At 47.1% G+C, this 115,343-nt stretch carries 99 protein-coding genes, 2 tRNA genes, 3 rRNA genes and 1 pseudogene (1 of these 105 running past the window's edge); 58 read left to right on the top strand and 47 right to left on the bottom strand.

What is annotated here, in order from left to right:
- The 3 genes from KEF85_RS00520 to fcl form a co-directional block, all read left to right on the top strand.
- Positions 1–186: the 3' portion of a YfhL family 4Fe-4S dicluster ferredoxin gene (locus KEF85_RS00520; RefSeq protein ID WP_215582558.1), read on the top strand. It extends 60 nt beyond the left edge of the window; 186 of the gene's 246 nt are visible here — the last part of the coding sequence; the start codon falls outside the window, past its left edge; it ends in the stop codon at positions 184–186.
- 249 nt (positions 187–435) lie between these two features.
- Complete coding sequence (gene gmd, locus KEF85_RS00515) at positions 436–1,557, top strand: GDP-mannose 4,6-dehydratase (RefSeq protein ID WP_215582557.1); 1,122 nt, start codon at positions 436–438, stop codon at positions 1,555–1,557.
- A gap of 5 nt (positions 1,558–1,562) precedes the next feature.
- Positions 1,563–2,537 carry a GDP-L-fucose synthase gene (fcl, locus tag KEF85_RS00510; RefSeq protein WP_215582556.1) on the top strand — a complete coding sequence of 325 codons (975 nt, stop codon included), beginning with the start codon at positions 1,563–1,565 and terminating at the stop codon, positions 2,535–2,537.
- A gap of 30 nt (positions 2,538–2,567) precedes the next feature.
- On the opposite strand, the gene KEF85_RS00505 is transcribed toward fcl, so the two are convergent.
- The 4 genes from KEF85_RS00505 to KEF85_RS00490 form a co-directional block, all read right to left on the bottom strand.
- Complete coding sequence (locus tag KEF85_RS00505) at positions 2,568–3,845, bottom strand: hypothetical protein (protein ID WP_215582555.1); 1,278 nt, start codon at positions 3,843–3,845, stop codon at positions 2,568–2,570.
- A gap of 50 nt (positions 3,846–3,895) precedes the next feature.
- The gene (locus tag KEF85_RS00500; RefSeq protein WP_215582553.1) at positions 3,896–4,633 is read right to left on the bottom strand and encodes an SDR family oxidoreductase; all 738 of its coding nucleotides are present in this window, start codon (positions 4,631–4,633) and stop codon (positions 3,896–3,898) included.
- On the bottom strand, positions 4,630–5,943 hold the full coding sequence (locus tag KEF85_RS00495) for an FAD-binding oxidoreductase (RefSeq protein ID WP_215582551.1): 1,314 nt from the start codon (positions 5,941–5,943) through the stop codon (positions 4,630–4,632). Before KEF85_RS00495 ends, KEF85_RS00500 begins: the two co-directional genes overlap by 4 nt.
- Positions 5,944–6,206: 263 nt before the next feature.
- Positions 6,207–6,389, bottom strand: a complete 183-nt coding sequence (locus KEF85_RS00490; protein WP_215582549.1) for a hypothetical protein — start codon at positions 6,387–6,389, stop codon at positions 6,207–6,209.
- Positions 6,390–6,417: 28 nt separating this feature from the next.
- Between KEF85_RS00490 and KEF85_RS00485 the strand changes: the two genes are divergently transcribed.
- Positions 6,418–7,170 carry a DUF5765 domain-containing protein gene (locus KEF85_RS00485; protein ID WP_215582548.1) on the top strand — a complete coding sequence of 251 codons (753 nt, stop codon included), beginning with the start codon at positions 6,418–6,420 and terminating at the stop codon, positions 7,168–7,170.
- A 13-nt stretch (positions 7,171–7,183) separates the two neighbouring features.
- The gene (locus KEF85_RS00480) at positions 7,184–7,852 is read left to right on the top strand and encodes an NAD(P)H-dependent oxidoreductase (RefSeq protein ID WP_215582547.1); all 669 of its coding nucleotides are present in this window, start codon (positions 7,184–7,186) and stop codon (positions 7,850–7,852) included.
- Between the two features lie 22 nt (positions 7,853–7,874).
- Here the strand turns inward: KEF85_RS00480 and KEF85_RS00475 are convergent, their stop codons facing one another.
- Complete coding sequence (locus KEF85_RS00475) at positions 7,875–8,381, bottom strand: C40 family peptidase (RefSeq protein ID WP_246535001.1); 507 nt, start codon at positions 8,379–8,381, stop codon at positions 7,875–7,877.
- A 269-nt stretch (positions 8,382–8,650) separates the two neighbouring features.
- Here KEF85_RS00475 and KEF85_RS00470 point away from each other — a divergent pair, with 269 nt between their 5' ends.
- Positions 8,651–8,941, top strand: coding sequence for a hypothetical protein (locus KEF85_RS00470; protein ID WP_215582546.1), 291 nt, complete (start codon positions 8,651–8,653; stop codon positions 8,939–8,941).
- A 67-nt stretch (positions 8,942–9,008) separates the two neighbouring features.
- Here the strand turns inward: KEF85_RS00470 and recB are convergent, their stop codons facing one another.
- From recB to KEF85_RS00455, 3 genes are read right to left on the bottom strand one after another with little or no spacing between them, the layout of a single operon-like run.
- The gene (gene recB, locus KEF85_RS00465; RefSeq protein WP_215582545.1) at positions 9,009–12,491 is read right to left on the bottom strand and encodes an exodeoxyribonuclease V subunit beta; all 3,483 of its coding nucleotides are present in this window, start codon (positions 12,489–12,491) and stop codon (positions 9,009–9,011) included.
- Positions 12,478–15,585: an exodeoxyribonuclease V subunit gamma gene (gene recC, locus KEF85_RS00460; RefSeq protein ID WP_215582544.1), complete on the bottom strand. Its 3,108-nt coding sequence runs from the start codon at positions 15,583–15,585 to the stop codon at positions 12,478–12,480. Before recC ends, recB begins: the two co-directional genes overlap by 14 nt.
- Before the next feature lie 54 nt (positions 15,586–15,639).
- Complete coding sequence (locus tag KEF85_RS00455; RefSeq protein ID WP_215582543.1) at positions 15,640–16,152, bottom strand: hypothetical protein; 513 nt, start codon at positions 16,150–16,152, stop codon at positions 15,640–15,642.
- 246 nt (positions 16,153–16,398) lie between these two features.
- Here KEF85_RS00455 and KEF85_RS00450 point away from each other — a divergent pair, with 246 nt between their 5' ends.
- Positions 16,399–17,001 (top strand): peroxiredoxin, encoded by a 603-nt coding sequence (locus KEF85_RS00450; RefSeq protein WP_215582542.1) that lies wholly within the window; start codon positions 16,399–16,401, stop codon positions 16,999–17,001.
- Between the two features lie 96 nt (positions 17,002–17,097).
- Here KEF85_RS00450 and KEF85_RS00445 read toward each other — a convergent pair whose 3' ends face one another.
- From KEF85_RS00445 to rluD, 4 genes are all read right to left on the bottom strand, one after another.
- Entirely contained in the window at positions 17,098–17,637 is a 540-nt protein-coding gene (locus KEF85_RS00445) for a globin family protein (protein WP_215582541.1), read from the bottom strand.
- A 112-nt stretch (positions 17,638–17,749) separates the two neighbouring features.
- Positions 17,750–18,571, bottom strand: coding sequence for a ZIP family metal transporter (locus tag KEF85_RS00440; protein WP_215582540.1), 822 nt, complete (start codon positions 18,569–18,571; stop codon positions 17,750–17,752).
- Between the two features lie 2 nt (positions 18,572–18,573).
- On the bottom strand, positions 18,574–19,299 hold the full coding sequence (pgeF, locus tag KEF85_RS00435; protein ID WP_215582539.1) for a peptidoglycan editing factor PgeF: 726 nt from the start codon (positions 19,297–19,299) through the stop codon (positions 18,574–18,576).
- Positions 19,286–20,230, bottom strand: coding sequence for a 23S rRNA pseudouridine(1911/1915/1917) synthase RluD (gene rluD, locus KEF85_RS00430; RefSeq protein WP_215582538.1), 945 nt, complete (start codon positions 20,228–20,230; stop codon positions 19,286–19,288). The genes pgeF and rluD overlap by 14 nt, the downstream gene beginning before the upstream one ends.
- A gap of 84 nt (positions 20,231–20,314) precedes the next feature.
- Here rluD and KEF85_RS00425 point away from each other — a divergent pair, with 84 nt between their 5' ends.
- The 3 genes from KEF85_RS00425 (at position 20,315) to KEF85_RS00415 (ending at position 23,141) form a co-directional block, all read left to right on the top strand.
- Positions 20,315–21,163, top strand: coding sequence for an outer membrane protein assembly factor BamD (locus tag KEF85_RS00425; protein WP_215582537.1), 849 nt, complete (start codon positions 20,315–20,317; stop codon positions 21,161–21,163).
- A gap of 64 nt (positions 21,164–21,227) precedes the next feature.
- Positions 21,228–22,427, top strand: a complete 1,200-nt coding sequence (locus KEF85_RS00420; RefSeq protein ID WP_246535000.1) for a hypothetical protein — start codon at positions 21,228–21,230, stop codon at positions 22,425–22,427.
- A gap of 162 nt (positions 22,428–22,589) precedes the next feature.
- Positions 22,590–23,141: a DUF2058 domain-containing protein gene (locus KEF85_RS00415; protein ID WP_215582536.1), complete on the top strand. Its 552-nt coding sequence runs from the start codon at positions 22,590–22,592 to the stop codon at positions 23,139–23,141.
- A gap of 175 nt (positions 23,142–23,316) precedes the next feature.
- On the opposite strand, the gene dapD is transcribed toward KEF85_RS00415, so the two are convergent.
- Entirely contained in the window at positions 23,317–24,135 is an 819-nt protein-coding gene (gene dapD / locus KEF85_RS00410) for a 2,3,4,5-tetrahydropyridine-2,6-dicarboxylate N-succinyltransferase (protein ID WP_215582534.1), read from the bottom strand.
- A gap of 4 nt (positions 24,136–24,139) precedes the next feature.
- Positions 24,140–25,372 (bottom strand): succinyldiaminopimelate transaminase, encoded by a 1,233-nt coding sequence (gene dapC / locus KEF85_RS00405; RefSeq protein WP_215582532.1) that lies wholly within the window; start codon positions 25,370–25,372, stop codon positions 24,140–24,142.
- 206 nt (positions 25,373–25,578) lie between these two features.
- On the opposite strand from dapC, the pseudogene KEF85_RS00400 reads away from it, so the two are divergent.
- The 11 genes and pseudogenes from KEF85_RS00400 to KEF85_RS00350 form a co-directional block, all read left to right on the top strand.
- Positions 25,579–25,725 (top strand): annotated as a pseudogene (locus tag KEF85_RS00400) (BrnT family toxin); the annotation flags it as partial.
- A 926-nt stretch (positions 25,726–26,651) separates the two neighbouring features.
- Complete coding sequence (locus KEF85_RS00395) at positions 26,652–28,172, top strand: fumarate hydratase (RefSeq protein ID WP_215582530.1); 1,521 nt, start codon at positions 26,652–26,654, stop codon at positions 28,170–28,172.
- Between the two features lie 321 nt (positions 28,173–28,493).
- Positions 28,494–29,681, top strand: coding sequence for a glycosyltransferase family 4 protein (locus KEF85_RS00390; protein WP_215582529.1), 1,188 nt, complete (start codon positions 28,494–28,496; stop codon positions 29,679–29,681).
- 338 nt (positions 29,682–30,019) lie between these two features.
- Positions 30,020–30,892 (top strand): nitrogenase iron protein, encoded by an 873-nt coding sequence (gene nifH, locus KEF85_RS00385; protein WP_215582527.1) that lies wholly within the window; start codon positions 30,020–30,022, stop codon positions 30,890–30,892.
- 118 nt (positions 30,893–31,010) lie between these two features.
- Positions 31,011–32,489 carry a nitrogenase molybdenum-iron protein alpha chain gene (gene nifD / locus KEF85_RS00380; RefSeq protein ID WP_215582525.1) on the top strand — a complete coding sequence of 493 codons (1,479 nt, stop codon included), beginning with the start codon at positions 31,011–31,013 and terminating at the stop codon, positions 32,487–32,489.
- Positions 32,490–32,625: 136 nt separating this feature from the next.
- Entirely contained in the window at positions 32,626–34,197 is a 1,572-nt protein-coding gene (gene nifK, locus KEF85_RS00375) for a nitrogenase molybdenum-iron protein subunit beta (protein WP_215582523.1), read from the top strand.
- A gap of 133 nt (positions 34,198–34,330) precedes the next feature.
- The gene (gene nifT, locus KEF85_RS00370) at positions 34,331–34,543 is read left to right on the top strand and encodes a putative nitrogen fixation protein NifT (protein ID WP_215582521.1); all 213 of its coding nucleotides are present in this window, start codon (positions 34,331–34,333) and stop codon (positions 34,541–34,543) included.
- Positions 34,544–34,556: 13 nt separating this feature from the next.
- Positions 34,557–34,757 (top strand): 4Fe-4S binding protein, encoded by a 201-nt coding sequence (locus KEF85_RS00365; protein ID WP_215582520.1) that lies wholly within the window; start codon positions 34,557–34,559, stop codon positions 34,755–34,757.
- 232 nt (positions 34,758–34,989) lie between these two features.
- Positions 34,990–35,259: a DUF6129 family protein gene (locus tag KEF85_RS00360; RefSeq protein WP_215582519.1), complete on the top strand. Its 270-nt coding sequence runs from the start codon at positions 34,990–34,992 to the stop codon at positions 35,257–35,259.
- 2 nt (positions 35,260–35,261) lie between these two features.
- Positions 35,262–36,029: a 4Fe4S-binding leucine-rich repeat protein gene (locus KEF85_RS00355; RefSeq protein ID WP_246534998.1), complete on the top strand. Its 768-nt coding sequence runs from the start codon at positions 35,262–35,264 to the stop codon at positions 36,027–36,029.
- A complete protein-coding gene (locus KEF85_RS00350; protein ID WP_215582518.1) occupies positions 36,022–36,984 on the top strand; it encodes a hypothetical protein in 963 nt (320 codons plus the stop codon). Before KEF85_RS00355 ends, KEF85_RS00350 begins: the two co-directional genes overlap by 8 nt.
- 454 nt (positions 36,985–37,438) lie before the next feature.
- On the opposite strand, the gene KEF85_RS00345 is transcribed toward KEF85_RS00350, so the two are convergent.
- The 7 genes from KEF85_RS00345 to rlmKL form a co-directional block, all read right to left on the bottom strand.
- Positions 37,439–38,518: a PA0069 family radical SAM protein gene (locus KEF85_RS00345; RefSeq protein ID WP_215582517.1), complete on the bottom strand. Its 1,080-nt coding sequence runs from the start codon at positions 38,516–38,518 to the stop codon at positions 37,439–37,441.
- Positions 38,519–38,577: 59 nt separating this feature from the next.
- A complete protein-coding gene (locus tag KEF85_RS00340; protein ID WP_215582516.1) occupies positions 38,578–39,810 on the bottom strand; it encodes a heme biosynthesis HemY N-terminal domain-containing protein in 1,233 nt (410 codons plus the stop codon).
- An 8-nt stretch (positions 39,811–39,818) separates the two neighbouring features.
- Positions 39,819–41,045: a uroporphyrinogen-III C-methyltransferase gene (locus KEF85_RS00335; RefSeq protein WP_215582515.1), complete on the bottom strand. Its 1,227-nt coding sequence runs from the start codon at positions 41,043–41,045 to the stop codon at positions 39,819–39,821.
- Complete coding sequence (locus tag KEF85_RS00330; protein ID WP_215582513.1) at positions 41,029–41,811, bottom strand: uroporphyrinogen-III synthase; 783 nt, start codon at positions 41,809–41,811, stop codon at positions 41,029–41,031. The genes KEF85_RS00335 and KEF85_RS00330 overlap by 17 nt, the downstream gene beginning before the upstream one ends.
- Positions 41,808–42,734 carry a hydroxymethylbilane synthase gene (gene hemC / locus KEF85_RS00325; RefSeq protein WP_215582511.1) on the bottom strand — a complete coding sequence of 309 codons (927 nt, stop codon included), beginning with the start codon at positions 42,732–42,734 and terminating at the stop codon, positions 41,808–41,810. Before hemC ends, KEF85_RS00330 begins: the two co-directional genes overlap by 4 nt.
- A gap of 130 nt (positions 42,735–42,864) precedes the next feature.
- Positions 42,865–43,137 carry an acylphosphatase gene (locus KEF85_RS00320; RefSeq protein WP_215582510.1) on the bottom strand — a complete coding sequence of 91 codons (273 nt, stop codon included), beginning with the start codon at positions 43,135–43,137 and terminating at the stop codon, positions 42,865–42,867.
- Entirely contained in the window at positions 43,134–45,329 is a 2,196-nt protein-coding gene (gene rlmKL, locus KEF85_RS00315; protein ID WP_215582509.1) for a bifunctional 23S rRNA (guanine(2069)-N(7))-methyltransferase RlmK/23S rRNA (guanine(2445)-N(2))-methyltransferase RlmL, read from the bottom strand. The genes KEF85_RS00320 and rlmKL overlap by 4 nt, the downstream gene beginning before the upstream one ends.
- A 110-nt stretch (positions 45,330–45,439) precedes the next feature.
- On the opposite strand from rlmKL, the gene KEF85_RS00310 reads away from it, so the two are divergent.
- Positions 45,440–45,613 carry a hypothetical protein gene (locus KEF85_RS00310; protein ID WP_215582508.1) on the top strand — a complete coding sequence of 58 codons (174 nt, stop codon included), beginning with the start codon at positions 45,440–45,442 and terminating at the stop codon, positions 45,611–45,613.
- A gap of 57 nt (positions 45,614–45,670) precedes the next feature.
- Here KEF85_RS00310 and rrf read toward each other — a convergent pair.
- From rrf to lptM, 10 genes are all read right to left on the bottom strand, one after another.
- A 5S ribosomal RNA gene (rrf, locus tag KEF85_RS00305) occupies positions 45,671–45,786 on the bottom strand.
- Positions 45,787–46,020: 234 nt separating this feature from the next.
- Positions 46,021–48,915 (bottom strand): 23S ribosomal RNA (locus tag KEF85_RS00300).
- A gap of 379 nt (positions 48,916–49,294) precedes the next feature.
- A tRNA-Ala gene (locus KEF85_RS00295) sits at positions 49,295–49,370 on the bottom strand.
- A 98-nt stretch (positions 49,371–49,468) separates the two neighbouring features.
- Positions 49,469–49,545, bottom strand: a tRNA-Ile gene (locus tag KEF85_RS00290).
- A gap of 65 nt (positions 49,546–49,610) precedes the next feature.
- Positions 49,611–51,143 (bottom strand): 16S ribosomal RNA (locus KEF85_RS00285).
- Together the 16S, 23S and 5S rRNA genes with 2 tRNA genes alongside form the textbook arrangement of a ribosomal RNA operon.
- Positions 51,144–51,572: 429 nt before the next feature.
- Positions 51,573–52,487, bottom strand: coding sequence for a tyrosine recombinase XerC (gene xerC / locus KEF85_RS00280; RefSeq protein WP_215582507.1), 915 nt, complete (start codon positions 52,485–52,487; stop codon positions 51,573–51,575).
- Positions 52,488–52,490: 3 nt separating this feature from the next.
- On the bottom strand, positions 52,491–53,180 hold the full coding sequence (locus KEF85_RS00275; protein ID WP_215582506.1) for a DUF484 family protein: 690 nt from the start codon (positions 53,178–53,180) through the stop codon (positions 52,491–52,493).
- Positions 53,177–54,007 carry a diaminopimelate epimerase gene (gene dapF / locus KEF85_RS00270; protein WP_215582505.1) on the bottom strand — a complete coding sequence of 277 codons (831 nt, stop codon included), beginning with the start codon at positions 54,005–54,007 and terminating at the stop codon, positions 53,177–53,179. The genes KEF85_RS00275 and dapF overlap by 4 nt, the downstream gene beginning before the upstream one ends.
- A 6-nt stretch (positions 54,008–54,013) precedes the next feature.
- Positions 54,014–55,261 (bottom strand): diaminopimelate decarboxylase, encoded by a 1,248-nt coding sequence (gene lysA / locus KEF85_RS00265; RefSeq protein ID WP_215582503.1) that lies wholly within the window; start codon positions 55,259–55,261, stop codon positions 54,014–54,016.
- 2 nt (positions 55,262–55,263) lie between these two features.
- Positions 55,264–55,380, bottom strand: a complete 117-nt coding sequence (gene lptM, locus KEF85_RS16760) for an LPS translocon maturation chaperone LptM (protein ID WP_246534997.1) — start codon at positions 55,378–55,380, stop codon at positions 55,264–55,266.
- Positions 55,381–55,830: 450 nt separating this feature from the next.
- On the opposite strand from lptM, the gene KEF85_RS00260 reads away from it, so the two are divergent.
- Positions 55,831–58,188, top strand: a complete 2,358-nt coding sequence (locus KEF85_RS00260; protein ID WP_215582500.1) for a penicillin-binding protein 1A — start codon at positions 55,831–55,833, stop codon at positions 58,186–58,188.
- A gap of 162 nt (positions 58,189–58,350) precedes the next feature.
- Here the strand turns inward: KEF85_RS00260 and rpmE are convergent, their stop codons facing one another.
- On the bottom strand, positions 58,351–58,551 hold the full coding sequence (rpmE, locus tag KEF85_RS00255) for a 50S ribosomal protein L31 (protein WP_215582499.1): 201 nt from the start codon (positions 58,549–58,551) through the stop codon (positions 58,351–58,353).
- Between the two features lie 436 nt (positions 58,552–58,987).
- Here rpmE and KEF85_RS00250 point away from each other — a divergent pair, with 436 nt between their 5' ends.
- A complete protein-coding gene (locus tag KEF85_RS00250; RefSeq protein ID WP_215582498.1) occupies positions 58,988–59,206 on the top strand; it encodes a Nif11-like leader peptide family natural product precursor in 219 nt (72 codons plus the stop codon).
- A 118-nt stretch (positions 59,207–59,324) separates the two neighbouring features.
- On the opposite strand, the gene KEF85_RS00245 is transcribed toward KEF85_RS00250, so the two are convergent.
- The 3 genes from KEF85_RS00245 to KEF85_RS00235 form a co-directional block, all read right to left on the bottom strand.
- On the bottom strand, positions 59,325–59,627 hold the full coding sequence (locus tag KEF85_RS00245) for a DUF4389 domain-containing protein (RefSeq protein WP_215582497.1): 303 nt from the start codon (positions 59,625–59,627) through the stop codon (positions 59,325–59,327).
- A gap of 4 nt (positions 59,628–59,631) precedes the next feature.
- Positions 59,632–60,651 carry a DUF2333 family protein gene (locus tag KEF85_RS00240; protein WP_215582496.1) on the bottom strand — a complete coding sequence of 340 codons (1,020 nt, stop codon included), beginning with the start codon at positions 60,649–60,651 and terminating at the stop codon, positions 59,632–59,634.
- 81 nt (positions 60,652–60,732) lie between these two features.
- A complete protein-coding gene (locus tag KEF85_RS00235) occupies positions 60,733–61,005 on the bottom strand; it encodes a YcgL domain-containing protein (RefSeq protein WP_215582494.1) in 273 nt (90 codons plus the stop codon).
- Positions 61,006–61,088: 83 nt separating this feature from the next.
- On the opposite strand from KEF85_RS00235, the gene KEF85_RS00230 reads away from it, so the two are divergent.
- The 7 genes from KEF85_RS00230 (at position 61,089) to KEF85_RS00200 (ending at position 67,806) form a co-directional block, all read left to right on the top strand.
- On the top strand, positions 61,089–61,676 hold the full coding sequence (locus tag KEF85_RS00230) for a CPBP family intramembrane glutamic endopeptidase (protein WP_215582493.1): 588 nt from the start codon (positions 61,089–61,091) through the stop codon (positions 61,674–61,676).
- A 12-nt stretch (positions 61,677–61,688) separates the two neighbouring features.
- Complete coding sequence (locus KEF85_RS00225) at positions 61,689–62,168, top strand: hypothetical protein (RefSeq protein ID WP_215582491.1); 480 nt, start codon at positions 61,689–61,691, stop codon at positions 62,166–62,168.
- A gap of 78 nt (positions 62,169–62,246) precedes the next feature.
- Positions 62,247–63,713, top strand: a complete 1,467-nt coding sequence (gene guaB, locus KEF85_RS00220; RefSeq protein WP_343222131.1) for an IMP dehydrogenase — start codon at positions 62,247–62,249, stop codon at positions 63,711–63,713.
- 102 nt (positions 63,714–63,815) lie between these two features.
- The gene (locus KEF85_RS00215) at positions 63,816–64,802 is read left to right on the top strand and encodes a class I SAM-dependent methyltransferase (protein WP_215582488.1); all 987 of its coding nucleotides are present in this window, start codon (positions 63,816–63,818) and stop codon (positions 64,800–64,802) included.
- A gap of 85 nt (positions 64,803–64,887) precedes the next feature.
- Positions 64,888–66,477 carry a glutamine-hydrolyzing GMP synthase gene (gene guaA / locus KEF85_RS00210; protein WP_215582486.1) on the top strand — a complete coding sequence of 530 codons (1,590 nt, stop codon included), beginning with the start codon at positions 64,888–64,890 and terminating at the stop codon, positions 66,475–66,477.
- The gene (mutY, locus tag KEF85_RS00205; RefSeq protein WP_343222130.1) at positions 66,434–67,525 is read left to right on the top strand and encodes an A/G-specific adenine glycosylase; all 1,092 of its coding nucleotides are present in this window, start codon (positions 66,434–66,436) and stop codon (positions 67,523–67,525) included. Before guaA ends, mutY begins: the two co-directional genes overlap by 44 nt.
- A gap of 14 nt (positions 67,526–67,539) precedes the next feature.
- A complete protein-coding gene (locus KEF85_RS00200; RefSeq protein WP_215582485.1) occupies positions 67,540–67,806 on the top strand; it encodes an oxidative damage protection protein in 267 nt (88 codons plus the stop codon).
- A gap of 480 nt (positions 67,807–68,286) precedes the next feature.
- On the opposite strand, the gene KEF85_RS00195 is transcribed toward KEF85_RS00200, so the two are convergent.
- From KEF85_RS00195 to ribF, 7 genes are all read right to left on the bottom strand, one after another.
- A complete protein-coding gene (locus KEF85_RS00195; protein ID WP_215582484.1) occupies positions 68,287–68,892 on the bottom strand; it encodes a response regulator transcription factor in 606 nt (201 codons plus the stop codon).
- Complete coding sequence (locus KEF85_RS00190) at positions 68,889–71,222, bottom strand: PAS domain-containing sensor histidine kinase (RefSeq protein WP_215582483.1); 2,334 nt, start codon at positions 71,220–71,222, stop codon at positions 68,889–68,891. Before KEF85_RS00190 ends, KEF85_RS00195 begins: the two co-directional genes overlap by 4 nt.
- A 262-nt stretch (positions 71,223–71,484) precedes the next feature.
- A complete protein-coding gene (locus tag KEF85_RS00185; protein WP_215582482.1) occupies positions 71,485–72,654 on the bottom strand; it encodes a Wadjet anti-phage system protein JetD domain-containing protein in 1,170 nt (389 codons plus the stop codon).
- On the bottom strand, positions 72,651–76,016 hold the full coding sequence (locus tag KEF85_RS00180) for an ATP-binding protein (protein WP_215582481.1): 3,366 nt from the start codon (positions 76,014–76,016) through the stop codon (positions 72,651–72,653). The genes KEF85_RS00185 and KEF85_RS00180 overlap by 4 nt, the downstream gene beginning before the upstream one ends.
- On the bottom strand, positions 76,009–76,650 hold the full coding sequence (locus KEF85_RS00175) for a DUF4194 domain-containing protein (protein WP_215582480.1): 642 nt from the start codon (positions 76,648–76,650) through the stop codon (positions 76,009–76,011). Before KEF85_RS00175 ends, KEF85_RS00180 begins: the two co-directional genes overlap by 8 nt.
- A 2-nt stretch (positions 76,651–76,652) precedes the next feature.
- Entirely contained in the window at positions 76,653–78,113 is a 1,461-nt protein-coding gene (locus KEF85_RS00170) for a DUF3375 domain-containing protein (protein ID WP_215582478.1), read from the bottom strand.
- A 282-nt stretch (positions 78,114–78,395) separates the two neighbouring features.
- Positions 78,396–79,340, bottom strand: coding sequence for a bifunctional riboflavin kinase/FAD synthetase (gene ribF / locus KEF85_RS00165; protein WP_215582477.1), 945 nt, complete (start codon positions 79,338–79,340; stop codon positions 78,396–78,398).
- A 104-nt stretch (positions 79,341–79,444) separates the two neighbouring features.
- On the opposite strand from ribF, the gene KEF85_RS00160 reads away from it, so the two are divergent.
- The 6 genes from KEF85_RS00160 (at position 79,445) to KEF85_RS00135 (ending at position 86,426) form a co-directional block, all read left to right on the top strand.
- Entirely contained in the window at positions 79,445–80,434 is a 990-nt protein-coding gene (locus tag KEF85_RS00160; protein ID WP_215582476.1) for an SPL family radical SAM protein, read from the top strand.
- Entirely contained in the window at positions 80,425–81,138 is a 714-nt protein-coding gene (locus KEF85_RS00155) for an SDR family oxidoreductase (protein WP_215582475.1), read from the top strand. Before KEF85_RS00160 ends, KEF85_RS00155 begins: the two co-directional genes overlap by 10 nt.
- Before the next feature lie 8 nt (positions 81,139–81,146).
- Positions 81,147–82,751, top strand: coding sequence for an NAD-binding protein (locus KEF85_RS00150; RefSeq protein WP_215582474.1), 1,605 nt, complete (start codon positions 81,147–81,149; stop codon positions 82,749–82,751).
- Complete coding sequence (locus tag KEF85_RS00145; protein WP_215582473.1) at positions 82,748–83,452, top strand: potassium channel family protein; 705 nt, start codon at positions 82,748–82,750, stop codon at positions 83,450–83,452. Before KEF85_RS00150 ends, KEF85_RS00145 begins: the two co-directional genes overlap by 4 nt.
- On the top strand, positions 83,433–83,927 hold the full coding sequence (locus KEF85_RS00140) for a disulfide bond formation protein B (RefSeq protein WP_215582470.1): 495 nt from the start codon (positions 83,433–83,435) through the stop codon (positions 83,925–83,927). The genes KEF85_RS00145 and KEF85_RS00140 overlap by 20 nt, the downstream gene beginning before the upstream one ends.
- A gap of 288 nt (positions 83,928–84,215) precedes the next feature.
- The gene (locus tag KEF85_RS00135; protein WP_215582468.1) at positions 84,216–86,426 is read left to right on the top strand and encodes a primosomal protein N'; all 2,211 of its coding nucleotides are present in this window, start codon (positions 84,216–84,218) and stop codon (positions 86,424–86,426) included.
- Between the two features lie 186 nt (positions 86,427–86,612).
- Here KEF85_RS00135 and KEF85_RS00130 read toward each other — a convergent pair whose 3' ends face one another.
- Complete coding sequence (locus KEF85_RS00130) at positions 86,613–88,028, bottom strand: undecaprenyl-phosphate glucose phosphotransferase (RefSeq protein WP_215582467.1); 1,416 nt, start codon at positions 88,026–88,028, stop codon at positions 86,613–86,615.
- Between the two features lie 256 nt (positions 88,029–88,284).
- Between KEF85_RS00130 and pyrF the strand changes: the two genes are divergently transcribed.
- The 12 genes from pyrF (at position 88,285) to KEF85_RS00070 (ending at position 99,517) form a co-directional block, all read left to right on the top strand.
- On the top strand, positions 88,285–89,013 hold the full coding sequence (gene pyrF, locus KEF85_RS00125) for an orotidine-5'-phosphate decarboxylase (RefSeq protein WP_215582466.1): 729 nt from the start codon (positions 88,285–88,287) through the stop codon (positions 89,011–89,013).
- Positions 89,014–89,171: 158 nt separating this feature from the next.
- A complete protein-coding gene (gene aroK / locus KEF85_RS00120; RefSeq protein ID WP_215582465.1) occupies positions 89,172–89,717 on the top strand; it encodes a shikimate kinase AroK in 546 nt (181 codons plus the stop codon).
- Positions 89,698–90,780, top strand: coding sequence for a 3-dehydroquinate synthase (gene aroB, locus KEF85_RS00115; RefSeq protein ID WP_215582464.1), 1,083 nt, complete (start codon positions 89,698–89,700; stop codon positions 90,778–90,780). Before aroK ends, aroB begins: the two co-directional genes overlap by 20 nt.
- Positions 90,770–92,152, top strand: a complete 1,383-nt coding sequence (locus tag KEF85_RS00110) for an AAA family ATPase (protein ID WP_215582463.1) — start codon at positions 90,770–90,772, stop codon at positions 92,150–92,152. The genes aroB and KEF85_RS00110 overlap by 11 nt, the downstream gene beginning before the upstream one ends.
- Before the next feature lie 22 nt (positions 92,153–92,174).
- Positions 92,175–93,245, top strand: coding sequence for a uroporphyrinogen decarboxylase (gene hemE, locus KEF85_RS00105; RefSeq protein ID WP_215582461.1), 1,071 nt, complete (start codon positions 92,175–92,177; stop codon positions 93,243–93,245).
- Entirely contained in the window at positions 93,245–93,664 is a 420-nt protein-coding gene (locus KEF85_RS00100) for a secondary thiamine-phosphate synthase enzyme YjbQ (protein WP_215582459.1), read from the top strand. Before hemE ends, KEF85_RS00100 begins: the two co-directional genes overlap by 1 nt.
- Before the next feature lie 89 nt (positions 93,665–93,753).
- Entirely contained in the window at positions 93,754–94,053 is a 300-nt protein-coding gene (locus KEF85_RS00095) for a nucleotidyltransferase domain-containing protein (RefSeq protein WP_215585237.1), read from the top strand.
- Between the two features lie 179 nt (positions 94,054–94,232).
- Positions 94,233–94,694: a DUF411 domain-containing protein gene (locus tag KEF85_RS00090; protein WP_215582457.1), complete on the top strand. Its 462-nt coding sequence runs from the start codon at positions 94,233–94,235 to the stop codon at positions 94,692–94,694.
- The gene (locus tag KEF85_RS00085) at positions 94,694–96,085 is read left to right on the top strand and encodes a flippase (protein WP_215582455.1); all 1,392 of its coding nucleotides are present in this window, start codon (positions 94,694–94,696) and stop codon (positions 96,083–96,085) included. Before KEF85_RS00090 ends, KEF85_RS00085 begins: the two co-directional genes overlap by 1 nt.
- Positions 96,082–96,939, top strand: a complete 858-nt coding sequence (locus KEF85_RS00080) for a hypothetical protein (RefSeq protein ID WP_215582453.1) — start codon at positions 96,082–96,084, stop codon at positions 96,937–96,939. Before KEF85_RS00085 ends, KEF85_RS00080 begins: the two co-directional genes overlap by 4 nt.
- A gap of 144 nt (positions 96,940–97,083) precedes the next feature.
- The gene (locus KEF85_RS00075) at positions 97,084–98,529 is read left to right on the top strand and encodes an ArnT family glycosyltransferase (RefSeq protein WP_215582452.1); all 1,446 of its coding nucleotides are present in this window, start codon (positions 97,084–97,086) and stop codon (positions 98,527–98,529) included.
- 286 nt (positions 98,530–98,815) lie between these two features.
- Complete coding sequence (locus KEF85_RS00070) at positions 98,816–99,517, top strand: class I SAM-dependent methyltransferase (RefSeq protein WP_215582451.1); 702 nt, start codon at positions 98,816–98,818, stop codon at positions 99,515–99,517.
- Here the strand turns inward: KEF85_RS00070 and KEF85_RS00065 are convergent.
- Positions 99,514–100,440 (bottom strand): glycosyltransferase family protein, encoded by a 927-nt coding sequence (locus KEF85_RS00065; protein ID WP_215582449.1) that lies wholly within the window; start codon positions 100,438–100,440, stop codon positions 99,514–99,516. The genes KEF85_RS00070 and KEF85_RS00065 overlap by 4 nt on opposite strands.
- 653 nt (positions 100,441–101,093) lie before the next feature.
- Between KEF85_RS00065 and KEF85_RS00060 the strand changes: the two genes are divergently transcribed.
- The 7 genes from KEF85_RS00060 (at position 101,094) to KEF85_RS00030 (ending at position 108,939) form a co-directional block, all read left to right on the top strand.
- Positions 101,094–102,242 carry a glycosyltransferase family 9 protein gene (locus tag KEF85_RS00060; RefSeq protein WP_215582447.1) on the top strand — a complete coding sequence of 383 codons (1,149 nt, stop codon included), beginning with the start codon at positions 101,094–101,096 and terminating at the stop codon, positions 102,240–102,242.
- A 15-nt stretch (positions 102,243–102,257) separates the two neighbouring features.
- Positions 102,258–103,109: a glycosyltransferase family 2 protein gene (locus KEF85_RS00055; protein ID WP_215582445.1), complete on the top strand. Its 852-nt coding sequence runs from the start codon at positions 102,258–102,260 to the stop codon at positions 103,107–103,109.
- A 105-nt stretch (positions 103,110–103,214) separates the two neighbouring features.
- The gene (locus KEF85_RS00050; protein WP_215582443.1) at positions 103,215–104,309 is read left to right on the top strand and encodes a glycosyltransferase; all 1,095 of its coding nucleotides are present in this window, start codon (positions 103,215–103,217) and stop codon (positions 104,307–104,309) included.
- Positions 104,306–105,052, top strand: coding sequence for a glycosyltransferase (locus KEF85_RS00045; RefSeq protein WP_215582441.1), 747 nt, complete (start codon positions 104,306–104,308; stop codon positions 105,050–105,052). The genes KEF85_RS00050 and KEF85_RS00045 overlap by 4 nt, the downstream gene beginning before the upstream one ends.
- A gap of 75 nt (positions 105,053–105,127) precedes the next feature.
- Positions 105,128–106,099, top strand: a complete 972-nt coding sequence (locus KEF85_RS00040; RefSeq protein ID WP_215582439.1) for an NAD-dependent epimerase/dehydratase family protein — start codon at positions 105,128–105,130, stop codon at positions 106,097–106,099.
- 1 nt (position 106,100) lies between these two features.
- On the top strand, positions 106,101–107,108 hold the full coding sequence (locus KEF85_RS00035) for an MraY family glycosyltransferase (protein ID WP_215582438.1): 1,008 nt from the start codon (positions 106,101–106,103) through the stop codon (positions 107,106–107,108).
- 4 nt (positions 107,109–107,112) lie between these two features.
- A complete protein-coding gene (locus KEF85_RS00030; RefSeq protein WP_215582437.1) occupies positions 107,113–108,939 on the top strand; it encodes a polysaccharide biosynthesis protein in 1,827 nt (608 codons plus the stop codon).
- A 52-nt stretch (positions 108,940–108,991) separates the two neighbouring features.
- Here KEF85_RS00030 and KEF85_RS00025 read toward each other — a convergent pair whose 3' ends face one another.
- Positions 108,992–109,450 (bottom strand): DUF934 domain-containing protein, encoded by a 459-nt coding sequence (locus KEF85_RS00025; protein WP_215582436.1) that lies wholly within the window; start codon positions 109,448–109,450, stop codon positions 108,992–108,994.
- Positions 109,437–111,089: a nitrite/sulfite reductase gene (locus tag KEF85_RS00020; RefSeq protein ID WP_215582435.1), complete on the bottom strand. Its 1,653-nt coding sequence runs from the start codon at positions 111,087–111,089 to the stop codon at positions 109,437–109,439. The genes KEF85_RS00025 and KEF85_RS00020 overlap by 14 nt, the downstream gene beginning before the upstream one ends.
- 185 nt (positions 111,090–111,274) lie before the next feature.
- Here KEF85_RS00020 and nhaD point away from each other — a divergent pair, with 185 nt between their 5' ends.
- Together nhaD and KEF85_RS00010 are read left to right on the top strand one after the other, a co-directional pair.
- Complete coding sequence (gene nhaD / locus KEF85_RS00015) at positions 111,275–112,618, top strand: sodium:proton antiporter NhaD (protein ID WP_215584904.1); 1,344 nt, start codon at positions 111,275–111,277, stop codon at positions 112,616–112,618.
- Positions 112,619–112,655: 37 nt separating this feature from the next.
- Complete coding sequence (locus KEF85_RS00010; protein ID WP_215582433.1) at positions 112,656–114,020, top strand: AmpG family muropeptide MFS transporter; 1,365 nt, start codon at positions 112,656–112,658, stop codon at positions 114,018–114,020.
- A 6-nt stretch (positions 114,021–114,026) separates the two neighbouring features.
- Here KEF85_RS00010 and dnaA read toward each other — a convergent pair whose 3' ends face one another.
- Positions 114,027–115,343, bottom strand: coding sequence for a chromosomal replication initiator protein DnaA (gene dnaA / locus KEF85_RS00005; RefSeq protein ID WP_215582432.1), 1,317 nt, complete (start codon positions 115,341–115,343; stop codon positions 114,027–114,029).

Here is a 115,343-nt window from a genome sequence, read left to right as displayed (position 1 = left end):
AATGGCGCTATTTCGCAAGGCGAAGAAATTTACATTATTTCCGCCGATAAGTGCACCGAATGCGTAGGTCACCACGATACCCCACAATGCATCGCTGTTTGCCCGGTTGATTGCATCAGCAAGGACCCCGAAAATATCGAGGACAAGGACAGCCTGTATCGAAAGTTTGTCCTACTGACAGCATAGACACAGCGACTAAGCAACTGTATTTATGAGCATAGTGCCTTATTCAAAAGTGCAAGTCCGCATGACGGCTCACTATTGGGAAGGCGGTTGACGATTGTCGAAACCATGGATGGTAACCCGACTCAGTTGCAACATTTAACCAAGAATCGAAATGCATCGTCAAAATTCATATAAACGAGCCATTTTTGGTGTAAGATTAGGAAATTATCAAGTTGTCTTTATAAGTTTGTTTTTATTTTAGGATCAGATATGCGCAAGCAGGTAGCATTAATTACAGGCGTAACCGGGCAGGACGGTTCATATTTAGCTGAATTCTTATTAGAAAAAGGCTATGAGGTTCACGGCATCAAAAGGCGGGCCTCGCTTTTTAATACTGCCAGGGTTGATCACATCTATCAAGACCCACACATCAAAGACCCCAAGTTTTACCTACACTATGGCGACCTCACTGACAGCTCCAACCTGACTCGGATTCTCAGCGAAACCAAACCCACTGAGGTTTACAATCTCGGTGCAATGAGTCATGTTGCGGTTTCCTTTGAATCGCCCGAGTATACTGCAGATGTGGATGGCATTGGTACCTTGCGCCTGCTGGAATCCATCCGGTTTTTAGGCTTGGAAAAAACCACCAAATTTTATCAGGCTTCGACTTCGGAGTTGTATGGTCTGGTTCAGGAAATTCCGCAACGGGAAACCACACCTTTTTATCCGCGCTCACCTTACGCAGTCGCCAAGCTTTACGCTTACTGGATTACGGTTAACTACCGCGAAGCCTACGGCATGTACGCCTGCAACGGCATCCTGTTCAACCACGAGTCGCCGCGTCGTGGCGAAACCTTTGTCACCCGCAAGATCACTCGAGGCTTAAGCAATATTGCTCTGGGTCTGGAACAGTGTTTATATATGGGTAATGTCGACTCCTTAAGGGATTGGGGACATGCCAAAGATTATGTGCGTATGCAATGGATGATGCTGCAACAGGAAAAACCTGAAGATTTTGTGATTGCTACCGGCATCCAATATTCGGTGCGCCAATTTATAGACATGGCTGCTCAGGAACTGGGTATCAGCTTACGCTGGGAGGGACTCGGCGTTGAGGAAAAAGCCTATGTTGCTGCTATTTCCGGAAATAAGGCGCCAGGCATCCAAGTTGGCCAAGTGGTTGTGGCTATTGACCCACGTTATTTCAGGCCTTCCGAGGTTGAAACTTTGCTGGGCGACCCCAGTTATGCCAAAACCAAACTCGGCTGGGAACCGCAGATTACCTTACAGGAAATGATCGCCGAAATGGTGGCATCTGATCTTCAACAAGCCCAACAACATGCTCTGCTAAAAAATCAGGGTTACGACGTCGTCGTCAGCAAAGAGTAAGCATTATGACTGACATTAATCAAAAGATTTATCTGGCCGGTCACAGAGGGATGGTCGGTTCAGCTATTCATCAACAATTATTGGCTGCCGGTTACACTAATATTGTGGTACGTACTCACGCCCAACTGGATTTGACCGATCAACAGGCGGTGCGCAGCTTTTTTGTGCAGGAAAAGCCTGATCTGGTAATTTTAGCGGCGGCCAAGGTGGGCGGTATTCATGCCAATAATATCTTCCCGGCTGAGTTTATTTACCAAAACTTGATCATGGAAGCTAATATTATCCATGAATCCTGGCAATCAGGTTGTCAAAAGCTACTGTTTTTGGGCAGTTCCTGTATTTATCCGAAATTTGCTCCGCAACCCATGCCGGAATCGGCTTTATTAACCGGAATTTTGGAAACCACCAATGAACCTTATGCAATCGCCAAGATTGCCGGTATTAAATTGTGTGAGTCTTATAACCGGCAATACGGCACCGATTACCGATCAGTAATGCCGACCAATCTATATGGTCAAAATGATAATTTTCATCTGGAAAACAGCCATGTAATACCGGCTTTGATCCGTAAATTTCATCAAGCCAAAATCGATAATGCCGCCACTGTCAGTGTCTGGGGCAGCGGCAACGCCAAACGCGAATTTTTACATGTCGACGATATGGCTGCCGCCTGCCTACATGTACTTAATCTTGATAAGGCGCATTATCAGTCGGTAACTGAACCCATGCTTTCCCATCTCAATGTTGGTACCGGTACTGACGTAACCATTAAAGAGCTGGCAGAAACCATAGGTAAGGTGACTGGCTTTACCGGTTCAATCAGTTGGGATAGCAGCAAGCCAGACGGTACACCACGTAAATTGATGGATACCACCAAAATTAACGCCTTGGGCTGGCAGCCTAACATTGATTTGGAACCCGGATTACGCGCTACTTATCAGTGGTTTCTCGACCATCAGGACGAGTTCAAAGCCAAGTAAGCCGAGCTTAGAAATTCAGGGCAGTGCCGATCAATGCTGCCCTGAATTTTTTAACGTCTTAATAAGTAGTGTAACCAATTTATTGTCCCAGAGCGTAGCACCACTGCCGGAAATACAGCACTCCGGGGTTTTGGTAACCAATGAGATCAACAAAATGGCTATCAGGAATATTGCCTTTAGCCTTTTTTGCAAAAAGCCTGTGACCGCGATCAGCGTTTGCTGAGGTAGTTCGATCAATAGGTTGGAATAAATCAGTGCTGACAATACCACAAAGATACCTACTATCCATCGCCCCCAATCCCAGCCCAGCATAAACAAGGGCAGGAATCCTACAAACACCAGCACAAAATTACTGATAAAAACCGGTTTGGTATAAGCAACAAACAAGGGTTGTTCAGCTAAACTTGCATAAATGTAACCGGTAATTAAATACACCAGCAGCAAAGGGAACAGATAATAACTGCCCATACCGGATAATATGGCGTGAACCGGCAAAGCGACTCCACCCAATAAAGACCAGCCGATAGAGGCAATACCGCCACTGATTTGATTATTATTTGAAAAATGGCGGGCATCAACCGAAAGCGAAGCCCAGATTTGCTGACTGATCAGGACATTGCCTTTATTGATCGACATAAAGACGAACATTAGTAGATTAGCGGCAATAAAGACCTGAATAGCCAAGCTTGCCTTGGCTTTACCGTAGTTAGCTGTAATGATTTTCTGAATGATGGATACAAAAATCAGTCCGCAAAAGAAAGGATAGGCTTCATGCACAAACGGTAAGACCGAGGAAAACAATATGATCAGCCCCAACACTAAAATTGCCAACCATTTACTGCGCCGGCTGTACCAACTTCTATATAAGGCTGACACCAGAAAGATTGCCAAATAGAACAGTATTTCCTTGCGAAAATAATATTCATTGGCCACTGCTATCCAAAAAAACCCGGTGGGCGCAAAGCTATACAATAAAGCGGTTTGGCGTACTTGTGGATTGATCAGAATTTGCTGTATCGAAAAACCGATAAACAAAATGCCGCTGAAAAATGCCAAATAATTGAGGGCCTGCGCTTCATGGTTGAAGTAGAAACGCTGTACCAATTCACCCACTAGACCACGCCGCACAAAACCCGCCTGGTAATTGATCATCCATTCATAAAACGCCCAAGGCGTCCAAGTAAGTTCATCCGGCTTAACTAAGGTATTCAAGCTGATCAATGTCACAGCAACAGCAGCAGCAATTAACACCGCCAAAATGATCAATTTGTCATATTTTGCAGGCTTTTGAGTTGGATTATTCGGCATAGTTGTCATCCCAACAAAATTAAAGGTAGTCCGTTAAATTTTAGCGTTTATTACAGGGAAAGCTTTTTAAACAGTGCTTCTGGAATAATTTTGATAATCAGCATGATATAGCGCCAAAAAAACGGGGTATACAGTACAGCTGTTTTTTTGTTGACGGCCGTGACGATGTCTGCTGCCACTTGATCAGCTGATGCCCATAACAAGCCTTTTTTAAAAGCAGCCGTCATTGGGGTATCGACAAAGCCAGGCTTGATGGTTAATACTGTTACCCCGGATTTTTGTAAGCGTTGCCGCAAACCAGCGCTAAAAGTGCTGACCATGGCTTTGGCGCTACCATAAACATAATTACTCATGCGACCGCGATCACCAGCCACGGAAGAGATAACCGCGATGGTGCCGGTATGCTTTTCGGCAAAGCGATTGCCTATAAGCGTCAACAAAGCGATCACCGAGAGCGCATTGGTGTTGATTTCCTGGAGGGTAAGCTCAAGCGAAACCTGACATTGCTGTTGATCCGGCAAACTGCCATGGGCAATCAGTACGGTATCCAAACCACCCAGACTTTGTTCGGCGGCGTCCAGCATGGCGCCATGCGCAGCAAAATCATTGACATCCAGGGCATAAATTTCGACTTTAGGACAGCCTCTAACCCGCAGATCCTCAGCCAGCACTTCCAGCTTCTGAGCGTTGCGGCCAACCAGAAACAAATAATCTCCAGAGACCGCCCATAACCGTGCCGTTGCTGTAGCGATTGCCGATGCCGCACCTACTATTAAAACTTTTCTCATATATCCTCAACTACTCTGCGCCAAAATGACGATGAAAACCTGGGATCCAGATAAGCACTGAACCCCTGCCAACCCGGATAACCACTACGAAATAATTGCCCTGGCATCCGGCCATCTTTTGCCGGATATAACCGGCCATTAGCCGTACTGACAATGCTATCCAGCCGGGTAAACAGTCGGTGCAGATCGGCACCGCGATTGGGGAAATCCAGCGCTAAACTGACCCCAGGCAAAGGGAAAGACAACATGCCCGGCGACTGCATATCGCCACATAATTTCAAAACTGCCAGAAAAGAACCCATACCGCTGGCGGCAATTTCCTGTAACAGTTCGGCAACAGCGGCGCGACCATATTGGCTTGGCAATACGCACTGATATTGATAAAAACCACGCGGCCCGTACAAGCGATTCCACTCTAAAAGCCCATCCAAGGGATAGAAAAACGGCTGATAATGTTGAATCTGCCGACTGACCTTGCCGATTTGTTTGTGATAATACAGCGTATTAAAGGCTTTCAGAGTCAAAGCATTAACCAAAGACACCGGTGCTACCGCCGGAAAAGTCTGGGTTTTGGGACGATAGAGCTGATCTGGATTGACTGCGGCATGATTACCGCGCACGAATAAGCCCCTGCCCAAGCTTTTACCCTTACCGGCACAATCCACCCAGGATACGGTATATTCATAATCGCGGTCTGATTGGGCTGATAAAGCAAAAAATTCATCCAGACTGGTATAACGGATAGTCTCGGCATCTATCCAGGGACTGCGAATACGGCGTAATTGCAGCTCGGCCCAGGTGATTACCCCTGTCAAACCCAAACCGCCGATACTGGCGGCAAAGTAATCCGCATTGCTGTCCGGCGCGCACAGCAAATGTTCGCCAGAACTGCGCAGCAGCTCGAAACGGCGGACATGGCAACCAAAAGTACCGGTTACATGATGATTTTTGCCGTGCACATCATTGGCAATAGCACCACCTACCGTAACAAAACGGGTACCGGGTGTCACCGCTAAAAACCAGCCTTGCGGCACTACCATCTCCAAGATTTCCGCCAATAATACGCCGGCTTCACAAATCAGTATGCCGGTAGCCGGATCAAAATCGATAAAATGGGATAGGCTACGGCATTGCAATGCGGTACCGCCGGCATTCAGACAACTGTCACCATAACTGCGGCCATTGCCATAAGGCAGCATGGTTTTGCCGGCATCGGCTGCCGAAAGATCATCAAAGCGTGAAGTCAGCGCCAATGTCTCCACTTCATACTGGTTAACACGCCCCCACGAGCTTAATATTTGTTTAGACATATGCGGCAAGCTGAAAATTGAACATAAAAGACATCAACCAAACATAATGTTGCGCTGTGACGCGGGCATTAATTATCATGCTCACCCTATCCAGATTAATCAAGAATAGGATAGGCTAAGGCAAATGGTTTATTGGCGTGCAGAAGCATTAGGCGGCTAACACTAAGCTGAAAATGAAACTATTCTCCTTGTCATATCCCTGTCTCTTTGAATTAAACATTGACCGGCATCATGCCTGAGCATTATTACAACTTAAGCCTTATTTAGTCTAATTTTTCTTTGCGTTGCTGGAACACCCTATTCAGCGACGAGACATCAATTGCCCCGGCTACATTTGCCCAGTTGGATGACAGATTGACCCAGAGTATGCCGGTTTTGCCAAAATCGGCCAAATCCCGCCTGGTTTTGTGGGATAATCTGCGGTTTTTAGCCTTGGCTTCGGCCAAATATTATAAGAATAAGAGGGGTAATTCCATGTGTTGGAGCGGAGAAGCATCGGGCGTTTTGGCGGCTGCAGGCTTAACAACGGCTGTTTACGTTGCGTATAAAGGCGAATCCAAAGAACTTTGGATCCCATTAACGTATTTTGCTTTAATGGAATTATTACAGGCCGCAACTTATGTCTATATCAATCTATGCGACAACCCTAACAATCAGGTATTGACGCTATTGGGATATTTACACATCGCTTTTCAGCCGTTTTTTGTCAATATGGTGGCAATGTATTTCATCCCTGAAAGCGTGAAATTGAAAATCCGTACCACGGTGTATACCTTGTGTGCCATCAGTTCACTGGCCATGCTGATCAAAATGTACCCATTTGCCTGGGCTGGTACTTGTGTGCCGGGTACTGAAGGGTTTTGCGGAGTGCATACCTGCTCGGTATCGGGAGAATGGCATATCGCCTGGCAAATGCCGCTCAATGGCCTGATGTCAGGCCCAGTCGAGTGGCTGCTGGGCTATAACTGGGGCCTGCATGCATTTTCATATATTCTGGCGGCGTTCTATTTACCGCTTATTTACGGCTCCTGGCGCTTTGTCGGGTTTCATTATTTGATAGGCCCGTGGATTTCGGATGTCACCACCAATGATCCTAATGAATATGCTGCCGTCTGGTGCCTGTTTTCGATAGCATTGTGCGTTTCGGTGATTAAAACCCCGATCAGAAAGCACTTACATGTAAAAAAATGGTTCTTCTATGAGAGAGAAGTTGGCGACAACCTTTGATAATCAATAAACTATGACCATAAATCACCAGGAAATTCTAGATGCGTTCTGGTTTCGTCACGCTTGCAAGGAGTTTGACGCCAGCCGCCAGATCACTAATACCGATTTTGATTTGATTCTGGAAACGGCCAGATTGTCGCCCTGCTCGTTTGGCCTGGAACCCTGGAAATTTTTGGTGGTGCAAAATCCGCAGTTGCGGGAAAAACTGAAACAACATACCTGGGGTGGGCAAAAACAGCTGCCCACTGCCAGTCATGTGATAGTGACGCTGCTGCGCAAGAGCCGCTACATGCGTTATGACAGCGACTATGTACAAAACTTTATGCGGGTAGTGCAGCAATTTCCTGAAGAAGCCATCCAAGCCCGTTGCCGGATTCTGGAAAAATTTCAGCGTGAGGATTTTGCCTTACTGGATCAGGAACGTTATATGAGTGACTGGGCGGGTAAACAAACTTATTTACCCCTGGCCAATATGATGACAGCGGCAGCATTAATCGGCATAGACTCATGCCCGATTGAAGGCTTTGAGAAAACCGGTGTGGAGCAGGTATTGGCTACCGAAATGGGTGTTGATTTGCAAGGCTGGGAAGTAGCCTATCTGCTTGCATTCGGTTACCGTAAAGTTGAACCAGCCCGACCAAAAACCCGGCAAAGCCTTACCGACATTGTAGAATGGTTTTAGGATCAGCCTGCCAAAATTTGATTTAACGGGAATGTGGACGACGCACCGCGCTGAAGTGATGATGCCAATAGGGATCCTTTAAATCCGACACGATGACTTTACCGCGATGTTTACTGGCTGCGTGCACAAAGCGGTCATCACCCACATAAATACCTACATGCGATAGCGGTCTTTGACCTATGCTGAAAAACACCAAATCACCCGGTTGACGTTCATCCATTTGCACCGATGGCAACTGATTACCCAATGACCAGGTATCACGCGGCAATTTTAAACCCTGCTTGTTATAGACATAATAGACCAAACCACTGCAATCAAAGCCTTCGTCCGGGGATTCCCCACCCATCACATAAGGCTGGCCCTGTAACTGCAAGGCATCGTTGACCACCTTGTGATGCAAAGCTGTACCACTTCGGGTATCGGGCCCCAAAGACAGTTTTTTACTGCTGCTACAGCCAAACAACTGCACTAATATAAAAATCAGTGCTAAAAGCTGGAAATGCCGTAAAATGGGCTGGGTGTACGTCATCTATTCAGTCTGATATTTGCTGGTGATTGATGTTAGCCCATTTGGCATTCCTCAAGCAGGAAATGTTAAGTTGAGCCACCTATTTCATTATTAATTTTGTGAGTATTACTACATTTTATACGACAAAATTATCTGTAAATTCCCCCTCACACCGGATATTTCCTAGCCTTACATACATGGCACATAGCTTGCTTTGTTGTGATATTCGCAGCCGACCCACACCACAGCAGCGGATATGTGCCGTTTTTTATATCGATTTGGAGTCAATTATGCCTGAAATTTTAGTTATCATGGCGCTGCTGTTTGCAGCCTATGTTTTTGTACCTTCCGCCTGGTTTAGCAAGTTTACCGGCAAAGCCCCAAGCGTGCTGGCCACTATTGGTGAAAACCCTGGAAAATCCGGCGTATTGCCGGAAGATTCGGCCTTGAAACGGCACTTTATTACCCAATTACGCAGTGAAGTGCTGCTTGGACTGCCGCCACGCCCTACTGACTTTAGCTTACAACGCCACTACGACACTTTGGTAGAGGCTGAAGTTAGCCGTCGTTTAAGCGCCTAAGTTCATCATGCCTGCGGGCGGATTAGGGCAAACGCCTGAAACGCCTGCTGCCAGACCAACCGTCTGTTTAAGTTTCCTGAAAAAACACTTGGCTCAACTTGGTCAATGTTTCCCGCTTGGGAATATCGGTATATACCCCTAGCCCTGGCAGACCGATGTTCATACCCCGCACAAACAAATACATCACACCGCCAAAATCCCGCTCATATCGGTAATCCGGCAAACGCTGGCGCAAATAGCGGTCTATCACCAAGGTATAAAGATAATATTGCAGTCCGTAGTTGTGTTCACGCATGGCATAGCACAAAGACTCAGGCCGATAATTGGCCAAGCCATTGCTTTTATAATCAATGATATAGTATTTACCTTGATATTCACAGACCAGATCAATAAATCCGGTCAGATATCCGCGTAACTGTTTCTCGGATAATGATTGATATACCGGTGATTCTGCCAGAACTTGATTAATATGCTGAGTATGTAAGGGCTGCATGGCCAAATAAAACGGCATTTCCTGCAAACAGCGCTGCTGATCGACATCTTTCAGGCAAAAACCCGGTTCAACAGGCAAACAGCTATTGACTACCTGGTACAGTAAATCATCCAGTATTGCCGGATTATCCAGCCGCAAACCATAACGGCTTAGGGCCTGATTACGCTGCAAGCTGATATCCGCCCTGATCGCCAACTGTCTGAAGCTGATATTCTCCAATAAACTGTGGATGACATTGCCGGTTGCGGCTCCTTTGGGCAAATCCTGCCCGGAGAAGGCTACATCATCAGGTTCTGCCGATTTATCAAGCGGAAATTCCGGTATTTCTGCTAAGCTCAGTGCCGACAAAGCCGTATAGCTACTCATCTGCCAATCGGTGAATAAAACCCGACGGCGCGGTCTGCAGGCTAGTAAGGCGCGGGAAACCGGCTGTTGCAGACGGCCCAGTACCTGAGCATCAACATTGATCAGCCGGTATTGAAAACGACTCGGAAATTGGCAAGCCAAGCCCTGTAACACCTGACTCTGGGCGGCAAAATCCATATCGGCAAATTCCAACAGATAAGCCATAGCACTATCATTGGCTTTCTCTTTACTGCGTAAATCCGCCCAAGCCAGATAGCAACGATACTTGGCGCGTGTGACGGCCACATAAAACAGGCGCAGATCTTCGGCCTGCAGTTCAGCCAGCGCCTGCTGTTCCCGCTCTGCATAGTGCTCACTGCCCAAATCAGCGATCATCACGCCGTTTTCGTGACACTGAATGAATTCCTGACGGTTTTTCCGGCCATTGCTCTGCCATAGATTCGGACAAAACACGACCGGGTATTCCAATCCCTTGGCACTATGCAGTGTGACTATATTGACTGCATCGGCATCGCTTTCCAGACGCAACTGAAATTCATCATTATTATGCGTCTCGGCAGTCTGTATGGCATGACGCAACCAGTCCAAGGTTTTGTTGATGGTCAGATGCTCATCAATACTGACTTGCTGCAACCGCTCCATAATATGATACAGATTGGTCAATTCCCGTTCGGCCTGAGGCTCGCTGCTGAGATGTACTTCTACCTGCTCACAATCCAGCAGTCGCTGGAGCATAACCAGTAATCCCTGCTGCTGCCAAAGCTGATGATATGTCAAAAACCGGCTAAGCCAGTCATCCAGGGCGGTTTCATCCTGAAGCAACTGATAAAGCCCCTGCCCATCCAAGGCAAACCAGTTGAGCGTTAAAGCCTGTTTCAGTGCGGCAATGTGTCCTGGCTGGGCCACGGCCTGTAGGACAATAAACACTGCCTGGGCCTGAGCCGATGCAAATACCGATTGCTTGCTGTTCAGAATCGCCGGAATGCCGGCAGCCTGTAATGCCTGCTGATAGGCGGCGGCCTGACTATTGGTACGCACCAGCACGGCAATATCTCCGGCTTGCAATGGCCGCCGGCCTTGACGACCTGCCTGGCAACTGCAGTTGATCAACAAGTCCAGAATTTCATTAACAACTGCCTGACACAGAATATCCCCGGCTTTTGCCGCCGTCCAATATTCTGGACCATCCGGATTTTTGGCTAATTGCCATAACACCAGCGGTGCCGTGTCATCCAGCTGGCCATCCTCGGCACTACGGCCAGCCTGCACGGCATGAAATGGCAGTTGCCCGGATAAAAAGGGTGCGGGCCGCTGAAACAGACGATTGACGGCTGCCACTAATTGGGGATGAGAGCGCCAATTATGCAACAGGGTATAGTGGTGTTGGGCTTGGTCGCGTGCCGCGAAATAAGTAAAGATATCGGCACCACGAAATTTGTAAATGGCCTGTTTGGGATCGCCTATCAAATACAGGTAATGCGGCGGAGTAAATATTTGCGAAAAAATCTGCCATTGCAAATGATCGGTATCCTGAAACTCATCAATCAAAGCCACTTTGAAGCGTTGCTGTATTTCCTTAACCAGCAAGCGGCCTTTATCGCCCGCTAAAGCTGCCGACAAGCGGCTAATCAACTGATCAAAAGACACGCTATGGTTTTGCTGCAAGGCTTTATCCAGCTGTTCGCTCAGATACTCCAGCAAAGCCCTGCGCAGGATGACCGCCAATTGTTGCAGGCCGTGCTGCAACTCGTCAAACACAGCGCTATCCAGGTGTAAATTCTGCAAATACTGTTGTTTTTGTTGCTCAGAGCTGGGTTTGAGTTTCCCCGGCATAAATTTTTTGCCATTCAGCCCCGCGGTGATACCGGCACTGCTTAGCCAGCCCACATCAACCGGTTGTGTGGCTGGATCGGCCAGCCAGGCCTGTAAAGCAGCATAATTATCCGTAAAGGTCTTGACATAAGAGTCTTTAAATTTACCGTCCGCCCAGGCAGCGGTCAATATGGCGGCCATCTGTTCGGCGGCCTGGCCCGCCACCCCGAACAGACGCTGTAGCGCATCCAGTTGCGCATCCAGATCAAGCTCATCGGGATAGGTGGTTTGCTGAATGACTATGCCTTTCAAGCTGGCTAACAGCGCATCTGGAGTAGCATATCTGGCGGTCAGCAAACTCACTTGCCAAACCGGACGCTGATAAATCTGCCGCCGCCAAAAATCATCGGCACAATTTTGACGCACTGCGGAAATATCACCCGTCAACTCACAGTCAAACAATTCGCCGCTCTCCAGGGCGTGTTCGCTGAGGATGCGCTGACAAAAACTATGGATAGTAAAAATGGCCGCCTGATCAATATCCAGTAATGCCAGGTCCAGACGCAAACGGATGGTGTCGGCATCCAGGCTTAAACCGGCTAACCAGCGCGATAAGGCCGGGTCGATATCGGCAGCTTCGCCGGCCAGTACCCGGCGTGCCTCTGCCAGGCGCAGCCGAATCCGGTCTTTTAACTCCGCAGTGGCCGCCTTGGTAAAAGTTACCACCAGCAACTGTTTGATGTCCACCTCACGCTCTACCACAAACCGCAACACCAGCATGGCAATAGCATAGGTTTTTCCGGTGCCGGCACTGGCTTCGATCAGATTGATACCCGGCAACAGCTCGGTACGAGTTGCATCAAACTCATACATTTCCATTGGCGGCACTCCAAGCTGGCGCGATCAGAGTTTGGCACAAATCGGCAAACTCGTTGTTGAACACTTCTTCCAGTGACCGACCTGCCAATAACTGGCTGATGTCCGGTTCATAACCATTGTCGATCTGTTCCTTAACCTGAGCAATAACTTTGCTAAGAGCGGCATCGGTATTTTTCTGCTGAACATAGTTGAATGCTGCTTCAGTGAAAAATCCATCGGGACGCTGCAGACCCTGTATATAAACAGCTAACAGACCGAGTAACAGTTCTTCGTTACCTAATTCGGCAGGAAACACCAAGCTATGATCCTGGCTAAGTAAATAGGTATTTTGCCGCTGGATTTGATTGATAATTAAATGATGCAGCCACGCACAGATTAAGTCTTTGCCTTTCAATTTACTGTACCGATAAAACAAGCTGGCGTTGGCATAAATATGCTCCAGCTTACCGACCAAATGAAAGCGGCCCAAACGCAGATCGATGACCAAACCGGGTTGGGCTGGGCCCAAGCCTAATTGCCTGATCTGCTCGGCAAAATCCTGCATTTTGGGCTGTTCACGCTGCCAGACGATTTCGCCCAAAGTTCCCGGCAACCACAGTCCTTGCGCCTGTAATTTGCTCAATTGCAAATCGCCGCCCTGCAGAATTTCGGCTATCCATTGCTGCTGAATGGCGTAGCGGCTTAAGCCATCCAGTTGGAACGGCTCTCGTTCTTCAGGCTCTGCAGCCCATTGCGGCATGCGTACCCCCAGTTGTTGCAAAAAGAAACGCTGGGGGTGCCGATAAAAATCGAATAAATCGCTTATGGCAATGGTTTGTGATTCTGCGAGCGGCACCACACCTTGCCACCAGGGCTGCTGCGCCACTGGCTCGGCATTTAAGCAGCAAGCCGTGGCATAGTCATTCTCGGCATAACTGAATAAGCGCGACCGACTGTTGTCAAAATACCGGACGCTAAACGGATGCAAAGGATGGTCGATGACCAGATCATGTAATTGATAAGCACTTTGCAACACTTCAAGTAACTCAGTGACGATCACCGAAGGCGGCAACCGGCTATTGTCCTGCTGTGACTGGCCGATATAAGTAATGATAAGCTGGCGGCGAGCTGAAAGCAGAATTTCCAGAAATTGATATCGATCATCGGCACGCCGGGAGCGGTCGCCCAGTCTGGGCTGTTGGGCGAGCAGATCGAAACCGGGATTGCGCTGGATGCGCGGAAATTCGCCGTCATTCATGCCCAGCAGGGCTATGACCTGAAACGGAATGGATCGCATCGGCAGCATGGCGCAAAAAGTCAATTGGCCGCGCAAAAAGCCATTGGCAGAAATACTTTCATCCAGCCGGCCATTAATCCAGGCTAACACCACGGCCAGATTCACTGCCGGCTGATGAATCTCGGCCAGTTCGGCCAATTCACTCAGCAAGTCATTGAGCGGCTGGCGTTCCACTGGATCGATATTACTGAACAGCCGGTCGGTATAATTACTTAATAAGGTATGCCAATGCAACAGGCTATGCGCCGCCTGCGATTCGCTACTAGCCTGAAACAGCAGTTGCAAGAAATCGTTAAGTCCGCCCAAGGCCTGACTGGACGAACCTTCGATGTCGGGATAAGGTAACACGCCTGCAACAAAATCATGCTCACTACCCACCGCATAGCCCATAAACAAACGCGCCAGCGCCGCCTGCCAGGTATTTTGTGCCAGCGGCGGTAAGCCCAGGCTTTGCAGGTGATCGGCGGACTTTCCCCAGCGGACCTGGGTATCGCTGATCCAATAACGTATCAGCTCCATATCATCCTGATTCAGACCAAAATTTCTGTATACCACTGGCTGTTCCAGCAAATCCAACACGCTTTGCCAGCCAAAACGGCTTTGCGATAGCTTTAAAAACCCTAACAAACTGCTCAAACAGGCATTGACGATACGCAGGCTGCGATCGGCTATGGCGTGCTGGATATCGGCAAATACCGCACTGATAAATGGCGCGTAGCATTGAATATCCGGGGCCATCACCACAATATCACGCAAGGCGATATCCGGCTGCTGTTCCAGAATCTCCAGCAGCTGATTTTTGAGTACCTGTACTTCGCGCAAACGTGAATGACAGCTATGAATACTGATAGTGCCGTCTCTGCTGAGCTGTAGATCCGGACTTTGGTTGGTGAGAATATCGTTTTGCAGATGTTGCAGATTGCTGGCGGCAGGACTGACTTCAAAACTGCTGGGCTCAAAATGAAATTGTGCCTGTTCCAGCAACAATTGTTGAAACTCGCGGCCTTGCTGTCCCAAGCTGACCAGCAAGGGATGGCCGTTAAAATCGGCCAATTGTTTTTGTAGGTGTTTACTGGGTAAATCCGCCCAATATTCCTGAACCGGATTGAAAATGTATAAATGCACGTCACAATGCTGCGACAAGGCTTGCAGATAGGATAATAATAAGGGCGGCATGTGATTGATGCCAAACACCGAAACTCGTTCCGGCAGGATTCTGGCATACTGGGCCGGTCTAGCCTGCTGTAACAGCTTAATGCTTTGTCGCCATAATTCGCCACGATGTTGCGGACCAATTTCGGCTGTGAGCATTTGCCAAAGCCGGCATTGCCAGGCAACGGTATCTGATTGATCCCGGCAATGGCCTTGTTGCCAGTTATCCAGCACATCCGGACGCAACAATTGGTATTGATCGTATAGATTGGCCAATTGCTGGGCTAACTGATAACGTTTCAGTTCAAGATTATCGCCACTCAAAAACACCTGCAAAGGCTGAAAAACGTCACCATCCAAATCGCGCAGCAGTTTATCGAACTGCCAGACCAGAAACTGACGGTCAAAAGCCCGGCTATCCTCAGCGGCATTTTCATGCAATTGTGTGGTTAAGTTATTAAAAAATGCCCCTGGAAACAAATATTTAAAATTGGCCCAAACCTGAAAATGTTCGGCTAATTGCTGGGATAGCCAGCGCTCCATACCCTGACTTTGAATTAGAAACACTTCCTGAGCAAATGGGCTAGCCAACGGTGCGGATTTGAGCACCGCGACCAGATGTCCGACCAGATTTTCAGTTTTATTTGAACTGTGCAGAATAAACATGGCGACTACCATAACAAACTGACATGGACTTGTCAGCAATGGTAGCAGCCAGTGTCAGCTTACTGCATCCAGATTTTCGTTTTCGTAAATGCGCAGTTTTTTCCAGTTGGCAAATTTACTGTCATCAAAGGTGGCATCATGATCGATAGCATGTTCATAACAGCTACGGAATAACCGTGCCGTACGAAAGGCATGTAATTCGTCATCAGCGGTAACCGTCTGGACATTGCCCACCTGAAAGGTTTTATTGCGGGACTTGCCGTCTTTAACCCAAAACACTGTGTAGCACAGATAACTTTTATCTTTGCGGTGATCGAATTTAATGGTTCTGGACACCCCGGTAACTCCGGTAGTGGTCTTGTTTTTAGGCGGTTTCAAAAACCGGGTTTTGCTGCCTTTAAGTACCACTAACATTTGGTCGCGCCAAGTGATGGCCGCTTTCAGGGATTTGGTTTTGCTACCCCAGAGTTTGTGGGAAAAATACCGGCTGCTTTCTTTGCCGCGCCGCACAATACGCACTTGAAAACCGAAAGCATCCGGCTCGGTAATGTGTTTAACTTTTGTCATGCTTCATCTTCAAAACTACTAAAAATAAAATTAAAAGCCCGCACAGCCAGAACTGTAGAACGAGCGGCCACCGCTTGTAAGCTAGGGCTTACAAATTAACGCGAATTTGTCAGTTGCGCAAGTAGATTTTTCACGTTTTATTAGATGATTACCTAGTAATTTAGTGTAGAATAACACCCGTCCTTTGAATTGAGGCATATATAACATCGCAACATATTGTTTTTTAAATGATTTTGGAGAAAATCGATGAGCGTTTTAGTAGGTAAGCAAGCACCTGATTTTACAGTTCCAGCAGTTTTGGCTGACGGCCAGATCGTTGACTCTTTCAGTTTTTCCGAAACAACCAAAGGTAAATACGCTGTAGTATTTTTCTATCCGCTGGATTTTACCTTTGTCTGCCCTAGCGAACTGATCGCACTGGATCACCGTATAGACGAATTCACCAGCCGTGGCGTAGAAGTAATTGGTGTGTCCATAGATTCACATTTTACTCACAACGCATGGCGTAATACCCCTGTCAACGCAGGTGGTATCGGCCCTGTCCGTTACACCCTGGCCGCAGACATAAAACACGAAATTGCCAAAGATTACGACGTTGAATCTGCAGGCGGCGTTGCTTACCGTGGCAGCTTCCTGATAGACAAAGCCGGTGTGGTACGTCATCAAGTGGTTAACGATTTACCACTGGGCCGTAATTTTGACGAATTACTGCGTACTATTGATGCCCTGCAATTCCACGAAGAACACGGCGAAGTTTGCCCAGCAGGCTGGAAAAAAGGCGATGCCGGCATGAACGCCAACCCTGCCGGTGTTGCAGAGTATTTGACCAAAAATGCTGACAAGCTTTAAGTAACTGCTGACTTAATCGGCAACCATCAGGCGTATTGCTTGGCAATACGCCTGATTTTCTAGCGCTGCATTTATACTGCTAAGGGCTGCATATAGTTAAGCGGCTTTCAACGTTTCTGCCTGACGACCTAAGGCCCCTTCCCGACCAGCTTCGGCAATCTGCATAATTTTTGCTGCCTGTTCCTCGGCCACCGCCAGATCACGCAAGCTATCCACTAAATGTTCCAGCATGATATCGTAATGAAAATCGTCCGGCCCCAGCTTCATCAACCAGCCGTGGGCATCACATAACAAGGTGATGGTGCGAATTTCCCGGCCACCGACGATATCCAGCAAAAAGCCGAAATCATTGCCGGTCACCAAACTGGGCTTGTAATTATTTCTGGCAAACGATGCCATAAAATAAGCTTCCAGCAAATCGTGTAGTTGTTCTGAGCTAGTATTAGTGCTGCACACGGCTGCTTTAACATAGCTGGCCAGAGCTTCAGCCTGTTCGGCGGCGGATCGGGCGTTAAAAAAGCGGTTGATGCGGTAATCGTCCAGCATTTTTTGGTACAAAGCCAGGGTAATCTTGTTAATCAGGGTTTCATGGCCTAACAAGAGTAAGGCGGATTTTTGGGTGGTTATCGCGTTCATGACATGCTCCTGGTGTAGTTATTTTTATGGGCTTGTCTAGTTTTCCTGTTATTTCAGCAATGTCAAATATTTAGGGCAGTTTGGGGATTTTTTTGCTAAAAAACTGCCGTGCCTATGCTTCGAAACGGTGGGCGATATCTTGCATGATCCAGATAAGCGCCACCCCGGCCAGAATAAAGCCGATCTGTTGCAATGAGGTTTTTAAATCGGTTTTTTGATGCAGCGTGGGGATAAGATCAGCCACTGCGATGTAAATAAAGCTGGAAGCGGCCAAGCTAAGAAAATAAGGCAAAATACCGTGCAAATCGCCCAGACTTAACCAGCCCAACAGTCCGCCGACTACTGTAGCCAGGCTGGATAAGACGTTATACAACAAAGCCTTGGCTTTTGTATAACCGCTGTGCAGCAATATGGCAAAATCGCCGACTTCCTGTGGTATTTCATGGGCAGCGACCGCCAGACTGGTGACGATACCCAGTTGGACGTCGGTCAAAAAGGCGGCAGCGATCAGTACACCATCGACAAAATTATGAATACTGTCACCCAGAATAATAAACACACCGGCGGTGTGTGGCCGAGTCGACACATGCTGAGCGCCGCCATGATGAGTGTGTGATTCTTCACCGTGGGCTTCGCAGGCATGAGAGTGGCAATGCCGCCAAACCAGCAATTTTTCCAAAACGAAGAACAACAGGATACCTAACAGTATGGTGGCTGATACGCTGGGGATATCCTTGACGGCTACTTCGGCAAAGGCATGGGGTATCAGGCCGCAGAAAGCCCCGGTTAATAAAGCGCCTGTGGCAAAACTGATGCCGTGCGGCAATAACTTTTCCTGGGATGACTCCGACAACAATAAAAACAGACTGGCTGCCAATACGCTAAGTATGCCGCCAAATGCTGTAAATAAAACAATCAATACCAATAAACTCAAAATTAATCTCTCCAGATCAGACTGGCCATGCGACCGGTTTGTGCACCATCGCGGCGATAGGAATAAAAACTCAGGGGGTCCGCCACCGTGCACCGGTCGCCGCCATAAATGTCTGTAATACCATGAGCGCTAAGGATGATACGCGCCAATTGATAAATGTCCGCCAGCCATTTGCCGCCATGCGTATCACGAAAAGCGGTGTGGGCTCCAGACAGGGTTTCCAGAAAAGCATCTCTGACATCAGCACCCACTTCAAAATGTTCCGGGCCTATAGCCGGACCTAACCAGACTTGAACATGACTACATTTCATCGACTGCAGGGTCTGCTGAATGACCCCGGCCTGCAAGCCCCGCCAACCGGCATGAGCGGTTGCTATTACCTTGCCCTGATCACCGCAAAGCAGTAGCGGCAGACAATCGGCAGTCAATACCGCACAAACAACACCGGCCTGATCGGTATAACTGGCATCTGCCTGCACCAAACCGCAACTGGTATCAGCTTTAATGACGTTTACCCCATGCACTTGCTGCAACCAGACCGGCTCAGCGGGGAGTTTCAGCATATCCCGGATGATTTGCCTATTGGCCAGCACATGCCCGGCATCATCATTAACGTGGGTCGCCGGATTCAGGCTGGCATATGCACCTGTGCTGACACCGCCGCTGCGCAAGGTAACGGCGGCATGAATATGTGCCGGCAATGGCCAGTCCGGTTTAATCCAGTTCATTTTCAGCCAGGACTTTTAACAGATATTGCATATCTGCCGGCATCTCTAATTCCCATTCCATATATTCACCGGTTTCGGGATGTTCCAAACCCAGTTTGGTGGCGTGCAGCGCCTGACGTTTGAAATTACGCAAGGCTTCGGCCAGTTCCGGGCTGCAATCAGCCGGCATTTGAAACCGACCACCATAAACTTGATCGCCTACCAGAGGATAATTGATATGGGTCATGTGCACTCTGATCTGATGGGTGCGACCAGTCTCAAGTTTGACGCGAATCAGGGTGTGGCGTTTGAAGCGTTGTTCCAGCCGATAATGGGTTACCGCTTCCTTGCCGTCACGGCGGACGGTATTGCGTTTACGGTCAACCGGATGCCGGCCTATGGGTTCATCGACACTACCACCTGCGGTCATCCAGCCTTTGACCAAGGCCAGGTATTCTCGGACAATGCTGCGCGCCTGAAGCTGTTCGACCAGGCTGTGATGGGCCTGCAAGGTTTTGGCTATCATCAGCAAGCCGCTGGTTTCTTTGTCTATCCGGTGCACAATACCTGCCCTGGGCAGGATATTCAGATTAGGATCGTGATTCAGCAGCGCGTTAACCAGCGTGCCATGCCAGTTACCGACGGCGGGATGCACGACCAATCCGGCGGGTTTATTGACAATTAAGATGGCCTGATCTTCGTAAATAATTTGCAGGGGAATATCTTCGGCATCATTTTCCAGAACCACTTCCGCTTCAGCATCCAGTTCGATTTCTTCGCCGCCATCCAGTTTCTCGCGGCCTTTCAGAGCCACACCATCCACCTGCACCCGGCCGGCCTTGATCCAGAGTTGCAGCTTGCTGCGCGAATAGTCTGGGAATAGTTCCGCCAGGCACTGATCCAGGCGCATGCCGGCCAGTTCCTCAGGAACCCTTGCTGTTAATATCGTCATAGTCGTTTTTAAGTTATACTCGCTGTCTGTTTGCAGCATTCGGCCGCAAAAAAACCTACAATATTACAACGTGTTGTCTATAGTATGCGATTACTTTTAGTAAAAACTGTTTTTATCGCCATTTTGGCCTGGATGCTGCAAGGCTGTGAAACGCTTAATTTCTTCTCCAGCAAGGAGACGCCGGCCAACAAAGAAGATGAATACGCAGGCTGGGACGAGAAAAAATTTCTCGACAAAGCCAATGAATCACTGGAAGGCAAAAGCTACCAAAAAGCTGTGACTTTGTATGAAGCCCTGGAAGCACGTTATCCGTTTGGGGATTTTGCGCCACAAGCCCAATTGAATGTGGCTTACGCCTATTATAAAAATGATGATCCGGAAGCGGCGATTGCAGCTGCAGACCGCTTCATTAAAACTCATCCGCGCAACGCCAGTGTAGATTATGCTTATTATCTAAAAGGCTTGGTTAATTATAATCGCGGTATCGGTTTTATTGATCGTTTTTTACCCACCGACTCTTCTCAACGTGATCCTGGCAGCGCCCGTGACTCTTATGATAACTTTCAGGAGCTGTTGCGCCGCTTTCCCAACACAAGATATGCTGAAGATGCCCGATTGCGTATGATTGCCTTACGCAACAATTTGGCCATGTATGAAATACATGTGGCTGACTTTTACATGCGCCGCCATGCTTACGAGGCCGCGGTTAACCGCGGCAATTACGTTATCAAGGAATATCAGCGGACGCCGGCGGTACCGATAGCCTTACAAATCATGAAAGAGGGTTATCTAAAGATGGGCCTGAATGAGCTGGCTGCCGATGTTGATCGAGTTTTTAAACTGAATTACCCCAATGGCACTGCCATAGCCGATTATAAGGATGACAGCGCCATCCAGAAGCTTTGGGATACTTTAGGGCTGGATACCCATTGATCCTGACACTGGCTAGGGACAGTATGCGTTTAAACCCGGATGCACTAGAGCTTTTAGTTAACTCATGAAGCTTTGTTTGCTGGCAAGCCTGTTATTGGTCTGCCCCTTCCTTCATGCCGAACCTAAACCGGAAGCCCTGTTCCAGAGCCGGTTTTTCAGTTTGTCCCAGAATACTGACTTGCTCTGCGCCACCAGCCAGCAGCAGTTTATGCCCCAAGCGGAACTGGTAAGGGTTATCGAGTTTTATGAGACCCATCATCCCGGTTTGCATAAACAGGCGGTGGCGGTATTAACCGATCATAACAGCCCGGAACATCTGGCTGACCTGAAAGAGTTTGGTGAAGACTGCCAGGGCAAGCCAGACAATGAATTATGTGTGCTGGAAAAATACTGGGACGACCGGGAAGCGGCCCTGCGGGCGCTGGCGCTGTTTTATGACACCAAGACCGTCATCAAGCACAGCGACGATTATCAGCTGCCGCGTTTTAAAGCCGATCATTTACGTATTTTTGAAAAAGCCATACGCAAAATCCCGGCCTTTTTACGGCAAAAAATCAGCAAGGCCAAGCCTAATGACAATCTGGCGGCAGAAATTGCCGATAAGCCGACCGCGATGCAGGAGCTGATTATTGATGCTTTTCCGGAAGATTATAAAACCAGTATCTGGGAAGATCATACTCATCCGTTGACGCTGGTGCCGGGCTATGGTTTTCGTTATCAAACCGTGGCCCAGGTATATAGCGGCCAGAATTTGATTATTTTTACCATTAAGGCGTTTGACAAGGGCAAGGAAGGCAAAACTTACCGGGATATTAATCTGGAATATCTGGTGGATTTTCGTTTACCGATTGTGGTACATGAAATTGCCCATACCATAGACAATTTCCATTTCTGGAACGGTTCCGACGATTTGTATTTTTTTTACCGGTACCGAAAAATTTCCAATGATGCCGAGATTGGTAAAATCATTGCCGATGCCAAGCTGGCGCTGTGGCCGTCGAAATGGTTTGAGGCTTTTGAATATCTCGGCGAAGTGCATGATGGCCGTTATGACGGCATCACCCAGGAAAAACTGGCAGAACTGCTGGCGCAGTATATTTTGATACCGGAACGGCTGCTGGTGAGCTCTCCGGCAGCTTATCAGTGGTTGCGGGACGAGGTATTTCGCGGTATCGAATATCAGGGCTATGACCGTTGCGCCACACCATTGTCAAGACGGCTGAGCTGGTGGCAGGACGCCACGGCTAAAATGCTGGGGCGTTGAATGCTGATATTTGCCCTGGTTTAGTTTTAAAATACCGGTGTATGTGATCGCACTGAAACTGTGTGTAGTCACGGTGAAGGCCGACATCCTCGATTCCGCTTTGCTGCATCGAGGCTACGTTTACCAAGCATAGTTTATCGACTGTTAACGCTTAATTTGTTTATGAAAAAACCGCAAACATTATCTCTGCAAGATCAATTACTGAAAGCCGGTCTGGCTAATGAAACCAAAGCCAAGCAGGTTAAGGCCGACAAGCGTAAACAGGGCAAGCTGCAGCGTAATCAGGGCGTGGAAGTGGTGGATGAGATCAAACTGGATTTGGAACAGGCCCGTGTTCAGCAGGCGGAACGTGACCGGGAACTGAATCAATTACGTAAACAAGCCGAGGAACACAAGGCTTTGTTGGCGCAAATCAAGCAAATGGTGGAGCAAAACAGTCTGGCACAAGACGCTAATGGCGTGGCTTACCAGTTTACTGACGGCAGCAAGGTGAAAAGTGTTTATGTGCCGGAAAAAACCCGCACCGGTTTGATTGAGGGCCGAGCCGGGATTATCAAGCTGGAGAATGCTTATCATATTGTACCCAGGGAGACTGCCGAGAAAATTGCGGAGCGGGATGCGGGGAGTGTGCTGGTGTTGAATGCGGCTAGTGTGGAGAACGGCCTGGATGATCCTTATGCGGAGTTTCAGGTGCCGGATGATTTGATCTGGTAAGTGGCGTTTTTGGAAGCTTTTTAATTTAGAAACGCTATCGCGAGGCCAATTTAATGTCGGTATCCGCACCGACAAGCGGGATACAGGGGGAAGATCGGCCTGCGGCAGCTTGGTGCGCTTTGCGCGGTTTTTTGAAATTATTTGTGGGTACGCATGCGTACCCACAAAACCTGGATTAATCTCTCAGCAACTCGTTGATGCCGGTTTTGCTGCGGGTTTTCTCGTCTACCTGTTTGATGATGACTGCACAGTACAGGCTGTGGCTGCCGTCTTTGGATGGCAGGTTGCCAGAGACCACGACTGAGCCAGTTGGGATGCGGCCATAGCTGACTTCACCGGTCAGTCGGTTGAAGATTTTGGTGCTTTGGCCGATATAGACACCCATAGAGACTACGCAATTATCTTCGACGATGACGCCTTCGACGATTTCCGAACGGGCGCCGATAAAGCAGTTGTCGCCGATGATGGTGGGGTTGGCTTGTAAAGGCTCCAGTACGCCGCCGATACCAACACCGCCGGATAAATGCACGTTTTTGCCGATTTGGGCGCAGGAACCTACGGTTACCCAGGTATCGACCATAGTGCCGCTATCCACGTAAGCACCGATATTGACATAAGACGGCATCAGAATTGCGCCGGGGGCGATATAGGAACCATAACGGGCGACGGCATTGGGCACTACCCGTACGCCGGCTTTGGCGAAATCGGCTTCGCTGTAACGGCCAAATTTGGTTTCCACTTTGTCGTAGTAACGCACATCGCCGCTTTCGATGACGCGGTTTTCGTTGATGCGGAAGGACAGCAATACGGCTTTTTTCAGCCATTGGTGAGTCACCCAGTCACCGTTGATTTTTTCGGCAACGCGGGCTTCGCCTTTATCCAGCAGATTTAAGGCCGTGCTGACCGCATCGCGGACTTCGGCGGTGACGGTGGCCGGGCTGATTTCGGCGCGAATTTCGAACGCCTGATTAATGATGTTTTCCAGATTAGACATTTAATTATTGGGTTAATGAGTTAATAAAAAGTTTGATGCGCTGGGCCGCCGTTACACATTCATCCAGTGACGCCACCAAGGCAATACGCACATGGCCGCCCCCCGGATTGACGCCGCCACTGTCACGCGACAAATAGCTGCCGGGCAATACAGTAATATTTTGCTGGGCAAACAATTGCCGGGCAAATTCGGTATCGTCGGCTAACCCGTATATTTTACCATTAGCCTGACCTGAGGTTGGCAACCAGAGATAAAATCCGGCCGGCGGCAGACTAATCTGGCAGACATCCTGCAGAACATTGATGACGGCAGTAAATTTTTCCCGATATAAAACCCGGTTATGGCGCACATGCTGTTCATCCTGCCAGGCGGCTATGCTGGCGTACTGGGTAGGCACTGGCATGGCGCAGCCGTGGTAGGTACGGTATTTAAGGAATTGTTGCAGCACCTGGGCATCGCCGGCGACAAAACCAGAACGCAGTCCTGGCGCGTTAGAGCGCTTGGATAGGCTGTGGAACACCACGCAGCGGCGAAAATCTCGATTACCGACCTGCCAAGCCGATTGCAGCAGACCAACCGGCGGCTGGGCCTCGTCGTAATAGAGTTCGGTATAACATTCGTCGGAAGCGATGATGAAATCGTATTGTTCCGCCAGGGCCAGCAGTTTTTGATGATCGGCCTGATTCAAGACCAACCCGGTAGGATTGCCGGGCGAACAGATAAACAGCACTTGGCAGCGTTGCCAGACTTCTGCAGGCACGCTGTCAAAAGCGGCCTGATAGGCGTTGGCGGGATCACTGTTTAGATAATAAGGTTCAGCGCCGGCCAGCAGTGCCGCGCCTTCATAAATCTGGTAAAACGGGTTGGGCATCACCACCAGCGGTTTAGCGGCAGAGTTGATGACGGCCTGAACAAAGGCAAACAGGGCTTCGCGGGTGCCATTGACGGGCAGGATGTGCTGTTCGGCATCAATATTAGCTGTCGGGATATTAAAGCGCTGCGCCAGCCAAGCGGCGATGGCGACGCGCAGTTCCGGCAGGCCTTTGGTGCTTGGATAAACGCTTAAACCCTGCAAATGTTTAACCAGGGCATCCTGGATGAATGGCGGGGTGGGATGCTTGGGCTCGCCTATCGACAGAGAGATATGCGGCAGCGCGGCTGGCGGGGTAACACCCTGCTTCAGCGCGGCCAGTTTCTCGAACGGATAGGGATGGAGTTGCGCTAGGTAAGGATTCATGGGCTTGAGCAAAAATATACGGCGCTACGCGGGCAGCAAAAGGGTGGCATTTTAGCTTATGTGGGGGATTGGGGGTAGATCGAGTAAGTAACGTTATTGAACAGCCTTGGGCTTGCTTTCCAGACAGACCGCGAAACGCTTTAGTAATTATCATTTTCGCCGTATGATTAGCGGCAAACCTATGTCAGCATAGAAGTGATCATTCAGTTGGCGGGGAAAGATATATAACATTTGGCATTTCTTCCCAAGGACGTTTGCTTAGGCTATCACATACCGATAGAGGTAATGCAATTCGAATCATATCGGCACGTCCAGCAACAAATGTTGAGAGGCAAATTTATGAAGACGTTTAAATCAGAAATGGCAGACGAGCTTCGACCAGATATATAAGCAGTCAGATTTTAATGGGATCATACACGGCAAGTATTCAGCACTAATCAAGGCGGAAACCAATGTGGTACTTCTTGATCCCGATATTGCAGAGGCTTTTCCTAATGATGAAGCGGTAAACAAAGCACTCCGGTATTTGCTGGAAGTGGCAAAAACGTCAACTAGCCTCACCCAGCGTTCCAGCGAACTACTCTAAGGCTCCCGGCTTTACGTTAGGAGAAACACACGGCGACCACTTCGCTCTTGGCCTATTTAGTTACACATAACTCTTTGTAGCGAAAACAACTTCCTCTCGTATTCAACAATGAATTTAGGCCAATTTTTCTGCCAGTAAATTTTTCAAGTATTTTTTTATAGATAATAGTTTTCCATAAATACTGCGGTTTTCACTGAAGGAATTTTTTCAACAGAATCGACCAATTGCTATCACCAAGGTATCGGATTTGGAGGACAACTATAGAGCTCCGAGTCTTTCAGCTTATGCTTGAATGTGAGACCTGACCCTGATCTCTCTTATTGTTTGCTTAAAGCCTTGTCATTATTCAGCGTTGCATAGACGAGTGAGGCGTTAGTTGTTAAGTGATTTGACTTAAGAACTTCGAAACATGGTGTCGCGATTTTTGGTCAATCTGCTTCGATATCCTCGATTTCACTGCGTTGCATCGAGGCTACGGGGTCTTGTTTTCAATGCGGGACGTTGCATCCATTAAGTATGTCGGCATCAATGACACTGTTTCAGCATGCTGCCAAATCTATTTGCTCGGCGGCCTTTTTAGTTTACTAATGTTCCGATAATACTATCGCAAGTAGGCTTTGCATAGCCCAAGCCAAACACCCCGGCTTCATGATAAAGTTTTGGTTTGCCAGACACTTATTTTCAGGAAGCACTATGACTATTATCCGCCAGGAGGATTTCATCACTAGTATTAGTGATGCCCTGCAGTTTATTTCTTATTATCACCCGCTGGATTTTATCCGGGCCTTGACGGCGGCGTATGAGAAGGAGGAAAGCCCGGCGGCCAAGGATGCCATGGCGCAGATTCTGATTAATTCGCGGATGTGCGCGGAGGGTAAGCGACCGATTTGTCAGGATACCGGAATTGTGACGGTGTTTTTGCGGGTGGGTATGGATGTGCGCTGGGATGCGGAGTTGGATGTGACGGCTATGGTGAATGCCGGGGTGCGGCAGGCGTATCTGGATCCGGATAATGTGTTGCGAGCTTCCATTTTGAGTGATCCTGCCGGCAAGCGGATTAATACCAAGGACAATACTCCGGCGGTGATACATATGGAACTGGTGGCTGGTGACAAGGTGGAGGTTGAGGTGGCGGCCAAGGGCGGTGGCTCGGAAGCCAAGGCCAAGTTTGTGATGCTTAATCCGGCAGACAGTATTGTGGACTGGGTGATGAAAACGGTGCCGACCATGGGAGCCGGCTGGTGTCCGCCGGGTATTCTGGGCATAGGTATAGGCGGGACAGCGGAAAAAGCCATGATTTTGGCCAAACAGGCTTGTATGCAGGACATTGATATTCAGGATTTGCTGGCGCGGGGGCCGGAAAATGCGCTGGAAGCCTTGCGCCTGGAGCTTTATGAAAAGGTGAATGCGCTGGGGATAGGCGCACAAGGTTTGGGTGGCCTGACCACGGTGCTGGATGTGAAAATTTTGGATTATCCTACCCATGCCGCCAATTTGCCGGTGGCGTTGATCCCTAATTGTGCAGCAACCCGGCATACCCATTTTGTGCTGGATGGTTCCGGCCCGGCGTTGTTTACGCCGCCTAGCCTGAGCGACTGGCCGCAGATTACCCAGCAGACCGGTTCGGCCAAACGGGTGAATTTGGATACGTTGAGCAAGGCGGATGTGGCGGACTGGCAGCCGGGGGAAACGCTGTTGTTGAGTGGTACGCTGTTGACGGGCCGGGATGCCGCGCACAAGCGGATTGTGGATTTACTGGCCAGCGGTGCAGGTTTGCCTGAGGGTGTGGATTTTAACAACCGGTTTATTTACTACGTGGGGCCGGTGGATGCGGTGCGTGACGAGGTGGTGGGGCCGGCCGGCCCCACCACGGCAACACGGATGGATGGTTTTACCGAAACGGTGTTGGCGCAAACCGGTTTACTGGGCATGATAGGCAAGGCGGAACGCGGCCCGCTGGCGATTGCCGCTATTAAAAAGCATCAGGCGGTATATTTGATTGCGGTGGGCGGTGCGGCGTTTTTGGTGTCCAAAGCTATTCGCAAATCGAGGATTGTGGCTTTTCCGGATTTGGGCATGGAGGCGATTCATGAGTTTGTGGTGGAGGATATGCCGGTTACCGTAGCGGTGGATAGCCGTGGGGTGTCGATACACGAGACGGCGCCCAAGCTTTGGCAAAGCCGGATCGGCAAGATTCCGGTGGTGGTTGAGTAAGCGGTGCCACTTAAATAATATGACACGCGGCTTTGCCAGCGTGTCATTCCCTAAGCCTTTGCCAAGCCGCTTCTGCCAGTTTTGGCAAAACCGGCCTGGCAAACCCTGTCAGGATGGGGTCTTGAGTTGCAGCTACCTTTATTTTGCACAAATAAGTCAATTAATTTCATATAGTTATCTCAATACAAAATAATTATTTCCTTTTCGATAATTCTGGCATGCTAAATGCTTTTATGTAGTCATTACAAACGGATGACAAAACACAGGATGTGTTTATCCGACCCAACATAACTATAAAAACTTTTTGACCAGGAATTATTTATGAAACGCCCTTTATCTGTGATGATGCTTGGATTGCGCGGTTTACCTAATGTACAAGGTGGCATTGAGGCCCATGTGCAAAATTTGGCCACTTATTTGCAAGACTTGGACTGCCGGGTAGATGTGATTGTGCGCGCTCCGTATCAACCAGTTGAGCATCGTAAAGTATGGAACGGTATCCGTATCCACAGTTTGTGGTCGCCTGTGTCTAAATCTTTGGAAGCCATTACTCACACGGCGGTTGGCGTTTTGTATGCGGCCATTAAACGCCCTGACATTTTGCATATTCATGCGGTTGGCCCTTCTTTGATGGTGCCTTTGGCGCGTTTATTGGGTTTGAAAGTGGTGGTGACTCACCACGGTCAGGATTATGATCGCCAAAAATGGGGCAAAATGGCTAAGTTCATGCTGAAAACCGGTGAGTATTTTGGCATGAAAATGTCTAATGGCCGGATTGTGATTTCTGAAGTATTACAAAATCTGGTCAGAAATGAGTACGGCAAACGCTCAACTTTGATTCCTAATGGGGTGGTGATGCCGGCTTTGACCGAGAGCGCGGCTACTTTGGAAAAATTTGGTTTGACTGCCGGTAAATATATTTTGACTGTGAGCCGTTTGGTTCCGGAAAAACGTCATCTGGATTTGATTGAGGCGTTTAAACAAGGCCGTTTGCCGGGCTGGAAATTGGTGATTGTGGGTGGTTCTGATCATCCTGATGCTTATACTGATGCGGTGCATGCTGCGGCTGCCAGCCACGAAGATGTGGTGATGACCGGTTTTCAAAGCGGTTTGGCTTTAAAAGAGTTGTTTACTCATGCCGGTATGTTTGTGTTGCCTTCTTCTCATGAAGGTTTGCCGATTGCGATGTTGGAAGCTTTATCTTTTGGTTTGCCAGTGATTGCCAGCGACATTCCGGCCAATTTGGAAGTGGGTATTGCGGCAAATCATTATTTTAAAATGGGTGATGTCAATGCGTTGACCGCTCGTTTGGAACAGTTTGCTGCGACAACTCAGGATTCTGCGGCTAAAACCGAATTACGGGCCTGGGTTGATAACAAATATAACTGGGAAGATATTGCTGAAAAAACCTTGGGTGTGTATTTGAAAGTGGCCGGCAATAATAATCTGGCTCGCCAATATGCTCTGCCAAGATTTGAATTGAAAAATAATTTTGAATTGATGGTTTAAATCTAGCGGGCGATGTAGCCAGATAGATAACATTCTCTCCCTCAGTATTACGCCGGCCCGGCTTTGTTGGGCCGGCGTTTTTTTTGCTTGGCCAAAAGTTATCGGCTTAAGTGCTAAGACAAGAGGTAAGCAGACAATTCCAGCCGCAAAACCCCTCAATTTGTGTTAGTAAAATAACAGTCCTTACAAAAAATGTTGTTTATACGACTAAGTGTTTGTGGAAAAATTTCAATATTTTTAATTTAAAAACAATCAGTTAAACCAATAAAAAATATTGGCACGGCCATTGCTCTATCTTGTGTGCTATCAACAAACGCACGTTCAAGAGGAGAAAAATCATGGCATTACGTCAATGTGCTATATACGGTAAAGGTGGTATTGGTAAATCTACCACTACCCAAAACCTGGTTGCTGCTTTGGCAGAAATGGGTAAAAAAGTAATGATTGTCGGCTGCGACCCTAAAGCCGATTCCACTCGTTTGATCTTACATGCTAAAGCACAAAACTCTATCATGCAAATGGCGGCAGACGCCGGCAGCGTGGAAGATTTGGAACTGGAAGATGTATTGAAAGTTGGATACGGCGATGTGAAATGCGTTGAATCCGGCGGTCCAGAGCCAGGAGTTGGTTGCGCAGGCCGTGGTGTTATCACCGCTATCAACTTCCTGGAAGAGGAAGGCGCTTACACCGATGACCTGGACTTCGTGTTTTATGATGTATTGGGTGACGTTGTATGCGGTGGTTTCGCGATGCCTATCCGCGAAAACAAAGCTCAAGAAATTTACATCGTTTGCTCAGGCGAAATGATGGCTATGTACGCTGCTAACAATATTGCCAAAGGTATCGTGAAATACGCTAACTCTGGCAGTGTGCGTCTGGCCGGCTTGATCTGCAATTCACGTCAAACTGCTCGTGAAGATGAACTGATCATGGAATTGGCTGCGAAAATGGGTACTCAAATGATCCATTTCGTACCACGTGATAACGTTGTACAACGCGCTGAAATTCGTCGTATGACCGTCATCGAGTATGAACCAAACGCTAAACAGGCCGATGAATATCGTGCCCTGGCTCAAAAAATCTTCGCCAATAAAAATCTGGTCATTCCTACTCCAATCACTATGGATGAACTGGAAGACCTGTTGATGGAATTTGGTCTGATGGAAGAAGAAGATGAAAGCGTTATCGGTAAATCTGCTGTAGCAGAGTAATCGTTAAAACAAGATTGTGAGTATGGTGGATACCGTTTAGGCATTCACCATGCCCACCAACTTATTTCCTAAATCTGGTTTGTTGGGAGATTACCCACGACCACAGGAGGATGACATCATGGCAGCCATGACCAGAGAAGAGACTGAAGCGCTTATTCAAGAAGTGCTTGAGATCTATCCCGAAAAAGCTCAGAAAGATCGCGCCAAACATTTGGCGGTTAATGATCAAAGCCTGGAAAAGGCGAATAAATGTATTACCTCGAATCGCAAATCGCTACCAGGTGTCATGACCATCCGTGGTTGCGCTTATGCTGGTTCTAAAGGTGTGGTATGGGGTCCTATCAAGGATATGATCCATATTTCACACGGCCCGGTAGGCTGCGGTCAATATTCCCGCGCCGGTCGCCGTAACTATTATGTGGGTACCACTGGTGTAAATACCTTTGGCACCATGAACTTTACTTCTGATTTTACCGAGAAAGACATTGTATTTGGCGGCGATAAAAAACTGGCCAAATTGATCGATGAAATTGAAGTGCTGTTCCCATTGAATAAAGGTATTTCGATTCAATCCGAGTGCCCGATCGGTCTGATCGGCGACGATATTGAAGCGGTAGCCAAAATTAAAAACAAAGAACACGGTAAAACCATAGTACCGGTACGTTGCGAAGGTTTTCGCGGTGTGTCCCAGTCTTTGGGCCATCACATTGCCAACGATGCTATTCGCGACTGGGTACTGGACAAACGTGACGGCGATGACAGCTTTCCAACCACACCTTACGATGTGGCAGTGATTGGTGACTATAACATCGGTGGTGATGCCTGGGCTTCCCGGACTTTGCTGGAAGAGATGGGCTTACGAGTAGTGGCGCAATGGTCCGGCGACGGTACGATTGCTGAAATTGAAAACACACCTAAAGTTAAACTGAATCTGATCCATTGCTATCGCTCGATGAACTACATCGCCCGGCACATGGAAGAAAAGTACAGCATTCCCTGGATCGAGTACAACTTTTTCGGCCCAACCAAAATCGCTGAGTCTTTGCGCCGGATTGCCGCACACTTTGACGATACCATCAAAGAAGGCGCAGAACGGGTTATCAAACGCTACGAAGCTGAATACAACGCGGTTATTGCCAAATACAAACCACGCCTGGAAGGCAAACGCGTGATGCTGTATATCGGCGGTTTGCGTCCACGTCATGTGATCGGCGCTTATGAAGACTTGGGCATGGAAGTGGTTGGTACCGGCTATGAGTTCGGTCACAACGACGATTATGATCGTACTATCAAAGAAATGGGTAATGCTACCCTGCTTTATGATGATGTGACCGGTTATGAGTTTGAAGAATTTGTGAAACGGGTTCAGCCTGATTTGGTGGGTTCCGGTGTTAAGGAAAAATATATTTTCCAAAAAATGGGCGTACCTTTCCGGCAAATGCACTCTTGGGATTATTCCGGCCCTTATCACGGTTATGACGGCTTTGCCATCTTTGCCCGCGATATGGATATGACGATTAATAACCCTTGCTGGAAAAATATCAAAGCGCCTTGGAAAACCGAGGTTGCTGACGAACCCGTTAAGGCAGTGGCATAACATGCCTTGGTGTTGAGTCAGGCTCTGGGCCTGGCTTGACACTAGCCGGTAAGATCAGGTCGGGGCTTTATACAGTTCCGAGTATATCCTTCCCTTAAACGTAGTCCACAGATTAGTGGCGCGTCAGGAGATTATCATGAGTCAACAAGTAGACAATATTCAACCCAGCTATCCTTTATTCCGTAACGATGAATATAAGGAAAATTTGGCCACTAAACGTGAGCAGTACGAAGAACGTCATCCGCAGGAAAGCATCGACGAAATTTTCCAATGGACGACCACCAAAGAATATCAAGAGCTGAACTTTAACCGTGAAGCTTTAACCGTTAATCCAGCCAAAGCTTGTCAACCACTGGGTGCGGTACTGTGTTCACTGGGTTTTGAAAAAACCATGCCTTATGTGCATGGCTCACAAGGTTGTGTTGCTTATTTCCGGACTTATTTTAACCGTCACTTTAAAGAACCGATTTCCTGCGTTTCTGACTCTATGACTGAAGACGCGGCGGTATTTGGCGGTCAAAAAAATATGTTTTCTGGTCTGGAAAACGCCAAAGCTTTGTATAAACCAGTCATGATTGCGGTTTCTACCACTTGTATGGCGGAAGTAATCGGTGACGACTTGAACGCGTTTATTAATAACGCGAAAAAAGAAGGTTATATCGATCAGGAATATCCGGTGCCGTTTGCGCATACCCCTAGCTTTGTGGGCAGTCATACCACTGGTTGGGATAATATGTTTGAAGGTATTGCCCGTTATTTCACCCTGAATTATATGGAAGGTAAGGAAGTAGGCAAAAGTGGCAAGATCAACTTTGTGCCCGGCTTTGAAACTTATCTGGGTAACTTCCGTGTCATCCACCGGATGATGAAGGAAATGGGCGTGTCCTACACTCTGCTCAGCGATCCTACCGAAGTGCTGGATACTCCGGCTGACGGTGAGTTCCGCATGTATGCCGGCGGCACCACGATAGATGAAGTTAAAGACGCGCCTAACGCGATCGATACCATTCTGTTGCAACCTTGGCAGTTGGAAAAAACCAAAAAGTTTGTGCAAAACACCTGGAAACATCCTGTGCCTAAACTGGAAATTCCGATGGGTCTGGAATGGACTGACCAATTCCTGATGAAAGTTTCGGAAATTACCGGTCAACCGATTCCGAGATCGCTGGAAATTGAACGGGGCCGGTTTGTGGACATGATTACCGACTCACACGCTTGGCTGCACGGTAAAAAAATTGCGCTGTACGGTGATGCCGATTTTGCTCTGGGTATGACTAAATTCCTGCTGGAATTGGGTGTGGAAGTGACTGATGTGTTAGTTAACCACGCGAACAAACGCTTCAAAAAAGCCTGCGAAGAAATTTTAAAAGCTTCGCCTTACGGTCAAACCGCTACTGTACACATTGGTCGTGATTTGTGGCATTTCCGTTCACTGATGTTTACCAATAAACCTGATTTTATGATTGGTAACTCTTACGGAAAATTCATCCAACGCGATACCTTTTATAAAGGCGAAGCGGATGAAGTGCCATTGATCCGGATTGGTTTCCCGATCTTTGATCGCCACCATTTGCACCGGATGACTACCCTGGGTTATGAAGGCGGTATGTATATGCTGACTACCCTGGTGAATGCGGTTCTGGAGCAATTGGATAAAGAAACCAAAGGTATGGGCACCACCGACTATAACTACGATTTGATTCGCTAGTTAATCATTAGGTTAGCTTCTTTCTTTAAGTTAAACTTGTATTCCGGCCAGGATGGCCGGAATCCAGCAAAGACTTGATGCTAATCGAATCTTGGGCCTGCCAGCTCACCTAGACTAATGTTTGGAGAATTCTATGCCCAGCGTCATGCTAAGAAAGCGAGAAGACGGTAAATTACTGTTTTATGTTGCCAAAAAAGATTTGGAAGAGACCATAGAGTCCCTGGAGTTTGACAGCCCGGATAAATGGGGTGGTGAGGTCGTTTTAGGCGACGGTTCGCGGTATTATTTTGATGTGCTGGAAACCCCTCCGAAACTACCTCTGACTTTACAAGCAAAAAGATTATAAACAGGAGGCCGTAATGGCTTTATATATTGTTGCCGAAGAATGTATTTCCTGCGGTGATTGCAAACCGGTTTGTCCAACCGATTCAATCAAGGAAGGTGCAGTGGTTTTTGAAATCAGCAAAAAAACCTGTACTGAATGCAACGGTGATTATGATGTCCCGCAATGTGTGAAAGTTTGTCCGATTGATAATTGTATTTTGCCATTAGTGGCTTGATCCGAATGATCTGTGTGCTGTTTGCACCAGTTTTTATTTAATATAAAGCGCTTTGTCCAGGCCTTGTTACAAGGCATTACCATCAAGGCCTGGGCAGCCTATCCTCGATTCCGCGTTGCTTCATTGAGGCTACGCGGAATCGTTAGGTTTAATTATGGGGCCGGTGGTTTTTCCGTCAGCGGGGAAATAGCCGGATACCTTGTTTACCAGCCGGTTTTGAACAGGAAATAGTATGACCATCAATCCTGAACTACTGCAAAACCTTGCAGAAAAAATCTCTTCCGCTACGCTCAACGAAACTTTGATTAGTGCCGTTAGAAGCGAATATCCGGGCATTCATTTTACCTATTGCATGGAAGATGATATTCCTAATCATGACCCTATTGTCGAACATCCCGGATTTAATTTGTATCTGGTTGATGGCCGGGATCATTGTTTGTGTCTGACCCGAAATTTTGACCACGCCACCGGTATTGTGATTGCTGAAGTGATTCCTGATTAACCGTGACTGATCAGCAACATCGTCCTGTATCCCTGCCCCTGGCTGATTGCAGCTTGTGTCCATTTCGAGGTAAAACCCTGTTGATGGGGCGCTGTATGCCGGGTGACACGTGCGTATTTGTGGAAAGCGGTCGGCAGATTGACCGTTTTTTTCGCATTAATCCCGCTTATGCCGTGCTTTACCTAAACGATAAGTTTTGGGAAAGACGGGCAATTGCCGTACGTTACTCCCCCTTAAAAGCACTGACTGCCCTGATTAATGATGAAGATGAGGTAGTACGTCGCGCGGTTGCCTTGCGCTTGCCTATCCAGCAACTCAATTTGCTGATTAATGATCCTGACCGGGAAGTAAGGATGGCGGTTGCTGACCGGATAGATCTGCAGCAACTGGAACAATTGGCGGACGATGCGGACTATATTGTGCGTTTAACCGTAGCCAAACGCTTACCGCCAGGACGTTTGTTCCGTCTTATTAAAGATGAGGATATGCAGGTCCGGCAATTTGTGGCCAAGCGTTTGCCTGAAGTCAGTTTGGGTTTGATGGCAAACGATGCGGCAGCGGATGTACGGCGGATTGTGGCAGAACGGATGGCTGCTGAGGATGCGGTATTGTTGCTGAACGACAGCGATTGGCTGGTACGCTATACTGCGGCGTTAAAGGTTGCCCAAGAACACCTGCAGCCTTTGCTTGATGACCCTGAAGCCGATGTTCGGGATGTTGCCCGGCAACGCCTTAATTCTCTTATTCCCTCGGATGTCGATCATGACTGAAGCTAAACTCATCCTCGCCGGACAAGATATTACCGGGTGCTGTAAAAAAATTATTCCCGGTCAAAACGATGATTTATTGCTGCAGAAATTGCAGGCACTGATTCCGGATTTTCCAATTTATCTGGCTTATACCGGTGATGAATGGTATCGGTTGGGCGGCGTGGTGGATACTAGCGGTAAGCGTATTGCCGGCGATTTGGTGGAATGGGCCGAACGCAGTTTTCTGGAGTGCGGTCAAAATCTGCAAACCTTGATTGAATGGACTCAGGAACAGCAGTTAATTGCCACCAAACAAACCGGTAAGACCCTGTATTTTGTGGTGCAAACCGGGGACAAGGCAGAAGATTTTACCCTGATAGAAATTGATAAAACCCATGAAGTGACGGACAGATTGCTGGTGGATGAGAATAACCCGCCTGAAGATTTGGAGGAGTTTATTGACCCGTTACAACCTTATTGCATAGAAAGTACCGGTTTGGGCAATTCCCGCTATACCTACCGGCGCAAAACCAATGTTAAATTGTTCATGGAAGTGATTACCGAGCATCATCCGGTTGAACATCCGGTACAGCGCTTTATGGACGACTGGAACCGCAGCAGCGCCGGGCAGAAATACCGGATGACCCAGGACTGGATTATTCGGCCTTATCGCCACACCGGCCGATTTGGAGAGCAGATTGTTAATGTGGAAATTATTAATATTCATCAAAACAATTTACCGCACCTGGAAGATTTTGCCGGGAAAAAAGGCAGTACGCTGAGTAATATCCTGACTCGGTTTGACCGCCACGCCGGTTATCCGTTTGCCTGGTTTTTTTATATGCTGAAGGGCCAGCTGGTTTCTACCCATAGTGCTGATTCGGTGTACCGGGATTTATCCAATGATTTTGCCTATCTGCCGCAACGTGATGAGGCGGTGCTGAGGGATTGGATTGCGCAGCCTTATAATGTTTGAATATTGGGCTGGGCTTGGATAAAGGCTACCATTAGTCTTTGCTGATAGATTGTTGCAGGTGCAGGAGTCGCATAAATGGCGATTATTGCTAGGCGGTAATAATTTATAGTCCAGAAAATTCAACCTGCACAAATTGCCGGTATTCGTGCATTTGTCGTTCATGCCAAGGATGCACCGACAAAACGTTTTTATGAGCAGTTTGGTTTGGTGGCCTCACCAACGGACCCGTTGCATCTATTTATATTGATTAAAGATTTGCTGAAGTCCATTGAGAATTAATGGTTAGATTTGTTACGTGAGAGATACGCCTCCAGCAACGACAATATACTAAGCGAGTGACTCAATTAGGATTAGGGCTTGTGCATCTTATCAATTGCAACCGCAATCAAACATAAGTCTTTATCCATTTTAAATATATATCGGAAGTAGCAACACACATGGATATTGATGCTACTCAATCAAAAAAGTCAAAGCGCATTTGCATGGGGTTGGCATCGGGTTTGCGGAACAGATCGGTGCGTAATGGGCTGTGCGGCTGATCCAGGCCCAGGCGTTTGCTGATTAATTTAAAGCGCTGGGCCAGCAGTTGAGCGTAGATACCGCTACCGCTCATGCGTTGCTGAAAGGCTGCGTCATATATTTTCCCACCTCTGGTTTCCTGGATCAGGTTTAATACCTTGGCAGCTTTTAAGGGGTAATGGTGGTGCAGCCATTCCTGGAATAATTCCGCGACTTCCAGTGGTAAGCGCAGCAGTATGTATTCGGCAGTTTGCGCCCCGGCAGCCTGAGCAGCACTGAGGATGCTTTCCAGTTCGTGGTCATTGAGGCCCGGAATCACAGGCGCTAGCATGACATTGACCGGAATGCCGGCTTCCCGTAGACGGCTGATCGTGCTTAAGCGGCGCTGGGGAGCGGCGGCTCTGGGCTCCAGATTCCGGGCCAGATCTCTATTCAGGGTGGTGACTGAAATGCCGACTGATACCAGGTTTTGACTGGCCATTTGCGCCAGCAAATCAATATCCCGCTCTATCAGCGCTGATTTGGTGACGATGGTCAACGGGTGACGGGTTTCCTGTAGCACTTCCAGAATTTGACGCATGATGTGCTGCTGTCTTTCCAGTGGCTGGTAGGGATCGGTATTGCTGCCCAGGGCAATGGGTGCGCATTGGTAATTGCGCTTGGCCAGTTCCTGACGCAGTAATGCCGGGGCATCCGGCTTGATCAGTATTTTGGTTTCAAAATCCAGTCCCGGCGAATAGCCCAGATAGGCGTGGCTGGGCCGGGCAAAACAATAGATACAGCCATGTTCGCAACCGCGATAGGGGTTGATGGAGCGGTCGAAGGGGATGTCGGGGGATTTGTTATAACTGAGCAGGCTGCGGCTGCTGTCGATGATGGTTTCGGTGCGCAGCGGCGGCAGTTCGGCATCCAGACTGCCCCAGCCGTCGTCTTCGGCGGCTGTGCTTTGTTTTTCATAGCGCCCGGCCAGATTGCTGATGGCGGCGCGGCCTTTGTAATCAAGCGGCTTGGACATGGGCGGACACCGGGAGGCTAATGGTTAAGCTGACGGTATGGTACACCCTGTGCATTATTTTATTCGGAAATGCTTTCCGCCCGGTTCAACATTTCTGCCGAGGTCATTTCCAATGCCTGAATGAAGTAAGCACAGGCCTGATCTTTGTCACCCTTGTTAAATAATACTTCACCCAGTAATTGGTAGGCTTCTACTGAGCTCTCCAAATGTAGGCTTTTTAATAAGTATTGTTCGGCTTTTTCGATTTGCTGGGCTTTCAGGGCCAACTTGCCCAATATTCTTTGCAATAGCGCATCGTTGGGATAGACGGCCAGCCATTTTTCCGCTTCCTGCAATTGTTTGGCCGGGTCGCCGATATCGATATTGGCGTACAGCATCAGAGTGGTGTCATCCCAGTGCCTGCCCAACTGGTTAGTGATGGCCAGCTCAATTTCTGCACTGGCGCCGGCATTGATCATGGCGGCGAAATAAATATTGGCAATGCCGGACAGGGTTTTAATATGATCAGGCACATTGTTCCAGGACTCCTGGATGACTTGTACATCGCGCTGTTCCGCCGCTTGTTTGAGTAAGCGGCTGAAGGTTTGGGTTTCCAGTAATTTGACTTCGCCTTCCATCAGAATTTTGTTTTTCTGTAGCGATGGCAGGATTTTGCTCAACCCTTCCCAATCGCCGATATGCTGGTAGGCTTGATGCATCATTTTCAAGACTCTGGCATGGCTGGGATTGATGGAATGCAGTTTGCTCAGGGTGATCAGCGCTTCTTCAAACTGCTGTTCGGATAAGTGCAGTTCGGCCTGAGTTAAGCCCACCGTCAGGTTGGTATCGGAAGTTTGCTCGGCAGCTTTTTGCAGATATTCGTCACGTTTGTCCAGCGCACCACGCGATTGGGCGGCGCGAGCGGCAGTGAGGTAGTGCAATAAGGGGGCACCACTATTGGCTGCATGCTTGATAAGAATATTTTCGGCCCTTTCCCAGTTGCCGTCTGCAGCATCGAATAAACCGGCAATCAGGGCTTGCTGAGACCGGTTGAATTTAATGTTGTGCTTGTGCTTGCTGTAACGGCCAGGCAGGCGGATCAAGACGCCAAGCAGACGGAAGATGTTGTATAACAGCAAAAATCCGAGTACCTGAACCACGCTGAACACGGTTAGGGAGGTTTCCAACGACCAGTGGCCCAAGCCCAGCAAAACATAGCCGGGATCGTCTTGCTCAAGCAGCCGGTTATGCAGCAGATAAAGCAAAATGCTGACCACCAGCAATATCACCAGAAAATGGCTAAATTTTTTCATGGCGCGACTCATTTGGTTTTGCCGACTGCTTGGGATTCGGGTGCAGTTGGTGCAGACGGTTGGGCAACTGCGGTGGGCTGGGTTGCCGTGGCCGGAATTTCCTGGGCAGCCGGTGGGTTGCTGAATACCACTTTATCGGTTTCTATGCGCAACTTGCCGACATCTTTTAACATTTTTAATGAGGTGCTGACATCGGGATATTGACCGTGTATCTGGATACCGGCCAGTTTATCCAGACCGGCCAGGAATTGCTCGGTTTCGGTATTTTCAGCAAAGTTTTTCTTTAACCATTGTTTGGCGTCTTCAATGCTATGTATATAGAGGGTGTCATTTTGCTGTACCAGGGCAATTTCGATCATTTCCAGCCTGACTTTGAGCTGTTGTTTGATGAAGAGCGCTTCTTCCGGGGTTAATATGGCGCTGACTTGCTGGTCGGTATGACGCAAAATGATGTAGCCATTGAGTTGTTTGGCCAGACCGTTTAATACACCATGCTCCTGCTGTTCCGGGGCATCCGCAGTGGCTTGGGGTTTTTCGTGCTGTTTGCCGATATGCGGCAGAAATACTGACAAGTTTTCCACTTGATCCTGTAAATGCTGGATATTGCCGTAGATACCGACAATGTCGGGAACAGTGGCGCTATCCAGCAAGGCGATTTCTTTGGCTATTTGTTCACGCACTTTGAATACGGCAGCATCACCACTTTCTCTAAGGCGTTGGTCGGCGGCTTCCAGCGCTTCCCGGGTGGTGGCGACATCGCCAACCAGATGCAGGCGCTGATTCGCGACAGTCAGCAGATATTCGGCATCGGCCAGCAGCCAGTCGCCACGGGTTTTACCCAATTGGCGCTGTAAAACCACGATAGAGGACTCCAGATCTTTACGGGTGTTTTCCAGACGTTCTTCGTGGAGTTTGGAAAAATCTGTCAGGGTTTGGGTAAAGTGGTTGTCCTTACCGGTCATCTCGGCATTGACATTGGCGATTTGGGCCTGCAAGGTGGAAAGCTGGCCCTGCAAGCCATTCATTTCCTTGTCTATTTCGATCAATTTCAGGCTGTCCTGATTATTGTCGGTATCCTGACTGTTACGTAATTGTTGAAAAAAGTAAAATCCAGTAACGGCCAACACGATGATTAATACGATGGCCACTATGCCTATCCATAATCCGGCGCGTGACTTTTTTACCACCAGGGTAGTCGCAGGAAATTCTTGTTGTTCTTCAGTTAATTCGGCCACTGTGTTCCCCGTTAAATAAGGTCGTCAAGGTCTCTAATATCGCTGTATCCGTAGGCTGCCGGCTCGCAATAATCTGTTTAAAGCCAAGCTGCTCGGCTGTTTGTGCAATTCTGTCACTCATCACTATCAAAGGCAGTGCTCTGAGTAAATCGGCTAAGCGGTTATCCAGCATCGCCAGCAAATTGTGCAGCGCTTCGACACTGGTTACCGTTACAGCATCCAACTGACATTCCATTAAACTGTCGGTCAACGGCCTTATATCGGCAGTTGGCCTTTGTCGGCTATAGACCTCCAGATAGCCGACAAAGGCTCCCCGACTGCGCAATGCTGCAGCGAGTTTTTCCCGGCCACCAACACCGCGTACGATGATACAGGTTTTTCCGGTAACATCAGCCAACTGGGGTTCGGCGAGCAGACCTTCGCTGCTGTAATCATGGATCGGCACACAATCAACCTGCCAACCGGCCAAGCGCAGACTTTTGGCGGTTGCAGCACCCACTGCGGCAATACACGGCTGGTTTGTGCCGGGCATTGTGCCACTGAAAGCGCTGAGAGCAAAATCCACAGCGTTTGTACTGGTAAAAATCAGCCAATCCGCATTTAGAGCGCACTGTAAACTTTGTGGTTCCGGTGCGTTGGCAATAATTTCCAGGGTTGGCAGATGTAAGGCTTTGCCGCCGGATTGTTCTATTATTTTGCACAATACATCAGCCTGCCCGGCAGGGCGGGTCACTAAAATCCGCGAGCCTGGCAATGCTGATGTCATTGGTAGAGTTCCTGTAAAATTTCTGCGGCACCCTGATTCAGCAAATCTGCTGCTATCGCTTTACCCAATTGTTCGGCCTGATGCAGTTCTGCCTGCGCCTGAGCCCGATACAATAAACTGCCATCTGGCCGCCCCACCAGACCGCGCATGAACAGCTTGCCTGTGCTGATTTCGGCAAATCCGGCTATCGGAACCTGACAACCGCCATGTAATGCTGCATTCATAGCGCGTTCGGCACTGACCCGCAGTTGGGTGTCCGGATCATGCAGGGCGGCTAAAAACTGATGAATTTCCGTGTCATCGCTACGACATTCGATGCCGATTGCGCCTTGACCAATGGCCGGCAAACTTTCCGCCGGGCTTAAGCCAACTGTGATCCGCTCTGCCATACCCAGTCTTTTCAATCCAGCTGAGGCCAGGATAATAGCGTCAAATTCACCAGCATCCAGTTTAGCCAGGCGAGTATTGACGTTGCCGCGCAAACTGAGGATTTCCGCATGTGGAAATCTGGCCTTGATTTGGCATTGACGCCGTAAGCTGGAGGTACCGATACGGGCATTGGCCGGCAGCTCCGCCAAACTTTGGTAGCGATTGGAGACAAAAGCATCGGTTGGATCTTCGCGTTCCAGTATCACGGCCAGATGCAAGCCATCCGGAAATTCTACCGGTACATCCTTCATGGAATGAACCGCTATATCGGCTATGCCATCGAGCATGCCCTGTTCCAATTCTTTAACAAATAAACCTTTGCCACCAATTTTAGCCAACGGGGCATCCAGAATTTTGTCACCGCGCGTGACCATGGTCACCAGTTCGGTCTTTAAACCCGGAAAGGCCTGCGTCAGGCGGTCGGCAACATGCTGGGCCTGCCATAAGGCTAATGGGCTTTGCCGGGTTGCAATGCGTATTGTTTTTTCAGCCAAAATAGTTCCTGCCACTTCCGACGGTTTAAGGCTACTGCCTTTACGTCAAACGTCTTAACAAAATATCGCCTATTGTAATCCGAATCGGCTTGTAAATCCTTGCTAACTTAATTTAAGCTGATATATATGGCTAACGAATATGAAAGTCGGCAAATTCTTCACCGACATGGCATTCTATAACTATGACCTGGTTGACTTTGGCCAATAATGGGCCGTTATGACACCAGGCGATTAGTTCTTGCACGGCTTTGGGCTGACCTTTGGCTATCAGCTTGACATCGCCGTTTTCCAGATTTTCGACATATCCCCTGACATTAAGTTTTAGCGCCTGTTTGCGGGTATACGCTCGAAAATAGACACCTTGCACCCGGCCTTTTACGGTAATTTCCACGCTATGCGTCATCGGCTAATCCTCCAGCAATAATGAATTTTAGCATCTCGGCTAAAATCAACCGGGATGGTATCGGCACTAATATTTTCGATGCGTAAATCGGCCAGGGCTTCGGTATCCAGTTTGAAACGGCGGAAATTAGTGGAAAAATATAAAACGCCATCCTCAGCCAATAGTACAACGGCGTCACGCAATAACTGGACATGATCGCTTTGTACATCAAACGCTTCGTCCATTTTTTTGGAATTGGAGAAGGTGGGAGGATCCAGAAAAATCAGGTCAAATTGCGGCTTACGCGGCAGGGCAGCTTGTTCTGCCAGCCAGACCAGGCAATTGGCGCGGATCAACACATGTCCGGCACCAATGCCGTTTAAGTCGAAATTTCGTTTTGCCCAATCCAGATAGGTATTGGACATGTCGACAGTGACGCTGGACACAGCGCCACCTTTGGCGGCGTGGACGCTGGCCGTTCCGGTATAGGCGAATAAATTCAGGAAACGCTTACCTTGTGCCTGTTGCTGGATTTTTAAGCGTATCGGTCTATGATCCAGAAATATGCCGGTATCCAGATAATCGGCGAAATTTACCCAAAATTTGCAGCCGCCTTCCTGAATGACATGAAACTGTCCGGTTTCCGCGTATTTTTCATATTGATCGGTATTTTTCTGTTTACGGCGGATTTTTAAAAATACCTGATCGGCCGGGATTGCCAGAACCTGTGGGATTTCGGCCATGATCGCGGCCAGACGCTGGTTGGCTTTATGCGGATCTATGGTTTTGGGTGATTCATATTCCTGGACATTGACCCAGGTTTTTTCGCCTTGATAAATGTCGACCGCTACTGCATATTCGGGTAAATCGGCATCATAAAGCCGGTAACAGTCAATATTCTGTTGTTTGGCCCATTTCGCCAGTTTTTTTAAATTCTTACGTAAGCGATTGGCAAACATTTCTGCCGTTACATCAGTGTCGGTTTGCTGGCTATTACGGCTGATTTGTTCCAGGCGTTCCTGCTGGGATCTGGGTTTGGGTTCAAAAAAAGCCGGTGCGTCGATATCAAAACGTAATAATTTACATTCCAGTGGCCCGTTAAACATGGTGATGGGTTTTTGGGAGCGTAGCCCCAGCCGAAAACCCAGCTCTGGATTACTGATAATCATGGCGGCCTGCCAGCCGGCAAAGCTGCTTTTCAGTACTTCGCCAAAGCGCCGGTAGAGATTGGCCGTTTGTTCTTCGTCACCCAAGCGTTCGCCATAAGGCGGATTGCACACCAACAGGCCTTTGGCCCAGCTCTCTGCCGGTGCGGCATCAGCTATTTCACGTTTTTCTACATGAATTCTGCCTTGCAAGCCGGCATTTTCGATATGCTGTAAGGCAATAACCACTGTGCGTCTATCCTGATCGAAACCGGCAATGACCGGCAGTTTTGCCAAACCTTGTTCACGACGCTGTTTGGCTTCGATCAGTAATTTTTCCCAGAGTGGCGCATCGTGTTTTTTCCAGCCTAAAAAGCCGAAATAATCCCGCTGCAAACCCGGCGCATAATCAGCGGCTATCATGGCCGCCTCTAATAGCAAGGTAGCCGAACCGCACATGGGATCCAGCAGGGAACCGCCGGCAGCGGCAATTTTTGGCCAGCCGCTACGTAATAAAATGGCGGCAGCCAGATTTTCTTTGATCGGCGCAGCGATACTGACTTCCCGCATGCCGCGTTTATGCAGGCTTTCTCCGGACAAGTCCAGGCTGAGTTGAGCCATGTCATTATGCAGGTAAACATTGACGCGAATGCTGGGTCTGTCGGTGTCTATATTCGGGCGTTTATCAAATTTGGCCCGCATCTGATCGACGATGGCATCTTTGACTTTCAGAGCGCCGAAGTGGGTGTTATTGATGGCTATACTATTTTTAGCACTAAACGATACTGCCAGACTGTCATCAGGTTTTAAATGCTCAAACCAATTAATTTTTTTTACGCCATCGTACAGATCTTGCTGGGACTTGACCGGAAACGTGCTGAGCAGTAAAAACACCCGATTGGCGGTACGCAGCCACAAACAGGCTCTATAGGCCATTTCCAGATCACCGCTAAACAGTACGCCAGCCATTTTTTGCTGTACCTGTTGTCCGCCCAGGGCTTCGATTTCGGCAGCTAGTATGCCTTCCAGGGCTTTGGGAGTGGTGGCAAAAAGTTGGTATTGGCTCATAGCATTTAAATGGTTTAATTGGAGGAGTAGGATACAGGATGTCTGGCTTTTAGTGAGGTTTTTTGTCCTGTAAATTGGGTTTTAAGGCACGTAGTAAAAGGTGTAGGGCTATGGATGACTATTGGTTGACCCACATGACTTATCCGGAAGTGCCGGAGGATGTGCCGACTCTGGGGGGACATGGTTCGCGAGCGATGCGTACACGGCGTTCAGCGCCTTCTATGTCTCCTACGCCGTATTCGGCGTTGGTTTTAGATGGGGTTGGATTGAATTGGATGGGTTGACTTTTTCTTTAGGCAAAAAAAAAGCCCAATGATTAGATTGGGCTTTTGGAGTTAGAAGCTTGGCAATGTCCTACTTTCACATGGCAAACTGCCACACTATCATCGGCGCTAAGCGGTTTCACTTCCGAGTTCGGGATGGGATCGGGTGGTTCACGCTCGCTATGGTCACCAAGCAATTTTGGTGGGCAGGCGGTTCTTTAACCTGCCGTCAGACCTTTGAGGCTTTAAGTCTTAGTCCTCCCGTATTTCTACGTTGGCTATGACTATTGCATCGCTATCGCTTTTGCAATCTTTTTTGCTTTTTTGCTTCTCAAAGGCGTCTGGAAATCTGTATTCGTCAGTTCTTTTCGTTTCTCTCGCATTTTATCAGCGCTTTGCCAACAAACACCAAACGCATTGGGTGTTATATGGTCAAGCCTCACGGGCAATTAGTATACGTTAGCTACATGCATTACTGCACTTCCACATCGTACCTATCAACGTCGTCGTCTTCAACGGCCCTTCAGGGGACTTATAGTCCCAGTGAGATCTCATCTTGGGAGGGGCTTCCCGCTTAGATGCTTTCAGCGGTTATCCTGTCCGAACGTGGCTACCCGGCAATGCCATTGGCATGACAACCGGAACACCAGAGGTTCGTCCACTCCGGTCCTCTCGTACTAGGAGCAGCTTCCCTCAAATCTCAAACGCCCACGGCAGATAGGGACCGAACTGTCTCACGACGTTCTGAACCCAGCTCGCGTACCACTTTAAATGGCGAACAGCCATACCCTTGGGACCTGCTTCAGCCCCAGGATGTGATGAGCCGACATCGAGGTGCCAAACACCGCCGTCGATATGAACTCTTGGGCGGTATCAGCCTGTTATCCCCGGCGTACCTTTTATCCGTTGAGCGATGGCCCTTCCATACAGAACCACCGGATCACTAAGACCTACTTTCGTACCTGCTCGACTTGTCCGTCTCGCAGTCAAGCACCCTTATGCCTTTGCACTCATTGCCTGATTTCCGACCAGGCTGAGGGTACCTTCGTGCTCCTCCGTTACTCTTTGGGAGGAGACCGCCCCAGTCAAACTACCCACCAGACACTGTCCCCAAGCCGGATGACGGCTCTAGGTTAGAACTCCAAACATACCAGGGTGGTATTTCAAGGTCGGCTCCACAAGAACTAGCGTTCCTGCTTCTAAGCCTCCCACCTATCCTACACAAGTAGGTTCAAAGTCCAGTGTCAAGCTATAGTAAAGGTGCACGGGGTCTTTCCGTCTAGCCGCGGGTACACTGCATCTTCACAGCGATTTCAATTTCACTGAGTCCCGGGTGGAGACAGTGTGGCCATCGTTACGCCATTCGTGCAGGTCGGAACTTACCCGACAAGGAATTTCGCTACCTTAGGACCGTTATAGTTACGGCCGCCGTTTACTGGGGCTTCGATCAAGAGCTTCTCCGAAGATAACCCCATCAATTAACCTTCCAGCACCGGGCAGGCGTCACACCCTATACGTCCACTTTCGTGTTTGCAGAGTGCTATGTTTTTGCTAAACAGTCGCAGCCACCGATTTTTTGCAACCTCCTTACGCTCCGTCCGCGAGGGACTTCACTTATCAAAGGCATACCTTCTCCCGAAGTTACGGTATCATTTTGCCTAGTTCCTTCACCCGGGTTCTCTCAAGCGCCTTAGAATTTTCATCCCACCCACCTGTGTCGGTTTGGGGTACGGCCACTGTTAACCTGAAGCTTAGAGGTTTTTCCTGGAAGCAGGGCATTCATCACTTCGCGTCTCTCTCAAGACACTCGTCATCACGTCTCAGCATTATGAATCCGGATTTGCCTAGACTCACTGCCTACTCGCTTAAACTGCCACTTCCAACCGACAGCTGATGTAGCCTTCTCCGTCACCCCATCGCAGTTAACATTGGTACAGGAATATTAACCTGTTTTCCATCGACTACGCCTTTCGGCCTCGCCTTAGGTGCCGACTAACCCTGCGTCGATTAACGTTGCGCAGGAAACCTTGGGTTTTCGGCGAGAGGGTTTTTCACCCTCTTTATCGTTACTTATGTCAGCATTCGCACTTCCGATACCTCCAGCCCACTTCTCAATGAACCTTCGCAGGCGTACGGAACGCTCCTCTACCACTCACGCCTAAGCGTAAATCCGTAGCTTCGGTACTATGCTTAGCCCCGGTGAATCTTCCGCGCAGACCGACTCGACCAGTGAGCTATTACGCTTTCTTTAAAGGGTGGCTGCTTCTAAGCCAACCTCCTGGCTGTCTGGGCCTTTCCACATCGTTTCCCACTGAGCATAGATTTGGGGACCTTAGCTGACGGTCTGGGCTGTTTCCCTTTTCACGACGGACCTTATCACCCGCCGTGTGTCTCCCGTGCTGGCACTTCTTGGTATTCGGAGTTTGCATCGGGTTGGTAAGTCGGGATGACCCCCTAGCCGAAACAGTGCTCTACCCCCAAGAGTGATACACGAGGCGCTACCTAAATAGCTTTCGAGGAGAACCAGCTATCTCCGAGCTTGATTAGCCTTTCACTCCTATCCACAGCTCATCCCCGTCTTTTTCAACAGACGTGGGTTCGGCCCTCCAGTCAGTATTACCTGACCTTCAGCCTGGCCATGGATAGATCGCCCGGTTTCGGGTCTACACCTTGCGACTAAACGCCCTATTAAGACTCGCTTTCGCTACGCCTCCCTTATTCAGTTAAGCTTGCCACAAAATGTAAGTCGCTGACCCATTATACAAAAGGTACGCAGTCACCCCACGAAGGGGCTCCCACTGCTTGTACGCATACGGTTTCAGGTTCTATTTCACTCCCCTCTCCGGGGTTCTTTTCGCCTTTCCCTCACGGTACTAGTTCACTATCGGTCAGTAAGGAGTATTTAGCCTTGGAGGATGGTCCCCCCATGTTCAATCAGAGTTTCTCGTGCTCCGACCTACTCGTTTTCACTAAGAGAAAGTTTTCGTGTACGGGGCTATCACCCTGTGCCGCCGGTCTTTCCAGGACCGTTCCACTAACTTTTTCCTAGCTTAAGGGCTAGTCCCCGTTCGCTCGCCACTACTTAGGGAATCTCGGTTGATTTCTTTTCCTCCGGGTACTTAGATGTTTCAGTTCTCCGGGTTCGCTTCCAGCCGCTATGTATTCACGGAAGGATGACGGGGTTATCCCCGCCGGGTTTCCCCATTCGGACATCTCTGGATCAGGGCTTGTTTGCAAGCTCCCCAAAGCTTTTCGCATGCTACAACGTCCTTCATCGCCTCTTACTGCCAAGGCATTCACCGTATGCGCTTATTCACTTGACCATATAACCCGAATGCGTCTGTTGTTCGGTGCTCGGTGTTGTTTGGGCTTGGGCCTCATCACTTGCGTGTGCGGCTTGCGCTTTAACTTTCTCCTCTCACTTCACTTCAGTGCTTTTGAGTTTCTAGTCTGCTGACATGTTCGCTGATTTTTGCTTGAGTGTTGTGCCCACTGTTTTCACAGTGAACAGAACCCATCACGATCTTGACTTTCGTGATGTTTACGTTTTACAGATTTCCAAATTGTTAAAGAGCGATTGGGGTTATTCTCCCAATTCCATGCGGTCTGTTCTCTATCCGGTTAAGCTGATCTCAGCCTACAGGATTCAAACGACATGGAGTTGTGAGTGTGTCCTTCATCTAAAACATCGACGCGCGGTTATGGTGGAGCCAAGGAGGATCGAACTCCTGACCTCCTGCGTGCAAGGCAGGCGCTCTCCCAGCTGAGCTATGGCCCCTTTGTGGGTATGGCTTACGGCTTGGCTTTCTTGGCCTTCGCTTTTCAGCGGCGGCTTGGCGTCGGCTTGCTATGCTGCTTGCCTCGGCCCGGTTTAGTTGGTGGGTCTGGGAGGAGTTGAACCTCCGACCTCACCCTTATCAGGGGTGCGCTCTAACCAACTGAGCTACAGACCCAGGTGCGTCGTGTTTTCTATCGAAATAATTTGTTGTGGATACGTGCCAGGATGGCTTTGACTTTGTAAGGAGGTGATCCAGCCCCAGGTTCCCCTAGGGCTACCTTGTTACGACTTCACCCCAGTCATGAATCACAAAGTGGTAAGCGCCCTCCCGAAGGTTAAACTACCTACTTCTTTTGCAACCCACTCCCATGGTGTGACGGGCGGTGTGTACAAGGCCCGGGAACGTATTCACCGCGGCATTCTGATCCGCGATTACTAGCGATTCCGACTTCATGCAGTCGAGTTGCAGACTGCAATCCGGACTAGGACCGGCTTTTTGGGATTTGCTGGCTCTCGCGAGTTTGCTGCCCTCTGTACCGGCCATTGTAGCACGTGTGTAGCCCTACCCATAAGGGCCATGATGACTTGACGTCGTCCCCACCTTCCTCCGGTTTATCACCGGCAGTCTCCCTAGAGTTCCCAGCCGAACTGTTGGCAACTAAGGATAAGGGTTGCGCTCGTTACGGGACTTAACCCAACATCTCACGACACGAGCTGACGACAGCCATGCAGCACCTGTCTCAGAGTTCCCGAAGGCACTCCGCTATCTCTAACAGATTCTCTGGATGTCAAGGGTAGGTAAGGTTCTTCGCGTTGCATCGAATTAAACCACATGCTCCACCGCTTGTGCGGGCCCCCGTCAATTCATTTGAGTTTTAGCCTTGCGGCCGTACTCCCCAGGCGGTCAACTTAATACGTTAGCTCCACCACTAAGTTCTTTAAGAACCCAACGGTTAGTTGACATCGTTTACGGCGTGGACTACCAGGGTATCTAATCCTGTTTGCTACCCACGCTTTCGTACCTCAGCGTCAGTTTGAGTCCAGAGAGCCGCCTTCGCCACTGGTGTTCCTTCAGATCTCTACGCATTTCACCGCTACACCTGAAATTCCACTCTCCTCTACTCAACTCTAGTGACCCAGTATCAAATGCAGTTCCCAGGTTAAGCCCAGGGCTTTCACATCTGACTTAAATCACCGCCTACGCACGCTTTACGCCCAGTAATTCCGATTAACGCTTGCACCCTCCGTATTACCGCGGCTGCTGGCACGGAGTTAGCCGGTGCTTCTTGTATGGGTAATGTCAGTCTACCGGGTATTCGCCGATAGGTATTCCTTCCCATTGAAAGTGCTTTACAACCCTCAGGCCTTCTTCACACACGCGGTATTGCTGGATCAGGCTTCCGCCCATTGTCCAATATTCCCCACTGCTGCCTCCCGTAGGAGTCTGGGCCGTGTCTCAGTCCCAGTGTGGCTGATCATCCTCTCAGACCAGCTATGGATCGTCGCCTTGGTAGGCCATTACCCTACCAACTAGCTAATCCAACATAGGCTCATCTCATAGCGCGAGGCCCGAAGGTCCCCCGCTTTCACCCGTAGGTCGTATGCGGTATTAGCGTGAGTTTCCCCACGTTATCCCCCACTATGAGGCAGATTCCTATGCATTACTCACCCGTCCGCCACTCGTCAGCGCCCGAAGGCCTGCTACCGTTCGACTTGCATGTGTTAAGCATACCGCCAGCGTTCAATCTGAGCCATGATCAAACTCTTCAGTTTAATTTCAACTGACACTAAATAAGATTAGTGTCCAATCTCTTGGCTCGACGACAGAGCGTCTGTACTGCTAAATTGACGTGTCTCTCTGTGTCGATCTTTCTATTAAGCAAAGCTTAAATCTCGACACATACCCACACAAATTATTTCGATTCGGTTGTTAAAGAGCTGAGGCTTTCGCCCCGTTGAGCCGACAAATTATACAGCCTTTCTTATTTCAGTCAAGCGTTTTTTTCAGCGGAGCAGTGAATCATTCATCAATATATAGCTGAATACTGCTTGCCACCGAAACCAAGCGCTTGACCCAGCTTTAAGTAATGAATAAACGCTACTTTAAGCTACGCCAGAAACTTTATCAGTCTCGTCTCTGCGCCGTTCAATCCGAAGATCAATCACCGCTGAAGAGCCGGCCATTATACGGAACTTATCAGCTTAGTCAACTGGTTTTTTTTCGACCGGTTTTTTGGCGCGCGGATGGGCATTGTCATAAACCCTGGTCAGATGCTGAAAATCCAACTGGGTATAGATTTGGGTGGTACCTATATTACTATGGCCCAGCAGTTCCTGAACCGTACGAATATCCTGGCTGGACTCCAGCATATGAGTGGCAAAGGAGTGCCGCAACATGTGTGGATGAACGTGCTCCGGCAGATTGTTTTTAATACACCATTTTTCTAGACGCAGTTGCACGCTACGCTGGCCCAACCGAGCGCCGCGCGCACCGACAAACAAAGCGGGCGATGGGGTTTCCGGCCTGACCGCCAGCCATTTGCGGATAGCCGCGATGGCTACACTGCCTATGGGTAACTGCCTGTCCTTACCGCCTTTGCCAAAGCGTACCCGTAAAAAACCTTCTGCCAAACCTAGATCGCCGATATCCAGCATGACTAATTCGCTGAGCCGCAACCCGGAGGAATAAAATAATTCAAACATGGCCAAATCGCGGATTTCCAGAATGGAGTCGGGATTAGCATCCAATAATCCGGCGATCTGATCCACATCCAGGGTTTTGGGCAGTTTCTTGGCAGACTTGGGCGCACGGATATCCTGAACCGGATCATTACTGACTATTTGCCTTTTTAGCAGATAGCGATAAAAGCTGCGCAGGGCCGCCAATTCACGCTGTATGGTTTTGCCGCCGACTCCGTCTTTATGCCTAAAAGCCGTATAAGCGCGAATGTCACTTGTTTGTAAAGCCTGCCAGCCATTAATTTGCTGTTGTCGACAATAAGCCTGCAGGCGTTGCAGATCACGCCGATAGGCAGATAGGGTATGCGCGGACAGCCGCTTTTCGCCGCTGAGATATTCAAAAAAGCCTTGCAATGCCGAATCTGCATCGCTGTGCATGTCTTAAGCCTGGGGGCGCAGCAAGGAAATCAGCCGGGTACCGATAATTTCGCTCATTTGGGTTAAAAACAGACTACCCATGCTGTGATGAAATCTTTGCTCATCACGACTGCCAATACCGATGATACCTTCCAGTTCGGTGAAAACCATGGGGATAATGGCGCAGGATTTGACTTCAAAAGCTTGCTCAGCAAACAGCAGCTGGGCTTGAGCCAGGGTTGGCCGGCCACATTTGGCCTGGTTGTTGCGCAATTCATTGGCAAAATGCTTTAACACCGGATCGGCACTGTGCACCATAATCCGATTGTCGACATCGACATCTTGTTCGGTAATAATTTTGACTGCGACAAAGTCTGTCAAAAAGCATTCGGCCAGTACTTCGCCTAAATTTATCAGCACTTCATTAATTGTAACGGCCTCCAGCATGGCCAGGGTTAATTCATGCATTCGGTTAAACGCAGCATCGTTTTCCCTGGCAATATCGATCAGCAAGGTCAGCTGATTTTCCTGTTCCTGATGTTTGGCCCGGAAAATCTCCAGTTGCTTGGCAATCAGCGACACCGCATTACCGCTAGGATGGGGAATTTGCATTTCTGCCAGCAATTCCAGCTGATTTTGAAAAAAATCAGGATGCTCACGCAAATATGCACTCACCTCTGCCTCGCTCACCGATCGATTCTCGTCATTACTCATACTATTATTCGCCCCTCAAATACCAAGCCAGCCGGCCCGGTCATATAGACGGCTTGATCACGTCCCTGCCAACTTATTTTCAATGCGCCGCCCGGTAAACTAACATCCACTTCGTGCTCCAGTAAATTCTGCTCTATACCGGCAATGACAGCGGCGCAGGCACCACTACCGCAGGCGAGAGTTTCTGCCGCACCGCGCTCATAAACACGCAATTTGATGGTATGGCGGTCTATGATTTGCATAAAGCCGATATTGGCCCGTTCCGGAAACAGCGGATGACTCTCCAGTACCGCGCCGACTGTTGCCAAAGGCGCCGAGTCAATATCAGCCACCTGAATCACAGCATGTGGATTACCGATAGACAGTGCGGCAAACTCTATGCTGCCGCTGTCCAGCTGTATGGTATAGCGTTTGGCTTCTTGCGGCATATTCAGCGGGATTTGCGCCGGCTGATGCCGGGGTATCCCCATATTGACAGTAATCAAACCATCCTCAGCCACATTCAAAACCAGTTGTCCGGCATGGGTATCAACCACGATGCGCCGTTTGTCTGTCAAGTTTTTATCCACCACAAAACGGGCAAAACAACGGGCACCATTTCCGCACTGAGCCACTTCGCTGCCATCGGCATTAAAAATGCGATATTTAAAATCAGCATTCGCATGTACCGGTTGTTCTACCAATAATAACTGATCGCAGCCCACACCAAAATGCCGGTCGGCAATCAGGCGAATTTGCTCGGACGATAAGTCTATGTTCTGATTGATGGCATCGATAACTACGAAGTCGTTACCCAAGCCATGCATTTTAGTGAAATAAAATTCCATGATGATTTACGGTAGCAGCTGTTCTGTCGCCCATAACTCTGCCAGGGTTTCTCTGGCTCGAATCAGATGGCTTTGATCACCATCGACCAACACTTCGGCGGCTCTGGGGCGGGAGTTATAATTTGAACTCATTGAAAAGCCATAAGCACCCGCTGAACGCACGGCTAACAGATCTGCCGGGCTTAATTTCAATAGCCGGTTTTTGCCCAGAAAGTCACCGGTTTCGCAAACCGGTCCAACGATATCCCAGGTTTGCGCTTCGGCATTACTTAGCGTATTGACCGGAATAATATCCTGCCAGGCACTATACAACGCAGGTCTGAGCAAATCGTTCATGGCGGCATCGACAATGGCAAAGTTTTTACCGGCAGTGGGCTTTAGATACTCAACTCTGGTCAACAGCACACCGGCATTACCGACAATCGCTCGGCCCGGCTCCAGTAAAATCTCAAAATCCCGGCCAGCCAAGCGTTGCAGTAGCGCCGTAATATATTCAGCTGGTTGTGGTGGCTGTTCGTCACGATAATTGATACCCAATCCACCACCCAAATCCAGATGATGCAGTTGGATACCCTCGGCCTGCAATTGATCAACCAGGGCCAAAACCCTATCCAGAGCATCCAAAAACGGTGCGGTTTCGGTTAGCTGCGAACCAATATGACAATCTATACCCACTACTTTAATATGCAGCATTTGCACGGCACGCCGATATTCGTGTAAAGCTTCGCTTATATCAATACCAAATTTATTTTCTTTGAGGCCGGTAGAAATATAGGGATGTGTTTTGGCATCGACATCTGGATTTACCCGAAAGGATACCGGAGCAATCACACCTAATTGTCCTGCCAGACGATTGATGCGATCCAGTTCGCCGTTGACTTCTACGTTAAAACAGCGGATACCGATCTGCAATGCGGCCAATATTTCATCTTCACGCTTACCTACGCCGGAAAATACAATTTTATCCGGACTACCGCCAGCAGCCAACACTCTGTGCAGTTCCCCGATGGAGACTATATCAAAACCGGAACCCAAGCGGCTCAACAGATTAAGTATGGCTATATTGGAATTAGCTTTTACTGCATAACAGATCAGGTGCGGATGAGCGGCAAAGGCCTGATCAAAGGCCCGCCAATGTCTCTCCAAAGTAGCGCGAGAATACACATAACACGGCGTACCGTATTGCTCGGCAATAGCAGTTACCGCAAGGTCTTCGGCAAACAGGCTGTTTTGCCGATAGTGAAAATGATCCATGTTTATTTTTTTGGTTGTTCGGTGGGTGGCGGATTATCCGGCAGGTACAAGGGGCCGATTTGACCACAGGCCTGCAGACATAAAGCCAAAATGATTAAAACTAAGTTATTGTTGTTCATAAGCTCTATTATTTAGCGCCATTTAGGCTGCTATCCGTCTAAACGGGCACGGTGAAAACCCAGGATTAAGGCATGTGCGTGTTGTTTGCTGACAAATAAAACCATTATTGCCAATACCTGCCGATAGTTTCCCCGGCACAGTTTAGGCAAACGGCCCATGTTACGGCTCTGCTTAATTGGCGGCCAAGAATATAGCACAGTGAGGGCTTAAACATAAGAAACCACGACCGGATGTATATAAAATTGTGGTTTTCATTGTATTGTATGTTAATAAGGCGACTTACTTTAGGTCTTCCCTACTCCGGCCAAACCGGTTTAGCTGATAAATACATGGGCTTACAGAGATATATTACCTTGATTAGCAATATTTGCTCGGGTTTATTGATGTAGGTAATTTAAACGGGCAATGTTTTGCCGACAAATTTTGCAGCCTCTTGCATAGTATTAATTGTGTCTACCCGAACAGCTCCGATCATCAAATCACTGCTAGGCAAACTTTTAAAATGGCTGGCCGGCATCATTTTACTATTGGCCGGCACCGCGCTGACAGCCTGCTATTTTTTTGTGCAGGAACTGGACAAGGAATTACCGGATATTGATCAACTGGCGCATGTGCAATATCAAACCCCGCTGCGCGTTTACAGCCAGGACCAGCAGTTAATTGCTGAATTCGGGGAAAACCGGCGCATTCCCTTGGCTTTTGAGCAAATACCACCGCAGTTGATCAATGCTTTTTTGGCCGCAGAAGATGACCGGTTTTACCAGCATAATGGTATAGACATCAAAGGCTTGTTACGGGCCGGCAGTCAATTGCTGGCCACCGGCAAAAAACGCCAGGGCGGCAGCACTATCACCATGCAGGTGGTACGTAATTTTTTATTGAGTAATGAAAAAACCTATTTGCGCAAACTCAAAGAAATCATGCTGGCGCTGAAAATTGAGAAGCGCTATACCAAACCACAGATTCTGGAGTTATATCTCAATAAAATTTATATGGGCCAGCGTGCTTACGGTGTGGCTGCAGCAGCTCAAGCTTACTATGGTAAAGAGATTTACCAACTGGATTTGGCCCAACAAGCCATGATAGCCGGGCTACCCAAAGCCCCATCGCTATATAACCCAATCGCCGACCCGGAGCGGGCTCTGCAAAGACGGAATTATGTATTACGGCGGATGCTGGAATTACATTTTATTGATGCCGACAGCTATAGCCAAGCCTGCGCCAAAGCCGACAACGCTTATCCGCAAACAACTCATATTGAGCTTAATGCTCCTTATGTAGCGGAAATGGTGAGGCTGGAAATGATGAATCGCTACGGAGAGGAAGCTTATACCCAAGGCCTGAAAGTTTACACCACGATTAATAGTAAGTTGCAAATCAGTGCCGAGCGTGCGCTACAGTTTGGCTTACATGAATATGACCAACGTCATGGCTACCGAGACCTGCCCCATAAAAACCTGAGCAAGAGTCCTGCGGCGTTCAGTGCTGCACAGGTAGGCGATACCCGCCAGGCGCTGATTACCGGCTTTGGCGACAACGGGATAAGTGCGCGATTATTTACTGGTGACAGTATTGTCATACCTCAGGCTAATCTGACCTGGACGCAATCGGCATTGAAGGCCCTGGACAGCAAGCATCAAGGCTGGCAACTCAATGATGTGATCTGGGTACGGCAACTGGATGATCAAAGCTGGACTGTGTCGCAAATTCCAGCTGCCGAAGCCGCTTTTGTAGTGCTTAATCCCAATAATGGCGGTATTTTAGCCTTAACAGGCGGTTTTGATTTTATCCAAAGCAAATACAACCGTGCCACCCAATCCAAGCGCCAACCAGGCTCTGGATTTAAACCCATCATCTACACTGCGGCACTGGAAAACGGCTTTACCCCGGCCAGTATTATTAATGACGCCCCCATCATCATTGAAGACCCCTCCCAGGAAAATGACTGGCGGCCGGAAAATTACAGCCGCCACTTTTTAGGGCCAACGCCATTACGAGTAGCTTTGCGGGAATCGATTAATCTGGTGTCTATTCGCTTATTACAGGAAGTCGGCATCAAACACGCCATTGATACAGCATTGCGTTTTGGCTTTGAAAGAGAACAGCTACCGGGCACTTTATCGCTGGCATTAGGCAGTGGCTATGCAACACCGTTAAAAATGGCCGAAGCCTATGCGGTATTTGCCAATGGCGGTTTTGCAATTAAGCATTTTCTGATAGAGCATATTGAAGATCATCAAGGCAATTTGGTATACCAAGCGCATCCCGATACTGTGTGTGCCGATTGCCCGAGCAGCAATACCCCGCAACCGGGCGTAGCGCCTCGGGTTATCACCACTCAAGTCAATTTTTTAATGAACAGTCTGTTAAGAGATGTGGTACAGCGCGGTACAGCCACTTCCGCCAAACAATTGGGGCGTGGCGATATCGCGGGTAAAACGGGTACCACCAATGAACAGCGCGATGCCTGGTTTAACGGCTATGCCGCTGATCTGGTGGCCTCAGCATGGTTAGGTTTTGACAATTCCAGCTCTTTGGGTGCAGGTGAAACCGGCGGTAAGGCGGCCTTGCCAATCTGGATTGATTTTATGAAGACGGCGTTGCGCGACAAGCCGGAAACTGCCTTGACACCGCCGGAGGGCATAGTAGCGGCCTATATCAACCCGGAGGACGGCTTGCTGATGAATCCGAACAATAAAAACGGTATTTGGGAGTATTTTAGCCGGGAAAGCTTGCCCACGGTTTTTTCAGGGCCACGCCCACAGGCAACGGAGACGAATAGCGATTCGGAAGTGAATCTTTTTTAACGGCAGGACAGTTTATTGGGCCTTGATCCATGTTATCAAGCCAATAATAGCTTAACTGGCTGGAAACATAGCCTGGGTATCCGCAAAACATCAAACGGGAACTGGTCTGGCCAACCGCAAGTATTATAGCCTGCGGTTGGCCAAAACCGGCCGATAACGCGTTTATTTTCCGAATTTTTTCCGGAATTTATCCACACGTCCTGAGGTGTCGACTACACGTTGCTTACCGGTATAAAACGGATGGCAAGATGAGCAAACCTCAATATGCAAATCTTTTGTCAATACTGAACCGGTTTCGAAGGTATTTCCACACCCACAAGTTACAGTAATTTGTTTGTATTCAGGATGAATTTCTGGTTTCATAGTGCTCACATACCCACTTGGGCCACGTACTTTGTAGAGAACTAACTATAATACGATGTATTGGTAAGCTCTGCAAGCTGATTATTAGCTTAGCTGGCCCAACACCTGTTTGGTTGATAGCGTCAGCCCTGTTTTGCTGGGCTTATATGCATGCGATTTAATAAACGGCGGGTGGCAGGTCTGCACAAATCGATTTGCTTAACTTGACTTTAAAAACCACATCAATATTATTAACGGCAACCTTGTCACATTGGTTTTTGTAGGGTTTGCTACAAGCCAACAAGAGCGTTTGTCGGCACATAACAAGCACAACAAAACCGCCATCAACAGCCAAGCAATTGAAATTAAACATGTAATTTTAAGATGAAAAACTGGCAACTATTTTGCTATAAGTAATATGGTTTTTATACCAATCTGACTATTTACGGAGCTAGCAATGTCCATCAAGGTAATAAAAGAGTTTTCTGCACAAGCTAAAACTGACGCAGACCTTCAAGAAAAATTAAAAGCCTGTCTAAAAATCAAGGAATTGATTCTATTAGGCAAGGAATATGGGTTTGAAATTGATGAAGTAGAACTTTATCCACCCAATGAACCGCAATTTACGGAAGAACAACTCTCTGAAAGACTGGCTAAAGCCTTACTCAGAGTCTAATCTAAAGCCGACAACTTCCCGGCCTTATGGCCGGGAAGTTGTGCTTGATTGCGTAAGTGACTGCATCAACACCCGACTGAATGCCCATGCACTTACCTGAAATTTTGAGCCGGTTTGACTACGAATCTTTAAACAAGGCGGGATTGGCGCTTAAATTCCATTCAGCAAACGGAAACGGCAGTTTTTCGGTGCTGAAAGTCAAAAACAGCAGAATATGGTAATGGTAACTGGACAAACTACGGCCAAATTCCAAGAGATTGGGGTTGGTAATACCGGTCAGCAATACCGACCCAGCCTGTAAAAAAATCACCAGCCATAACAGCAATTTGACCAGGCTATCTATCACGGCATAGATCAGCATGAAAATAATGCGCTTCCAGGTTTCGATTTTTTTCAAATTCTCATTGATTTGTTCCGACATCGGCTTAGCCTCTGTTCATTACGTCACGCAAATCCAGGGCGGCGGCATTGGCCCGGGCAATGTAATTTGCCATCGCTAAAGAGTAGTTGGCAAACAAACCAAAACCATCACCGTTTAATACCACGGGGCTTAAGGTGGGGGTTAAAGCATTTTCCAGTGCCTGGATCATGTTATCCAGGGTGTTCATGGCACGTTTGTCCAGCAAAATATCGGCAAAGTCATGTTTGATGGCTTTTAAGATATGCAACAGTGCCCAGCAAGAACCACGGGCTTCGTAAAATACGTTATCAATTTCCATCCACGGCGTTTGGCCTATAGTCGGCATATTGATGTCTATCGGGTTGGAAGGGTCGCCGTGGGTAGCACCGGAAAATTTGTCGGTACTAGCCGCCAGCCGGGTGGACAGACCACCTAGACGCTTGATAACCACCTCGGTGTATTGCCACAAGTTGTCGGCCCTGGAGTGAAACTGGGCGGCTTTAGAAGTGGCTGACGGGTGCTGTAAACGCGCCATATATTGATGCAGGGCTTCTATACCTTTGACGTATTCCGACTCGGTGGAAGGCAAGGCCCATGAATTGGGTTCATAGTAAAAACTGGGCTCGGCTTTTGCCAAATCCGGGTCTTCCGCTGACTGGGACTGGTCGCGGGCAAAATGGTTACGCAAAGCGGTTGTGCCATCGCGCAACATGACCAGCGCACCGTATTCCCAACTCTGGATGTTATCGCACAGTAATCCGGGCGGGGCTACATCATTGGAAAGATAGCCGCCGGGCTTGAACAGTATCACATCGGCAACATGTGCCAAAGTGCTGGCATAAACATAGCCGATGGGCATTTGATCGGTGTGGGTGACATTCATGCGCTCTATGGCTTCATCCTGAACATTAAATTGCTCAGGCTCAGTACTCCACCACTCACCTAAAACCAGAAACACAACAAGAACAAGACCAAGCAGGGTACCAGCTCCCCACAACAGGCCCCTAGGCTTTGATTCTTCAAATTCGAATGAATTGTCTGACATGTGTTCTGTATCCAGATTAGAAAAAACGATGAATCGACTTAATACCACCATGTTAGCATGGATTGATTAGGAAGCGTGCTTTCAGTGCAGTTGCCGGGCCTTTTCGGGGAATGATAAGGGCATTAACACCGGCGGCATTTGCACAAAAAAGCCTTTGCTTGCCAAACTGCTCATTACTTTGCTGACATCCTCCCTGGCTAATTTGCGCTGCAAATCCAGTTGCAATTCCATAACAAAAACCAGTTTTCCCAGATTTTGCAGTAAAGCCTCTGGCAATATTGAAAAATCATCGCGCTTATTCAGATACAGATATAGCTCATCTTTTCTGAGACTCTTGTAGATAAAACATTGCATAATGTTGTCCCTATGTTCTTATGCTGGCAATTTTAACTTTTTTGGCTAGAATTTTCAGCCCAGTTCCACTAAATTTAAACGGCATGCAAAATAACGTCATCATTGCTAAAAAATTCTTTAAACATGCCTGTTATTTTGAAGGCTCACTAACCATCCTGGCTGTTATTCTGGGTTGGCTATGCAATACCCTGCCCTTTGCCGGCCTGCATTTTTCCGAATCCGACCTGCTGGTCGGCTTGCTGGGCACCTTACCTTTGCTGATTATTTTTTTGGCCTTGCAACACCTGCCTCACCCCGCCATTCAAGAGATTCGTGCTCTGCTGGAAAATACTTTCGGCGCTAATCTGGGGCCCTTACATTGGACAGATTTGTTGATATTAGCAGGAATTGCCGGCTTTTCGGAAGAAGTTCTGTTCCGTGGAGTCTTGCAACCCTGGCTGGAAAGTATCTGGAACCTGACTGGCGGCCTGATTTTGAGTAATCTGATTTTTGCTCTGGTTCATGCAGTCACACCGCTCTATGCCTTGCTGGCTTTGCTGATCGGTATTTATCTGGGTTTGTCGCTGGATTATCAGGGTGAACGCAATCTGTTAATACCCATTGTTATCCATTCTGTGTACGACTTTGCCGCGTTTATGGTTATTCTGCACAATTATCGCAACCGTATCTAAATAATGCTCTCCATGACCAAACCTAGGGTATTTGCCAATTCCGAACTATTGCCGCACTGGTTTATTGTCGGCGCTTTTCTGTTACTGTTGCTGGGCTATAATGTGGTTTGTCAGGTCTGGCCCGGCCAAATTCGGCTGAATATCGATGCCGCCGACCGCGTTGTGTATAGAAGTGTGTTTTACAGTATCGCCATTATTTTATTCCCTCTGGTGAAATTGTTGCGCTACATTCTGCTCAGGCTTAACCAGACTATGCCGGGCCCCAGCTCTGCGCGGCGCCGTTATTTTTATAGCATCGCGGTTTGTCTGTTGTTGATTGAGCCGGTGGGTGCGTTCGGTTTTCTGATGTTTGTGCTGGGTGACGGAGTTAACACTTTATATATTTTTAGCGGCTTGGCCGCGCTGGGGCTGTTTTTGCATATACCGAATCGGGCGGAATATGTGTCGATTCAGCATGCTTTAGCGAATAAAAAAAGCCTGTCAGTTGAATAGCAAGTGTTTTCCCTTTTTAGGAATGCCGGTTAAGCGTTACAATGACGGGCTTATCCCCGATTAGCCTTAGGTGTGATCATGCAAATCATTCAAGAAGCACTCACGTTTGATGATGTTTTATTAGTTCCGGCCCATTCCAGTGTGCTGCCACGTGATGTTGAACTCAAAACCCAACTGACCAGAACGATTACCCTGAATATCCCTTTAATTTCAGCAGCAATGGATACGGTAACTGAAGCCCGGCTGGCCATTGCCATTGCTCAGGAAGGCGGTATCGGTATTATTCATAAAAATATGACTATCGAGCAGCAGGCTCGAGAAGTTGAACGGGTGAAAAAATACGAAAGCGGAGTGATTAAAGACCCTATCACTGTTTCACCGCATGTCACTGTCAGAGAAGTGATAGAACTGACACGGGCAAAAAACATTTCCGGCGTACCGGTGGTCGATGGTGAAGAACTGGTGGGCATAGTCACTAGCCGGGATTTGCGCTTTGAAACGCGCCTGGACGAATCCATCAGTACCGTGATGACCCCCAAAGAACGCCTGATTACTGTTAATGAATCTGCCAGCCACAAAGAAGCTATCGCCTTGCTGCATAAGCACCGTATCGAAAAAATTCTGGTGGTGAACAAGGATTTTCATTTGCGCGGCATGATTACCGTTAAAGACATTCAAAAAGCCAAAGATAATCCACATGCCTGTAAGGATGCCCTGGAAAGATTACGGGTAGGCGCAGCGGTCGGCACCGGTGCCGACACTCCCAAACGGGTTGAAGCGCTGGTCAATGTGGGCGTGGATGTGATTATTGTTGACACGGCTCACGGTCATTCGCAAGGCGTATTAGATAGAGTGCGCTGGGTGAAACAAAATTTTCCTAATGTTCAGGTTATCGGCGGCAATATCGCCACCGCTGCTGCTGCCAGAGCATTGGTTGAAGCTGGTGCGGATGGTGTGAAGGTCGGTATAGGCCCCGGTTCAATCTGCACTACCCGGATTGTCGCCGGCGTGGGTGTCCCTCAAATTTCTGCCGTCAGCAATGTGGCTGCAGCTTTAAAAGGCACCGGGGTGCCGCTGATCGCCGATGGCGGCATCCGCTATTCCGGTGATCTAGCCAAAGCCCTGGCTGCGGGTGCACATTCGGTGATGCTGGGTAGTTTATTTGCCGGTACTGAAGAAGCGCCCGGTGAAGTGGAGTTATTCCAGGGCCGTTCTTACAAATCCTATCGTGGTATGGGCTCGCTGGGGGCCATGTCGCAACAGCAAGGCTCTAGCGACCGGTATTTTCAGGACGAAATTGAGATGGTGGAGAAACTGGTGCCGGAAGGCATTGAAGGCCGGGTACCTTACAAAGGCAGCGTGCTGGCTATTATTCATCAATTATTGGGCGGGATTCGTTCCAGCATGGGTTACACCGGCAATCCCACCATAGCTGAAATGCATGACAATGCCCAATTTGTCCGGGTAACCAGCGCCGGTATGCGGGAAAGCCATGTCCATGATGTAACCATAACCAAGGAAGCCCCAAATTATCACCTAAATTAATAGATGGTTGGGCAATCTTGCATTGCTGACAGCCACTTTGCACGGTCTTTAAAGTAGGCTTTGCTATAATGAACCCTAACAATCCGGCCCTGGTTTAGAGAAATGCCGCAAAAGAATTTATTGACACCTGAAACCAGTTCCATGCCTTGTAAGCTTTGTGGCAATAATCAGGTTTATGTAATAGCCAGGTTAAGCCGTAGCGGTACAGCATTACGCAGTGTGATTTGCAGCGATTGCGGTCTGGTGTGGAGCGACCCGTTTCCGCATAATCCCCGCCAGTTTTATGAAAAAGACTATCGCCTGGAATACAAGAACACTTACACCCCCAAACCCAAACATGTACTGCGGGCCGGCAATATTGCCCTGACCCGGCTTGAGAAAATCAAGCAGCTACTGGGCACCAGCAAAACTATACTGGACGTGGGTACTGGCGGCGGCGAATTTGCCTATTTGCTGAAATCACTGGGCCATGATGTGCATGGCACCGAACCCAATCGGGGTTATGCCGAGTATTCTAAAGCCGAATATGGGCTAAATTTGCATATCGGTTTTATCCAGGACAGCCATTACCCTCCGGCAAGTTTTGATGTGATTACCATCTGGCATGTGCTGGAACATACTGAAGACCCGTATATTGTGCTGCAAAAACTACATAGCTTATTAAAAGCAGATGGGGTACTGGTGGTAGAAGTGCCCAATATCGAAGCCTGTTGCCAAGCGCCGAAAAGCACTTTTCATGAAGCGCATTTGTTTAACTTTAATCTTAAGTCGCTGATTAAAATGGGCGAAAAAGCCGGCTTGCTTGGCGATAGCCATCTCATTTCCGCAGATGGCGGCAATATTACCGTATTTTTTCGGAAAAACGCTGGAGCAATCTTAACCAGCGATTTCCGGATCAGCGATAACGCTGCCTACATTATGCATCAGATGCAACAGCATACTTGTCTGAAACATTATCTGAGCGCTAAGCCTTATCAACGCCTGTTGAAGCGGCTGTGCCGGAGTGCCGCCGAGATTAATTGCATCAAGGGATTCGATAGTAACAAGGGCTTGCTGGATCAGCTTTACCAAGCCCATAACAAGCTGTAACAAATCAGCCATTCTGGATGAAGGTAGATGCCCAGCGCATGCCGGACCGACAGCATTCTACATTTTAATTTTAAAAGGTTTAGTCTTGACATCTTCTACTGCCCACAATATTCATAACGATAAAATCCTGATTCTGGATTTTGGTTCCCAATATACCCAGTTAATTGCTCGGCGCATCCGAGAAATAGGGGTATATTGCGAAATCTATTCTTGCGAAGCAGCAGCGGCAGACATTAAGAACTTTGCCGCCAATGGCATCATTCTCTCCGGCGGCCCGGAAACGGTAACTGCCAGCCATACCCCGCGTGCGCCACAAATTGTGTTTGAACTGGGGATACCGGTACTGGGCATCTGTTACGGTATGCAAACCATGGCCGAACAGTTGGGCGGCAAAGTGGAATCATCCTGTCACCGCGAATTTGGTTATGCGCAAATTCGCGCGCATGGTCATAGCCAATTGCTGATCAATATCGAAGACCACACTTCTCCAGAAGGCTATGGCTTGCTGGATGTGTGGATGAGCCACGGCGACCGGGTGGTAGAATTGCCCACCGGCTTTAAGCTGATTGCGAGTTCCGGTGGTGCTCCTATCGCCGGTATCGCCGATGCCGACCGGCATTTTTACGGTTTGCAATTTCATCCTGAAGTGACCCATAGTAAACAGGGTGGCCGTATCCTCAGCCGTTTTGTGTTGGAAATTTGCGGCTGTCAGGCTTTATGGACATCCAGCAATATTATTGGCGAAAGTATTCAGGCAGTGCGCGACAAAGTCGGCAATGAGGAAGTAATTTTAGGCCTGTCCGGCGGCGTGGACTCTTCGGTAGTGGCGGTATTGCTGCATAAGGCCATTGGTGAGCAGCTGACTTGCGTATTTGTCGATACCGGTCTATTGCGGTTAAATGAGGGCGATCAAGTAATGGCCATGTTTGCCGAACATCTGGGCATCAAAGTTATTCGGGTTAATGCTGAACAACGTTATTTAGCTGCTCTGGCCGGCGTCAACGATCCGGAACAGAAGCGCAAGATCATCGGCAATCTGTTTGTGGCAATTTTTGATGAGGAAGCTGCTCGCTTAAGTGATGCGCGTTGGCTGGCACAAGGCACTATTTATCCTGATGTAATTGAATCCGCCGGGGCTAGCAGCGGCAAAGCTCATTTGATTAAATCGCATCACAATGTTGGCGGCTTACCGGAAAACATGAAGCTGAAGTTGGTCGAACCTCTGCGCGAACTATTCAAGGATGAGGTACGCAAACTGGGCCTGGAACTTGGCCTGCCCGCCGATATGATTTTCCGTCATCCTTTTCCCGGCCCCGGCCTGGGGGTGCGTATCCTCGGTGAAGTCAAAAAACACTATGCCGACTTGCTACGTCAGGCCGATGCTATTTTTATTGAAGAACTCTACCGGCATGAGCTTTACGATAAAGTCAGTCAGGCTTTTGCGGTATTTTTGCCGGTTAAATCAGTGGGCGTGATGGGAGATGGCCGACGCTATGATTATGTGATTGCCATCCGCGCCGTGGAAACCATCGATTTTATGACGGCACGCTGGGCGCATTTGCCCTATGAGTTTCTGGATTTAATTTCGCGGCGCATTATTAATGAAGTACCGGGTATTTCCCGGGTGACTTATGATATTTCCGGTAAACCGCCTGCCACTATTGAGTGGGAATAATAATCGCGCTGCCATGTCTCCTGCTGAGTTTCAGGCGCTTTTATTAAGCTGGTTTGCCGAGCATGGCCGTAAGGATTTGCCCTGGCAACAGGCGATCAGCCCTTACCGGGTTTGGTTGTCGGAGATTATGTTACAACAGACTCAGGTCAGCAGTGTTATTCCTTATTTCTTGCGTTTTACGGAACGCTTCCCCAATCTGCATAGTCTGGCGGCAGCTGAGCTGGATGAGGTATTGCTGTACTGGTCGGGCCTGGGCTATTACGCCAGAGCCAGAAATCTGCATAAAACGGCCCGGCTGGTCGTTGCCGATGGCGGCGAGTTTCCGGAAAATATTACCGAACTCAGTGCGCTGCCTGGCATAGGCCGCTCCACTGCCGGGGCTATCCTCAGCATTGCCTGTGGTCAATACCAAGCTATTCTGGACGGCAATGTCAAACGGGTATTCGCCCGGTTCCATGCGGTGCGCGGCTGGCCGGGCCAGGCTAAAGTGGCCGAGCGGCTTTGGGAAATAAGTCAACGTTATACTGCACCACTTAACACTGGTGCATATACTCAGGCCATTATGGATTTGGGGGCAACGCTTTGCACCCGCAGCAAACCCAAATGTGAAATCTGTCCGGTCGCCAGTGCTTGCCTGGCTCTGGCTGAAGGATTGGTCAATACGCTGCCTGAAGCTAAACCGCGCAAAGCCTTACCGGTTAAGCAGATATTTTTTCTGATTTTGTCCGATCCTGAACAGCGCATTTTGTTGGAAAAGCGACCGCCCAGCGGTATCTGGGGCGGCTTGTGGAGTTTGCCGGAATTTGCTGAATTGGCACAATTACGAGACTGGTGTCGGCAACTGGGCGCCGACATTGCCGGTCTGCAAATTTTGCCTGCACAACGGCATACCTTTTCGCATTATCATCTGGATTACACGCCGGTATCGGCCAATCTGATAAACCCCATAAACAATGTGATGGAAGCAAACAGCCGGGTTTGGTATAAATCCCAGCAAATCGGTAGTCTGGGCTTACCCACACCAATTAAGCGTTTATTACAATTTTAATAAAGAGGTAGACAATGACAAGACTGGTTAAGTGCATAAAATTGGGCAAAGAAGCTGAAGGTTTGGATGCACCGCCATTTCCCGGCCCTAATGGTCAGCGGATTTTTGAGCATGTTTCTAAACAGGCCTGGAAAGAATGGCTGGCCATGCAGACCATGATCATCAATGAAAGACGTCTGGCCAGTTTTGATCCGGAAGCCAAGAAAATTTTAACGGCGGAACGGGAAAAGTTTTTGTTTGCGGGTGGTTTTGAAGTTCCCGAGGGTTATGTACCCAAGTAATTGAAACCAGCCTTCCGGTTCAGTTGAGCTAAGCTGAGCCGGAAGGCTGTATTGAGAAGAGCACTTAAGTGGCAAGGTGTGGGCAATCAATATGCTTTACCCGATCCAGCTGGGCCAAAAAATACGAATCGTAATTCCAGTTTGGCCTTGAGGCTATAGGTTCTGGTTTGGTATCCATGATATTACTGATGGCAATCTCATGTGTTTTTTTGTGATTGTTAAAACTACTATTCAACTCAAGATCTGTTTCGATATACATTTTTAAGCCCCACATTCCATATCAGATTTTATAAGGTGACTTAGCTTATCAAGGTGCGTTAGCCGAGGTTTATGCCCATGTTAAGCTGTCAGGTTTTATCTGCCGATTTGTCGGCTTTCTGCTTAATCGACTAATTGTGTCGGTTTGACTGCGAACAGCTTTACCATTTAAGTTCAAGATGCGGTGCTTAACAATCCGTGCTTACCCCTAGGTATTTATACCTATGCAAGATTTTGCGTTTCGATAAGTCTGGCCAATTCAATCAGATTACCAGCATGCGTTTTTTCCATGACTCTGGCCCTATGGTTTTCTACGGTACGCGGACTGATGCCCAAATGCCGGGCTATTTCTTTGTTGGTGCTACCAGAGATAAGCAATATGGCAATTTCCTGCTCACGTGGGGTGAGTTTAGACAAGCTGTCTTCTGCACTGGACGGACTGCGTTCGCGGCGACGCACATCCTGAATAATGGCAGCCTGGATGATTTCCAGCAATAACTGGGCTTGAACCGGTTTTGTGAGAAAATCCACGGCGCCAGCCTGAATGGCACGTACTGTGGTGGGAATATCGCCATGAGCGCTCAAAAAAATAATCGGCAAACACAAATTGCGCCGCGCCAACTCCGCTTGCAGCTCGGTTCCGCTCATGCCGGGCATACTTAAATCCAGCACCAGACAAGCAGCCCGATCCGGGCGATAAGCCGCCAGAAACTCCTCGGCACCGCTATAGGCCGCAACGTTGAGTCCAGCAGTCTTGATCAACAAAGTTAAACTGTCTCGCACGGCTGCATCATCATCAACTAAATAAACTATCGGTAAGGCATTCATGATACAAATGGTAATGTAAAATGAAAACTGGCGCCTTGCCCAGGGTTGGGTTCTGCCCAAAGTTTACCGGTATGGGCTTCGATGATGGCTCGACAAATGGCTAAACCCATCCCCAGGCCAGTCGCTTTAGTGGTGTAAAACGGCTGAAACAGTAATTGTGCATCCTGATCGGCAAAACCTTTTCCCGTATCAGAAATAGAAACTTGCAACATGGCCTCATTTGCAGGCATGGGGGCAACTGTCAGAATAATTTGCGGATTTTGTTGTACGATGTCCTGCATAGCTTGCAGGGCGTTGCCGATTAAATTGACCAGCACTTTCTGAATTTGCAAGCGATTAGCCAGCACCAATAATAGTCCAGGGTTAATTCGCCTGACCAGTTTGATCTGATCAAACTCGGCATTTGCCACAAAAATGCTGATGGTATCATCTACGATTTGTTCAATATTGCACGGCTCGATGATACTTTCATCTTTATGCAACAAAGACAGCAATTCGTGCATTACCTGACCAGCCCGATGAGCCTGACGTTCGGCATTCTCCAGTGCATATATTAACGTGGACTCCTCATAGCCTCCCACTGCCAACAGTTGTAAGGCGACAGCGGTATAGGAGGCAATGGCAGTTAGCGGCTGATTAAGTTCATGGGCAATTGCAGCGGCAGTTTGGCGGGCTATCTGATGACGCTGAGCTTCCTCCAACTGCATACGCTGCTCATTGATGCGTTGTTCTGCCGATTTTTGGGCTTGAGCACTCAGTTCCCGCTCTGTAATGTCGCGTAAAATCACGGTATACAATTTGCCTTCCGGTAACTCGATCTGTGAAATTGAGGCTTCGATAGGAAATTCTTCACCGCTGGCACGCAAACCAATCACTTTGGCTGTAGGCACCTTCAGCCGTGAACTGGTTCCGGTTGCAGCAAAATTGCGCACATAATCGGCATGTATCTGCCGAAAAGACTCCGGCATCAATCGGGTTATGGGTTGTCCCAATGCTTCGGCTATGCTGATGCCAAATATTTGCTCGGCGGCCGGATTGAACAAACAAATCAGCTGATGTTCATCGATGGTGATAATGGCATCGGTGGCGGTATTAACCATACCGGCCAGACGCTGTTCACTGGCACGCAAGGCATTTTCAATTTGGCGCTGCTCGGTAACATCGCGCCCAGTAACTACCGAACCAATAATTAAGCCTGCGCCATTGCGGATAGGCGCAAAGCTATAATTGCCTATCCAGGACTCCCCGGTATCCTTGCGGCGAATGATATATTCGACACCGGCCATTATTTCGCCGCGCAAGGCTCTGGGTACCGCCCACTGATCCAAGGGTGCGGCTTCGCCGTTGGCCATAAACACTTCCAGGATGGTGGGATATTCAGCCAGGTTTTTTGCGCATTCAGCCTTGTTATTGAAACGGTGAAACGTGGCAAAGGCTTCATTAAATTCAACAAACTTGCCGCTAGTATCAGAAATCAACACCGCATCGCTCATGCTGGCCAATGCGGCATTTAAGGTTAACCGGCTTACCACCGCATCTTCTTCGGCATTTTTACGATCAGTGATGTCTTTGGTTAGCATCATAATTCCACCAATTGCCCCGGTTTCGTCGTACCAGGGTCCAACCTCCCAGCGCAACCATTGGTGGCTGCCGTCCAGACGCTGAAAATGGTCTTCATCATTAATTATGATTTCCCCCCTCAGCGCCCGGCGATGTATTTCCCGCCAATGCTCGGAAATTTCCGGGAATACTTCATAATGTGAAAGGCCTAGCACTTGTCTGTGCAAATTGTAGTCTGTCATCCAGCGTTGGCTGGTGGCTAGATAGCACATGTTTTGATCAAAAATGGCGATGGCTACCGGGGCGTGCTTAATTAACAGGCTGAGATTTTTTTGATTGATGTTCAGGCTATGTTCGGCCAATTTGCCGCAACTAACATCTTGTAAAATCAGCACCGCTCCTACTGAAGTGGCACAGGCGCCAGTCATAGGAATAATCTTGGCTGCGACGACTATTTCCTCACCATCAGCCGTACTTAACGGCCAATGATTTGGATAATTTAAGGTATGTCCACCATGAACGACATGCTTGATGATATTTTCTGAGGCAAGAAGATCGGTTGCGATGAAATTATTTAAAGCCTGATCCAGCTCTGTGCCAAGTAGCTGGGCTGATTTCCAGCCTATTAGCCGTTCTGCCGCTGAATTAAGGAATGTTATGTTGCCGGCAGTATTGGTAGCGATGACGGCATCGGCAATATTATTTAAAATTTCTCCGCAACATTCCAGTTGGTGCCCATGCAACTTGTCCGAATTATGCGTATCAGTCATTTAATTTCACCAACTTAAGCCATCGTTATTATCCAAATTACTAGCAAAAACATAAGTAATTAATCAATTTTGGTAGCGATTCTACACCTAAGTTGAATTCCTGCAATCTCAATAGACCATAAAGAATTGGACTTTGCAGATACTTATAAAATATTGATTATCGCTAATCAATTAAAGACCACCGAATAACTGCCAAGCACGTGCTCAGCCACGGCTACTACCAGATATTTTAAGTTTAATCAATATGTTACCTAAAAACCTGCTAAGGACTAATTTCTCCAATCTTCTCCAACACCCACTCAAATCCTATCCGCTCCTGCTCCAGCCTTAAATTTGGCTGAATGCGGTTATCGCGTAAATCGTCGTACAGACTTTGTTCGTCGCTGGTCAAATGCGGCAGATCGTAGTTGATGGGTTTGGCTTCGTGGCCCCACATTGCCGAAAAATTTAACAATGTGCTTCTGTCCATCAGCAGGGATTTTACCTGCGGGAAATAAGCCCGCAATTGGGAGAGGATAGCAAAGCCGTGGGTGTCTATGTCTCCCCAATAGCTTATTTGGCATTGCTGCAGCCAGGCGGCTGTGCTGAGCGCCGCAAAGCCATAGCCGCCACCAAAGATAACAATGGCCTGGGGCTGTGGCGGAAATGCCAGAAAGTTGATTTCGTTTTCGGTAATGAACACCAGTCGGATGTTGCCGCGCAATGCGGCAAAGTTTGTCACATCCAGGCTGACATCAGGCTGGTGCAGGCCAGAAAATAAGCCTATGTTGTCATCCAGCACCCTGAAGCGGATACGTTCCGGTTTGTCTAAAAAACCGTAACGGCGGTTAAATCGGCTGACGCTCGCAGTGATGTGTTCAGCAGGCAGAACCAGATCCAACAATTCCTGCAAAATGCTGCGATGCGCTTCGACAAATTTGCTGTGGACACCGGGGACATCAATTTGTCTTAGGTAAATACCGGGTTGGGGATGTTCCTGCACCCAGGCGGTCACCTCCAGCAGTTGCGGCCAGACTTCGGCCAGTTCCAGCGCAACCAGTGGGCGCTTGCCCAGCCAGCTTCGCACTGCCGGCAAGCGGGCCTCGGTTTGCATAAGCAGTTGCCGGAAGCGGCGTAAGGGTTTTTGCATATCGATTAGCGCGGCGGCGGCTTCCGCGCTATCCAGCCAGACTTCGGCAGGCATTAAATTGCTGCCCAGTTGTCGGTGTTGGGTTTCGCGCATGACCACGCGAATATGTGCTTGTTTGTTGACTGCCTGTATCCAGGCTCTAACCTCATCAAAACGAGCCAACATTTCGGCAGCATTAGGGGTTTTTAATGACAAGCGCTTGGGAAACAGATCGGTGCCATTGACTACTTCCGCCAGAATAATGCCTTTCTGCCACAGAACTAAGATTTGGCGACGCAAGTCAGCGGGTGTGGTCCAACTCATGCAGTAGACTCTGCTTTTTCCGCCTGGTATTCTTCGATACTCAAATTCCTGATTTTGGAGGAACGACCCTGCTCATTTTGGACATAACCGACACTGGCCACATACGGTTCGATGATGTGGATTTTCTGTAAGGGCGTGACAATCAGCAATTGCAGGTTGAGCTGATTAAACAGCTTTAAGCCATATTGAGCGGATTCGTCGGAACCCCGGCCAAAGGCTTCATCTATCACCACAAAGCGGAAGGTTCGGGAGCGGGTTTCGCCCCACTCCAGGCCGAATTGAAAGGCCAGACTGGCAGCCAAAATAGTGTAGGCCAGTTTTTCTTTTTGACCACCGGATTTGCCGCCGGAATCGGAATAATGTTCATGCTCGCTGCCGTCTTCGCGCCAGCGTTCGCTGGCCCCAAACACAAAGGCATTACGCACATCACTGACTTTTGCGGTCCAGCGTTTGTCCTGTTCGGTCAAGCCTTCGCGACCGCGAAATCGGTCAATAATTTGTTTAACCTGTAAAAACTTGGCTTCGGAATATTGAGCATCATCGGAACCCGTTAAACTGCCTTCGGTACAAAGCCTTAATTCGGTTTGAAAATCGCGAATATCGGCATCGGCACTGGGTAAGGATTCCAGTACGATATAGCGGCCCGGATTGTAATCAATCTGGTTTAAAGATTCATTTATGCGGGCGATTTTGTCTTTAATGATTTCGCGTTCTTTAGCCAATTGCGCGTTAAAATTGGCAATTTCGTTGATGGTATTTACATTCAATAATTCTTTGAAGCGGGATTCAAAACGAGGTAAGTCATCGGCAGCCAATTTAGTCAGCAAATTGCGAAACTCAAATGCCGCTGCAATACTGGCATCCATTTCCTGGGTTTCCAATTTGAATTCATCCATGAAAAACGACATGGCTTTGATGATTTTTTCCGCCAGTTGCGCCAGTTTGCGATTCTCGCTGTCCAGCCGGGTCTGCAACCAGTTCCGCATATCGCGTTCGTAATTGTCGCAAGATTCCACAGTCAATTGATGCTCTTTTAGCGCCTCCAGACGCATGGCATCCATTTGCTCGATTAAAAAAACCGTTTCGGCAGACTCGGCCAGAATACGCTGTACGTCCTGGTGCAAATTTTCGGCATCCTGTTTTTTTTGTTCAGCTTTGGAGCGACGGTCTTTTTGGGCATCCAGTTCTGTTTCGGTATCGGCCAGAACGGCAATGACTTGCTGCATGCGCCCGTTCAATTGTTTCAGGACATCGGAAGCCGATTCCAACCGCTGTTTTTCTTCCTGCAAAGCGGCGATTTCCGCCGCCACTGCAGCCCAGTCCAGCTCATAAAAGTCCTGAAACTCCTCAAGTTTGGTGAGCGCTTCCCGTTGCATAAGCAGAGTTTTACGCTGATTTTGCAGACTACTAATGCGCACACCGGTATCGGCCAGCGCTTGCTCCAGTTGCCGAGCCTGACGGCTCAAAGCATCGAGCTTGGCCTGATTATCCCAGCCCAACACATAGCGGCTGCGGTCATCAATCCGGAAACGATCATCTTTGTCGTGCCTATCCACGGCTTTTATTTGTCCGGCCTGGGTAATCGCTTGCCTTTCCCGGCGGAATTGTTCCTGACTGCTGCAGCAAGCCACATCAAAACGTTGTGCCAAACTGCGTTCCAACCATTCGTAATGTGGGGAATCCGGTTTAATGGTGAGTTTACGCACCAGGGAATCCGGGTGCAGATTTAACAGCTCACTACGCTGGTTTGCCAAGACTCGGAAGTACACCAGCCGGCTTTTTAAATGGGTTTTATCCACCCATTCGGCAACCTGACGATAATGGCTTTCCGGTACCAGCAGGGATAAACCAAAACCGCGCAGCAAGCGTTCGGCTGCCCCTTCCCAATCGCGCTGATCTTCGCGAATTTGCAATAATTCGCCTACAAAAGGTATTTCCGCTTCAGTAAGCCCCAAAGCCTGGCATATGGCGCTACGCATGGTGATTTGTTCGGCAGGGATGTTACTGCGCCGGGCTTTCAGGCTGTCTATTTCATTCAGCAGCAGCCGATGTTTTTCTCTATCCTGACGAAAAACAAAATCCAGCTCACGTTCCTGATTTTCCAGGTCCGCGCTTTGAGCTTTTAATGTAGCACTCTGAGCTATAAATTGGCTGCGCTGCGTCAAAAAACCTGCTTCGCTAGTGGGGCTGGACTGCTTGATTTGGCTTAATAATTCCACATAACGGTCGGCACGCAGCTTACGCTTGCTGTAATCCTGTTCTTTACTTTTGATTTCCGCCGCCAGCCGTTGCAGACGGTCACCGCCATTTTCGGCGATGGCCTGTTTTAATTCATCAAGTTCCATACTCTGTTTCAAGCGGCGTTCTTCCAGACGACTAACCTGATGATGAGCTCTGTCCCATTCCTCAATCAAGTTCAACAGACGTTTATCGATTAAATTCAGTTTTAAACCGGCAAAATACGGACGTAAACACTCGCGATACTGCCGCAGTTGGTCGATATACTGGAGCAATTGGGTATGGCGCTCGGTGTCGGCCACCAGCGGTGTCAGCAGTTCGACCTGACGTTTGGCGCGCAACACCGCTTCATGGGCGCGATTAAGGTCGTCAAAATGGCTGATTAAGGCATTGATGCGCGGTTGCACATCAAACGGTTCCAGCATGTGACTGCGAACAAACTCGGTTAAATTGCCCACCGATTTCATGGAAACGGTTTGGTGAAACAATTCCAGGGCCTGCTCGTTATTAATCCCAAACCGGCGTCTAAACCAGGCGGCATATTGTGGAAAACTGTCTTCCACTTCTACGCCGGCATTTCTTAATCTTTTTCTGAGCTGACCAATATCGGTGCCAAACTGACTGAAGTCTTTGGCTATGCCTAGTTCGCGCTCGGCACACACATAAAACCGCGCCGGCTGGCCTTGGCTGTCTTTAATCCAGAACACCTGAGCCAATGTTACGGTTTGTTGATATCCGGCATTATGAAACACGCCCAATATCACCGAATAACTATTATTATCTCTGAGACTGACCGGCTTAGCGGTGCCGGTGACTTCGTTACGCTCGGATTTATAATGGCCCAATACATAGGAACGCAAATTACGTTCTTTGGCTTCCGCGCCTGCAGCTTTGTTATAGGCGATACGATGGGCCGGCACTAGTAAGGTGGTGATGGCATCGACCAATGTGGATTTTCCGGAACCGATGTCCCCGGTCAGCAAGCCGTTTTTGCCGTCCAGTTCCAACGTCCAAAGGTGTTGGTCAAAAGTACCCCAGTTAAACACTTCCAGACGTTTTAAGCGAAAGCCGGTCAAAGCTTCCGGCACATCAAAATCCAGCGGCAAAGTATCCTGACTAATCATGATCAGCCACTCCGGGGTTGCTGCTTAATTGGGCCTGATAGGCGGCTAAACGCTCATCCAGTTCCGCCAGCCAGAGCGCATCAATATAGGCTTTTAAAATACGCTTTACTTCATAAGCGGCGTTGTGCGCCGTTGATTTTGGAGTGAGCCGGCGTAAAAAGCCCAATTCCACAATTTTATTGATATGCGTTTCAATTTGATCGATCAGCCTGGCTTCATTACTGCTGTCCGGCAGGAACACCCGCACCAGATCCACGATTTCATCACGGCTTAATACCAAGCGGGTATCGCCGCCCAAGGCATCGAATTCAGCCAGTTTTTTACGCAACAGCGCCAATAACAGACTAACCGGAAACGATAAGGGCCGCCGGGCAATCAAGCGCGGCAGTTTCGGCACATCATCGGCTTCGTTTTGCTGACGGGCGCGTAAAAAGGCGTAACCTTCGGCTTCATCCAGAATTAATTCCAGTCCCAGCACCGCTAAATAATCCCGCACTCGGGATTGCAGTTGGAACAGGGCTTGCCAGAGCTGATTATCATTTTCCTGATGTATCACACCTTTCAACAAATTGATGACCACTACCGATAAATCCGCCGGAGCACCGGCTAGTGATTCTGCGGGTTCTGTATGCATTATTAGGCTTTCCTTAAAAAAATCACTCTGGGCATAGTGACGCGCTTATGGTGGATTTGCCGGTCGGCATCCACCAGCGTCCAGACTATTTGTTCGCGGCTGTCTTCTACCACCAGAGTATTAAAACTCTCGCCGCCCAATTGCAAATAACTGATTAATTCTGCCAGACCTTGTTGTAATGGCGCGCGTTCGATCAGTTCTTTCAGGCTGATCTGGGTTCTGTTTTGCAAGCTTTGCCGTACATGTTTGGCCAACTGAGCTTTATCAATGTAGATTTGCGCATATAAAGCACTGGCATCCAGACTGTCTTCACCGTTTTCGATGCGAATATCACTTATCTGCGGTTTTATGGCCGGACTATATAAAGGTCTTTCCAGTGGTAAGTCAAATTGCGGTACCGTATCGGCTACCGTCATGAGCTCGCCGCCTGGCGGGGTATCGCGCAAAGCCAGTGCCTTAGTCTCAATACCGCGCAAGATATCCATAATGCGGCGATTCTCCAGCCAGGCCTTGTCGTCCAGAAAACGCCGTAATTGCTGAGATAATTGCGCAACTGTACGCTGAGTATGTTCGCCGGCTTCCAGCCAGTCGTAATGTATCCGACGTAATCGGGCATCGGGCTGCAACTCCCGGACGGCGGGCAGGCCCAGTACCTGTTCCAATAAGCCGCTAAGTTCTTCCTGTCTGCGGCCGGACAGTAGAAAATCCCAAAATGCCCGGAAACTGCGACCTTGATCAGAATCACCTATGGCATCGTGTTCCCCCATGATTTCCGCCAGTAAGGCGCCTTTACCGCCTTCCCACAGCGCAATCCTTTCCCGCACCCGCCTATCCAATAGGCGGAAATTATGCTCAACTTCGCGAAAATCGCTTAGCAGTTCACGGGCGATTTGGGTAAATTGCTGGAAGCGGTCTTTCAAAGCAGTATCATCCAGTACGGGTACATCTCCTGCCTGGACTCTGGCTATTTCCCGATCTATTTCCTGCCGCTTTTGTTGCAATTCGGCAATACGCTTTTGCGGGTCGGCTTCACTGTACTCGCTGATTTGTTTTAACAGCGCAAACAGGGTTAACAATCGTGATTCGGTGCCAACAAAATGGCGTTCAGTCAAACTGTCCAACCAAACGATGGCTTTTTCGGCTGCCGGGGTCAAATCGAATTGGACTTCATCGGAATCCTGTCGGTAAAATTTACGCAACCAGCCTTTGTCCGGATGCGCCCATTCGTTCAAATATTCCTGAGCCGGTTTTGGAAATAAATTCTCGGCAAACTGATCGCGTAACACATATAACTCATCCTCCAACGCTTCGATCAAATCCGCTGCTGCGATAACACGTAAATTAGGTGTAATAAACACTCTATGCAGAAAACCGGCCACCAACGGGGCATGATCTGAGCGCAATAAACGCCAGGCCGGATGATGGCTGCGCAAGGCGTTGAGAGAAGCATAATCCAGACTCATTAATTAAATCCCAAAATCCCAGGTTCGGTGATTAATATGGTCATAAGTAAACTGCTTGATTCAGTTATTTGCTTGATGACAATAACACTGTACGACTGAGTAATACTAAAACCTGCCCAAGCCTTGAAATACCACACTTTCTGGGGTCAACTATCTATTTAGCAAAAAAATTAAGCCTAATACAAGTTGAACAGCTGTAATTGACCACAATAAGCGGTTTCGCTAAGCTATGAGTCAAGACTAACAGATAATCAGTAGCAATTAAGCAAGATGTTCGATATTTCAGGCCTGTGGCAAGCTCAAACTCAAAATCTCCCGACTAATCGCCACATCTTTTTCAATTTGTGCCTGCAAGGCCGAGAGTGAGGCAAACCGCACTTCATCGCGGATTTTCTGTTTGAAATGAATTTCTACATAGCGACCGTATATATCTGCATTAAAATCGAATAAGTGGGTTTCCAATACGGCTTGGGTATCGCCGGTCATGGTGGGCCGGGTGCCGACATTGGCCACTCCCTGGTATTCATTGCCATCCAAACCAGTCATGGTCACGGCAAACACACCCGCTACCGGGGTGTTCTTGCGAAACATCTGCACATTGGCGGTGGGGAAACCCAATTGTCTGCCGCGTTTATCGCCGTGGGCAACCCGGCCACAAACTGAATAATCCCGGCCTAACATGGTGCGTGCCTGTTCCAGATTTCCGGCCATAAGTGCATCTCGGATCAATGTGCTGCTGATACGCAGGCCGGCCAATTCCAGAGACATGGTATTTTCCACCTGAAAACCGTATTCCAGTCCCTGGTGAAATAGTAAATCAAAATTGCCGCGTCTGGCTTTGCCAAAATGAAAATCATCACCTACCACCAGATACTTTACTCGCAGCCGCTCTACCAGAATATCACGGATAAATTGTTCGGCATCATAATCTGCTAAAGTACGGTTAAACGGTACCACCAATAATTTATCGATGGGTAGTTTGGCGAATTGTATGACTTTTTCACGTAAACGGGTCAGACGCGATGGTGCATGATCACCCAGAAAATATTCCAAAGGCTGCGGTTCAAATATCATGACCACAGTCGGCAGATTTAAGCGTTTGCCGTGCTCGGCAAGTTTTTCGATAACCAAACGGTGCCCCAAGTGCAGCCCGTCGAAATTGCCGATGGTCAGCAAGCAACCACTGCTTAACGGCTTTAATTGATTTACACCCCTGATTAAACGCATGATAAACCGCTGACTAAAAAAGCGCTGATTTTATCAGTATCAGGCCTGTCACCTATGCTTCATTTATAATATTCCGCAAATGACTTGCTATATTTTTAACGGGCATGATAGACACTCTATATATTGAAACAGCCGTACAGGATCATCCGCGCGTGACGCAAATCCGGCGGCGCTTTCCGAATGCCAGGGTCATTTTCTGTGATCGTTACGGCGAAGTGTTTAATCCCAAAGCACAAAACTTTCGCATACAAAAACAGCAGCCCGCGCTGATATTGGCGGAGAAATATCAAAAATTTGTGTTACCAGCTCCAAGCGGATACGGCATAGGCGGCAACCACAATTTTTATTTTTCGCACATGCTTAATTGTTTGTACGATTGCCGGTACTGCTTTTTGCAAGGCATGTATCAATCGGCCAATTATGTGCTGTTTGTCAATTATGAAGATTTTCAACAACAGATCCGGCAAATGTGTCTGGATCAGCCTGACCAAGATCTGTATTTTTTTTCCGGCTATGACTGCGATAGTCTGGCTTTTGAGCCGGTCAGCGATTTTGCCGCACAGTTTTTACCGGTTTTTGCAGAACTGCCCAATGCCTGGCTGGAATTACGGACCAAAAGTACACAAATCCGCAGTCTGTTACAACGTCCAGTGTTACCTCGTTGTGTAATCGCTTTCAGTCTGTCTCCGGACAGTGTTGCCGATAAGGTGGAAGCCAAGGCCCCGTCACTCGGCAAACGCCTGGAAGCAGCCGCCAAACTGCAACAACAAGGTTGGCAGATCGGTTTACGCTTTGACCCTTTAATTTATCAGTATAACTACCAGCAAATTTATCAGGCTCTGTTTGAGCAGGTGTTTCAATTGATAGATCCCGACAAGCTACATTCGGTAAGCTTGGGCGTATTCAGGCTACCAGAGCAATATTTTAAGAAAATGCATAAACTCTATACTGATGAAAAACTGTTCGCCAGCCCATTACAAACCACTAACGGTATGGTTTCCTACCGCAGTGATCTGGAACAGGCTATGCTGAAGGACTGTAGCCGTATGCTGCTGGATTACATCCCTCAATCCAGATTTTTTCCATGTCTATGAAAAAACGCACTGTCTTGGTCAGCGGCGCCAGCTCCGGAATAGGCCGGGCCATTGCCGAAAAACTGTTAAACCAGGGCCATCACGTGATCGGCATTTGCCGGGATAGTGGTCAATTTCAGCATCCCCTGCCTAATTTTACCGGCATGGAACTGGATTTCAGCCGCCTGGCTGATATTCCGAGTTTTGCCAAACAGCTACAGCAGGCCGTACCAGAATTGGATAGTGTGATCTTTGCCGCCGGTTATGGTCAGTTTGGTCATCTTGAACAATTTTCTTATCAGCAGATAGAAAACTTATTAACAGTCAATTTTACGGCCCAGGTTTTTTTGACTCGGGCACTATTACCCAAATTAAAACAAAAACCGCAGAGTAATTTGATTTATATCGGTTCAGAAGCTGCACTCAAAGGCAGCCGAAATGGTACTATCTACTGCGCGACTAAGTTTGCCCTGCGGGGTTTTAGCCAGGCTTTGCGGGATGAATGCGGTAAATCGACAGTGCGGGTTTCTCTTATTAACCCCGGCATGGTGGATACCGGTTTTTTCGATACGCTGGACTTCCGCCCAGGCCAACAAGCCTGGCAAGCACTCCAGGCTGATGATATTGCCGATGCCGCCAGCTATATTCTGCAAGCTGGTGTACATTGCGTGATAGACGAAATCAATCTGAATCCACCCAATAGAGTCATCGAGTTCAAAAAATAATTCTGCATATGCTGACCAAACTCATCATTTATTTTGCTTATTTTTTAAAGTCTTCACCCAAGTATAGAAACACCAAGCTTTTTTTTTATAATATATTGGAAAATAAGCTCAGTAGGCGGAAAGCCCATTTTGATATATTGATGGTCGGTTTAATCGTGCTCAGCATCATGTTCATTTTATATGATGTTGAGCACACCGCCAGTGTCATGACCGGCTACTTTGAACAGGCTATTATCGTAATCTTTGCCTGCGAATATCTGTTACGCCTGTGGGTATATTCTGACACCCACATTATTATCCTTGAAGAACATGATAAATCGCTGTATCTGAATATTAAGTTCAGTTTTTTTCAAGCCTTGAAAAAAGCCGTATTCAAAAAATTTGAATACATCCTATCGCCATTTGCGATTATTGATTTACTAGCCATATTACCCAGCTATCGGCAATTAAGAATTTTACGGATTTTTTTGATATTCCGATTATTTAAACTACTCAGATACTCCAACAGCACTAAATTATTCTCGGACATTCTGGCCAGCAAACGTTTTGAATTGTTAACGCTGTTGATATTTACCTGTCTTTTAGTATTTATTGCCAGTGTTTCGGTTTATATATTTGAATACCCTGATCCGAACAGTAATATTAAAAGCCTGTTTGATGCGTTTTACTGGGCTATTGTCACCATGGCCACCGTCGGTTACGGTGATGTGATTCCGCATACCACTGGCGGTAAGCTGGCTGCCATATTGTTGATCTTACCCAGCTTGGGGGTATTGTCATTTTTTACTTCATTACTGATCTCTGCTTTTAACGAAAAGCTCCCCGAGCTAAGAGAAAGCCGGGTGTTTGCAGAACTGGAACATTATAAAAATTTTATTATTATCTGCGGCTATGGCCGGGTTGGTCAGGAGATTGCCAAACAATTAAGTAATGATAAACAGAAATTTATTATCATAGACAAGACTGAATATCATGTGGAAATGGCCCGTAAACAGAATTTCTTAGCCATCCAAAATGATGCCAGTAACAATGAGGTGTTACTGAGTGCCGGTATTTGCCGGGGAGCCTCAACGGTGTTGTGTACTACGGGTGATGATGTGACCAATGTGTATGTGACCTTGACTAGTCGCCATCTTAATAAGAATATACGCATAATTTCCAGAACTGACCGACTGGAAAACGTTAACAAGCTTTATCAGGCCGGTGCTAATCATGTGATCCGGCCATTTGAAATTGCCGGTATGCTGGCTGCCGAGTATCTGGGTCAACCCGTGGCTTTTGAGGCGATATCCGGCATATTGCAAAATCAGACAGAAATAGCCATGGAAACCATTTTAGTCAGCGAAGGCTCAGCGCTGGATAATCGGCAAATCATGCAACTGGCATTGGCCCAAAACAAATTGACACTGTTGGGCGTTATCAGCGCCAACCCCATTCATTTAAAGCACAAAAACAAATATCAGGTTAAGGAACAGCATTTTTACTTTAACCCTGACCCAGAGTTTATTCTGCGATATGGTGACATTTTAGTGGTATTTGGTCGAAAATACAGCGTTGATCATTTCCGCGATCAAACCGAACAGAATCGTTTGTTAAGCAGGAAAAGCCTATGAAACATGTGGCCGTTTTCGGTTATAACCGCTTATCTTTTGAGGCGATCAATCGCCTGGATAAAAACCTTTATCAAATCATCGTCATCGACCAGCATCCGGCACAGTTGGAACTGGCACGCGAAAATGGTTTGGCCACTGCCGACATCGATTTTCGTAGCGATGACGATTTGATATCCATCGGCATCGGCACCAGTATTGACACCATACTTTGCTTCTTTGACGAAGATTCCGACAATGTGTTTCTTACCCTTTCCGCACGGGCCCTGGATAAACAACTTAATATTATTTGCATCGTGGAACGGGCAGAATCTGCCGAAAAACTCATGGCAGCCGGAGCCAATAAAATTATCGACCCCTATGAAATTTGCGGACGCAAGATCCATGATATGTTGAAAAGACCGGATCTTACCGATATTTTTGACCATACCGTATTCGGTCAACATGATTTGCATCTGGCCGAAGTGACTGTTCCACCCTACAGTTATCTACTGAACAGTACTGCCAGCTACTTGCAGTTAAGCGCTCAATATAATTTGATTATGATAGGTCTGGTCAGCAAACAGTTCAGCAATAAGCTACACTTTGTGGCTGAAGATTTCGATCAGCGTATCAGTGCCGGCGATATTCTGGTCATTTTGGGGCCCTCACGGGCAATTAGAGCATTTAAAAAAGATGTTGAACATGAAACTTATCAAAATTAGTTCACGCCTCAGTTTTTTTCTGGGCTTTGTTGTCTGTGTTTCATTATTGGCGGTTGGGGCTTATTTGCAATTTGTTAAACAATTAGAGCCCTGTCCTTTATGTATATCGCAAAGGTTGGCCATTCTGGCTACTGGACTGGGGTTTTTGCTGGCCGCTGTGCATAATCAGGGCCGCAAAATCTACGCCGTTTTCATCGCTTTGTTGGCCTTGAGTGGCGCCAGTATTTCCATTCGCCATGTCTGGTTACAGCATTTACCCCCTGAAGAAGTACCAGAATGTGGCCCTGGCATAGAATATATGTTGCAAAACTTTCCACTGGCCGAAACGATTAAACTAATGCTGACCGGCACCGGGGATTGTGCCAAAGTAGACTGGACGCTGTTGGGCTTAAGTATACCGGCATGGACTTTACTGGCTTTTCTGACGCTGGCTGGTTGGGCCTTGTACCAATTTTGGAACAATACCGCCAAATAATCCCGCGTATTGTGCGGAATTGATGCAGACAAGTAACAGCTTATGCACAAAATCAAACATCGAATCAACAGCACCGCTTATTTAAGGCTAGGTCATTTAACACAGCTTAATTATTGCATAAAAAGTAGCTGAATTTCAGTAACTTACAAGACAGACTCAATTCTATGCAATCTGACAAAACTGCAATAAAAACTAAGACTAAGCTGACTTAATCAAGTGCAATCCACAGAGTTATCCACAGATTTTGTGGGTAACTTTAATTTCTTGTCTATATCTAAGTGCTTACCAATGGCTAATTGTTCTGCCGCCGCTGAACGCTGCTTTTTTCAGGTAGCAATTGCCATACCCCTGGATCGGCTGTTTGATTATTTACCACCGAGCGATTATCTAGCCGAAACGGTTAAACCGGGTGTTCGGGTTTTGGTGCCTTTTGGTAAAGGGCGAAAAGTTGGACTGTTAATGGCAATCTGTTCTGACTCAGCGGTGGATAACACTCGTTTGAAAGCAGTAGAGCAAATCCTGGATGACGAACCGATATTATCCGGCCCGGATATCTGCTTTCTGCAGTGGATCAGTCATTACTATCATTACCCGCTCGGAGAAGTGCTGGCTAACGCCTTACCTACCGCACTAAGACAGGGCAAACCAGCACGACTGGACAGCCAAACCAGCTATGTGCTGAGCGAACTGGGTAGCGTAACCCCAATGGAACAGCTTAAACGCGCCCCCAAACAACAGGCTCTTCTGAACCTGTTTCATAATCATGGCGGCGCCATCAGCAGCACGGCGTTATCGGCATTTAAACCGGCACTGCAAACTTTACTGGCCAAGGGTTTTTTACAGCCTATTAGTACTGTACCTATAAATGACAACCCAGGAACTGGTACTCATTTAATTGCCAATCCGGAACAACAGATCGCTATCAACACTATTAGTGCTGCTCTGGGGCATTTTTCAGTCTTCCTGCTAGAAGGCGTCACCGGCAGCGGTAAGACTGAAGTTTATATGCAAGTCATTTCGGCGGCGTTGGCTAAAGGCCTGCAAGTTCTGGTGCTGTTGCCGGAAATTTCTTTGACCCCACAATTAGAATTACGCTTCCGCCAGCGTTTTTCGGCACCGATTGTCACTTTTCATTCTAAATTATCTGACAAGCAAAGACTTGGCGCTTGGCTAAGTATTCAGCGCGGCACGGCCAATATTATGCTGGGCACCCGTTCCGCCTTTTTTACGCCATTGGCAAAACCCGGCTTAATTATTCTGGACGAAGAACACGATACCTCGTTTAAACAACAGGAAGGTTTGCGCTTTTCGGCCCGTGATGCCGCAATTGCCCGAGGCAAACATTTGGGCATTCCGGTGTTACTGGGGTCGGCCACACCGTCTCTGGAAAGCTTGTTTAATGTGGGGCGCCAACGTTACCAGTTACTGCCTTTATCGACTCGGGCCGGTAATGCCAGTGAGCCGGTTTTGCAATTGCTGGATATTCGTAACAAGAAAATGCAATCCGGGCTGTCTGAACAGTTACTGGCGCTTATTCAGGATACCTTGGCACAAAACCAGCAGGTATTACTTTTTATAAATCGGCGTGGTTATGCCCCGGTACAAATCTGTCATGGCTGTGGCTGGGTGGCCCGCTGCCGGTATTGTGATGCAAATATGGTGATTCATGCTGCCGAACGGCGCCTGCGCTGTCATCATTGCGGCAGCGAGCAGCCCCTGACTCCATTATGCCCAGCCTGTAACACTGGAGAATTACAGGCGCTGGGCATGGGCACGGAACGGATTGAACAAACGCTGACCCAAGTGTTTGCCGACAAAAAACTGGTGCGTTTGGATAAGGACACCACAAAACGTAAAGGCGCACTGGAGGATTATTTACAATGCATCAGGGACGGTGATGCCGATATTATTCTGGGCACGCAAATGTTGGCCAAAGGTCATCATTTTCCCAATGTGACCCTGGTTGCCATTCTGGATATTGACAGCAGCCTGTTCAGCATTGACTATCGCGCCGAGGAAAAGCTGGCGCAATTAATTATCCAGGTTGCCGGCCGTGCCGGTCGCGCCGATATGCCCGGTCGAGTTATCTTACAAACTCGGCATCCGCAACACCCCTTGCTGCTTACTTTACTGAACCGCGGTTACCGGGCCTATGCCCAAGCAGCCTTGGCCGAGCGCATCCAGGCGCAATTGCCACCTTATACCCATCAGGCCTTATTTCGCGCCGAGGCCAATAATATCACCGCCCCCCAACTGTTTTTAACGGCATTGTCCGGGCTGATCAATCGTCATAATAGCCAGGGTATCAGTGTTTTCGGGCCGGTGAGTGCACCTATGGCACGAAGGGCGGGCCAATTCCGCTTCCAGTTGTTACTGCAAAGTCGGTCACGTAAAGATTTACATCAGGTTTTGGATCAAATTTTAGCCGGACTTGGTGAACTCAAAGAAGCTCGCAGCATAAAGTGGTCGCTGGATGTTGATCCGGTTGATTTGTATTAAATCTGCCGGCCAGATCAGGGCTTGAGCCAAACTGCCAGACTCAAAGGGCAGTTTGGCCTAGTACATTACTTTGACGGAAACGCCAGAGGATGTGTTGCCTCTGGAAGCAAATGGTTCGCGATTGATGCGCATCACTGCGTTCAGCGCAGCCTACTCCGTATCCGTCAAAATAATATTGGTCGAATACTAGTAAACCTGACTGCCGGTAAAGCCTTTGAAAACAGTTAAAAATACGATTTTAAGATCCAGCCATAAAGACCAATGCCGGATATATTCCAGATCGTGATGGATACGAGCTTCCATTTTTTCTATGGTTTCGGTTTCGCCTCGGCAACCGTTGATTTGGGCCTGACCAGTGATGCCGGGCTTGACCTTATGGCGCATCATATAACCTTGAATCTGCTTCCGGTAAAATTCATTGTGGGCAATGGCATGTGGCCGCGGTCCTACTACCGACATGCTGCCCTGTAGTACATTTAAAAATTGCGGCAGTTCATCTAAGGAAGTGCGCCGTAAAAACGATCCTAGGGGTGTCACACGCACATCATTTGAAGTGGCCTGCTTAACATTTTCCCCATTTTCACAAACTGTCATGGAGCGAAACTTCCACACCTCAATACGCTCACCTTTTATGCCATAGCGTTTTTGCCTGAAAATCACCGGACCAGGAGATGTTAGTTTGATGGCAATCGCGATAATCAACATGGGCAGTGCAATTAGAGGCAAAATAATGGCACATAACAGTAAGTCTTCGATACGTTTTGTCGCACCGTTCATGGCGTTGAAAGGGGTATCGAACAGGCTGACTACCGGAATACCCTGAACATTGCTGACTTTGGACTGTATCAGATTAAAAATAAAAAAATCCGGGACAATATTCACCGAAACCGTACTATCGGCCAACTCCTGGGCGAGCTGAATGATTCTTTGTTCGGCACGCAAGGGCAAAGTGATATAAATATGATCGACGGCACCTTGCTGTGCCATTGCCAGTAAATCTTTAAAATCACCGGTAATTTTGTCATCACCAATTTCTATACGATCTGCCTGAGCTTGCACTCTATCATCAAAAAAACCGACAAAACGGTATCCCAACCAAGGCATGGCCGACAAGGCGGTCTTTAAGCGCCACCCCAAAGTATTTCCGCCTAGAATAGCGTAATAGCTGATATTAAAGCCATGCATGCGCATAAAGCTTAGTATCCCGCGCCTTAATGTGTGTAACAAGATGATGGCCAACGGTGCCAAAGGCAGCCACAATTCCAGAACAGGTACTTGAAAATTAATATCGTCGCGAAAAAAATACAGCACACTGGCGATAAAAAATACTGCCGCCAACCATGACCACAAAATCCGCAATGCTTCATCGAACATCGGTGCGCCACGCCAAGTGTGATAAATTTCCTGGTTTTCGGCAAACAGACTGAAGATAACGATGCCGATTAAACAAATCAGCATGTATTCATGAGTAAGGGGCTCCGCATAAATTTTTAATGAGACCAGGAGGGCCAAAAAAATCAACACATTATCTATAGCGCGCTTCATGCCTTGTAACTGGGAATGCAGCGGCTTAATGAGTCCTTTATAACGTGGCTCGTTCATAACGCAATTTCCTTTTCCGGGACGCCCTGGAACGCAAATGGTTTATATTAATTATTATTGCCACGCCAACAAGCTAAAGTCTATCAATAGCAAATTGCAGTCCAGCAAACCCACCGGCCCAAAACTGAGCCTAATCTCGTCAAACTAGTTTGGCGTATAATAGTCCAGCCATTTAAACATAGCAATTTTGCCTAAGACACCCTACTGTGCCAACCAGCAATACTGACTCTTATCCATCTCAATCAGCCGATCATCCATGACAGACAGCGTATTTATCTCCAGCAAAAACATTCCGGTTCGTGAACGACTCATCATGGCACTGGATGTATCCAGTATAGATGATGCCAAAAATCTAGTTGAACTCTTGGGAGATAGCGTAATTTTTTATAAAGTTGGCATGGAATTATTCATGTCCGGTGATTATTTTGGTTTTATTGAGTGGCTGCAGGCCCGTCATAAAAAAGTATTCGTTGACCTGAAGTTTTTTGATATCCCGGCAACAGTAGCTAGAGCCATCAAGGCTTTAAGCAATAAAGGCGTCGATTTGGCCACCATACATGGCAACGATGCCATCATGGCAGCTGCTGCTGAAGCCAAAGGCAATTTACAAGTGCTGGCAGTCACTGCATTAACCAGTCTGGATCGCGGCGACCTGGAAGATTTGGGCTTTAAATGCGATGTGCAGGACTTGGTGTTATCCCGGGCTAAACGTGCACTGGCGCTGGGTTGTGACGGTATTGTCTCGTCCGGACTGGAAGCTTCGCTGATCAGGGAGCAGCTAGGCTCACGACTACTTGTCATTACTCCAGGTATCAGACCGGTAGACAACCGAGAGGACGACGACCAGAAACGCGCCGTCAGTGTCGAACAGGCCATTCGTAATGGTGCAGATTACATTGTGGTGGGCAGACCGATTCGTGATGCCGCCGATCCTAAGGCCATGGCTGAAACCATCCAGAGTCAGATTGCCGCCCAATTTATTTGAGCAGGGTTTTAGTGCCGATACGCTCGAAACACCCGTCCAAAGCAGCCGATATTGCCTTGTGCTCTGGGCTGGCAGGGCCAAATAGCCAGATAAAATTTTATTCGTGCCTAAAAATGGGCATAATGTGAAATTTTTAGTTCTGGCTCTCAGATTTGTTGATGAAAAACTTGGAAAATATCTATCTGATCGGCCTGATGGGAGTAGGTAAAACCACCATAGGCAAGCAGCTTGCCAAGGCATTACAAAGACCGTTCTACGACAGCGATAAATTCATAGAAAAATCAACCGGTGTTAGTATTACCACTATTTTTAACTATGAAGGCGAGGAAGGCTTCAGAATGCGTGAGCAAGAAGTCATTGCAGAACTAACCTCTTTGCACGGCATTATTTTGGCTACTGGCGGAGGCTCGATTCTAAAAGCGGAAAATCGCGAGGCCTTGAAGCAAAATGGCTTTGTGGTGTATTTACAGTGCTCAATAGACAAAATCCTTTATCGAACCCGGCATGATACCCAACGCCCGCTGTTACAAACTGCCAATCCCCGCCAGCGTCTGCAAGCATTATTAGCAGAACGAGACCCCTTATACCGGGAATGCGCGGATTTTAAAATTGATTCGGGTAACACCCCCGGAAAAATTGTTGTTAAAACCATTTTGCAGCATTATCAGGCTGCTTTGGATGCACATGAAAGAATTGCAAGTTGAATTAAATAACGCCAGAAGTTATCCCATTTATATAGGCTCCGGCCTACTTGGCCAAACAGCATTACTTAACCGGCACATCCGTTCCAAACAGGTGCTGATAGTCAGCAATGACACTGTTGCGCCGCTGTATCTGAGCACCCTTCAGACCGGTTTGTCCGATTATCAGGTAGAAACCATTGTTTTACCGGACGGCGAACAATTCAAAACCCTGCAATATCTGGAACATATCTTCGATAAACTGCTGAGCAAAAAATTTAGCCGTAATGCGACACTATTGGCTTTAGGCGGTGGTGTGATTGGAGATATGGCCGGTTTTGCTGCCGCCTGTTATCAGCGCGGCATTGCTTTTATCCAAATCCCCACCACCTTGCTGGCTCAGGTGGATTCCTCTGTCGGCGGTAAAACCGGGGTCAATCACCCGCTGGGTAAAAACATGATAGGCGCATTTTGTCAGCCGCAATGTGTGATAGCTGATGCCGATGTCCTGGATACTCTGGATGACCGGCAACTATCCGCCGGCTTGGCGGAAGTCATAAAATACGGTTTGATACGCGACCCGGATTTTTTTGTCTGGCTGGAAACCAATATGGCCTTACTATTACAACGGGATAAACAGGCCCTGGCTTATGCGATTGAGCGCTCCTGCATCAACAAAGCTGAAGTCGTGGCTGAAGATGAGTTTGAAACCGGGGTAAGGGCTACTTTAAATCTGGGCCATACTTTTGGCCACGCCATCGAAACCGGTACCGGCTACGGCCATTATCTGCACGGTGAGGCCGTGGCGATAGGCACTTGTTTTGCGGCGGATTTATCCAGGCGTTTGGGTTGGCTGAGCGACGCTGATGTTTCCAGAATTATTGCGATTTTCAAGGCCGCTAATTTACCGGTAACCCCACCGGCCGAGATGACGGTAGCGCGTTATATCGACTTGATGTCAGTAGACAAAAAAAATGTCGACGGCAAAATCAGGGTCATTTTGCTGGAAACCATAGGCAAAGCCCTGCTACCTCTCAATGTTGAACTCAATAAATTGCAAGATACTTTACTTCAGTATGCAGCTTAACGCGGTTTCGATACATAGTCCTGCCAAACCCAAGGCGGGAGCATTTCCAGATCGGAGTTTAATTTCGGTAGCACGTACCGAAAAACTGGAGTTGGTGATTCATCTGCTCAGCAATTTGCAGCAAGCACTGATCATCTGCGGCCCTACCGGTATTGGTAAAACGGCTTTACTGGATTTATTGCATAGCCGGCTCGGTGAGCCGTGGCGGCAATGTCGGCTGACTGGCGCTTCGGCATTAAATTTTGCCGGCATTATCAGCCAACTTAACAGTTTTTTAGGAACCACAGATTTACTTGGCTATTGTCAGAAACAACCAGTGGTACTGATCATAGACAATGCCGGTCAGTTGATGGCCGGACTTATTGAACAATTGATCAGTTTTGCCGAGTCCATCAACGGCCTGCAGTTGGTTTTTGCCATGACATATGATGAATATCATATCCAGCGCATTAGTGATAAAGCCCTCGATGATTGTCATTTTATTGAATTACCGCCCTTAAATATTAAGGAATGCGGCGATTTTATTGCTTATATAGCATCACGTACCGCAAAACCCGGCGCTGCCAAGCTCTACTCTGACGAGCAATTAGCCGAAATATATCGAGATTCTCATGGTATCCCCGGCAAGATTTTAAAGTTTTTAGCTACTTTTAATCTAGGAAAAACTCGGCACCAAACATTAACTGGCGCGAGGCTTGTGACTGGATTAGCATTGTTGGGCCTAGTGTTCGGTATTTTACCGCGATTATCGGGACCTGACGGTTTGGCATTTAAGCAGACATTCTTAGCAGAATTTGCCGATTCACTTTTTAAGCTCAACCCGGAAAAATCATCCATCACGACCTCTGATCGCTTAGAGCGCAAAGTTTTGGCGCCTCAAGCTCAGGTCAAACCAGCGCAAAATGCTGATGCACAGGCGCCAGCCGATACCGGTAATTCTCATCCTGTCGTTAACCGGCCTCAGCTGAGCATACCGGTTATTAATAAGGTACAACCGGTCAATATAAGCAACACTGCAGCACTAAACCCGCTCCAACCAATCGCAACTATTGAAGCCGGCCCGGAAAAATCCAAGCCCGACACCGGCAGCCAGGCTTGGATCATGGCGCAACCGGGCGATAATTACACTTTACAAGTCATGGTGTTAACCGATAAAGCTGCTGTAAACCGATTTTTGCATAAATATCCGGAATACACCAAACATTTGAAGACCTATTCGATTACCAAAAACACTCAGGAAAAATATGTGCTGATATACGGCTCATTTAATAATCTTACCGAAGCCAGAACCGCCAAGACTCAGTTGCCGAATGAATTTAAGCAATCGCTGGAAAGACGCCTAAAATATATCCAAAATGAAAGCCGTCAATGATCCCTAACCTGCCACGCATCGAATGACTAATTTACAAAACGATTTATTTATCAGAGCCCTGTTAAAACAACCGGTGGAACGCACGCCGGTGTGGATGATGCGTCAGGCTGGACGCTATCTGCCCGAATACCGACAAGTGCGCAGTAAAGCCGGCAGCTTCATGCAGTTATGCACCAACCCGGAGCTGGCCTGTGAGGTTACTTTACAGCCCCTGGCCCGATTTAATTTTGATGCGGCGATTCTGTTTTCGGACATTTTGACCATTCCGGATGCGATGGGACTGGGTTTATCGTTTAGCGAAGGCGAGGGGCCGCAGTTCGCCAACCCCATTAAAACAGCCGATGATGTGAAAAATCTGCCGATTCCTGATCCGGACATTGAATTACGTTATGTAATAGATGCCGTGCGTCTGATTAAACAAAATTTGCACAACCGGGTACCGCTGATCGGCTTTTCCGGTAGCCCCTGGACACTGGCTACTTATATGGTGGAAGGCAAAAGCAGCAAAAACTTCCAGAAAGTCAAAGCGCTGATGTTTGAGCAACCGCAAGTAATGCATCAGTTACTGGATAAACTGGCGCGATCAGTTGCCGCTTATCTGAATGCCCAAATTGCCGCCGGCGCGGATGTGGTGATGGTATTCGATACCTGGGGCGGGATGCTGAGCCATGATGATTATCTGGAGTTTTCCCTGCGCTACGCCCATCAGGTACGCGAATTACTAAATACCCAAAGCCAAGGCCGGAAAATTCCCACCATTCTGTTTACCAAAGGCGGTGGTTTGTGGCTGGAAGCAATGGCGGGCAGCGGATTTGATGCTTTGGGCCTGGATTGGCAAACTGATATCGGCGCGGCGCGGGCCAGAGTCGGCGCTCAAGTGGCCCTGCAAGGCAATCTGGACCCTATCAGCCTGTATGCCTCCCCAACCGTTATTCGTGAAAAGGTGGCAAAAATTTTGCAAGATTTCGGCCACGGTAGCGGACATGTGTTTAATTTAGGCCACGGTATTTTACCGGACATCAATCCAGAACATGTGAAGGCTATGGTAGATGCCGTTCAGGAATTAAGCCCGGTTTATCATGGTTTAGGCTGATGTGGCTGCAAAAATCCCTGCAAATAAACGCAAAACCACGCGGTTTTCATCTAATTACCGGTGAAATTGTTGGACAATTAGCCGAGTTGAAACAATTCAAAATCGGTCTGGCACAGTTTTTTTTGCAGCATACTTCAGCATCCCTGACCATTAATGAAAATGCCGATGCCGATGTACGCCGGGACATGGAAAACTGGTTTTCCAGAGCAGTAGCGGAAAATCAGTCTTATTTTCGCCATACTTTGGAAGGTCCTGATGATATGCCTGCCCATATCAAAACCGTATTACTGGGTAGTAGCTTAACCATCCCCATTAGCGAGGGTCATTTGGCCTTGGGCATCTGGCAGGGTATTTATTTGGGTGAACATCGCCATCAGGCCGGCACACGCACAATTATTGTCACCTTATATGGCGAATGAGGATCTTGCTGAGCTTGCCTAATTACAAAGCCGCTTGCTACACTGGCTTGGCAAGTCCAGCTCGAAAAATGATGCTGAGTAGCAAAAAAATGAGACTAACTCACCAACAAATCGATATTATCCGGCTTAGCGCTCAGGAAAGCTTTGGTGCCAATGTGCAGGTGTTTCTATTCGGATCACGTCTGGATGACAACAAATTAGGCGGCGATATTGATATCATGCTGGAACTGACTGAGGCGGTCGTAAACCCGGCTTTACTTTCCGCACAATTTTCTGCCAAACTGACTCGCTTACTTCAAGGCCGAAAAGTAGATGTATTGCTTGCTGCCCCCAACCTCATACATTTGCCTATACACGAAATTGCTTTCCAGCAAGGCCAAAAGTTATGACTTTTGCTGCCGACACTTTATTACGTTTACAGTGTCGGGTGTGGGTCACTGAACCGAAACTGCTTAATAACTATAGTCGCTTTAGCGCTGAAATTCAAAAACGCGGTTGGGCTAATATTTAGGCTTATCATCAACCACTCAAGATTTGGCTCGTCTTACTAACCTCACCCTCTAAACATATGCTGTCTTTAAATCGTACCCCGCTGTTATTGTTACTACTGGCAAGCTTGAATATAGGCGCTGCAGAATCAGATAAAGCTATCGATATAACTGTTTACCGCAGTGAAAGCTGTAGCTGCTGCCGTAAATGGCAGGATCATTTACAACAAAATAATTTTAATATCAAAAGCTTAGTCAGCGACGACCTACAAGCAGTCAAAGACAAATACGGCATCCCGGACAAACTGGCATCGTGCCATACCGCACTGGTGAATGGTTATATTGTCGAAGGCCATGTTCCAGCCCAGGATATTAGAAAATTGCTGCAAACCAAACCAAATATTGTCGGTATAGCTGCACCAGGGATGCCTATGGGTAGTCCGGGGATGGAAATGGGTGATACACAAGCTAGTTTTCAAGTAATTTCTGTCGATAAATCAGGTCATTTTGAAGTATTCTCCAACCATAACGGCAACCAATAATGTCGTCAGAAAAAAAGCTTAAATCAGGCATATCGGCTAAATCAAACCGGTGGCTGCTTTTTTTGCCTATCCAGATGCGAAACAGCTTTCAAAATAGGCCCAATTTACATAAGGTCTTGATTAATACCTTCTGGCTGTTTGCAGATCGTATCCTGCGTATGGGTATGGGCTTACTGGTAGGTGTATGGGTAGCTCGATATTTAGGCCCAGAACAATTTGGCACCATGAATTATGCAACTGCTTTTGTCGGTTTATTTAGTGCCATAGGTAGCCTGGGCTTAAACGGAATTGTGGTTCGTGATTTGGTTAGAGAACCGGAAAATGCTAATACCATACTTGGCACGGCATTTCTATTGCAACTATTTGGTGGCTTACTGGCATTTATATTGGGGATTATTGCTGTCACTTTTGTCCGGCCAGATGACGAAATTGCCCAACAAATGATTGCTGTGCTGGGTTTTGTAACGGTATTTAAAGCAAGCGAAACTATAAGGTATTGGTTTGAGGCAAAAATTCAATCTAAATATATAGTTTGGATTGAAAATGGTACATTTTTGATCTTCGCGGCGATCAAAGTTATACTGATTTTGAACGTGGCTACGCTAATGGATTTTGTCTGGATCAATTTTGCCGAAGGCTTGGTAACCGCAATAGGCATATTTTCAATTTATGTTTGGTCCGGCGGTCATTTAACTGCATGGCGAGGTCATTATAGCCAAGCCAAAAAGTTACTTAAAGACAGCTGGCCACTGATTCTTTCCGGCATAGCTGTCATGGTGTACATGCGCATTGACCAAATTATGTTAGGTCAAATGCTGGATGATAAAGCAGTTGGAGTATATTCCGCTGCAGTACGGATTAGCGAAGTTTGGTATTTCATCCCGTTGGCTATTATTTCTTCTGTATACCCGTCAATTATTGAAGCTAAATCTGTTAATGAAGCACTGTATCTAGATAGATTACAAAGGCTTTTCAATTTCATGGCCTTGATTTCCATAATTGTGGCCATATTTCTGACGCTTTTTGCCAATATAGTTGTAGAAACTTTATACGGCAATGAATATAAGGAAGCCAATAATGTATTGGTATTATTGGCTTGGGCAGGTTTATTCACCAGCGTAGGTTGCGCGTCAGCTAAATGGGTAGTGATTGAAGGGTATTTTTTGAATGCCTTAATTAGAGTTGTTGCCGCTGCAATAATCAATATTATTGCCAATTTATTCTTAATACCAGCCTATGGCATACAAGGCGCGGCTATTTCCACTTTGTTGGCTTATGCAACTGCTAATTGGTTAAGCTTATCTATATCACCAAAAACCAGAATATGTTTTATTATGCAAACTAAAGCTATATTTAGCCTGGGAGGACTATTATGTCGCCAAGGAACATGATGCATAAATTAAATATTTCTCTACAACTTTCCTATCTAAAAATCAATAATAAATTTGGAAAAAGTTATGGCATTACTCAGCTAAATGAACCTAATATTGTTATTAGCTTAACTACATATAAAGATAGAATAAACATAGCCTATCTAACTGTTGAAACCCTAATGTTGCAATCCAGAAAGCCAGATAAAATTGTTTTGTGGTTAGCCAAAGAAGATTGTAGTCCTGCTAATATTCCAATTGAGTTAAGACGTCTTGAAAATCGTGGATTACAGATAGAATATGTAGATAGAAATATAGGTCCTTATAAAAAATTAATTTACGCGCTAAGCTCATTCCCAAATAGCACAATCATTACCTGTGATGACGATGCTTTATATCCGCAAAATTTTTTAGAAAATTTATATCAAGCTTCATTAAAATTCCGTTCAGAAATTATTGGTTATAGATGTAACCTAATTAAGTGCTATAAGCAGTCACTCCTGCCTTATTTGCAGTGGACTACCCCTGTGGGCAAAGGTCCTTCTTATAATTTATTTCCAACTGGTTTCGGTGGAATACTGTATCCACCAAACGCTCTGCACAAGGAAGTTTTAAATATAAATAATTTTTTGCATATGGCCCCAACAGCCGATGATGTATGGTTTAAAGCCATGGCTTTGCTGAATGATAGAAAAACTGTTATGGTTTATGATCATAGCATGGAATTTCCAGCCATTCCCGATTCGCAAGATAATGCTTTATGGAAAATAAATACCATATCAAATCAAAATTATGGAAATAATGGATTATGTAAAAACGATTTGCAAATCAAAAAAGTGTTTGATTATTATGATTTAGTGAAAAAATTAAAATAATATTATAGTATGCATTAGGCAATCATAAGCCTTTGCACTTGAATTTACCAACGTGAATCCACTGATGCCTTACTAATTGGTAGCATAACACTATATTAAGTTAAATACCATAGCTGGCACCCAATTACAAAAAGCTGAAGGATCATGAACCCTAATAAGGCCTATACTGTTTTAGTAATTATTCTAATAATTGCCATGCTAATCGGCATATTAGGCTTTCAGTTAAATTTTCCTATACCTTGGAAGGATGAAGCGAGCTTCATTTATCAGGCAATTTCATGGAGTGAGAAGAACACACTGTTTTCTGAAAGTCTTAGTCAAAATAGAACAATAATGTGGATGCCACCAGGATATATGATTACCCTAGGGGTAATCTATAAGATATTTGGAATATCCCTGGAATTGGCCAGATATGTTTCATTGATATTTTTCATGGCATCATTTCTTATCTGGATTTATATTGTAAAAAAATATATTAGTCCTGTTGCTATTTTATTGGTAATTTTATTTTTTATATTACCTTCAAGTCTAGTCAGCGCCAATGTAGCCAGAATGGATGTTTGTATCGTATTTTTTTCATTACTATGCTATTTAGCAATTATTAAAGATTACTTAACAATTGCGTTTGGATTAGTGTTAGTTGGTATATTATATCATTTTAATATGGTATATATGTCTATTCCTTTATTAGGGGGAACTCTTGTTAGACTCCATAAAAACAAAAGCATCAAAGGTTTTTTTTATGTAAACACATTTGAACTTTTATTTTTATTAATCAGTTCTGTATTATTTGTCTGTTATTGCATATATGTTTTAAATAATTATGCCGATTTTTCTAATGACATGGAAACTCAGTTTATTAGAAAACTGGAAAGACCCGCCTTTTACCACTCGATTCAAAATGTTTCATTTATAACCTTGCTGTTATTATTTGCCACTTTTTCATACTTTAAATCCAACTGGATTAGTTTAGTAACTTTTCTTTATTCTTTGGCATTGTTCCTTATGTATGCCATTGGACAAGAGATGTGGTATGCTATATTTTACAACATCAGTATTCTTAGCTTTTTTGTTGGCCTATGGGCTATGCAAACTGCTAAGACAAAAACACCTTTACTAACGGTTATCTTAATTTTAACGGTTATATTTTTCTTAAAGTCAAATCGACAATTTTCGGGTATGTCGCCATCCTTTTTTGATGTGCCTTATATGGATATTGCTACAAAACTGAAAATTGAAGGCAAGATTTTGGAAGCTTTAAATGAAGCTAAGTTGAATGTGAAGCATAAAAATTCTGCGCAATCATTTACTATTTCCTTCAGCGGCAAAGGAAACAGCATATTTTTTTATCTTTTTGCAAAAAAAAATGGCATAACCTTAATACATGACCTACCGGAAACTATCCAAAAAACTCCAGTAGCCGATTTATGCATTGTTATTAAAAGGCAACAAGATCCTTTATGGATATCTCAATATGAAAAACATAAGTTACCTGCTGCTTGCAAATATGGTTTAATTACTTCAGACAGAAATAGTGAAGTTAGTTTTTTTCGAATAGATCACGATCAATTCGTGTTATCTGATGGTTAGTAATTTCAAATTTGAGAAAACCATGCTTGCTGAACACTATAAGTAACTCACAATAACCTAGTATATTTTTGCGACTAAGCCAAGAAGCTGGATCCGGGTTTTCTGGCAGGAATCCTGGCAGCAAGTCCAGCTGGGAGTATTCGCGGCATCCCCTTCCGGAGGCCCGGTTCCAGCTTGGCTGATTTATCAGCAAGCTTTATGGTTAGTGGCTTTTTAGAAAATCATACAGTCATAAGATAAACAAATTATTGCCCTGCGACAAAATCATTTAATTTAATACATTCTTATGAATAATTATCAAAATTACTTTTCGAACAGGAATATTTCGCCTGAGTCATATATCAACTATGAGCTACCGGCACATTTGGAGAAAGTTATTCCAGAGAACAAGGAAGCATTAATTCTTGATTTTGGTTGTGGTTTTGGTCAAATTTTACAGTGCCTTATTAATAAAGGCTATCATAATGCAAATGGTTATGACATTGAGCCAGACGCGATTAATTACTGTAAAGACAATGGATTACCCATCATTGACGGCACCAAAAATGAGCTGGATAAATTAACCAGTAAATTTGATTTTATTATTCTAAATCATGTGTTAGAACATTTCCCAAAACCTGAAATTATTCCAATGCTGGTAAAAATTCGTAATTTACTTACTGCCGATGGGGAAATTTATATAGCTGTGCCGAATGCACAGTCTAATACTGGTGCTTACTGGGCCTATGAAGATTTTACTCACCATACTTTATTTACTGGTGGCTCGTTGTTATATGTATTACGTCAGGCTGGATTTAGCAGCATTCGATTTATCGATCCCGATTGTCTTGAACAAAGCTCGTCTCATTTAAAGCGTTTTATTCGTAAAATACTATTACGCTTTTATAAATGGAATTTCGCATTCTGGAACTCTATTACCCTCAGCAGCTTTCACTTGCCTTCACCACAAATATTCTCTTATGAAATTAAAGTATTGGCAAAATTCTAACCGCCTATCAAATATTTAATCAGCTTATTTATTTTTCTCAAAGCATACCGCCTTAATCTGATAGGAAAAGGCGGTGTTAATTGAGTATAGAATGCCTTTATTTCTTGCACTGCAAGTTGAGACTCCTCAATATTGCTTGGTAGTCTATTATAAGAAACCGCTAAATTATTATGCCAGAATATATTGTTTTCTTGACTATTTATACCGCTACCGTCATTCCCGATATTTTGCACAAAAGAATGAGTTGGACTCAAACATAACCCATTATGCTCAAAAATAGTCGCATACCAAAAAATAGCCCATGTATTTAACTTTTCAGACTGGTTTAAGTCCACTTCTTTCCAAAAATCATAAACTCCGTCCAGATTAAACCGTTTAATTTTATCCTTATTCCATTTTAAAAGTAATTTAGCCGGATTTTTTTCAAAATATTGCCAGCGATCTGACCAAGTTGCCCAACCCCAGCAATTCATTAACCGCCAAAAAAATGTGCCATCAGTATTTTCGATATTTACAGGATAACTCCAACCGGCAATATGCCAAACACTTTTTTTATTTGCATATTCATCTAATGCGTGGTTCATATAGGTAAGAAAACAAGGACTAGTTACAATATCGTCCTCCAGCACAATCACGCGTTGATATTGATTACAAACTTCTGTTACTCCTGTAATTATGTTTCTAGCCAAACCGAAATTTGTATCGCGCTCTATTAATGTAATGCTACGAAAGCCGCCTGTATTTCTAATTATATTTCTAACTTCATCAACCCGCTCCTGGTCAACGGGGTTATTTGCGCCATCAGCATAAATAATTAAATCACTTTGCATAGCAAGTTCATTTGCTGCCAGAGCATTCAATGTGTTTTTGGTGTGGTGAGGACGTGCAAAGACGAAAAGAACAATAGGCGCTAATTTACTCAAAACGATCTCGGAGATATGGGATTAATTAAGCGGGATGCTAGGTTGGTATTGATTAGCATGGTTATAAGTCTAAAATCTAATATACTTCGACTGATTGGGCTTTAGTTTCCATATTACACACTAGTTCGTCATTAAAGGCTTTTATACTGAAAATATATGCCCAAGGCTATAAATCATGGTAATATTACCACAGAGGTCAAGTTCTCTCAATATCGACAGCGATCTGATACTGAGCAGTATTAATATACGCATTTCACTTAGCGGATTAGGTAGATTCCCATATCTAGGTAACACTCAAGCTAACTGCGCTCTGAACAAAGTTGTAAACCGATATGAAATTACGGCTTCCAATTGAGCTGTTATCAGTTGCATTTTAGTCACAACTCTGCTTAAGTTCTGTGACACATTTTAATTGCACTACCAAAACTATTGTGCTGTATCATGAAACTTAGCCACCCGCCAATGATCATACCAATTACATGGACTTTTATGTGCAGGCCCGATGCCCCATTGTGAATCTGCTACGCACAAATTTATAATGCCAGCCTTTGCCATACGACAACCACTCACTAAACATCCAACAGCAGAGATCGAAGTGTTTGGAACGGATGCACATCAATCTTATCAGGAACAGCTAGTAAGGCTTTGCAGCGTTGATACATAATATTCTTAGATTCTGTTTAACTCAGATACTATTATTTGGCGACTTTTTTATTAATCGCCTGACCAATACCAGACAATCCGGCTTGGTGATTATTCGTTTAAATGCCATTGGTGATTTTATTCTTTGGCTGGATACCGCCAAAGAATACCGCCGGCTTTACCCCAACACTCGTATTACTTTAATAGCCAATTCACTCTGGTCGGATTGGGCTAAACATTTTTCATATTGGGATGAAGTTTGGCCGATTCAGTTGTTACAATTTACTCGCAATCCTTTATATCATTGGCAAACTGTTTACCGGCTTAGAAAAGCCGGATTTGCCATTGCCATTCAGCCTACCTATTCACGACTTTTTCTACATGGCGATATTATGATTAGAGCCACTGGTGCGGCTCAACGCATTGGCAGTCAAGGAGATCTGAGTAATATTACCGCCAGGCGTAAACATCAATCAGACTTTTGGTACACTAAGTTATTACCCAGCATTACAACTGAACTTAATGAACTGGATAGAAATGCCGAATTTATTGCGCTGCTGACCGGTAAACCCTACCATGTCAGCTTGCCTAAATTACCTCACCTGCTTGAACTACCGGTTGAGCTAAACCTGCCTAAACCTTATTTCGTGGTTTTTCCAGGGGCTTTATGGTTTGGCAGACAATGGCCTGTGGCCAATTTTGCCGAGCTGATTAATAAATTGAATGCCACTTATGGTTATCAGGCCGTACTTTGCGGCTCGGCTGCCGAGCTTAAGGTGTGTGAACAACTGGCCAGTATGACTCAAGCTCATGTTGTAAATCTTGCAGGAAAAACCTCATTAATGCAATTCGCTGAACTAGTAAGATCTGCAAATTTATTGATCGGTAATGAGACATCAGCTATTCATATTGCCACTGCTGTCAATACAGCTTCGGTATGCATTTTAGGCGGCGGCCATTTTGGCAGATTTCTGCCCTACGCCCACAACTTAACTGGTATTAAGCCCTATTCAGTTAACTTGTACATGCCTTGCTTTAACTGTAACTGGATCTGCACTGAAGCTCATGACAAGTTAGGCCCGGTTCCATGTATTGCCAATATTTCAGTTGATATGGTCTGGTCCGCATGCCGCGCAATTTTGTCACCCAGCAAGACCTAAACCCAGGTAACAATTATGTCAGGAAGCGATGAAAATCAATTAGTTTCAATACCACGGACGGGGACTGGTATTGTGCCGACCGGCGGAAAACGCCGACTAACACCAAAACCGGCGGCAACAACCACTGATGCCTTAGTCAGTATTATTACTGCTACTTATAATGCTGCAGCATATTTACCCAATCTGGCCGCATCACTGCAAGCTTTAAACTATCGAAATTTTGAATGGATAGTGGTGGATGCCAATTCCACGGATGAAACCATTAACCTGTTAAACCACTATGATGAATTAATTGATTACTGGATAAGCGAACCGGATCAAGGTATTTATGATGCCTGGAATAAGGGCTTACAGGCGGCTCAAGGCGAATGGGTTTGTTTTATGGGGGCAGATGATCAAATAACTCCTGATAGTCTAACTGCTATGTTGGCCATTGCCGCTGCCAGTGCAAAGCCACTGGATTTTATCTCGGGACGGGTAGCCATGTATCGTGGCACTAAATTGCTCAGAACTATCGGTAAACCTTGGAGCTGGCGACAATTTCAAACCTATATGTGTGTTGCACATACCGGCGCATTACATCGTTTGGGGTATTTTAAACAATACGGAAGCTTTGATAATTCTTTTAAAATTTGTGGTGATTACGAGATACTGTTGCGTAGCCATGCTAATCTTAAGGCTGGTTTCACGCCAAGCGTAGTGGCCAGTATGCAGGTGGGTGGGCAGAGCAATCACAACCCGGCTGTTTTTGCGGAGGTGCTGCGTGCCAGACTTTTACATAATCTGACCACGCCTTTTGCAGGACAGTTAAATGCCATATGGGCAAAAACCAGATGGCATATACGCAAGCTTATTGGTATCGTTTAAACATAAATTAATCAATATTCATGATTAACCTAGGCATACCAAGCAATCCAGCCCATGTTAATCTGTGCTAAATAATGACGCCTATTACAATTTCCCGCAAGTAATATGAAAAAACGACTGGTTATTTCTGCTGTCAACTTAATCGAAGGCGGCACATTGACTGCCTTTAGGGATTGCCTGACAGGAGCAGAAAACATTCTATCTCAGGACTGGGAAATAATAGCCCTGGTACACGACAAATCCTTGTTTAACAACCGCAGAGTTGTGTTCATTGAATTTCCTGAGGTCAAACGCTCTTGGCTTAAACGTCTGTATTATGAGTTCTGGTATTTTAAATCGTTATCCAAACAGCTTAAACCCGATGTCTGGTTTTCCATGCACGATATTTCTGCGCACGTTACCGCAAACAGACGAGCGGTATATTGTCATAATCCCTCGACTTTTTATCGGATCAACTTGACCGATATCTGGTGGGAGCCCAAGTTTTTTTTATTTACCTTGTTTTACCGTTACCTGTATGGCTTGAATATACATGCCAATAATCTGGTGGTAGTGCAACAGAACTGGTTACGTAATGCTTTTCAAAGCATGTATCAGCTAAATAATGTTGTGGTTGCGCATCCGGTTATTCGCCATCAAAACCGGCAAGACACCCCGGATCGTTCATTACCAGGTGTATTTTTCTACCCGGCTTTACCCAGAGTATTCAAAAATTTTGAAGTTTTATACGCGGCTGCCAAAATTTTACGCGAACAAATTGGTAACAGCTTTGAAATTCGGTTAACGCTATCTGGACATGAATCTCGTTATGCTCGGCATTTGCTAAAACGATTTGCGGATATGCCCAATATTCGCTTTATCGGTTATCAGAGTCAAGTTCAAATGTTCGAACAATATCAGCAGGCATCCGCCATCGTATTTCCTTCCAAACTAGAAACTTGGGGCCTGCCAATTTCTGAAGCTAAAAATCTGGGTAAACAGCTGATAGTAGCTGATTTACCGTATGCTTATGAACCTGTAGGTACTTATCATAAAGTGGTATTTTTCGAACCAGACAACGCCGAGCAATTAGCCGCTATTATGTTGAGTCATATACAAGGCAGGCTGGAAAATCAGCAAACGGCGACACCCTCCATCAGCCCTCCCTATGCGCAAAGCTGGGAAGAACTTATAATGCTTGTGATCTCAGATACGGTATGATTTCAATATCGATGGTCAGCCATCATCAAGGCCAACTAGTTCAGGAACTACTTACTGATCTGGCGCTTATTGCCGATCAGGACGTATTTGAAGTCATTTTGACCCTAAATTTACCTGAACAATTGCCATGTACAAATGACGATTTTCCTTATCCCCTTAAAATCATAACCAACCCTGAGCCATTGGGATTTGCAGCCAATCATAATCAAGCATTTCAATATGCCGAGGGTGACATTTTTTGTGTGATGAATCCTGATATCAGATTACCCAATTCACCATTCGCTGGACTTTTAAACAGTTTACAATCAGTCCAGGCTGGTCTGGTCGCACCACTAGTGATGAATTCTGCAGGTAAAATTGAAGATAGTTTTCGCCATTTCCCCACTATTTGGGGCTTGTTTTTAAAATTTTTGCGGATTGATGATGGCCGCTATGCAATTCCAGCTGATAAACTACCGTTTCAAGTTGATTGGGTTGCCGGCATGTTTATGTTATTTAAAGCTGATACATTTAAACGTATCGGTGGCTTTGATGCTGGTTTTTTTCTATATTATGAAGATGTGGATATTTGTGTGCGGCTTTGGCAACAAGGGTTAAAAGTAATAGCTAATCCAGCCGCAACAGTGATTCACAACGCTCAGCGCACCAGTAGGCGCAAACTCAAATACTTGTTTTGGCATCTCAGCAGTTTATGTCGCTATTTGGGCAAACATTTGCTCAGTTTACCTAAAACAGACCGTTAAGCTAAGTCATGCCATCTTATCATCGCATCACCTTATTTTATGCTTGAGCAATCAGCATACATACAGCCATTAACTATGTTAGCTAGAGATACCAAGATCCTGGTAACGGGTGCAAACGGCTTCATCGGCAAACACCTTAGCAACTACTTGGCACAGCAAGGATATTCTGTGCGTACCAGTAGCCGGCAACCCCTGGATCTGCCGGATCATTGGTCGTTAAATTTAGCTACAGATCCCTGCCCAGACCAGCTTTGCGCCGGTATAGACACTATTTTTCATCTGGCCGGCAAAGCCCATGCACTAACTGAGAATAGTCAGGATGCCGCCGAATATCTGCAAATAAATACCGAAGGCACCCGTAAATTACTCGTTGCGGCACAACAGGCCGATGTTAAGCGCTTTATATTTTTCAGCAGCGTTAAAGCCGTGGGCGAGGCTGTGATCCAGCCTATGGATGAAAGTTTGCATATTGCCGCCGACACGCCATACGGCACTTCTAAATATCTGGCCGAACAATTGGTACTTCATGGCGACTATGTGCCTCACCCGGTAGTGATCAGACCTTGTATGGTATACGGCAACACTCACAAAGGTAATTTGCCGAAAATGATCAAGGCGATACAACGCGGCCTATTTCCACCATTGCCGGAATTTCATAATAAGCGCTCAATGGTGCATGTGGAGGATCTTATCCGGGCAGCCTTATTGACAGCCACACTCGCTCAGGCCGCTGGTCAAATTTATATTGTCAGTGATGATGAACCTTATTCAACCCGCCAACTCTACAATTTGATCAGATCAGTGTTGGGTAAATCAACACTATCTTGGTCATTACCACCAGCACTATTCAGCCATTTGGCAAAACTGGGCGACACTCTGGGCCAAATCAGTGGTAAACGCATGATGTTTGATAGCGATGCCCTGCAGAAATTAACCGGTTCGGCACACTACTCATCTGCTAAAATCAAGGCTGAATTGGGGTTTCAACCACGACATAACTTACCGGAATCCCTGGCAGATATTATTCGTTTTCTATATTTGATTTGATGTGCTTATCCCTGTCTTAACCATTTTTCTGGTCAGCATCGTCTTGACCGGCCTGATCCGTTACTATGCCTTGACGCATCAGGTACTGGATATACCCAATCAACGCAGTTCACATAGCAAACCTACCGCACGCGGCGGCGGTCTTGCTATTGTAATGAGTTTTTTTGGTGGTCTGATTTTGCTGTTTTTGCAACATGATCTTCCCGGAGCATGGTTTGCTGCACTCAGCGCCCCTTTGCCGGTCGCAATCGTCGGTCTCCTGGACGATCATGCCCATATCGCGGCGCGCTGGCGACTTCTGGTGCATATAAGCAGTGCGGCATCAACCCTGTTTTTTTTGTATGGCTGGCCCGAGACCATAGCACCAAACGCTGAAAACCCGTTTATTTCCATAAGTTGGCTAAGCTTTATTCTGCTGACAGTGCTATTGGTTTGGCTGTTGAATTTATTTAATTTCATGGATGGCATTGACGGTATTGCCGGTTCTGAAGCGGTGTTTGTATCTTGGGGTTTGGCGGGATTGTTATTTTCGGTAAATCAACAGCTGGCCATAGCCGCTTTTATGTTGGGGGTTGCGGCCTTGGGTTTTCTGGTGTGGAACTGGCCAGCAGCTAAAATTTTTATGGGGGATGTCGGCAGCGGCTTTCTTGGTTTGCTATTGGGCATCCTGATCATTATGGCCAGCCGGCAAAGCCCTGTGTTGCTTTATTGTGGCTTGATATTATTTGGAATATTTGTGGTGGATACCAGTTATACCTTGTCGATACGGGCCCTTACCGGCCAAAAATGGTATGAGGCACATTGTTCGCATACCTATCAGTACGCGGCCAGGCAATATGGACATTTACGGGTATTGATAGCCTGTTGGCTGATCAATCTGTTCTGGTTGTTACCGATAGCCGTGCTGGTATTTTTTCAGACTGATTATGCCTGGCTGGGTTTATTTATCAGCTATCTACCATTACTGGCTTTAGCCGGCTTTTTTAAAGCCGGAACGCAGGCAGTGTAATTTTATGAAATTTAGATTTCGCTCTCGTACGACCATTTTTTTACACGATCTGGGCATGATACCTTTGGCCTGGTTTGGAGCCTATTGGTTACGCTTCAACCTGCAAAAAATTCCAGATAATTTTTTTGATTTGGCCGTGCATTATTTGCCGATCATCTGTGCGGTGCAAGTCAGCCAATTTTGGTCTTTTGGGCTCTATCGGGGTGTCTGGCGTTTTTCATCCTTACCTGATCTGGTTCGTATCAGCAAGGCTGTAATAATCGGCGCTTTCATGATTGCCGTTCTATTGTTTTTGTATAACCGACTGGCTGGTGTGCCGCGTTCAATATTGCCATTATATATAATGAATTTACTGGCATTTTTGACCATCCCGCGTCTGACGTACCGGTTCTGGAGAGAACAGGCTTATCTGGATCGGCGCGGTAAACGCGCATTGATCGTAGGTGCTGGTTGCGCTGGTGAAATGCTGGTGCGCGACTTAATATCAAATGCCGATAGCGGCTATTTTCCGGTAGGCTTCGTTGATGATGCGCCGGCTTCCCTAAACCGCGCGATACGGGGTATCAGCGTCCTGGGTGCCGTAGAGGCATTGCCGCATCTGATCAATCAATTACAGGTTGAGGCAATTTTGATTGCGGTACCTTCGGCTAGTGCCGCTCAAATGCGCCGTATTGTGGATGTATGTGAAAGTTGCCGGCTTCCATTTCAAACCTTACCGTCGGTAAAAGAATTGTTACACGGGACGGTGAGCAAGACCAATCTGAGAAATGTGTCCATAGAAGACATTCTGGGCCGGGATCCGGTCAAGCTGGACTGGCAAACTATTCAAGGCAGTTTGCAAGATAAAATTGTTTTGGTAACGGGTGGTGGTGGCTCTATCGGCTCCGAGCTTTGCCGCCAGTTAGCTAAAGCCCACCCTAAACAATTGATCATTTTTGATCAATGCGAATTCAATTTGTATAAAATTGACGCTGACTTAAACCAACTTTATCCACAGTTATCACATCAGGCCATATTGGGTGATGTTGCCGATGCACTTACCGTTGAACGCTTGATTCGGGGACTGCAGCCGGAAATTATTTTTCATGCGGCTGCCTATAAACATGTGCCCTTACTGGAACATCAGGTCAGGGAGGCGGTACACAATAATCTGATCGGCACTAAAATCTTGGCCGAAGCCGCAATTGCCGCCGGTGTCGGCAGATTTGTGTTAATTTCCACCGATAAGGCGGTCAATCCCAGCAATGTAATGGGAGCCACCAAGCGCGCCGCCGAGATTCTTTGCCAAAACCTGGATCGTAAGGACGCCACCCGTTTTACCACGGTGCGTTTTGGCAATGTCCTCGATTCAGCAGGTAGTGTGGTACCTCTGTTCCGAGCGCAGATAAAGGCCGGTGGACCAGTGACAGTGACGCATCCAGACATTACCCGCTACTTTATGACCATTCCGGAAGCCTGCCAGTTGATTATGCTGGCTGAAGCTGTCGGTCAAGGCGGAGAAGTATTTGTTCTGGATATGGGCGAACCCATTAAAATCAGCTATCTGGCCGAGCAAATGATCCGCTTGAGCGGCAAAGAACCTGGTAACGAGATACGTATCGAATACGTGGGATTACGCCCCGGAGAGAAGCTCTATGAAGAACTGTTTCACGAACAAGAACTTCTGCAGGAAACTCGCTATAAAAAATTACGGAAAGCCCATGCCCGAGTTTATGCCGGTGATGAGTGGGCGGCATTAGCTGCAGAACTGGTAACAGCTTGTCAACAATGCGACCAAAACCATATTCTGGGCTTGCTAAAAAAACTGGTACCGGAATTTAAAACAACTTAAATATTCCCCGGCAACGCCGGGGGTTGATTATTGGTTTATTGATTTGGCTGTCTTATTGGCTGGATAACTGATAGTTAACGCTAAAATCTGCCAAGCTGGTAAGAACGAGCGGAATTTGGGACTGATTTTCCAAGGCAAAGGCGTTGACACCAACCCGGGACAGAAAATAGACTTGATCCGGCAAGTAATGACCTACGGCCCTAATCTCCCCCTGGAAGCCATACTTACTGCGCAGCAGGCGTGCCAGGGAAAACAGTCTGCCGTCTGTAAACACCGGGAAATTCAATTCTATCAGGGCCAGCTGGTCCAGATGATTTGCCAAGTCGTCGATATTATCGGCAGGTAGCAATCTGACCCCAATTTTTCCGGCTCTATCCAGTAATGACTGACTTTGGTTTTGCCAACGTTGCAAAGATACGCTGATATTGCCGGCATCCGCGCCAATTTCACTGTCATCGTCGATAAATGTCCATTGGTTTTCGACAATTTGTTTATCTTTAATGATTTGCATAAACTCTATCTCTAAATGGTTCCAGGCCGATACGTTTGACGGCTTGTAAAAAGGTTTCGTCTGCCAGGCGCTGTTGAATATAGACATCCAGAATGGCAACTACGGTTTGGGTAATCTGATTTTTAGCCACAGCCGGCCCCAAACGCTCGCCAATTGCCGCTTCATTATCAGATGAACCGCCAAGGGTAAGCTGATACCACTCTTCGCCTTTTTTGTCGACGCCCAAAATGCCGATATGGCCGACACTTTGATGAGCACAACCATTCATGCAACCCGACATATTAATTTTCAGATCGCCGATATCGTGTAGATAATCAATGTCGTCCAAAGCTTCGTTGATTTCTTTGGCAACACTGATGGAACTGGCATTGGCCAGCGAGCAGAAATCCAGGCCTGGGCAGCAGATCATATCGGTTGCAGTACCGATATTGGCGGTGGCCAGTTTAATGGCATCCAGTTTTTGCCAAAGCTCGAATAGATCAGCCTGCTTAACATCGGCCAACACCAGATTTTGCCGATGCGTGCTTCTTATTTCCGCAAAGCTGTATTGATCGGCCAAGTCTGCCAGCGCATCCAGTCGATCGGCGGTAATATCGCCGGGCGGTGAATCCGGTGCTTTCAATGAAACGAAAACAACCTGATAGCCGGGAATACGGTGATCAACCGTGTTATGTTTCAACCATTTGGCAAAACCTTGATCAACTTCTGCCTGAGTTTTATGGCCGGTATGATTTGCCGCATCAGCAGCATACGGCGGCGGAGTAAACTGGGCCTGCATGGCGGCAATCTGGGCATCACTCAACAGAATGTCATCTTTAGTGCGCTGCCATTCTTCTTCCACCATCGCGGTAAATTTTTCCAGCCCGGTTTCCTTGACCAGAATTTTGATACGGGCTTTATATTTATTGTCACGTCTACCGTGCAGGTTATAAACCCTAACAATGGCTTCCAGGTAAGACAGCAGATATTTTTTCTCCAAAAAGCTTTTAACCGTTTGGCCTATGATGGGTGTTCTACCCAATCCACCACCCGCCAAAACTCTAAAGCCGATTTCTCCTGCCTCGTTTTTGACCAGATATACACCGATATCATGTAACTGCACTGCCGCTCTATCGTGTTCGGAACCGCTTACGGCAATTTTGAATTTGCGGGGTAAAAACGCAAACTCAGGATGCAGTGTTGTCCACTGACGAATAATTTCGCAATAAGGACGCGGATCTTCCAGTTCATCCGGTGAGACGCCGGCCAAATGGTCCGAAGTGGTATTTCTTAAGCAATTACCGCTGGTTTGAATGGCGTGCATTTGCACTGTGGCCAGCTCGGCCAGCAAATCAGGTACTGTTGCCAGCTCCGGCCAGTTATACTGGACATTCTGACGGGTAGTAAAGTGACAATACCCCCTATCGTAGTCACGAGCTACTTTGGCCAGTTTGCGTAATTGTTGGGAAGAAAGTAATCCATAGGGTATTGCAACGCGTAACATGGGGGCATGGGTCTGAATGTACAAGCCATTCATCAAGCGCAGAGCCCTAAACTCATCAGGCCCAAGTTGTCCTTGCAAAAATCGCTGCGTCTGGCTGCGAAATTGGGTTACTCTCTCATCTATGAGTGTTTGATCGTCGTCGGTATATTGATACATTTAGATTACGTGCCTTTGAAACAGCATTTGTTTAAGTTGCTTGTGGTGGATAATATACTGCCTGTGATTAAATGACAAAAATTGCTGTCTAATGATAACATGTGGCGTTATTTTTATACTGCTTTCATAAAAACTATAACTTAAGATTTGGGAAGGGGGTTATCTTGCTACGCGTACTATTAATTATGGCCGGTCTGCTGTTATTGCCGGAACTGGCTCATGCTGAAGAATTTAAAAATCTGGGCTTAACGGGCACCGAACGAGGCATTTATACTGTTCTGGTGTTCTTGATAGCCTATGGCTTTGTCATGACTGAGGAATTTACTCATTTACGCAAATCCAAACCAGTGATTCTTGCGGCTGCGATTATCTGGGCACATGTGTCTGTGTTGGCCAGCGATGCCGGCATTCCCAGCGGCGAATTACATCAGGCATTTGAGCATGATCTGAAAGAATATGCCGAGCTGATGCTGTTCCTGCTGGTAGCTATGACGTATATCAACTCCATGGCCGAACGTAATGTGTTTGAAGCCTTGCGTTCCTGGCTGATCAGAAAACAATTCGGTTACAAACAATTGTTCTGGATTACCGGTATCATTACCTTTTTCCTGTCTGCAGTGGCTGATAACCTGACATCGGCGCTGTTGGTCGGTGCCGTAGTAATGGCTGTAGGTGCAGATAACGAAAAGTTTGTTTCCGTAGGCTTCGTCAATCTGGTGATTGCGGCCAATGCCGGCGGTGCATTCTGTCCATTTGGTGATATTACCACCCTGATGGTATGGCAAGCTGGTTATGCCGAGTTCTTCGACTTTTTCCGTCTGTTCGTTCCTTCAGTGGTCAACTTTGTGGTTCCGGCTTTCTTCATGTCCAGGGCAATTCCTTCAGGTCAGCCACTGGCCACCAATGAAGCAGCGGTTGTATTAAAGCCCGGCGCAATTCAAGTGTGCGGCCTGTTTCTGTTAACCATTATGTTTGCAGTCAGTTTCAAACAATTCCTGCATTTGCCACCGTTTATGGGCATGATGCTGGGCTTGTCCATTCTGATGTTGTATGGCTATTATTTAAAAGTCACCTACCCCGATCAGGAAACTGGGGCTCGCTTTGATATTTTCGAAAAAGTCAAAGAAGCTGAATGGGATACTTTGCTGTTTTTCTTTGGCGTAGTATTCGCGGTAGGCGGTTTAGGCTATATTGGTTATCTGGAATTATTGTCATCTGCCATGTACGATGGCTTGGGTGACACTACTGCCAACATTCTGGTTGGTATCATTTCAGCTATTGTTGACAACATTCCGGTGATGTTTGCGGTATTGAACATGAACCTGGATATGGATCTGTATCAATGGCTGCTGGTGACCCTGACTGCAGGTGTAGGCGGCTCACTGTTTTCTGTCGGTTCGGCTGCTGGTGTAGCGTTGATGGGACAATCCAATCACAAGTACACTTTTTTCAGCCATTTGAAATGGACACCCGCGATTGCTGCCGGTTATGCCGCCAGTATCTTTACCCATTATTTAATCAACAGCTAAACCTGCACATTCATCGCAGCTATTTGAGGGAAAGCGCATGACCAATACCAACGCCAGTTGGCGTAGCGCTTTCTCAGTTTATGCCCAGCCGCGCGTGCTGGGCATGATTCTGCTGGGCTTCTCAGCAGGCTTGCCTTATTCGCTAGTCTCATCAACGCTTTCTGCCTGGCTGGCAGACGAACAAATCTCCTTGTCTATCATTGGCTATTTCAGCTTGGTCGGCATTGCTTATTCCATCAAAGTTTTTTGGGCACCGATCATAGACCGGCTGCACCTGCCTGTATTGTTTAAACTATTAGGCATGAGAAGAAGCTGGATGCTGTTATCTCAGACCGGCATTGCCTTGGGGCTGTTAGGCATCAGTACCATAGATGCGCATCTGCACTTGCAACATGTAGCTATCCTGGCCGTATGTGTGGCTTTTTGCTCAGCCACTCAGGATATTGCCATCGACGCTTACCGGATTGAGGCCGTCATCCCCAAATACCAGGGGGCAATGGCCGCCATGTATGTGTTTGGCTACCGTCTGGCCTTACTCGCTGCCGGAGCCGGTGTGTTATACATTGCTGAATATTTCAGCTGGCAATCGGCTTACCGATTTATGGCCTGTACCATGTTGGTAGGCATTATTACCACGATCTCAATCTCTGAACCTGAACATAACACCGACACCCGCACTAAAGCTATAGAAGCACGTATTGAGTCAGTTCTGGGCGTCAACAAAGTCAGACCCTTTATTGCCAACTTGTTAAAGTGGTTTTCCGATGCCGTCATTAGTCCTTTCGTAGAATTTTTTCAACGTAACGGCAAATCTGCGGTTTCGATTTTAATGTTGATCGCGGTTTACAAAATGAGTGATATGGCGATGGGCGTAATGGCCATTCCGTTCTATCTTGATTTGGGTTTCAGCAAAAAAGACATCGCCGACATCAGTAAAGTATTCGGTTTTTTTATGACTATTATCGGCACTTGGCTGGGCGGCCTGCTGGTGGTGCGTTTCGGCATTATGCGGCCATTGCTGCTGGGTGCCGTCTTGGCAGCATTAACCAATTTGCTGTTTGCCGGCTTGGCTTCCAGCCAACCTACCCTGGCATCACTAGCTTGGGTTATCAGCGCTGACAACTTGAGCGGCGGCATTGCCGCAGCCTCCCTGATAGCTTATTTATCCAGCTTAACCAATACCGCTTATACGGCCACTCAGTACGCCTTGTTCAGCTCGCTGATGACTTTACCTGCCAAGTTGGTAGGCAGTTTTTCCGGCAATGTGGCCGTGACTTTTGGATATGATGTATTTTTTATCTATTCGGCGATTATCGGCTTACCCGCCATCGTTCTGGTACTCATTTTAATGCGCTCACCCTTGACGCTGAATCCAACTAATCCTGAAAACGAAGCCGACTGACCGGTGTTATTGCGAAAGGGTACGCAACAGGTTTTTGTAATCTTCCGCCATTTTCACATCATCCACTTTTAATTCGGCTATACGTTTACAGGCGTTAATCACTGTTGTGTGATCACGCCCGCCAAAGGCATCACCAATTTCCGGATAGCTATGCGAAGTCAACTCTCTGGCCAAACACATGGCAACCTGTCTAGGGCGCGTGATGGATTGCTTGCGATTTTTAGCCGATAAATCCGCCACCCGTATTTTGAAATACTCGGCAACGGTTTTCTGAATATTATCGATACTGACCAGTTTATCCTGCAAACTAATCAAATCATGCAGGGCTTCTTTGGTAAACTCCAGGGTGATTTCCCGCCCGGTAAACTGCGAATTGGCCACTACTCTGCGTAAAGCACCTTCCAAATCCCGGACATTGGATGGGATACGCTTGGCGATGAAAAACGCTATTTCCTGTTGGAGATCAACTCCAACAGCCTGGGCTTTTTTGATCAAAATAGCGGTTCTGGTTTCCAAATCAGGCGGTTCTATCGCTACCGGCAAGCCCCAGCTGAATCGTGATTTTAGCCTGTCCTCCAGCCCATTAATTTCTTTAGGATATTTATCGCAGGTCAGTACAACCTGATGTTTTTGATCCAACAGATTATTGAAAGTATGAAAAAACTCCTCCTGGGAGCGCTCTTTACCGGCCAGAAACTGGATATCATCCATTAGTAAAATATCAATACTGCGATAATATTCTTTGAAATGATTAATGCTGTTTTGCTGCAAGGCCTTGACCATATCTTGCACGAATTTTTCCGAGTGCAGATAAACAATGTTGGCATTGGGATTTTTCAGTAAAACCGCATTGCCGATGGCGTGCATCAAATGGGTTTTACCCAGGCCTGAACTGCCGTAGATAAACAAGGGATTATAGACTTTACCAATATTCTCGGAAACGGTTATCGAAGCCGCTCTAGCCAGCTGATTTGATTTGCCTTCCACAAAACTTTCAAAAGTGAACGCTTTGTTGAGAAAATTCGGCTGATTTTTTTTCTGCGCAGAATTTTTACTAAGTACGGCAGCCTTGACCGCAGGTGCTTTTTTACTGCCTATTTCAAATTGTACTGACAGGGTGGCATTGGAAAATTCGTTGACGGTATCTTCGATAACGGCAAAAAAGTGCTGTTTGATATGATCAATGATAAATCGGTTAGGCGCCAGCAGCTTGAGTTGTTTATCGGTTTCCACGGCTTGCAGGGGCCTGATCCAGGTGCTGAAATCCGCACTGGGAATTTCGTGTTCAAGCTTGGACAGACAATTGTTCCAAATACTACTCAT

Source organism: Methylomonas paludis (genome assembly GCF_018734325.1).
GTDB classification, from domain to species: domain Bacteria; phylum Pseudomonadota; class Gammaproteobacteria; order Methylococcales; family Methylomonadaceae; genus Methylomonas; species Methylomonas paludis.
This window is presented reverse-complemented; position numbering and strand designations above follow the sequence as displayed.

Bases quoted from the DNA above. Each gene is read 5' to 3' on its own strand.
- KEF85_RS00070 (WP_215582451.1), top strand. From the start codon at position 98,816: ATGAATAATTATCAAAATTACTTTTCGAACAGGAATATTTCGCCTGAG.
- KEF85_RS00090 (WP_215582457.1), top strand. From the start codon at position 94,233: ATGCTGTCTTTAAATCGTACCCCGCTGTTATTGTTACTACTGGCAAGC.
- KEF85_RS00485 (WP_215582548.1), top strand. From the start codon at position 6,418: ATGTGTTGGAGCGGAGAAGCATCGGGCGTTTTGGCGGCTGCAGGCTTA.
- rluD (WP_215582538.1), bottom strand. From the start codon at position 20,230: ATGACGATATTAACAGCAAGGGTTCCTGAGGAACTGGCCGGCATGCGC.
- KEF85_RS00095 (WP_215585237.1), top strand. From the start codon at position 93,754: ATGAGACTAACTCACCAACAAATCGATATTATCCGGCTTAGCGCTCAG.
- KEF85_RS00340 (WP_215582516.1), bottom strand. From the start codon at position 39,810: ATGAAAAAATTTAGCCATTTTCTGGTGATATTGCTGGTGGTCAGCATT.
- KEF85_RS00130 (WP_215582467.1), bottom strand. From the start codon at position 88,028: ATGAACGAGCCACGTTATAAAGGACTCATTAAGCCGCTGCATTCCCAG.
- pgeF (WP_215582539.1), bottom strand. From the start codon at position 19,299: ATGAACTGGATTAAACCGGACTGGCCATTGCCGGCACATATTCATGCC.
- KEF85_RS00175 (WP_215582480.1), bottom strand. From the start codon at position 76,650: ATGCATACAGAACCCGCAGAATCACTAGCCGGTGCTCCGGCGGATTTA.
- KEF85_RS00055 (WP_215582445.1), top strand. From the start codon at position 102,258: ATGTCAGGAAGCGATGAAAATCAATTAGTTTCAATACCACGGACGGGG.
- mutY (WP_343222130.1), top strand. From the start codon at position 66,434: ATGATATTTCCGGTAAACCGCCTGCCACTATTGAGTGGGAATAATAAT.
- KEF85_RS00135 (WP_215582468.1), top strand. From the start codon at position 84,216: ATGGCTAATTGTTCTGCCGCCGCTGAACGCTGCTTTTTTCAGGTAGCA.
- KEF85_RS00250 (WP_215582498.1), top strand. From the start codon at position 58,988: ATGTCCATCAAGGTAATAAAAGAGTTTTCTGCACAAGCTAAAACTGAC.
- KEF85_RS00025 (WP_215582436.1), bottom strand. From the start codon at position 109,450: ATGCAAATCATTAAAGATAAACAAATTGTCGAAAACCAATGGACATTT.
- recB (WP_215582545.1), bottom strand. From the start codon at position 12,491: ATGGAAATGTATGAGTTTGATGCAACTCGTACCGAGCTGTTGCCGGGT.
- KEF85_RS00185 (WP_215582482.1), bottom strand. From the start codon at position 72,654: ATGAGTTGGACCACACCCGCTGACTTGCGTCGCCAAATCTTAGTTCTG.
- rpmE (WP_215582499.1), bottom strand. From the start codon at position 58,551: ATGAAACCAGAAATTCATCCTGAATACAAACAAATTACTGTAACTTGT.
- KEF85_RS00330 (WP_215582513.1), bottom strand. From the start codon at position 41,811: ATGACATCAGCATTGCCAGGCTCGCGGATTTTAGTGACCCGCCCTGCC.
- fcl (WP_215582556.1), top strand. From the start codon at position 1,563: ATGACTGACATTAATCAAAAGATTTATCTGGCCGGTCACAGAGGGATG.
- KEF85_RS00190 (WP_215582483.1), bottom strand. From the start codon at position 71,222: ATGACTGATACGCATAATTCGGACAAGTTGCATGGGCACCAACTGGAA.
- lptM (WP_246534997.1), bottom strand. From the start codon at position 55,380: ATGAACAACAATAACTTAGTTTTAATCATTTTGGCTTTATGTCTGCAG.
- dapF (WP_215582505.1), bottom strand. From the start codon at position 54,007: ATGGAATTTTATTTCACTAAAATGCATGGCTTGGGTAACGACTTCGTA.
- recC (WP_215582544.1), bottom strand. From the start codon at position 15,585: ATGTTTATTCTGCACAGTTCAAATAAAACTGAAAATCTGGTCGGACAT.
- KEF85_RS00365 (WP_215582520.1), top strand. From the start codon at position 34,557: ATGGCTTTATATATTGTTGCCGAAGAATGTATTTCCTGCGGTGATTGC.
- nifH (WP_215582527.1), top strand. From the start codon at position 30,020: ATGGCATTACGTCAATGTGCTATATACGGTAAAGGTGGTATTGGTAAA.
- KEF85_RS00275 (WP_215582506.1), bottom strand. From the start codon at position 53,180: ATGAGTAATGACGAGAATCGATCGGTGAGCGAGGCAGAGGTGAGTGCA.
- guaB (WP_343222131.1), top strand. From the start codon at position 62,247: ATGCAAATCATTCAAGAAGCACTCACGTTTGATGATGTTTTATTAGTT.
- KEF85_RS00020 (WP_215582435.1), bottom strand. From the start codon at position 111,089: ATGTATCAATATACCGACGACGATCAAACACTCATAGATGAGAGAGTA.
- xerC (WP_215582507.1), bottom strand. From the start codon at position 52,487: ATGCACAGCGATGCAGATTCGGCATTGCAAGGCTTTTTTGAATATCTC.
- KEF85_RS00080 (WP_215582453.1), top strand. From the start codon at position 96,082: ATGATGCATAAATTAAATATTTCTCTACAACTTTCCTATCTAAAAATC.
- KEF85_RS00235 (WP_215582494.1), bottom strand. From the start codon at position 61,005: ATGCAATGTTTTATCTACAAGAGTCTCAGAAAAGATGAGCTATATCTG.
- aroB (WP_215582464.1), top strand. From the start codon at position 89,698: ATGAAAGAATTGCAAGTTGAATTAAATAACGCCAGAAGTTATCCCATT.
- aroK (WP_215582465.1), top strand. From the start codon at position 89,172: ATGAAAAACTTGGAAAATATCTATCTGATCGGCCTGATGGGAGTAGGT.
- KEF85_RS00505 (WP_215582555.1), bottom strand. From the start codon at position 3,845: ATGCCGAATAATCCAACTCAAAAGCCTGCAAAATATGACAAATTGATC.
- KEF85_RS00345 (WP_215582517.1), bottom strand. From the start codon at position 38,518: ATGTCCAAGCCGCTTGATTACAAAGGCCGCGCCGCCATCAGCAATCTG.
- KEF85_RS00445 (WP_215582541.1), bottom strand. From the start codon at position 17,637: ATGAACGCGATAACCACCCAAAAATCCGCCTTACTCTTGTTAGGCCAT.
- KEF85_RS00495 (WP_215582551.1), bottom strand. From the start codon at position 5,943: ATGTCTAAACAAATATTAAGCTCGTGGGGGCGTGTTAACCAGTATGAA.
- KEF85_RS00390 (WP_215582529.1), top strand. From the start codon at position 28,494: ATGAAACGCCCTTTATCTGTGATGATGCTTGGATTGCGCGGTTTACCT.
- KEF85_RS00145 (WP_215582473.1), top strand. From the start codon at position 82,748: ATGAAACATGTGGCCGTTTTCGGTTATAACCGCTTATCTTTTGAGGCG.
- KEF85_RS00480 (WP_215582547.1), top strand. From the start codon at position 7,184: ATGACCATAAATCACCAGGAAATTCTAGATGCGTTCTGGTTTCGTCAC.
- KEF85_RS00160 (WP_215582476.1), top strand. From the start codon at position 79,445: ATGATAGACACTCTATATATTGAAACAGCCGTACAGGATCATCCGCGC.
- KEF85_RS00360 (WP_215582519.1), top strand. From the start codon at position 34,990: ATGACCATCAATCCTGAACTACTGCAAAACCTTGCAGAAAAAATCTCT.
- KEF85_RS00030 (WP_215582437.1), top strand. From the start codon at position 107,113: ATGAAATTTAGATTTCGCTCTCGTACGACCATTTTTTTACACGATCTG.
- nifK (WP_215582523.1), top strand. From the start codon at position 32,626: ATGAGTCAACAAGTAGACAATATTCAACCCAGCTATCCTTTATTCCGT.
- KEF85_RS00450 (WP_215582542.1), top strand. From the start codon at position 16,399: ATGAGCGTTTTAGTAGGTAAGCAAGCACCTGATTTTACAGTTCCAGCA.
- hemE (WP_215582461.1), top strand. From the start codon at position 92,175: ATGACTAATTTACAAAACGATTTATTTATCAGAGCCCTGTTAAAACAA.
- KEF85_RS00500 (WP_215582553.1), bottom strand. From the start codon at position 4,633: ATGAGAAAAGTTTTAATAGTAGGTGCGGCATCGGCAATCGCTACAGCA.
- nifD (WP_215582525.1), top strand. From the start codon at position 31,011: ATGGCAGCCATGACCAGAGAAGAGACTGAAGCGCTTATTCAAGAAGTG.
- nifT (WP_215582521.1), top strand. From the start codon at position 34,331: ATGCCCAGCGTCATGCTAAGAAAGCGAGAAGACGGTAAATTACTGTTT.
- KEF85_RS00470 (WP_215582546.1), top strand. From the start codon at position 8,651: ATGCCTGAAATTTTAGTTATCATGGCGCTGCTGTTTGCAGCCTATGTT.
- KEF85_RS00150 (WP_215582474.1), top strand. From the start codon at position 81,147: ATGCTGACCAAACTCATCATTTATTTTGCTTATTTTTTAAAGTCTTCA.
- KEF85_RS00425 (WP_215582537.1), top strand. From the start codon at position 20,315: ATGCGATTACTTTTAGTAAAAACTGTTTTTATCGCCATTTTGGCCTGG.
- KEF85_RS00230 (WP_215582493.1), top strand. From the start codon at position 61,089: ATGCAAAATAACGTCATCATTGCTAAAAAATTCTTTAAACATGCCTGT.
- KEF85_RS00180 (WP_215582481.1), bottom strand. From the start codon at position 76,016: ATGATTAGTCAGGATACTTTGCCGCTGGATTTTGATGTGCCGGAAGCT.
- KEF85_RS00100 (WP_215582459.1), top strand. From the start codon at position 93,245: ATGTGGCTGCAAAAATCCCTGCAAATAAACGCAAAACCACGCGGTTTT.
- KEF85_RS00215 (WP_215582488.1), top strand. From the start codon at position 63,816: ATGCCGCAAAAGAATTTATTGACACCTGAAACCAGTTCCATGCCTTGT.
- KEF85_RS00040 (WP_215582439.1), top strand. From the start codon at position 105,128: ATGTTAGCTAGAGATACCAAGATCCTGGTAACGGGTGCAAACGGCTTC.
- ribF (WP_215582477.1), bottom strand. From the start codon at position 79,340: ATGCGTTTAATCAGGGGTGTAAATCAATTAAAGCCGTTAAGCAGTGGT.
- KEF85_RS00170 (WP_215582478.1), bottom strand. From the start codon at position 78,113: ATGAGTCTGGATTATGCTTCTCTCAACGCCTTGCGCAGCCATCATCCG.
- dapC (WP_215582532.1), bottom strand. From the start codon at position 25,372: ATGAATCCTTACCTAGCGCAACTCCATCCCTATCCGTTCGAGAAACTG.
- nhaD (WP_215584904.1), top strand. From the start codon at position 111,275: ATGGCCGGTCTGCTGTTATTGCCGGAACTGGCTCATGCTGAAGAATTT.
- KEF85_RS00245 (WP_215582497.1), bottom strand. From the start codon at position 59,627: ATGTCGGAACAAATCAATGAGAATTTGAAAAAAATCGAAACCTGGAAG.
- KEF85_RS00395 (WP_215582530.1), top strand. From the start codon at position 26,652: ATGACTATTATCCGCCAGGAGGATTTCATCACTAGTATTAGTGATGCC.
- KEF85_RS00195 (WP_215582484.1), bottom strand. From the start codon at position 68,892: ATGAATGCCTTACCGATAGTTTATTTAGTTGATGATGATGCAGCCGTG.
- KEF85_RS00085 (WP_215582455.1), top strand. From the start codon at position 94,694: ATGTCGTCAGAAAAAAAGCTTAAATCAGGCATATCGGCTAAATCAAAC.
- KEF85_RS00225 (WP_215582491.1), top strand. From the start codon at position 61,689: ATGACCAAACCTAGGGTATTTGCCAATTCCGAACTATTGCCGCACTGG.
- rlmKL (WP_215582509.1), bottom strand. From the start codon at position 45,329: ATGAGCCAATACCAACTTTTTGCCACCACTCCCAAAGCCCTGGAAGGC.
- KEF85_RS00010 (WP_215582433.1), top strand. From the start codon at position 112,656: ATGACCAATACCAACGCCAGTTGGCGTAGCGCTTTCTCAGTTTATGCC.
- KEF85_RS00110 (WP_215582463.1), top strand. From the start codon at position 90,770: ATGCAGCTTAACGCGGTTTCGATACATAGTCCTGCCAAACCCAAGGCG.
- KEF85_RS00240 (WP_215582496.1), bottom strand. From the start codon at position 60,651: ATGTCAGACAATTCATTCGAATTTGAAGAATCAAAGCCTAGGGGCCTG.
- KEF85_RS00420 (WP_246535000.1), top strand. From the start codon at position 21,228: ATGAAGCTTTGTTTGCTGGCAAGCCTGTTATTGGTCTGCCCCTTCCTT.
- gmd (WP_215582557.1), top strand. From the start codon at position 436: ATGCGCAAGCAGGTAGCATTAATTACAGGCGTAACCGGGCAGGACGGT.
- KEF85_RS00155 (WP_215582475.1), top strand. From the start codon at position 80,425: ATGTCTATGAAAAAACGCACTGTCTTGGTCAGCGGCGCCAGCTCCGGA.
- KEF85_RS00050 (WP_215582443.1), top strand. From the start codon at position 103,215: ATGAAAAAACGACTGGTTATTTCTGCTGTCAACTTAATCGAAGGCGGC.
- KEF85_RS00455 (WP_215582543.1), bottom strand. From the start codon at position 16,152: ATGACAAAAGTTAAACACATTACCGAGCCGGATGCTTTCGGTTTTCAA.
- dapD (WP_215582534.1), bottom strand. From the start codon at position 24,135: ATGTCTAATCTGGAAAACATCATTAATCAGGCGTTCGAAATTCGCGCC.
- KEF85_RS00140 (WP_215582470.1), top strand. From the start codon at position 83,433: ATGAAACTTATCAAAATTAGTTCACGCCTCAGTTTTTTTCTGGGCTTT.
- KEF85_RS00310 (WP_215582508.1), top strand. From the start codon at position 45,440: ATGGATGACTATTGGTTGACCCACATGACTTATCCGGAAGTGCCGGAG.
- KEF85_RS00200 (WP_215582485.1), top strand. From the start codon at position 67,540: ATGACAAGACTGGTTAAGTGCATAAAATTGGGCAAAGAAGCTGAAGGT.
- KEF85_RS00320 (WP_215582510.1), bottom strand. From the start codon at position 43,137: ATGACGCATAGCGTGGAAATTACCGTAAAAGGCCGGGTGCAAGGTGTC.
- lysA (WP_215582503.1), bottom strand. From the start codon at position 55,261: ATGGATCATTTTCACTATCGGCAAAACAGCCTGTTTGCCGAAGACCTT.
- pyrF (WP_215582466.1), top strand. From the start codon at position 88,285: ATGACAGACAGCGTATTTATCTCCAGCAAAAACATTCCGGTTCGTGAA.
- KEF85_RS00475 (WP_246535001.1), bottom strand. From the start codon at position 8,381: ATGACGTACACCCAGCCCATTTTACGGCATTTCCAGCTTTTAGCACTG.
- KEF85_RS00350 (WP_215582518.1), top strand. From the start codon at position 36,022: ATGACTGAAGCTAAACTCATCCTCGCCGGACAAGATATTACCGGGTGC.
- KEF85_RS00075 (WP_215582452.1), top strand. From the start codon at position 97,084: ATGAACCCTAATAAGGCCTATACTGTTTTAGTAATTATTCTAATAATT.
- KEF85_RS00415 (WP_215582536.1), top strand. From the start codon at position 22,590: ATGAAAAAACCGCAAACATTATCTCTGCAAGATCAATTACTGAAAGCC.
- KEF85_RS00045 (WP_215582441.1), top strand. From the start codon at position 104,306: ATGATTTCAATATCGATGGTCAGCCATCATCAAGGCCAACTAGTTCAG.
- dnaA (WP_215582432.1), bottom strand. From the start codon at position 115,343: ATGAGTAGTATTTGGAACAATTGTCTGTCCAAGCTTGAACACGAAATT.